This is a genomic window from Undibacterium sp. GW821-FHT11B02, assembly GCF_058808955.1.
Genome location: NZ_JBXASD010000006.1, coordinates 344,840 through 460,182, shown reverse-complemented (window position 1 = coordinate 460,182; position 115,343 = coordinate 344,840). Strand labels below are relative to the sequence as shown.

The window sequence follows — 115,343 nt, the reverse complement described above, 5'->3', positions numbered from 1 at the left end:
GCCGCGGCGCACTGGTGGCGATAGAACCGGAAACCGGCGATGTATTGGCATTTGTATCCAAGCCCACCTATGACCCGAATCTGTTTGTAGAAGGTATCGATCAGCAAAGCTGGAATGAATTGAATACCTCAGAAGACAAGCCTTTGCTGAACCGGCCATTGACAGGCGCCTATCCGCCGGGTTCCACCTACAAGCCTTTCATGGCATTGGCCGCGCTGCAATTGGGCAAGCGCACAACGACGCAGGCGATTGCCGATCCGGGTTATTTCACCTTTGGTAACCATACGTTCAAAGACGATAAACCGGGTGGGCATGGCATGGTAGACATGTACCGCTCCATCGTGCAATCCTGTGATACCTATTACTACATGTTGGCGAACGACCTGACCGTGGATGTCATGCATGACTTCATGGCACCGTTTGGTTTTGGTCAAAAGACTGGCATTGACCTGGAGCATGAACGCACTGGTTTGCTGCCTTCCACCGCATGGAAGCGCGCGGCATTCAAAAAGCCAGAGCAAAAACGCTGGGTGTTGGGAGACACCATTTCCCTGGGCATCGGACAGGGGCAGAATACTTTCACCCCTTTGCAAATGGCGCATGCCGTTGCGACTCTGGCCAACAACGGTGTGGTGATGAAACCACATCTGGTCAAAATGACGGAAGATCCCCAGACGCGTCAACGGACTTTGACTGTACCCAAAGAAAGTTACCGCATCCAGCTCAAGCAGGAAAACATCGACTTCATAAAAAATGCCATGGTCGGTGTAACCAAGGAAGGTACATCGGCCAAGGCATTCTTAAATGCCGAATATGTATCCGGCGGTAAGACTGGTACGGCGCAGGTGGTCGGTATCAAGAAGGGTGAAACCTACAACGCCAAACGTGTCACGGCGCGCCATGTGGATCACTCCCTGTATATCGCCTTTGCACCTGCCGACAAACCCAAAATTGCGATTGCGATTATCGTAGAAAACGGTGGTTTTGGTTCCGAAGCGGCAGCCCCTATCGTGCGCAAGGCGCTTGATTATTACCTGTTGGGTAAACGTCCGCAGGACAAGGGGGTCAAAGATCCTTTGCCTGTACCAAAACCTCAAAGCGACATGGCCCTGTACCGTTCCGATGCAGAAATAAAGGCACCTGCCGAACCAGATCCGGGGCCTAAGCCTGGTGGTGAAACCAGTGGCAATAAGGATTGATCATGCAAAAACGCGGCATTAACTGGCACTTTATCCGCTCGCACATTCTGGTATTTGATGCGACGCTGGCGATTTTGATTTTCCTGATCATGTCCATCGGCATTATCACCCTGTACTCGGCTGGCATCGATTTTCCGGGGCGGGTGGAAGACCAAATGAGGAACGTCCTGGTTTCCTTCGTCATCATGTGGATAGTGGCGAATGTGCCACCACAAACTCTGATGCGCTTTGCCATACCTATCTATACTTTTGGTATAGCCCTGTTACTGGCGGTTGCAGTCTTTGGCATGGTTAAAAAAGGGTCAAGGCGCTGGCTGAATGTCGGCATGACCATACAACCTTCCGAGATGATGAAGATCGCCACGCCGCTGATGCTTGCCTGGTATTTCCAGAAGCGTGAAGGGGCTTTGCGCTGGCGTGATTTTGTCGTTGCCGCCATCATATTGGGCATACCAGTGGCCCTGATCGCCAGGCAGCCTGACCTGGGAACGGCCATGCTGGTCATCGCCGCCGGTTTTACCGTGGTGTTTCTGGCAGGGTTGTCCTGGAAATTTTTGCTGTCGTTGGGTGCCGCTGCTGCCTTGATCATCCCGACGGTGGTCTGGCCCATGTTGCATGACTTTCAGCGGGACCGTGTCCTGACCATGCTGGACCCAAACCGGGATCCGCTGGGCAAGGGCTTTCACATTATCCAGTCCACTATTGCAGTCGGGTCAGGTGGTTTGCATGGTAAAGGCTATCTGAAAGGTACTCAGGCCCATCTGGAATTTATACCAGAACATACTACCGATTTTATTTTTGCTGTCTTCTCTGAAGAGTTTGGTTTTGTCGGCAACGTAATACTGGTCAGTCTGTATTTTCTATTGATCATACGCTGTCTGATGATTGCCGCTAACGCACCGACCATGTTTGCGCGTTTGATGGCAGGTGCCGTGACCATGATATTCTTCACCTATGCCTTTGTGAATATGGGCATGGTAAGTGGTATCGTACCGGTGGTGGGCGTACCCTTACCCTTTATGAGTTATGGTGGCACGGCCCTGGTAACATTAGGTATGGGCCTGGGTATCATGATGAGTGTGCAGCGCAACCGTAAGCTGGTGCAAACATGAAAACAGTCTGGACACAAAAAATTCGACAGGGTAGCCTGCTCTCAGCAAGTCTGTTCTTGCTGGCGGCTTGCGGCAGCGCACCAAAACAGCATATCATCATCGCCGATAATCAACGTCCGGCAAGCAGTACCAAGCCAGCAAACGGTAGCCAGACCGCTACCGCACCCAAAGCCAATTCCGGAAAAGGTGCCTATTACAAGGATGACGGCCCTGGTGATAATCCACCAGAAGGGCTGGAAAACACAGTAGACCCGATACCCATGGTCGAAGATTTTTCGCGCTCAGGTAACAAGCCTTATGTGGTATTTGGCAAAACCTATACACCGATTGCAGACAATAGCACCCCCTTTGTTCAGCGAGGGGTCGGTAGCTGGTATGGCAAGAAGTTTCACGGCCAGAAGACATCTTCCGGTGAGTTGTACGACATGTACAAAATTACTGCCGCCCATCCTACTTTGCCAATTCCCTCGTATGCGCGGGTCACCAATTTAAATAACGGCAAACAGATCATTGTACGCATCAATGATCGTGGCCCCTTCCACGCTACCCGTATTATTGATTTGTCCTACACTGCCGCGCTGAAGCTGGATGTCATTGGCAAAGGTAGCACCCAGATCGAAGTGGAACGTCTGCTGCCTGCCGATATAGAAAAAATGGCAGAAAATCGCAAGAACCAGCCGCCAACAAGGCCAGTAACTGTCCTTGCCACGAATATGCCAGCACCTGTGGCAGCAAGGGAGGAAGCAGCCCGGCCAGCAGAAAAAACCACCAGCATGACGATGGAAGAATTGCTGGCTGCGCAAGAAAGCCGACCTGTAGAAAAATTGCCAGCACCAGCAACCACCCCGGTGGCATCTGCTAGCAGCGCTTACTACATTCAGTTTGGTGCCTATGCTATACGGGCCAATGCTGAATCCATTATGGGTCATCTGAAGAGCAGGGCGACCAGTTTGCTGCCGGGTTTTGATATCGTCCAGCAGGGTAGTCTTTACCGTCTGGTCAGCGGGCCATTCAATAGCCGTTCCGAAGCCTATGCCGCGATTGCCCAGGCTAGCGAACTGGGTGTGGGGCGACCTATGGTGGTGCAGCGCTAACCCATGAAGAATGCTGGTTCAGCTTTCTTCAGTATCACCCTGCTTCATTTCCAATGCCAGTTGATACAGGGCATTTTTCTTTTGCCCCGTTAATTGAGCGGCCAGTGATGCAGCCTGTTTGACCGAACATTCTTCCAGCAAGATAGCCAGTACGCGTCGGGCTTCCGTCTGTTGATCATCTTCTGCTGCAGTTGCAGCTTCGATCAGGATCACATATTCCCCTTTTTCACGATGACTGTCAGCTGCCAGCCAGGTGGCAGCTTCGCTTAGTGGGCAACGGTGGATTTCTTCAAAAAGCTTGCTGACTTCACGTGCCAGTACGATACGTCGTGTCGGGCCAAAAGTCGCCAGCATGGCTTGCACCGATTCGATGATGCGGTGTGGTGCCTCATAAAAAATCAGGCTGGCAGGCACATTCATTACTTCACGCAGTATACTCTCGCGCTGACCGGCTTTGGCTGGCAAGAAGCCGACAAAATAAAAACGGTCGTGGATCAAGCCACTGGCTGACAGTGCACTGATGGCCGCTGATGCTCCAGGCAGAGGCGTTACTGGCAAGCCCGCCAGCTTGATGGCATCGACGATTTTAGCGCCGGGATCAGAGACGCCCGGCGTGCCGGCATCCGATACCAGGGCAATGCGTTCCCCAGCCTGCAGGCGTTGCAGGATTTTTTCAGCCACTTCACGTTCATTATGCTGGTGGGCAGCGATCAATGGTTTGCTGATGCCATAGCGCGCCAGCAATTGTGCCGTATTGCGGGTATCTTCACAGGCAATTGCATCGGCCAGTGACAGTAAATGCAGGGCACGTAAAGAAATATCCGCTACGTTTCCAATTGGGGTGGCGACTACATATAATGTACCTGCCGGGTAATTTTGCCGGGTTACTGTTTCTATGATGCTGGCACTTGTGAACAGTGCGTTTTCAGTCGTGGTCATGCGCGCTCGTTCCTGTGCATAGAGAGAAGCTGCTGCAACAGGCTATGGTCCGTAAGATGGGCCGCAGAGCATTGCAACAGTTTAGTTTATTAAATTGATTGTCGGGATTGTACGCCAATGAGACCTACTCTGAACGCTGAACAGCAAGCTGACCAGCAACTGGATGACCGCCGTACCAGCCGTCGCCGCAGTGGTGATGAAGCAGAAAACCAGGCGCTGCTGTATCTGCAAAAGATGGGCTTGAAGCTCGTGATGCAAAATTTTTCCTGTAAAGGCGGAGAAATTGATTTGATTATGCAAGACGGCGCAACACTGGTGTTTGTTGAAGTCCGGAAACGTAGTTCCATGCAATTTGGTGGTGCTATCGCCAGTGTCACACCGGCCAAGCAAAGACGCATGGTGCATGCAGCGCAGGTGTATTTACTGTCAAAAAAATCGCGGTCGGCCTGTCGTTTTGATTTGATTGCGATCGATGGTGACAGCATCAACTGGTTGAAAAATATTATTGTGGCCTGAAAAATTAGAAAAATGACGGCAAGTGCCACGAACATGCAGTAAAACTTTGTTTCTGCCGGATATTTCCAAGGTAAATCTATCTGTTGCTGTGAGTGTTTCCATGCGGCACATCGCTGGCAGCTCTGCCGGATTTGCGATAATTGCTTGGTCAGGCCCGGCCTGCCGTATAATTTGACGCACTATGACAAACCAACGCATATTGGCGCACTTCCAGGAAAGTGCCGAATTAAAAATGAGGGCAGCAGCTGAACTGGCTTTGCCTATTTCGCAAGCCGTGGAACTCATGTTCCTGGCACTGTCTAACGGTAACAAGATACTTGCCTGTGGCAACGGTGGCTCTGCTGCGGATTGCCAGCATTTTGCGGCTGAACTGGTAGGGCGTTTTGAACGTGAACGCCTGCCTTTGCCTGCGATGGCATTGACGACCGATACATCCATACTGACGGCTGTCGCCAATGATTACAGCTTTCAGGAAGTGTTTTCCAAGCAAGTACAGGCATTCGGGCAGTCTGGCGATATCTTGCTGGCTCTTTCCACATCGGGCAATTCTGCCAGTGTGGTGAATGCCGTTAACGCTGCACTTGAACGGGATATGCGTGTGGTTGCGCTGACTGGCAAGGGCGGTGGTGAAATCAGGAATATCCTGACTGAGGCAGATGTGCATATATGCGTACCGCATGAGCGTACTGCACGCATTCAGGAAGTTCATTTATTGGCCATACACTGTTTGTGTGACGGCATAGATGCCGCATTATTCGGAGGTGATGCAGATGAGTAGAAAAAACTGGAGCAAGTTGACCCGTCCTGTGGCGATGGTTAGCCTGTGCTGTGCTGCTGCCATGAGCCTGCAGGGCTGTGTGGAAATGGTCGTCGGCAGTGCAGTAGTCGGAACCTTTGCTGCAACTGATCGCCGCACTTTTGGTGCACAGACTGAAGACAAGGCTATTGTTATCAAAGGCGAGACCCGTATCCCACGTCTGTTGGGGAAAAATGGTCACGTCAACGTCAATTCATTTAACCGTCGCGTCTTGCTGACAGGTGAAGTCGTCGATGAAAATGCCAAGGCAGCGGCGGAGCGCGAAATACTCGCCATAGATGGTGTGGTTTCTGTCATGAATGAATTGCAGGTGACAGGTTTTTCCGACTTTTCTGCGCGCTCCAACGATACCCTGTTGACTACCAAAGTAAAAGCGACGTTTGTCGACAACAAAGAGCTGCAGGCAAATGCCATTAAGGTAGTGACCGAAGCTGGCGTTGTCTATCTGATGGGCCGCGTAACTCAGCGCGAAGGTGGCCTGGCTGCTGATCTGGCCAGCAGCATCAGTGGGGTTCGTAAAGTGGTGAAGGTGTTTGAATACATCAGCGAAACGGAGTGGAAAGAATATCAGACGACACCCAACAAGACGGAAAATAAGACGGAAAACAATAATTAATTGAAATAGAGTGTGCTGACCTAAGTAAGCAAGACCGACATGTTGTCGGTTTTGTTTTTTTGTGGAGGATGCGCAGTATCTTGCTTTAGTGCATGAACACCGCGCTGACAAATCCTCTTGCCCACATGCACCTGCCTTCCATCTTTGACAGGAGAAATCATGTTCACATTGGTATTGCTGGTCGCCGCCGCCCTGCTGGTATTCTGGGTAATCGGCGTCTACAACCGTTTGATCATGGCGCGCAATCATTTCAAGAGTGCGTTTTCGCCAGTTGATATGCACCTTAAACAACGTTATGAACTCATACCAAATCTGGTAGAGGTTGCCAAAGGTTATATGAAGCATGAGCGGGAAACCCTGGAGGCCGTCATCACAGCGCGCAATCTGGCCGTGGCCGCGATTGGCAAGGTCAGCGCAGATCCTTCCAAAGCAAGGGCCGTGCAGCAGTTGGCTGCGGCTGAAGAAGTGTTGATTGCGTCTTTAGGGAAAATGTATGCCTTGTCCCAGTCCTATCCTGATCTCAGGGCCAACCCGCACATGATGCAGTTGAGTGAGGAACTGAGCAGTACGGAAAGCAAGATCGTGTTTTCACGTCAGGCCTACAACGACAGTGTCATGAAGTACAACATCAGCATTGAACAGATGCCTGGTTCGGTGATTGCAAAGATGTTCTTCTTCCGTGAAGGTGCGTTGCTCTAAGCAACCGCACACTATCCATTACCCTAGAGACTGAGTGTTTAAGTACGGCCTACGATGGAAGCGGTTGCCATCAATTCATCGATCAGTGCCAGCAGTATTTTACCCGACATGCGATGTGGTTCCAGCACCGGCAAGGGTGAATATTTCAACAGGATAGAAGGATTGATTTTCCCCATATTGGCCTGACCCATGGTCCAGCCTGAATAACGGCGCTCAAGGATTTCTTCATAGTCCAGCAGTATCACGTCCGTGTGGCGAGGATCGCGCAGGATATGGCCATACAGCGTATTGACCGCATCCCGGCCACCTTCCAGCACCTGCATGAAAACCTGATCGCTGTGGCAAAGTACGCCGGTAATTCCAAATTGTGGATTGTGCAGGCGTGACTGGCTGACGATGGATTGCACTACGTCGCAGATTTTATCGTCGACCGCGCGGCTGGCATAAAGTAGTCGTACTAGCATGGCAAATCCTGGTTAGCGTTTAATCAAAGATAAAAATTCACGACGCAGATTCGCATCCTTGAGGAAGGAACCGTGCATCACACTATTAATCATCGCCGCATCCATGTCCTTGACGCCACGCCAGTGCATGCAAAAGTGATCTGCTTCCATCACCACGGCAAGGCCGTCGGGTTGCATTTTTTCTTGCAGGGTATCGGCCAGTTGCACCACGGCTTCTTCCTGTATCTGCGGGCGGCTCATGACCCATTCGGCGATACGTGCGTATTTTGACAGACCGATCAGGTTTGAATGCTCATTTGGCATGACCCCTATCCAGACCTTGCCGATAATCGGGCAAAGATGATGTGAGCAGGCGCTGCGTACCGTGATCGGGCCGATGATCATCAACTCGTTTAAATGCGAGGCATTCGGGAATTCGGTGACGGAAGGCATGGGCACATAGCGCCCCTTGAATACTTCCTGGATAAACATCTTCGCCACACGTCTGCCAGTATCCTGCGTGTTGTGATCGCTTTCAGTGTCTATCACCAGGCTTTCCAGAACGGCGCGCAATTTTTCTTCCACTTCTGCCTGCAATTCTTCCATTTCGCCAGCTTCGATGAAATGGGCAATATTGTCATTGGCGTGAAAGCGCGTTTTGCTGGCCGTGATGCGCTCACGGATGCGCTGTGAAACAGGGACATTGACAGCTTTGTAAGCGAGGGGTGTATCGTTGGACATGCTGAACTAACCAGATATAAAAGGCTTATGGTAACTGAATTGCCGGATCGGCGTCGTTTGCGCGCCCTGGTGCTTCACGTTCGGCTTTCCATTGTGGCAGGCATTGTGCACAGAAACAACTGGCATCGGCATCCAGTTTGCCACCAGGCAAGGTGCTAAAAGAGATGGGAGGCAAAGCCGTGCACCAGCAAGCTTGCCCCGTCTGGTCAGCCATGGCACAGGTGAATGCAGTTTGGCAACGTGGACAAATACTCATTTGCCATCCTCCTTGTTGCCCGGTTCAGTCGATAACAAGGTCTGTACAGCAGACTGTCGCATGGCTTTGCGCATGAAGGACATTTGCCCATTGAAACTGGTGCAATAATGACATATCGCCAGATGCATTTTCAATTTGCCACGTTCGGACAGGCTCAGGCGCCGGTCCATGCCTTCCGAAATAAGCTGGTGTGCCTGTTTGCAAGCGATAAATAATGACATGTGTTTTCCTCTGCTACTTGTGGCCGAACCAGTTCAGGTCCAGGCATTCGCGCAACCGCAGACGTGCGCGATACAGCACTACCCAAAGATTAGACGTAGTCAGCTCCAATTCCTTACAAATTTCTTCTGTTTCCAGTTCCAGCCATTCGCGCATCATGAAGACCCGTGCAGTTTTGGCAGGCAAATTTTCAAGACAGACTTCCAGTACACGGAAAAAATCTTTTTGTTGTAAAGCTGCCTCAGGCGCATCCCAGCAGGGAGGATTGCCGATGACATGACCATTGGCATTAAATAAACTGTCTATGAGATCGTCTTCGGATTCGTCATCTTTTGTTTCCAGCGGCTTCTCTTTTTTCAGTGTGCGAAGATGATCGATGATCTTGAACTTCAGTATGCCTGTGACGTAAGTACGCAATGAAGAATGACCAGCAAAGCTGTCCGGTTTTTCCAGCACAGCCAATAATGTTTCCTGAACGGCATCTTCGGCAGCACTTTCATTCCGCAGTTGTAATTGTGCAAAGCGGAACAGGCCGGGCCGCAAAGTTTCTAGCTGCTGATGCAGGTCGGTGATGGATGGCATAAGAATGGCATAAGTTTCGTGACTGAATTGAAAAAGCTTTTGCTGCAATTCCTGTAAAATTCGGGTTAGATAAAATAACCTTTTTTCAGGACTTTCAAAAAATTGTCCCGGCAAGACGTAGTAGCGACGACAACAGTACCATTGTACGGCCAGGCGCTGCAACTCAGCTGGGCAGATTTTCTGAGAGTCCTGCTCATCATCTCTTCAGGATACCGTCATAATGAGTGATTTGAATGCTAATACGGCAGAAGCGCCTGCAACCGAAGACAGACTGGCAGGTGTAGAACCTGCAATCAAAGCCGAAATCCTGGCGGAAGCACTCCCCTATATCCGTAAATTCCATGGTAAAACCATCGTCGTCAAATACGGTGGTAATGCCATGACCGAAGAACGTCTGAAACATGGCTTCGCCCGTGATGTCATCCTGCTCAAGCTGGTAGGCATGAATCCTGTCGTGGTCCACGGTGGTGGCCCGCAAATTGACAATGCCCTCAAGAAGATGGGCAAGCAAGGTACTTTCATCCAGGGTATGCGTATTACCGATGAAGAAACCATGGAAGTGGTGGAATGGGTACTTGGTGGCGAAGTCCAGCAGGATATCGTCATGTTAATCAATCACTATGGTGGTCAGGCCGTGGGTCTGACAGGTAAAGACGGCGGCTTGATCCGTGCCCGCAAGATGATGATGCCCGATCGTGAAAACCCGGGTGCCATGCTGGACATCGGTTTTGTTGGTGAAATTGATGCAATCAACCCGGCGGTTGTCAAAGCGCTGCAGGATGACGCCTTCATCCCCATTATTTCACCCATAGGTTTTGGTGAAGATGGTCAGGCTTACAATATCAATGCCGATCTGGTCGCTGGCAAGATTGCTGAAATTTTGAAAGCTGAAAAGCTGATCATGATGACGAATATCCCTGGCGTCATCGACAAGCAGGGTAATCTGGTCACCGATTTATCTGCACGTGAAATTGATGAAATGTTTGCTGATGGCACCATATCTGGCGGAATGTTGCCGAAAATCTCGTCCGCACTGGATGCTGCCAAGTCTGGTGTCAACACCGTGCATATCATTGATGGCCGCATCGAACATTCCTTGCTGCTGGAAGTGCTGACCGAGCAAGCCTTCGGCACCATGATACGCAGTCATTGATGGGTGGCTTGTTGGTGGGCGGAGTGTCAGCCTGATGCGAAGACGCTCCGCGCCCCTGTGGCTGTTTGATCTTGACAACACCTTGCACAATGCCTCGCATGCGATTTTCCCGGCCATCAACCGCAATATGAATGCCTTCCTGGCACGTGTGCTGGGTGATGGTGAAACGCCTGCAGATCCTGACAGGGTGAATGCCATACGGCAAGAATACTATGCGCGCTATGGCGTCACCATGCTGGGCATGGTCAGGCACCATGGTGTCAGGGCCGATGATTTCTTGCATGAAGTGCATCATTTTGATGACCTTGGCAGCATGATACGATATGAACGCGGCCTGAAAAAACTGCTGCGTCGTTTGCCTGGCAAGAAAATCCTGCTGACGAATGCCCCTCGTGCCTATTCAGGCCGTGTGCTGCGGCACATGGGCCTGCATCGTCATTTTGATGCCCATATACCGGTAGAAGCCATGCGCGTGCATGGCCAGCTACAACCCAAGCCTTCGCGTCCCTACTTGCGCAAGCTCCTGGCCACCTATGGCAAACGGGCGTCCGACTGCGTGCTGGTGGAAGACAGCATAGAAAACCTGCGTGCCGCCAAGCGGGAAGGCCTGCGTACGGTGTGGGTAACTGGTTACACTCCAGCTCATCAACTGAAAAAATCTGCTGCTTGTGCCGATGTGAAAGTAAAATCGGTCATGCGGCTACCGCGCCAAAGCTATCGACTTTTTGCACGCTGATTACGGCTGTTCTGCATCAGTTGCGGTAGAACCTTCTTTTTTTTGCTGTTTTTGACACAGAATGCATGCATGGGGGATTGCTTAGCTGCAAGCCAGTCTTTAAAATCCGCTGCGGCAACGGTTACATATTGCCTGCGGGAATCTCATCGCATTTCATAATTTACTTCTTACAGATAAAAACATGGCAAGCACCAAACCCGGCGAAAGAAAATTGCAAATCCTCCAGACGCTGGCGGCCATGCTTGAACATCCCAAAGGTGAAAAAGTCACCACGGCAGCCCTGGCAGCCCGGGTAGAAGTGTCAGAAGCGGCGTTGTACCGCCACTTTGCCAGCAAGGCCCAAATGTTTGAAGGTTTGATCGAGTTTATCGAAGCTTCGATTTTCGGACTGATCAACCAGATTTGCGAATCACAAGACCAGGGTTTGATGCAGGCACAGTCCATCAGTGGCATGTTGTTGAATTTTGCGGAAAAAAATCCCGGCATGACCCGTGTATTAATTGGAGATGCGCTGGTGAATGAAGACGAACGTCTGCAACTGCGCATGAACCAACTGGCAGAAAGACTGGAAATGGCGTTCCGTCAATCCCTGCGCCTTGCCGTAAGCCAGGGATATCTGACTGAACCGGAAGTACAGGCGCGCGCCAACCTCCTGTGCAGTTTTGTGATGGGACGTTGGCTGCGTTTTGCCAAGTCTGGCTTCAAATTATTGCCGACTGACCAGGCTCCCATGCAAATCGCCCTGTTGCTGCGCTGACCCTGCGGTGCATGGGTTGACGCCGGTTTATTGCTGGTGCCATACTTGGTCGTCGCGGTATTCTCTTATCTGCAGGACCGTAATGCACGCTATCAGCCCATGAAACTGCCGATCAGACAAGGCCATTTATTTTTGTGGCGTGGATGTGCGCTGGTTATTTCACCGGGCATAGATTCTACGCCGCACGCGCATTTTGCCGTGCAACTCAGCTATGGCCTGGACCGGTCATTCCGGGTGCGCCTGTCACCTGACGCCCCCTGGACAGAGACCCGCAGTGCCTGTTTCGTCGCCAATCGCATCCATCAGATTGACAGCAATGGCGGTATGCTGGCCCATCTCTTTATCGAATTACCGCGTGCCAGCCAGACCGATTTCACCGACCTGCAAGCCGCATTTGGACAGCATCCAGCCTTTTCGGCTATCGCCGTGACACTGGCAAACAGAGCTGCTGAGCTTGATATGCAGGGAGCAGAAGCCTTGCGTCTGGACTGGCAGGCATGTGCATTGCCGGATAACTTGCTGATCACTAATTATGATGGTCGCATCAGTCAGGCGTTAGCGCACATCAATGGGCAGCGCGACCTGGAATGTACCGGGGCCAGCCTGGCGCGCCAGGTACATCTGTCCGAAAGCCGTTTTACCCATTTATTCCGGCAACAGACTGGCATGACACTGTCACGTTACCTGTTGTGGTCACGCATGCTGGATGCGGTTGCTTTTGTCGCCGAAGGGCAAAACATGACAACCGCTGCCCATGAAGCCGGTTTTGCCGATCTGGCCCACATGAGCCGTACTTTTCGCAGCATGATGGGGGTAGCACCATCCGAATTGCACAGGATGGCGATTGCGTTCAAGCGCGATGCTATTTGATGGCTTAGTCTGCAAATATGCAATGTCATACGGCTGGACTGATTTGAATGTCCTTGCTGATGCACATCAATATAAAGGAGACCATCATGGAACCACATAGCCCCACACAGACCAGACAGATAGACCAGTTACTGTCGAAATACAGCGAAAGTCACTTGAACCCGACCAATGAACTGATACATTGCGTCTGTGTACCTGCCATCGTTTTATCTTTCCTGGGGCTGATCTGGGCAGCACATCCACTGGCTGCACTGCTGGTGACCGTCGTGTCTCTGGTGTATTACCTGAGCTTGTCGGCAAGTTTTGCTGTCGGCATGCTGGTCATGTCAGCCAGCATGTTGTGGATATTATCGCAACTACCGCAACAATGGATGTGGCAAATCTCGCTGGGGATTTTTGTGGTGGCCTGGATAGGGCAGTTCATAGGCCATAAAATCGAAGGCAAGAAACCTTCTTTCTTTGACGATCTGCGTTTTTTGCTGATAGGCCCGCTGTTTGTATTGGGTGTCTTATTTCGCCGTTTGCATATCGCGTATTGATGACAGCTGTGGCCAGCCTCTTTTGTTTTGAAGGTTTTGCCTCTTTCCAGACCGGTCAAAAGTTCTAATGCTGGATGGGTGGTGATGCCTTTGGCAGGTCGCTGCTAAACAGCCGCCAGGTATTGCGGCCTTCTGCTTTCGCTGCTTTCAGGGCAACATCCGTGTTGTGCAAGAACAGGCGTTGTTCTTTGGCATGCAGGGGGCAGCAGGCCACACCAATGCTGGCGGTGATCACGATTTGTTTGCCGCGCAAGGTCATGGGTTGATGGATGGCCTGCACCAGGCGCTCTGCCAGGGTTTTGACCACATCCAGATTGCCGACCTGGGGCATGATGACGGCAAATTCATCACCATCCACCCGACACAGCGTGTCAGTGCTGCGCAAGACGGCGCACAGGCGGTTGGCCATGGTCGCCAGGATCAGGTCGCCGGCATCGTAACCAAAACTTTCGCTCAAGCCTTTGAAGTGATCGAGGTCGATAAACATCAGGGCCGCCAGCTCATCACTGGCAACGGCGTCATCCAGGCAATTGGTCAATAGCCGGTGGAAATAATGACGATTCGGTAATTTGGTCAGGCTGTCGTGGTTGTTCAGGATCGCCAGGCGGCTGTCGGCTTCGCGGCGCTCGCGGGCTTCGCTTTGCATATCGTTTTCCCATGCTTCCATGCGTGCCAGCACCAGATTGAAATGCATGTTCAGACTACCAAAGTCATGTTCGGGGTCTTGTGGTGCCCGCAAGCTGTAATCGCCCAGAGTGGAAACTTTTTCAGCAATGACCGTCAATGCCATGACAGGATTAAGGTCCTGTAATTGTTTTTGTGTCAGCCAGTAAGCTGCCGTCATCGTCATTAAAACAGCAATGAGCCCACCCACCAGCAAAAAACTCAAGATGTGCTGATTCAGTGGCTGGCTGCTGCTATACAGCAACACCTGGCCGATGACGGTATTGCCACTGGTGATAGGGGAGATCGCCATGAAATAGCCGGAACGATATTCTGACTGGTGACGCCTGACCAGAGAAACAGCGCTGAACTCGTTGGTCTTGATCAATTGACCCTGTATATTCCAGGCAAGTATGGCTTGACCGTTGCGGTCATACACTGTGGCGCTTTGCATGTCCTGGGTATTGGTGGCATTTAACAGCAGATTCTGTAACTGGCGGGTATCGCCGGCCGTCATGGCATCGGCCATATTACTGGCCAGTGTGTCGGCCTTATAGATTGTTTCTGCGCGTATGTTTGCCTGCATCAGATAGGTGGAAAGGCCCAGTGTCAATAACAGTACCATCAACATGGATATTGCCATCGCGATCAGATTCTGGCGAAATATTTTTTTTGCCAGCGGCAATCTGAAAAAAGCATTTTGCATGGAGGAAGAGATATGCCGAAATTGTTCAGAGGAAATCATCAATGAGCGACTATACCTTTGTGGCACAGCAATGTCATATAAAAATAGTAGATTGGCCGATCACAATTTTATGTGGCAACAAGCCACCAGCTGTGGTGCCGGAAAAAGCAAGGCATGCACAAGTCTGTATCTGCGGGTAAACTGCGCCTCATCTCTTCCTTGACCTGAAAAAGCGTGTCAGATTTTTCCAACAATGTTCCAATACCCTTTCCTCTGCCGCAGGCGGGGAAATGTTTTGCCTTGCTTGATGATGCCCAGGCACATACTGCCCAGTCGCGTCTGTACACTGACTTGCGGGCCAGGTTGTTTTGCCGCTCCAAAGAAGAGTGGCCCAGCTTATGGCAGGATACACAGATCGCCTTGCAACAGGGTTGTTTTGCCGTTGCCCTATTGTCTTATGAAACTGGGGCGCAGCTACAGGACATCACCCCTCGTGATGGACAGGCTATTTCCCAGGTATTGCTTTTCCGCCACTGTCATGTCCTGACTGCGGCGCAGGTGCAGGATTTTTTGGCTGCGGAACTGCTAGCCACTGGACAAACGGGGTCCGTTGCCGGTATTGCCGGCATCCACGCTAATGTCGGTGTGGATCAGTTTGATGCCGGAATAGCCCGTGTGCTTGCCTATATCGCAGCCGGTGATACCTATCAGGTGAATTACACATATCGCCTGCATTTTGACAGTTATGGTTCCCCCCTGGCCCTGTATCAGCGCTTACGGCAGCGCCAGCCCGTGCCCTATGGTGCGCTGATTTGCCTGCCCGGTGGCGAAGCTGTTTTGTCATTTTCGCCGGAATTATTTGTGCGCCATCACCAGGGCCAATTGCTGGCCAGACCAATGAAAGGTACTGCTGCGGCCAGTGATGATGCCGATGAAGATAAACGTCTTGCCACTGCTCTGGCTGCTGACAGCAAAAACCGCGCAGAAAATCTCATGATCGTGGATTTGCTGCGCAATGACCTGGGCCGCATTGCCGCTACCGGCTCCGTCAGGGTCCCCGCCCTGTTTGAGGTCAGCCGTTTTTCCAGCGTCTTGCAAATGACATCAACAGTACAGGCAGAATTGAAACAGGGCTTGGGTCTGACCGGGATTCTGACTGCGCTATTCCCCTGCGGTTCGATTACTGGCGCGCCCAAGCGTCGCACCATGCAAATCATCCGTGAATTGGAGAGCGAGGCACGTGGTTTGTACACCGGTGCCATAGGCTGGTTTGATCCGCCGCAAGAGCATGCCACCCTGGGAGATTTTTGCCTTTCAGTACCGATACGGACTTTGCAGTTGCAGGCACCGGCAGATCCGAAAATTACAGGGATTCGCCGCGGCGTCCTGGGTGTCGGTGCGGGCATAGTCTATGACAGTGTGGCCAGGGAAGAATTTGCCGAGTGCCACTTGAAAGCCGGTTTCCTGACGGGTTTGCCAGCGCAATTTGACTTGTTTGAAACCATGCATGCCAGCCGAGAAGATGGCTGCCGCCATTTGGAACACCATCTGCAACGCCTTCGCAAGTCGGCTGGCTATTTTGGATTTGCCTGGAATGAATCCCTTATACGGCAGCGTGTATCGGAAGCCTGCCAGCAATTGCCTGCAGCACAAGCTTGCCGTTTGCGGTTGGCGATTAATCCAAAGCTGGACATCGAACTGACCAGTGGCGTACTGTCCCCGCTGCCAGTCAGACCTGTTGTTATGCTGGCGCCAGAAACCACTGACGGCAGCGACCTGTTTTTACGTCACAAAAGCAGCCTACGTCAGCGCTACGATGCTGCCTGGCAAGCCGCAGAACAGCAGGGCGCGTTTGACATGCTGTTCTTCAATGAGAGTGGTCACCTGACTGAGGGCGGGCGCAGTACTGTGTTGTTGAAAAAAGCTGGTGAATGGCTGACGCCGCCAATCAGTGACGGTGTTTTGCCTGGCATCATGCGTGCTGTCTTGTTGGACGATCCGCAATTCGGGTTACGCGAGTGTAGCCTGGTGCTGGATGACCTGTTGAATGCTGAAAAAATTATGTTATGCAACGCCCTGCGTGGTGCGTTTGAAGTAGAGCTAAGGCGCTGATTGTTTTGGTGTGATTTGGACACGTGAGGGTGCTGTATCTTTCATGTTGGAAATATAAGAAAAAACTGCCAATGTGCGCTTATCTGAAGTATAAAGAGTGATTGTCCGCCAGTGTGGGTTGTGTCTGCACGTCAAATTTGACCCTGATGTTGTGCCTGAGCATAGGAAAGGTTACACTGAATAAAAAATTAACCGACCGATCGGTCGGTTAATAATTTCATAAACAAAAGCAAGACAGGAGACTATCCATGAAGAAACGATTCGCACTGGCGGCTTTGCCAGTTATGTTGTCGCTGGTATTGGCAGGCAGTGCTTATGCGCAGATCAAGGTAGGCGTGAATGTATCCGCAACCGGCCCTGCTGCTTCTTTGGGTATCCCGGAAAAAAATACCTTCGCCCTGTTGCCGAAAGAAATTGCTGGCAAGAAAGTGGAATACATCGTGCTGGACGACGCGTCCGATACCACGACCGCAGTAAAAAATGCGCGCAAGCTGATTGCCGAAGACAAGGTAGATATCCTCATTGGTTCTACCATCACACCAAATTCGCTGGCCATGATCGATGTGGCTGCTGAAAACGAAACTCCCATGATTTCCATGGCAGCGTCGTCAGCGATTATTTCACCGCTGGATTCCAAGCGCTTCTGGGTGTTCAAGACCCCGCAAAATGATTCACATATGTCGACCGCCATTACTGGTCACATGAATGACAATGGTATCAAGACCGTTGCTTTTATCGGCTTTGCCGATGCCTATGGGGAAGGCTGGTTCAAGGAATTTTCCAAAATCGCCGAACTGCGGAAGTTGAAAATTGTTGCCAATGAACGCTTTGCCCGTAGTGATACGTCAGTGACAGGTCAGGTATTGAAGATCATGGCAACCAATCCGGATGCGGTGTTGATTGCCGGTGCCGGCACACCTGCGGCCTTGCCACAGAAAACCCTGAAAGAACGCGGTTATAAAGGTAAGATTTACCAGACCCACGGCGTTGCCAACAACGACTTCCTGCGTGTTTGCGGCAAGGACTGCGAAGGCACCTGGTTGCCAGCCGGACCATTGCTGGTGGCCGAGCAGTTACCGGCTGATAACCCAGTCAAGAAATCTGCGCTGCGTTATCTGAAAACCTATGAAAAAGAATATGGTGCTGGCTCGGTTTCCACTTTTGGTGGTCATGCCTGGGATGCCAGCCTGTTGCTGGAAAACGCAGCAACAGTGGCTTTGAAGAAAGCTCAGCCTGGCACCAGGGAATTCCGCGCTGCCTTGCGTCTGGCGCTGGAAAACATCAGCAACCTGCCTGTCTCGCATGGCATCGTCAACATGAGTGACACGGATCATCTTGGTCTTGATCAGCGCTCACGGGTCATGGTGCAAATCGTCAATGGCAAATGGAAGTTGTACGGCCAGGCCAACTGAACTCTGCAAGTCTGAAAGAAGGGAGCTGCGGCTCCCTTTTTATTCGACCAACAGAGAGCTAGAGAATAATTATCAGGATTTATGCAAAATTGCTCCAGCAAGGAATTGCAACGCAACGGGGGCTGTTTTGCATAAGTCCTAATCAGGTAACACCAAAGAAAGTCAGGTATCCATGGATTTTTCAATTGCTGCCATCCTGGCTCAGGATGGCATTACCAACGGTGCCATCTATGCCCTGCTGGCATTGGCACTGGTATTGGTATTTTCCGTCACCCGGATCATTTTCATACCACAGGGTGAATTCGTTGCTTTTGGTGCTCTGAGTCTGGCCGCCATACAGTCGGGCAAATTCCCGCAATCGGCCAGCCTGCTGCTGGCCTTTGGCCTGCTATGCATGATGAAGGAAGCCTGGTTTGTCCTGCGTGCTGTGCAGCCAGTGACCAACGCCGGCAAGAGTCTGCTGTTCAGCGCGGCCCGGCTGGTGCTGGCACCTATGTGCATCTGGCTGCTGGCACGTAATGTGTCGGCCCAGGAATGGCCACTGTTTGCCCAGGTAGGGCTGGCATTGGCGATCGTGATACCGATGGGGCCGATGATATACCGGCTGGCCTATCAGCCCCTTGCCGAAGCCAGTACGCTGGTACTGCTGATTGTGTCTGTTGGCGTACACTTTGCCCTGACTGGTTTGGGATTGGTGATGTTTGGTGCCGAAGGCTCTCGTACCACCGCTTTCAGCGATGCCCGCCTGGAAATCGGTGCCATGCAGATATCCGGTCAGAACCTGGTGGTGATAGGCGTGTCAGGTCTGCTGATAGCGGCCCTGTATTTTTATTTTGAGCGCAGCCTGTCAGGCAAAGCCTTGCGTGCGACGGCAGTCAATCGCCTGGGCGCGCAATTGGTGGGAATAGGAACCATCAAGGCTGGGCGTTTGGCATTTACCCTGGCGGCAGCCATGGGCGCGCTGTGTGGCGTATTGATCGCCCCGGTGACAACGGTCTATTACGACGGTGGTTTCCTGATTGGTCTCAAGGGTTTTGTCGGTGCCATTGTCGGTGGTCTGGTCAGTTATCCGGTGGCTGCGGCTGGTGCTTTGCTGGTGGGTTTGCTGGAATCTTATTCGTCGTTCTGGGCCAGCGCTTACAAGGAGGTTATCGTATTCACCCTGATTATTCCGGTCTTGTTGTGGCGCTCACTAAACAGCAAACACAATGATGAGGATGAAGAATAATGAAGACACTCATCCAACACGGAAAATGGGTATTGCTGGTACTGATATTGCTGTTTCCTCTGATACCAGTACCTGAATTCTGGATTACTTTGGCCAACTATATCGGCCTGTATGCCATCGTGGCCCTGGGACTGGTACTGTTGACCGGTGTCGGTGGCATGACCTCATTCGGGCAGGCAGCCTTTGTCGGGCTGGGGGCCTACTCCAGTGCTTATCTTTGTACTGCATTGGGCTATTCACCCTGGCTGGGTTTGCTGGCAGGTCTGGTGTTGACCATGGTGGCCGCATTTACCATCGGCATGATCACCATGCGTTTGTCCGGGCATTATCTGCCGCTGGGGACCATTGCCTGGGGCCTTTCACTGTTTTTCCTGTTTGGCAATATGGAAATTCTGGGCAAATATGATGGTTTGAACGGCATCCCGGCAATTACCCTTGCTGGTTTCAAACTGGATAGTGGACGCAGCATGTTTGCCCTGATCTGGGTCATTCTGCTGCTGGCGATTGTCGCCATTCAAAACCTGTTGCAATCCCGCCCGGGGCGCGCCATACGTGCTTTGAAAGGCGGCGGTGTCATGGCCGAAGCCATGGGGGTCAACACCGCCAGGATGAAGGTCATCATTTTTGTGATTGCTGCCATGCTGGCGAGTATTTCCGGCTGGTTGTACGCTCACTTGCAACGCGCAGTCAACCCTACCCCTTTCGGTTTGAATGCTGGTATCGAATACCTGTTCATGGCAGTGGTGGGTGGTGCCGGGCATGTCTGGGGTGCCTTGCTGGGTTCAGCTTTGCTGACCCTGTTGAAAGACAAATTGCAAAGCATCCTGCCGGTGCTATTAGGGGCGAATGGTAATTTTGAAGTCATCGTTTTCGGTGTCTTGCTGATACTGCTGTTGCAAAGGGCACGCGATGGCGTATGGCCGTACCTGGCGCGCTGGACCCGGCGTATTTTTGCTGCCTGGCTGCCAGAAGACCAAGGCATACAAGTCAAACCGGGGGCCGCTGTTCTCAGTACGCGTGCCAAGCCTGCTGCCGATACCGTCATTCTTGAAATTGACAAGGCGCGCAAACAGTTCGGTGGCCTGGTGGCTGTCAATGATATGCAGTTCACCGTCAGTGCCGGGCAGATCGTTGGTTTGATCGGCCCCAATGGTGCCGGCAAATCTACCATGTTCAATCTGGTGACCGGGGTCTTGCCATTGAGTGGTGGAGCTATCCGTTTTTATCGCGATGGCCAGTTACGTGACATCGGCAACCTGCCGTCGCGTGAGATTGTCAAACTGGGTATAGGTCGCAGTTTCCAGCACGTGCGTTTGCTGGCCAGCATGAGTGTGCTGGAAAATGTCGCCATCGGTGCCCATTTGCGCAGCAAGGGCGGTGATGTGATGGAAGTGATTTCCAGTATTTTGCGACGTGGCAGCAAGATAGAAAATTCCCTGCTGGCAGAAGCGCAGCGGCAACTGGAAAGGGTGGGCCTGGCCCATCTGATGCAGGAAGAAGCTGGTAGCCTGGCACTGGGACAGCAACGCATACTGGAAATCGCCCGTGCCCTGTGCTGCGACCCTGCACTGCTATTGCTGGACGAACCAGCAGCCGGTTTGCGCTACAAAGAAAAACAGGAACTGGCAGAATTGCTGCGCAAACTGCGTGGCGAAGGCATGAGCATTTTGCTGGTCGAACATGACATGGATTTTGTGATGAACCTGACTGATCATCTGGTGGTGATGGAGTTCGGCACCAAGATTGCCGAAGGTCTGCCGCAAGAAGTACAACAGCATCCGGCCGTGCTGGAAGCATATCTGGGTGGGATAGACTGATGACGACGCCAATTTCTACAGAGCCGGTCATGCCGGTGACTTCATCGACCGAAGCAGGCTTATTGCAGACCAGAGACTTGCAGGTCTTTTATGGCAAGGTAGAAGCCCTGCAGGCCGTCAACATACATGTGGATGCCGGGCAGATCGTGACCGTGATCGGCCCCAATGGTGCCGGCAAATCCACCATGCTCAATGCAATTGCCGGTGCATTGCCGACGAATGGCAGTCTGCGCGGACAAATACTTTTATCTGACAAAGATTTGGCAGGCGTCGCGATAGAAACCCGGGTTGCACAGGGTATGTCACTGGTGCCAGAAAAGCGGGAGTTATTCGCCAGCATGAAGGTGGAAGATAATCTGTTGCTGGGCAGCTATCGGCGCTATCAGGCGGGCGAAAAAAATTATGCTGACCAATTACCGGTCGTGTATGATTTATTTCCACGTCTGAAAGAAAGACGCAATCAGGAAGCGGGTACCCTGTCTGGCGGTGAGCGCCAGATGCTGGCACTGGGCCGCGCCTTGATGGCCAAGCCACAATTATTGATGCTGGATGAGCCCAGTCTCGGTCTGGCACCATTGATCGTCAAGGAGATTTTTCACATCATCCAGCGCCTCAGGCAAACCGGCGTTGCCATTTTGCTGGTCGAGCAAAATGCCCGTGCAGCGCTACAAGTGGCAGATTATGCCTATGTGCTGGAAACCGGACAGATCGCTTTGCAAGGGCTAGCGGCTGAACTGGCCAATGACCAGAGGGTGATTGATACCTATCTGGGGTTGGCAAAAAAAGTCCATTGAGAAGGAAGAAATCCGTGATTTCACATGTGTTTATAGGTATTCACGATTTTAAGGTAGCGTTCGAATTTTATTCAGCACTGATGGCCGAGCTGGGGTTAGTGCTGAAATTTAGTGATGCAGAAAAGCCCTGGGCAGGCTGGATGGCCAGCGGGCAACCCCGCCCGCTATTCGTGATTGGCTTGCCATTTAATGGCGAGCCAGCCAGTGTTGGTAATGGCCAGATGATTGCGTTACTGGCACCATCGCGTGAAGCCGTCCGGCGCTGTCATGCGGTCGCCATGGCGCATGGCTGTGTCGATGAAGGTGAACCGAGCCTGCGTCCGCATTACCACCCCAATTATTATGGCGCGTATTTTCGCGATCCAGATGGTAACAAGCTGTGTATCTGCTGCCACCATGCGCAAGAGGATGAGGCTTAACAGCTTGCTCCAAAAAATGTAATTATTTTTTTAACGACAGGGGAGTTCAGATAGCAGCTTGAGTATAATCGACAGGACTTCACTTTTTGACGTGTGATTCGATGAGACTCTTGCTTTGTTCTGCCGCTTTACTGTTGACAGCCTGCGCATCCAATTCCAGCGTGATGCCGATAGGCAAGGATACCTATATGGTATCGCGCCAGGCAGCAACCGGATTTTCTGGTCCCGGTACATTGAAGGCAGAGGCATTTCAGGTAGCCACACAGTATTGCGAAAAATTGGGTAAGTCCTTCCAGGTAGTCAGCAGCCAGGAAGCCCAACCGCCATATATTCTCGGTAATTTCCCCAAGGCTGAAATACAGTTCATGTGCCTTGATGCGAATGACGTCGAGTTGAACCGCCCCAAGCTGAAAAAGGCCGCCGATACCGTGATAGAAATTAAGAACGATAGCCGGGGCAAGGCTGATGCTCCTGCCGCTGTTGCCGCCCCGGCATCCAAAGATATTTATTCTGAATTGCTGAAGTTGGACAGCCTGCGTAAGCAAGGCATCATCACTGATGCTGAATTCCAGACGCAAAAAACCAAACTGCTGAATGCCAATTGAATTTTCGACTGGCGTAGTTTGATAAATGGTTACTATTGTCTACGCTGACTTAACTTCAATACCTTATCTAATTCTTCAAACCATCCACCCGTGTCACCATAGGCAGTTTCTGTTTGATGGAGATGAAGCCAGGGTGTTTGGCTTGCACTTGGAGAAGTAAATCCAAAGACTACCCCATATGTTTTTGAAAATGAGTATTCAATTTCCTGGATTCTTAGGTTGTCCCCATTCTTTTTTTGCATCCTCTTCTACTTCTCCCCAGTGTTTTTGAACTTCCAGTATTTGTGGTAACAGAAGTGAAAAGACTTCCACCAGATCCGGATCAAAACGGGTGCCGGCCTCTTGGCTCACATATTCCAGTATTTTTTCTGTGGGCCAGGGATCCTTGTAAGGGCGCTTCATGCTCAGTGCATCAAATACGTCTGCCAGGGCTACTATGCGCGCTGCTTCGGGTATTTCCAATTTTTTCAAACCACCGGGATAACCGCTGCCGTCCCATTTTTCATGGTGTCGCAAGGCGATGGTCGCTGCCAATTGAAAAACAGGTGCCTTGCTCATACTGAGTATGTCGTGCCCAATTTGCGGATGTGTTCTCATTACATTCCACTCTTGCTCACTTAGTGGGCCGGGTTTCCGTAAAATTGACTGTGGCACACCAAGTTTGCCGGTATCGTGCATGGGGGCAGCCATTTCTAGTTGTGCACTGCGTTCGGCATCCCATCCAACACCTTGAGCAATGATGCGAGCATATGCTGCCATGCGCCAGATGTGGGTGCCTGTGTCGGTATCGTTGTAGTGCCCGGCATGGCCAAGCATTAATATGGCGTCACTATGGCTACGTTCTAGTGCCGTTGCTCTTACCAGTGAAAGGTGTGCAGCGACTCTGGCGCGCACCAGTGGAGGTGAAACAGGTTTGATGATGTAATCAATCCCACCGGCTGCGAATCCGGCTGCTTCATGCGTGGTGTCTGAATAGGCGGTAACAAAGATAACTTGTATGGTTTGTAAAATATCGAGCTGCTTGATTTGCTTGCAAAGTTCATAGCCGTCTATGTCAGGTAAGCCGACATCAAGCAATACCATATCGGGTTTGTGTTTTTCTATGACGGCCAGGGTTTCTGCGCCATTACGTGCGAATACCAGCATGTAATGGTCAGCCAGAATTTCTCTCATGATTGCCAGGTTGCCAGGCTCGTCGTCTACGACAAGAATTTTATGAAGGATCATGATTTATTCCCCGGATAGCGGCCGATCATTTAACGGTATGCCTAGTTCCCTGGCTAAAAGCTGAGTATTTGCTTCGGCGCTACGAAAATCAAAATTGCGTATGTCAGTCCAGATGGCGTCCAGTTTTTTTTCCGGTAATTGCTTTGCCAAATTGAACAATACGGTTTCAGCTGGAAGTGGGTTATCTGTATCAAGTGCTTTCAAAAGATCGGAAAACATTGGTTTCAGGCTGGATAGTATTTCTACCGGTATTTCATCATTGGCGGATGCCGTGATTTCCGATTGCATACTGGCTTCCGGTGCGAATTGCCTTAACACATACTTCGCTTTCTCCAATGCGTCACCCAACCGTGCCAATGCCAGGGTGGGGTCGTACCCTGCGATCAATACGCGTTCTGCTTCACCGGCTAGTCTGTGGGTGTCAGACATGGCCAAATTGCCAGCGGCACCGCCCAGTTTGTGAACCAGAGCCGCAGCCGCTTGTCTGTCGTCTGCAGCCAGGCTGGTATTGATCATTGTGATTGCTTCGCCATAATTGCAGGCAAAGTTGTGTAAATAGCGTCGGTACACCTGGATATCAGACCAGATTTGCAGACCCCTTGCGGTGTCAAGTACCGTCAGATCCGTTGAATGTACGGCGTTGTCAGATAGCTGCTGTAGCGGTGCCAGGTCTTGCACTATTGTTGTGGCTGTCCCTGGATTTCCAACCAGTCGCCTTATGAGTGCAATAGTTGATGGGATGTCGATGGGTTTGCTGATGAAATCCGTCATTCCTGCAGCATAGGCAGCATCTTGTTGCGATTTGAAGGCCCCAGCGGTAAGAGCAACTATCGGGAGGGTCTTGAACTGGGGCATGCTGCGTAACTGCTTTGTGGCATCAATACCGTCCAGTACAGGCATTTGTACATCCATGAGAACAATGTCAACTTCACCGGGATGCGCCTGCAGCCAGTCGATGGCATCCTTGCCATCGACTGCTGAGTTGACGGTGGCACCGCTTTTCAGCAAAATCAATTGTGCTACCTTGCGATTGATCTCGCTGTCGTCGACTACCAGTACCCGGATATTTTCAAGATCACGGTTGGCAGTTTGATGTACAACCGGTGAAGTGGCGCTTGGTGCATTTCGCCTGCGTTGGACTTCCAGCACGGCGTTATAGAGCGCAGAAGCGGTCAGTGGTTTGTTGAGGACAGCGTCCACTATGCCGGTGCCTGACTGTATGGGCAAGCTCGCATGCGAATAGGCAGTTATCAGGAGCAGGATAGGGCACTTATCTGATGCCAGCCCTTTACGCAGGGCTTTGGCCGTCGCCAGCCCGTCAAGATCAGGCATTTTCAAATTCAGGATTACGAGGTCGGGTAACTGACTCTTGTCGCCACCCAGCAACTGTGCGAGCACAGTTTCTCCAGAGTCAGTGGTACTGACTTGCCATCCCAGACTCTGGACTATCATGGCTATTGCATGTTGCGCAACCGGATTGTCGTCTGCAACCAAAACATTTAATCTGCTTGTATCTTGGGGGTAAGTATCGGTATTGCTTAATTCGCAGAGAGGTAAGGTAAACCAGAATTCACTGCCCTCACCGATAACGCTGACCAAACCAATTTCTCCCCCCATCAATTCAACAAGTTGCCGGCAAATGGTTAAACCAAGACCGGTGCCGCCAAAGCGACGAGTCGTGGAACTGTCTGCTTGAGTGAACGGTGAAAAGACATCGCTTTGCGATTCAATCGCGATCCCTATACCAGTGTCTTTGACACTGAAACGCAGAGTTATTTTTTCGTCCTGCTTAGCGACAAGTTTTGTGCTTAACTCTATCTGACCGACCTGGGTGAATTTGATTGCATTGCTGGTCAGATTCATCAATACTTGTTCAAGTCTCAAGGCATCCCCCTTTACTGAAGAGATACCTGATGGTAAAGCCTGAATGATCAATTCAATGTCTTTGTCACTAGCAGCGATGGACATGGAATTGCCAATTCTTTCAAGTACATCGTCAAGGCGAAACGGTACGTGCTCTATGACCATATGACCAGCTTCAATCTTGGAGACATCAAGGACATCGTTGATGATGCCTAGCAGGGAGCGTCCGGAAGTCCGGATCTTGCGTACCATATCTTTTGCATCACGCTCCAAAGGCGATTGTTCCAATAAATAGGCGAGACCCAGAATTGCATTCAATGGAGAGCGCAATTCGTGTGACATATTGGAGAGAAACTCGGACTTGTGGCGACTGGCCCTGACCAGTTGCTGGTTTTTATCGGCAATCTCTTCCTGGCGTGCCAGCAATTCACTGTTGGCGATTTCCAGATCGCGATTTTTTTGCTCCAGAACTGACAGTAAAGCTGCCCGGCTTTCAAATAATTCCCTGGCCGCCCGTGCTTCTGTAACTTCAAGTTCCTTACTCATCAGCTCGGCATGTACTCTTTGACTTTCGTCTTCAAAATGCTTGCGTCGCAATTGAGCACGTAATCTTGCCTTGAGCACGTCAAGTTCGCTCGACTTCAGTACATAATCGTCGGCACCAGTGCTCAATCCTTCTATCATTGCGTTGCGGTCTTCCATCGCCGTCAGCATAATGAGTGGAATATCCCGTGAAGCCGGAGTGGATTTTATCTTTTTGCAAGTTTCCATGCCGCCCAATCCGGGCATCAGACGATCCAGCAAGATGCAATCAACTGACTGAACGGCAATCATGTCCAGTGCTTCCTCTCCGGATCTGGCAAGTATGACGTCGTAGCCTTCACCACTCAATGCGTCACCCAGTTCGTGCAAATACGTGATGCTGTCGTCGACTGCCAGGACTTTCTTGGGTTTATGCAAGTTGATGAATTGACCTGCAAAGTCAGGGCTGCGAATATTGCGTAGTACGGCAATGATGCGCGCCAAAATGACATCCAGATCTTCATCTTTTCGAACAAAGGAATCTGCTCCCGATTCAAGTGCGCGCAATTCTGCATGCTGGTCCTGTGAGCCTGTCAGCAAGATACAAGGTGTGTGTCGGGAAACAGCGTCCATTCGCAATTTGCGGACGACAGTTGATCCGTCAATACCAGGTAAGACTTCATCAACAACGATTGCATCAGGCCGGTTGGCAGCAATGCTACGCAGGCCATCTTCACCATTGGCGGCAGTCAGGACATCGAAATTCTGAGCAGTTAACAGTTCGCTTAAACTTTCCCGAAAGGTCACACTGTCATCAATGAGTAACACTCTTGTCTTTGTCGGTTGCGATGGGGGGGATAGGCTTTGAGCTAAAAGATGGCGGGCACGTGAGATGACATATTCCAGATCATAAGGCTTACCGATGTAGTCATTGGAACCCATGTTCAATCCGCGTATCCGGTCTTGTACTTCTGCCTCAGTCGACAGCATCAGCACAGGGATATCAGTTCCCTGCGGCATGGACCGGATTTCTTTCAGCAGACCTACTCCATCTCCATCTGGCAAGATGACATCCAGGATGAGCAGGCTAAATGTTTTATTCGCCAGCTGTGTACGCGCCTCAGCAATGCTGCCACACCCAATTATGGGTAAGCCAGCTTGAGAAAACGCCTCCAGCAGGTCTTCCCGTACGGTGAGGCTATCGTCTACTATCAGTGTCGTTCCAGTCATGACTGTTTCCTGATGGATGCCAGCGCCGGGCCGATTTCCGTTAAAGATAATATACGTTGTGCAGCTCCCAGTAATGCAGCCTCACGTGGCATGCCATAGACCACCGAACTGGCCTCATCTTGCGCAATGGTAAGGCCACCAGCCTGTCGTATCGCCAGCAGGCCACGTGCCCCATCTACACCCATACCGGTGAGCAGACAAGCGATCGTGGCGGCACCATACTGAGTGGCCAGGGATTCAAACAAGACATCAACTGAAGGGCGGCATGAATGGCGTTCCGGGCCTTGGTCTAATTGAAAGCAACCATTGCGTAACGTGAGATGGTGACCAGGTGGGGCCAGGAATACACCACGTTGCCCAAGTCTTTGTCCATTCCTTGCCATGTTAACAGTATGAATTGTTTGTCCGTCCAGCCAATCAGCAAATGCTACTCCGAATGGCTCTCCTATATGTATGACGATCAGGATAGGTAAAGGAAAATCTTCCGGCAGTGCTTTTAATATTTCTATGATTGCACTTGGGCCACCGGTAGATGCACCCAGTGCGAGTACACTGATGCGGCTTGGCGTGGTCTGTGCCGGAGCTGCAGTTGATCGCTGAGCAAGTACCTGTTGGGCCCCCGCCAAGCGCTTTCGCATATGCGTGATGACTTTGACCCGTGCTACCAGCTTGAGCATCGTTATGTATCGCTTTTCCCACTCACCATCAACATCATCTGCTTTGGGTTTTTCCATGACTTCCACGGCACCTGCTGCCAGGGCTTCATAGGTCTTAAATAACTCTCCACGATTGATGGACGACGACACCACGAGTATCGGTGTCGCACAGAAGGCCATGATATATTCTGTGGCAGCAAGGCCGCTCATTACCGGCAGCATCATATCAAGCGAGATGATGTCTGGTCGTAATGACTGGCAGAGCTCAATTGCCTGCTTCCCGTCTTCAGCTTCGCCGACAATATCAAATGCAGAATCGGTTTCAAGAATCTCACACAAACGCTTACGGACTGTGAGTGAATCTTCGACGACTACAATGCGTATCTTGTTCATCGCTGCACCAAATGCTTGACACGTTGCAAGAATTCTACCTGGTCGAATTCACCTTTCACAATATAAGCTGATGCACCAGCATTGATTCCATGCTGGCGGTCATCCTGAGAATCGCGTGACGTGACAAGTATGCAGGGGACTGTGCGTAAAACGGAGTCAGCGCGGGTGAGCGTGACAAAGTCAAAGCCGTCCATGCCGGGCATTTCAACGTCAACCAGAAACAGAGCATATTGCTTGTTTTGTGCCATCTCCAGACCTTCTTCTGCCGAAGAGGCTAGCTCGACTGCAAATCCTGCTGATTCCAGTATGCTGCTTTCAAGCATGCGTGTGGTGAGTGAATCATCGATAATCAGGATGGGAAGTTGGGTCTGTGTCTTGGTTGCTGCATTATTTGCTTGTTGTTTCAGGCTGCTGAAATGTTCAGGATTGAGGACAATGCGGGGATTACCTTCGCTATCAAGATGCATGCCGAGGACAATGGGGTCAGCAGGTGCCATAGCAGGAAGTGGACGCAAAATGATGGTGTCGATGCCATGCAGGCCAGTAACACCGATTGCCATGGTGTCATGACCTGTACGCACAATCACGGCCGTCATTGCATCTGTACGTGTCTGTCTGTGTTGTTGGTTCAATTTTAAAAGGGCCAGCGGGATTAGTTGATCTTCAAAGACCAATGCTTCTCCATCGGGGGTATGGACTATGCCGTCTGCGGTAGTTCGTTGCGTGCAGAGCACGCTGTCCAGAGGTAATGCCACTGTTTGCTGGTCCGCTTCGACTAGCAGTACTTCCAGTGATGCCATCGACAGCGGTACACTAAGTTCTATCATGGTACCGAGACCAGCCGAAGTTTCCGCAAAAACCTGGCCATTCAACCGCTGCGCAGTTTCGCGGACCACATCCAGGCCTATGCCACGCCCGGCCAATTCGGTGACGTTTTTGGCGGTAGTGATACCTCCTTGCAGGAGAAGGGCCAGCAATTGCGCGGCGTCAAGCCCCTGGATATCCGTAACCCTTGAGCCTTGCTTTAACATTGCATGTTTTACTGCTTCCAGATCTACACCACGCCCGTCATCACTACAGCGAAAACAAATACGATAGCCGCGCCGGATAACCGACAATGTGATGCGGCCAGCGGAATCTTTAGCTGCCGCCTGACGTTCTGAAACGGTTTCTATGCCGTGGGCAACCGCATTGCGAACCAATTGAACCAGTGCACTTTGTACGCCGTCAAGCACCTCTCCATCTATTCTTACATCACCCCCCGTAGCTTCAAATACGACCTGCTTGCCTGCACTGTACGCTACGTCGCGTGCAGTACGCTCAAGGGTATTGAAAATGCTGGACACGGGAACCAGTCTCAATTTTTCTGCTGCATCGCGCGCCTGGCGCAATTCCCGGTCTACCAGTTCGATACTGGCTGTCATGTTGCGCGCTATGGCATCAATCAATTCATCCATCTTGTCCGCGATAGCGACAGTTCGCGGATCAGGCTGCGCTGATTTTTCAAGAAGTTTTCCAACAAGGCCAAGTACATCGTTAAAAGACGCGGTGTGCTTGCGCATTGACGATAACTCGCTACCGATTTCTCCAAGCCCTTCTAATAGAACATCTATTTCGACAACATCAGATCTTACTATGCGGACGGTTTCAGGTATGGGCGTCGCGATTGCGGTATTTTGGGGTAGGGGCAGTTCTGCCAATTTTCCGGAAATGGCATCCAATGCCTGAAGTACTTGATCTATCCGGTCACGTGGCAGTTTTTCCTCCACATCACGAAAAGGGGTAAGAGTATCTTCAACGCCATGAATCAGGTCTGCAATAGCTACCTGTTTGACGACGCGTGCAGCACCTTTCAATGTATGTGCAAGACGTAACAGACGTTGCACCAGTTCAGCGCTGGCAATACCTTTTTCCAGGTCGAGTATGCCTCTTGCAAGCTGATCCAGCAGCTCGCGCGCTTCTACACGGAAATAGCGGTAAGCATCCTTTGCCATAAGTTAGTCACCTAGCTTGCGTTCGGTTGTATCAGCCGACGCAAATCCGTCGATAAACCTGCAAGTTGCGATGCGGTCTGTAGCGTTTGAGCTGAACTCGTTTCTGATTCCTGAGTGGCCTGTGCTACGTCAGTCACTGCGATGCGTACTTGTTCCGCTGCCGTTGCCTGTTGTTTTGTCGAAAGTTCTATCTCGCGTGCAGCATCGGTGGTGGTCGCGACCAGGTCAGCAATTTGCTTGAATGCCGCAGCCACATCAGTGAATTGCCGGGCTCCTGCATCTACGGCTTTGGCACCGCTTTCCGTCGCCATGACCGTGGTATTGACGGCACCGCGCACGTCTTCAATCTGGGATCGTATACCCTTGGTGGAATTGGCGACACGGTCAGCCAGTTTGCGAATTTCTTCTGCGACAACGGCAAAGCGTTTGCCAGCTTCCCCGGCGCCGCTAGCCTCAATCGTTGCGTTGATGGCGAGAATATTGGTTTGCTCTGCCAGTTCAGAAACGATGTCCAGAACTGCTCCAATTTCTTGCGACTTCCGGCCCAGGTCCAGCATATGATTGACCACCAGGTCAATCTGGCGGCGAATGTCAGCAATTGCTTCCTGCCCTCTGTCTACCGTACCCTCACCGCTGCGGGCCGAGGTGGCAGTTTGTTCGGCAATCTGCGCGACACGTTTTGCACTCTCGGCAATTTGGCGCGATGTCGCTACCAATTCACTGATCGTGGTACTGATTTCAGTCATGGCGCCTGCCTGCTCTTTGGCGCCAGATGCCTGCTGGCTGGCAGCTGCCTGCAATTCGGCGGATGAACTTTGCACGTGGCCGACGGCGGCACCAATCTGGCGGCGCAATGTGCGTGTCAGCAATAGTGCGATCACCAGTGCAAACAAGCCGGTCGCCACGGCAAGCAATAGCACGGTTGTTACCGCTTCAGATGCGGTGTTGCTGGCCGCTTGTCTTGACTCGGACAGGTGACGTTCTTCAAGATTAATCAATGAGCGCAAGCTTTGATCAATCTGGTCCCGAACCGGCAATAATTTCTCATCAAATGTACGCACAATCAAGTCGATTTTTGCCTGGTCGCGTTTTGAGATGATCAATTGATCTATGATTACATTATATACAGCTACGTTCTTTTCGATAGAATCCAGCAAATGCTTGCCTTCGTCACTACTGACCTTTGCCCTCAACCGGATGGAGGTCGCGGAAAATTCTTCCCGTGTACCGCGCAAGTGAGTAAGAAAACGCTCTTCCGGCGATATGATGTAGCCACGGATATTCGCTCCCATCCTTTCCAGTTCTGCATATAATCTTTCTGCTTCGGTCAATATTTGTGCATTCGTGCTGATGACCTGATCCTTGCTTTCAACTACCGTGTGCAATGCATAGGCAGATACAATGCTGGTAATGAGAACCAGTATGAACATCATCACGTAGCCTGCAGTCAGTTTTTGTCCAAATGTCCAATTCTTACTCATGATGAGAGGCTCCTTTGTTGAATGGATGGGTCTGCTCTTTGCTGGATGTCGTGGAGCAATGACTGCAATTGAATGATGGGCCGGAGCACCTGATCGATCCGTACAGCGTAGGAAAGATGTGGAATATCGGTTTGACGGATCTTGTCCTGAGTTGAAACTATATGGTCAACGGGGACCGAGATATGTGATTCAAAGTGATCGAATGTCAGAGAAATTATTTCTGGCGAGCGTAGTTGAATAAACCAGCGAGGTGCCTTGGCGCCTGGGTAACCCAGAAGTGCAGCCAAATCGTATACGGGTACAATCCGCCCGCGAAAACCCGTCACACCAAGTAGTTCTTTGACTGGCGTTGGCAAAGGCATGATGCGCTGGTCAACATATAGTCCGGTAATTTCTGATATACGTATGGCATATGGATCGCCACCTATGCGTATCGCCAGCAGATTTTCATGCGGCACATTTCCCAGGCGCGGTGGTTGTGAAAAAGACTGGTCAAATTGCCGACGCAGTGCAAGCAGAGTATTGTTTAGATCAGCGTGACTGGAGGTGGAGTTCATACGCCCTCTCCCAAACTTGCGAGCTCAGCACAACACAGTGCAATCAGCGCTTCTCGCTTAAAGCCCCCGCCAAATAACAGCAAACGGGACGCCTCTTCTTTTTGGAGCAGTAACATAGCCTGTTTGAGATCATGCTTTGCGCTTACAGTTTCACCCCGCCGTCGCTCAAGTAAGCCAAGATGCAAACGTGGCATGGCGAAACCCGGATCAAGATAGGCAGCCATCTGATCGTGTTCGAGGGCTTTGTCCAGATTGTCGTTACCTTCGTGACAAAGTGCCAGAACATAGTGTGCGCCAGCATTCAATTCGTCGCGCTCCAGCAAGGTCTGGCAAACAGCTTGTGCCGCTGGCAGCTCGCCACTATGGCTCAGGGATACGGCCTTCAATAAGAGCACTTCGGGGTTGCTCGCATATGTTGATGACAGCGCACCAAGTTGTTCAAGGGTTTGATCGTAACGTTCGTTTTGCAAATACTCGAGAGCGCGATTCAAATTGGGTGCAGGGCAGGTATTGCTCCTCTGTGCAACATGCGTTCTGATTTTGCTTGTTTCATCTTGTGGTAAGGATAAGGCTTGAATGCGTTCAGTTGCCAGGCGAATAGCTTCGACCCAGGAGGTATCTCCCAGATCTGCAGCGGGTTGCCATGCTGCAATCAGTACCTGCGACAAATCATGTTGCTCCACGAGATATTCTTTACGTTGGTAATAGAATGTGTCGTGTGTGTGACAAAGATGGAAGTCGTTCGAGAGGCCACGTAGCGTTTCCGCGTGGCCAAGGAACAGATAGCCTCCGGGCGTCATGGCATGGGCTATGCGTTTGATAATGGCCTGCATCTTTTCCGGGGAAAAATACATCAATACATTGCGACAAAAGACGATATCGAGCGATGAAGGCTGGCCGAAATGGAAGTCTTCATTTGCCAGATTTCCACGTTCGAATTTGACCATCTGACGTATGTTTTTATCTAGCAAAAAACCGTCTGTTTCAGCTTTGAACCAGCGTGCTTTCAGCTCAGAAGGAAAATCACGTAGAGACCAACTTGTATAACGTGCTTGTGCTGCTTTTTCGAGCATCGCCGGGTTGATATCCAGTGCGGCAATAGCGATGTGATTCTTGGCCCAGGCGAAGTGTTCCTGAACAATAATTGCCAAAGAATAGGGTTCTTCACCGGAAGCGCAACCAGCAGAAAAAATACGAATGGGCCTTTTTCCCGCGTTGTCTGTCAGAAGCTTTGGTAATGCGACTTCTATGCAGGCTTTGAATTGGTCACGGTTGCGCAAGAAATATGTTTCAGTGACCGTCAGTTCACGGGCAAGTTGAAAAATCTCCTCGCTGGCTTGATGCATTGTGCCAAGGAAAGCCAGGTATTGTGGGTAATCTTCAGCTCTGGCTTGTGCACGAAGATGCAATATCTTTGTCAGATTACCGAACTTTGATTCGTCAAAATATAGACCCAACTGCTTGGAAATCAAGTCGCGGAATCGCACAACCTCATGTACTTGCGGGAGCGGAATCATACTTTTGCGGCCTCGCTGTTGAGTGTTTCCCAAACTTCCTCGGTGATAATGTGCGTGCCTTGCAATACCAATAGTAATTCGGCATCCAGGGTAGTGATGGCTGCGACAGTGGCGGTATCTGCCTGATGCAAAAAGAGTGGAATGTCTGCCATTGAATGCATGCTTAACAAGCGCACACCAATCACTTCGTCAAAAGCAAAAGCAACCTGGCGAGCACCGGGCATCACTGTGACATAACGTTTGGGGGTTGCTTCAGATTTTGCACCTATCAGCACACCTACATTGATGACCGGGACGACTACACCACGGATGATCGCGGCTCCGATAAGAAAGTCGGGCATCGACGGAATAGGCTCGACTGGTAGCGGACGCATCGTTTCTACAACGTCAGCCAGCCGCAGGGCGCATAATCTGGATGCGCTACGACAGACAAGGAATGTGTCGGGTGCCACGTATTCTGCAAACATCGGACCTCCTGATGAAGAAGTCATTCTTTACATAACGTAGTGCTTAAGGGTTTGATAGCCTTATTCTTTGATACAGATAAGTTAACATATTTTACATTAAGAAATATTAACTTTTTTGTAAAGTACACACTTATTTGCACTTTTGAATTAGAGAGTGTTGCATATCACTTAATGTGTAATGTGCAACGACTTGAATAAGTCAGGATGGGAGGGTTGCTTTCAATTTTTTGGGTGCAGTACTACATTTGCTCAGCCATCCAGGCTTTCAAACCATTCACCCATTTCGCTGCAGGCAGTTTGGTAGCCAGGCGTATTTCTGTCGCACGTTCGTATAGATCTTCGAAATCAACCGCAGGCGCCTGTTTGAAGGCGATGGCGACGGTGTTGGCGTCGTGTACCAGCGGCAGCCAGACCACGGCATCAAATGCGGCTTCCAGTGCGGCAATGTTGGCAGCGCAATTGGCTTCATAGTTTTGCGGATTGCCAAACAGGTTCACTGTCAGCATGCCATCGTCTTTCAGGCAGTCTGCACAGGCTTGATAGAAAGCGGTGCTGCTTAGGGCAGGTGCTTCGGCTGCAGCGTCATACAGATCGATTTGCAGGATGTCGATGCTGGCATGATTTTTTTCATTGCTGACATATAGCATGGCATCCATTTCCAGCACTTGCAGGCGTCCATCATCTACAGGCAGTTTGAAATCCTGACGGCAAGCTTGTATCACATTCGGATTCAGTTCTATTGCTGTGACCCGTGCCTGTGGAAACTGGCGATAGCAAAATTTGGTCAGTGATGCTGCACCCAGGCCCAGCTGCACGATATGCTGTGGTGACTGATTGAACAGCATCCACATCATCATTTGCTGTACATATTCAAATTCAATCTGGTCAGGCATCGCCATTCGCATGGCACCCTGTATCGCCTCCGAAGACAGATGCATGTTACGCACGCCACGAAATTCGGTGATGGACACTTCCGGATGAACGATATTTGTCTGCATGGCCGCCTGGTTGGCGGCATACAGTTCACGGGCTTTGCTGGATTTACTCAATTGGATGTCGCCTTGGGCCAGACATCAATGCTTTCGATTTCGACCATTTTTTGCCAGCTTGGGCGTGCGACGATCAGGTGTGCAAGCCGCTTCAATGCTGGCCAGTTGGTGGCTGGGCGCGGCATATTACGTGACCAGCGCATCAGCATGGTCAGTTGCAGATCAGCACCGGAAAAAGTGTTGCCAAGCAGGTAGGGACCATGTTGACTCAGATGCTGGTCAAGCTGGTCCCAGATGGCGGCAATGCGATTCTGCAGGGCCTGGCGAGTGATTTCTGTGTGCTCTTCATAGCCTAGTTCGGCCGGATAAAACCATGCGCGAAAGGTCGATTGCAGACTTGTGCTGATGAACACTATCCATTGACGCCATTGATCGTGTTCAATACTGCCAGCGGCAGGCATCAGGCCAGCTGTCGGGTGGCGCTCGGACAATAGCATGAGCAATGCTGCTGACTCAATATAAGGGCGGTTATCAAAGACCAGGGTAGGTACCACGCCGTTTGGATTCAGACGCAGGTAGGTTAGGTCTTTTTGCTGCTTCTTTTCTACATCGACAAGTTTCAGTTCATGCCCTGCCCCGATTTCCAACAGGGCAAGGTGGACGATCATGCTGGCCGTGCCGGGACAGTAATACAGTGTGTACATGGTTTTCCTTTCAGTTGTGCCGAGGAATCAGGTAAAGCTCATACAAATGTTCAGCATGCGTGATGCTGGCCACAAACCGGGCAATCAGGGTTCTTGCTGATGCCTATACTGGTCCATTCCATGTGCAGGGCATCCAGCAGTAGCAGGCGGCCGCTGAGTGGCTTGCCAATGTGCATGATAAGTTTGAGCGCTTCTGCTGCCTGGGTGCTGCCTATGATGCCAACCAGCGGGGCAAACACACCCATGGTGGAACACAGCACTTCTTCAAACACCTGGTCCGGCGGGAACAGGCAGGCATAACAGGGCGATACCGGGTCGTGGCTGTCGAAGACACTGATCTGGCCATCAAAGGCAATTGCAGCGCCGGATACCAGCGGCACACCATGTTTGACACAGGCGGCATTGACTGCATGGCGGGTGGCGAAATTGTCGCAGCAGTCGAGCACGATGCTGGCCTGGCTGACCAGTTCTTCCAGACGTGCCTGTTCAGCTCTTTCCTGAAGTGCAATGATGCGGATGTCGGGATTGATACCCTGCAGGCTCAGTCTGGCGGAGTCGACTTTGGCCATACCCACCCGTTCTGTCGTATGCAGGATCTGCCGTTGCAGGTTGGTCAGGTCGACACTGTCGTTGTCGACGATGGTGATGCTGCCGACACCGGCGCTGGCCAGATACAGAGCCACTGGCGAACCAAGGCCGCCAGCACCGATGATGAGGGCGCGTGCTTCAATAATTTGCTGCTGGCCTTCTATGCCTATCTGATCAAGCAGGATGTGACGGGAATAGCGTAAGAGTTGCTGGTCATTCATCGTAGTAAAAAAGGCCGCTGCGTGCGGCCTTTTTGTCAGGGTTTATTTTTTCTTGCTGTCGGTTTTGTGATCTGTCTTGTCTGTTTTGTCTGCTTTGTCAGCCTTATCAGATTTACCGGCTTTTTCAGCGTCCTTGCCCGCATTTGGGGTATCTTTACTGTCCTTGCCATCCTTGTCGGCGACTTTGGCTTCAGTGACTTTGACTGGCAGGCCCTTCAAGTGATTCAATGCCTGGGCCAGCTGGAAGTCGTCAGCACCACCATATTCCAGTGGTTTGCTCTTTTTCGCCAGGGCGATCAGACGTTGCTCTTCTTCCACTTCATCTACCTTAGGACGGGCGACTTCTTTTTCCTTGTCATTGGTCAGATGTTTTTGCAAGTCGGCTTCACGGGCACGCAGACCATTGAAACCATCACCATCTGCTGTTTCTTCTACATTCAAGTCCGGGACGATACCTTTGGCCTGGATGGAACGGCCATTCGGCGTGTAGTAACGGGCAGTAGTCAGCTTGACCGCGGTATCGGCAGAAATCTGGCGTATGGTCTGTACTGAACCTTTACCGAAACTCTGGGTACCGAGGATGGTGGCACGTTTGTAATCCTGCAGGGCACCAGCCACAATTTCAGACGCAGAAGCCGAGCCGGTATTGATCAGCACCACCATGGGTACGTTTTTTACGGCTTCTGGCAGTTTTGCCAATGGGTCACTCAATGTGCGTCCCGAGTAAAATTCGCGCCTTGCGTAGAAGGTTGCCTTGGAGTCTGGCAACTGGCCATTGGTGGAAACCACTGGCACGTCCTTGGGCAGGAAGGCAGCAGAAACACCGATGGCGCCTGGCAAGACACCACCCGGATCATTGCGCAAATCCAGGATCAGGCCCTTGATAGCTGGGTCCTGTGCATACAAGGTCTGGATTTTCTTGGCCATGTCTTCGACCGTAGGTTCCTGGAACTGGGCGATTCTTACCCAGGCATATCCAGGTTCGACGATCTTGGCTTTGACGCTTTGCTGTTTGATCAGTTCTCGCACGATAGTGACGATAATCGGCTTATCTTCATTCTTGCGGGAGATGGTCAGGGTAATCTTGGTATTTGGTTCGCCGCGCATTTTTTTCACGGCTTCATCCAGCGACAGCCCCTTGACTGGAACGGAATCCAGACGGGTAATCAGATCGCCCGGTTTCAGGCCAGCACGGTAAGCCGGTGAATCTTCGATAGGGGAGATGATTTTGACATAGCCATCTTCCATACCGACTTCGATGCCCAGGCCAACAAACTTGCCCTGAGTACCTTCTTTTAATTCTTTAAATGATTTCTTGTCCAGATAGGCTGAATGTGGATCCAGCGATGCCACCATGCCGGTAATGGCTTCAGTCAGGAGTTTGTTGTCTTCCACCGGTTCGACATAATCTGATTTGATCAAACCGAAGACATCTGCGAGCTGTCGCAATTCTTCTACTGGCAAAGGGTTGCCTGGGGTCTTTTGTGCCACTGCGGAAAACTGCATGGAAACCGCTACACCCGCAACCATGCCGAGGCCAATTAAACCGAAATTCTTGAATTTGCTGCCCATGATTCACCTAAAGCCTATTTAACGACGATCCAGTTGAGTGGATCAAATGTACGTCCCTGATGACGTACTTCAAAGTATAAACCTGATTCTTCAATGCCGCCGCTGTTTCCAGCGCTGGCAATCACATCACCTGCTTTTACTACATCACCCACATGCTTCAATACTGCCTGGTTATTGCCATATAAACTCCAGTACTGGCCACCATGGTCAACGATGATCATATTGCCATAGCCTTTCCACCAATCAGCAAAAATCACCTTGCCAGGCGCGATGGATTTGATCTCTGCACCCTCATTGGCCTTGATGAACATGCCTTTCCAGCTTGGTCCATCGGCACGTTTACTGCCGTATCTGGCCACAATCTCACCTTTGACTGGCAAGCGCAACTGCCCCTTGAGCTTGTCGAATTCACCCGGCGGCGGTGTTTCTGCTTTTGCCTGCCTTGGTGGTTCGTCGGCATCAATCGCATTAGGATTGGTGATTTTTGCTGGTTTCTTGCCTTGTGCTGCCTGTTTTGCTCTTTCTTTCTGTGCTGCTGCAATTCTTTCCTGGCGCTGTTTTTCTTCCAACGCGGCCTTGGCTGCATCCGCCTTGGCCTGCTCTTCAATCAGTTTATTTAATTGTGAGACCAGATTGCCCAGTCTTTGTTCATCTTTTTCCAGACTATCAGCCTGTTTTTTTTGTATATATAATTTTTCTGCCAACTGACTTAGTAAAGTGGCATGACGTTTTTTCTCTTTTTCCAGCGATGACTTGTGACTTTTTTCTTCATCGGCGATTTCATCGAGCTCGGCCTTGGCTTCCTTCGCATCATCGGCATTTTTTTCTGCCGCTTTCAGGCTGACGCGCAAGGCATCGATCATCTTGGCCTGGGTTTGTGATACATAGCTCATGTATTGCAATTCGCGATTGATGCGGTTGGGGTTGTCACCAGACAGCAGGAGCTTGATGCGGTCACTGTCGCCTCGTATATATTGACGACGCAGGAAGCTGGATAGTTGGGCCTTTTGTTTTTCAACTTTGGCTTCAAGACGCTGTTGTTCTTCGGCCAATTGTTTTACTTTTTCTTCAGTTTCGGCCTGCTCGGTCTGCAAATCACGCAGCGAGCGATTCGCTTCAGAAATTGATTTTTCCGATTCTGCCAGGGCGTCACTGGCATTGTCTTTGGCGGTTTCGGTCTTGTTGATGTCGTTTTTTAGTGACTTCAGACGGTTTTGCAACTCCAGACGGTCTGCTTCGGCCTTGCTTTTTTGCGCGGCACGGGCATTGCTGGCCGCCATGGCAGAAGCTGCCATGCCCGTCAACGACAGGCACAGCACGATGCTCAACAGGGGTTTCAGCGACTTCTGTGTAAGTGGCATCAAATACTTATTTGGATTTACCCTGGCTGGCAACTGCCTGCAAGGCTGCTGCAATGGCTGCCTGGTCACCCAGGTAATAATGCCTGATCGGCTTCAGATCGGCATCCAGTTCATACACCAGCGGTTGGCCGTTGGGGATATTCAGGTTGACGATATCGTCGTCGCTGATACCGTCCAGCATCTTGATCAGGGCGCGCAGGCTATTGCCATGGGCAGAAATCAGGATACGTTTGCCGCTGCGGATAGCTGGGGCAATACTGTCATTCCAGGCGGGCATGACGCGGGCTACCGTGTCTTTAAGGCATTCGGTCAAGGGTATCTGACTGCGTTCCAGACCGGCATAACGCGGGTCATTGAAAGATGTACGCTCATCGTTTTCATCCAGCGGCATGGGTGGCGTGTCATAGCTGCGACGCCATACCAGCACTTGCTCGTCACCGTATTTGGCGGCGGTTTCTGCCTTGTTCAAGCCTTGCAGTGCGCCGTAATGACGTTCATTCAGACGCCAGTCGTGGATCACTGGCAACCACATCAGATCCATTTCATCCAGAGTACCCCATAGTGTGCGAATGGCACGTTTCAGTACTGAGGTATAGGCCAGATCAAAGCTCAGGCCTGCTTCTTTCAGCAGTTTGCCGGCCTGGGCCGCTTCAGCGACGCCTTTGTCAGTAAGATCAACATCTGTCCAGCCCGTGAAGCGGTTGTCCAGATTCCAGGTAGATTCGCCGTGGCGCATGAAAACGATTTTGTACATAGAGTGTGCGATAAGTTGAAATAAGTGATTTAGTATGCATCTGCGGCATCTATTTTATAATGACGCGCTTCTGATAACCATTTTTACTACTGGAAACCCGTGAAATTCATTCTTGATAATATCTTTTTGATTGGTATCGCCCTCATTTCCGGTGGCGCGCTGTTGTTCCCGGCTTTACAGAAACGTGGTGCCAAAGTATCGCAATTACAAGCCACCCAATTGATGAATCAGGGAAAAACCTTGGTATTGGATGTGCGCGACGCCGAAGAATTTGCTACCGGACACCTGCCCAACGCGAAAAACATTCCTCTGGCAGAATTAGATAATCGCCTGAAGGAAATCGAAAAATCGAAAAACAATGCAGTTATTACCGTATGCGCGCGTGGTGTACGTTCAGCCAGCGCGGCAGCTTTGCTGACCAAGGCTGGTTTCGGACAGGTCGTCAGCCTTGAAGGCGGTGTGGATGCGTGGAAAACGCAAGGCTTGCCGACAGTAAAGTGAGCAGGAGAAAATGATGAAACCCCATGTAGTCATGTATAGCACGGCTGTTTGTCCATATTGCACTATGGCAGAGCGTTTGTTGAAATCCAAGGGTATTGATGACATAGAGAAGATCCGTGTTGATCTTGACCCTGGCATACGCGAAACAATGATGCAGAAAACCGGGCGCCGTACCGTGCCGCAGATATATATCGGGGATACGCATGTAGGCGGTTTTGATGATTTATCGGCACTGGACAGAGCTGGAAAACTCGATCCGCTACTGAATCCAACAAGCTAAAAAGCGAAATTTGCCGGATTTTCTACGGGTTTTTCAGGTAAATTGCTGTTTTTGCAGACTACTTGTTACAATAGCGCGCTGCGACCTTGAAATGGCTGTAAATGACCTTATCTGCCAGTCTCGCTGTTCATTATTAATCTTTTAGAATATTAGAAAGTTTCACATGTCTGACGAAAATCTGCAGCCCGTATTCCAAATTCAACGCGTATATCTGAAAGATTTGTCGCTTGAACAGCCAAATTCTCCAGCTATTTTCCTGGAACAGGAAGCGCCTGGTATCGAAGTATCTGTTGACGTTGGCTCTGAAAAGCTGGCTGACGGCATCTACGAAGCCACTGTCACTGTGACTGTCACAGCAAAAATCGGTGAAAAAGTGGCTTTCCTGGTAGAAGGCAAGCAAGCCGGTATTTTTGAAGCACGCAATATTCCTGAAGACCAGCTTGAACCACTGCTGGGTATAGGTTGCCCGAATATCGTCTATCCTTACCTGCGTTCCAACGTAGCAGATGCGATTACACGTGCAGGTTTCCCACCTATCCACCTGTCTGAAATCAATTTCGAAGCCTTCTATGCACAACGCCTGGCGATTGCTGCTGAACAAGGCAATGCAACAGCTGATGCACCAGCAACCATCCAGTAATTGAAGCAGTCTGATCTGGCAAAAGCCGGATCAGATCGACGAAGGAAGCCTATGCGACGCCCGATAACGACAGTTCCCTTGATCTTGTTCGCCCTGACGGTGGGTGGTACAGCCCAGGCGCTGGAGTTCCGGTCTGTCGGTGCGTCCCCGGTCATCATGTATGATGCACCAGGGGCGAAGGGTGCCAAATTGTATGTGGCACCGCGTGGCATGCCGGTTGAAGTCGTGTTTACGTCGGGTGCCTGGAGCAAGGTGCGTGATATGTCTGGCGACATGAGCTGGGTCGAGTCCAAGGATTTGATCACACGACGCAGCCTGGTGGTGCGTGTAGCCAATGCCAAGATACGTGCTGCAGCTGATGATGCTTCGGCACTGGTATTTAGCGCTGACAAGCATGTCTTGCTGGAAATGGCGGAGCCGGTGAGCGCTGGCTGGGTCAAGGTCAAGCACAAGGATGGTCAGATAGGCTTTGTTAAAATAAACGAAGTCTGGGGTCTGTAATCATTTGGCGAGCCTGCCACCGAAGCTAATATAGAGGACAGCATGCTGTCCTTTTTTTACATCCGGAATTCATCTTTAGTATATGAAACAAATGCCAGCTTTGCAGTGTGGTCAGGGGGCAATATGAATATCAGCGTATTGGGAGCGGGTGCCTGGGGTACTGCCATGGCAATGGCTTTTGCGGCAAAAAACCAGGTCTTGCTATGGGGCCGCAATCAGCAGGCTATCGCTGCCATGCAGACCGAGCGCCAGAACAATGTCTATTTACCGGGTTTTGTGTTTCCGGCTTCCCTGCAATTGACCGCAGATTTTTCTGTGGCGTTGCTGCATGCTGCAGGGCCAGACAATTTGCTGGTAGTGGCAACTTCAGTATCCGGCTTGCGTGCCACTCTGGAAGCTTGTCTGCCCTTTCAGGCGAGTAATATCGTCTGGTTATGCAAAGGTTTTGAAGAGGGTAGTCAGTTGTTGCCACATCAGGTTGCACATGAAGTGCTGGGAGACAGCGTGGCTTTTGGTGCCCTGTCTGGCCCTTCATTTGCACAGGAAGTCGCTAAAAGTTTGCCTTGTGCACTGACCATTGCGTCTACCTCAGCCAATTTGAGCCAGTTGGTCGTACAAGCTTTACATGGAAATGCCATGCGTGTGTATTCCACCGACGATATGGTTGGCGTTGAAGTTGGTGGCGCTGTCAAAAATATCATGGCCATCGCCACTGGCATTGTTGATGGCATGGGCTTGGGCTTGAATGCCCGTGCCGCATTGATGACACGCGGTCTGGCAGAAATCAGCCGCCTTGGGGTTGCCCTGGGCGCACGGGCTGAAACCTTGATGGGATTGACTGGCGTCGGTGACCTGATACTCACCTGCACTGGCGACCTGTCGCGTAACCGCAGGGTGGGGCTGGCGCTGGCCCAGGGTAAATCACTGGAAAATATCGTGCAGGAACTGGGGCACGTTGCCGAAGGTGTGCGCTGTGCACAGGCGGTACGTGGGCTGGCGCGACAACTCGGGGTGGATATGCCCATCACCGAAGCGGTGGCGGGCGTACTGTTTGACGGTGTGTCGGCGCAACAGATGGTGGGGCGTTTGCTGGCACGGGATGCCAAGCAGGAAAGCCATTGACAGGACTTGCGCAAAACCGCCCCAGCTGCGTAAGTCCTGATTGATCCAATAATTGCGTGAATAACGGCGTCAATAACGGCGTCGGCATTCGGGAAAGCGCAGCACCCTGCTGATGACCGTATCCGGCACCTGATGCTTGCGCAAGAAGTCCATGGCCTTGTCCAGCCCCAGTATTTCCAGATAATGTATGCTCAGGTCCACCGTGAACCGGGTCAGCACATCACGCCTGCGCAAAAGCAGTTTGCGCTTGTGCTGCATTTTTCGCTGTCGGTTCCCTGACATGTGACTATCCCCGTCGATACTGATATTTCAGTGTAGAACGGCAACACAATACAGGGCTGATTTTTGACATAGCTTAACAAAAAAGACCATGTGATTCATGGTCTTTGTCTGTCGCCTGCCACAAGGAGTATCGGAATTCCTGAGCAAAACAGATGTATTGCTAACTCATTTGATATCACTGGCAGCCATGAAAATGGCGACCAGTTGCTCCAGTCCTTGTTGGTCCTCGAGGCTGAATCTGTCCAGGCATGGGCTGTCGATATCAAATACGCCAAATAATTCACCGTCTTTGATCAGCGGGATGACGATTTCAGAATTCGATGCCGAATCGCAGGCGATATGGCCGGGAAAGGCATGCACGTCAGACACCAGCACAGTGCGTCTTTCTGCCGCTGCCGTGCCGCAGACACCACGTTTGAATGGGATGCGGGTACAGGCGACCTTGCCCTGGAAAGGTCCGAGCAAGAGTTCATGCGGGAATTCGGCAGTCGGTTTGCTGGCTGCTGTGCACAGGTAAAAGCCAGCCCAATTCAGGTCACTCATGCTGTTGTAGATAAAGGCAGAAAACTGTGCCGCATTGGTAATCAGATTGCGCTCACCCTCCAGGACGTTGGCAAGCTGGCGCGACAGCATGGAATAGTCGGGTTTGTCGATGGCAGTCGGGCTGATAAACATGGTGCTTCCTCTTTTTGAAAGGGATTATTTTCCCCCTGGCTTGTCTTTGCTGGTGGCATTGACAGCAGGGGAAACTAAGTTACGGTTGGCAGCCAAACCGCGATTGCCTGGCTGCGCCTTGTTGAAGCGCTGCTGTGGACGATTGGCTGGTGTCTGTGCAGGTTCAACGCGGAACTGCATGCGTTGTCGTGTTGCCAGCGCCTTATTTGCCATGTTGAACCCTTGGGCTAGCCAATCAAAAATTACAGTACGTAGCGCGACAGATCTTCGTTCACCGACAGGGCTTCCAGACGGTCATTGACGTAGGCCGCATCGATGGTGACAGTCTTGCCACTGTTCTGGTGTGCATCGAAAGAAATTTCTTCCAACAGCTTTTCCATTACCGTGTACAGGCGGCGGGCACCGATATTTTCTGTCGTTTCATTGACCGCATAAGCGATACCGGCCAGACGTTCCACCCCTTCTGGTGTGAAATCTATCTGCACATCTTCGGTGGCCAGTAGCGCCTGGTATTGACGTGTCAGGCAGGCATCGGTACCAGTCAGGATGCGTTCAAAATCAGCGATGGACAGGGATTCAAGCTCCACGCGGATAGGGAAGCGACCTTGCAGTTCCGGTATCAGGTCAGACGGTTTGGCCAGATGGAATGCGCCTGATGCAATAAACAGGATATGGTCAGTTTTGATCATGCCGTATTTGGTATTCACGGTGGTACCTTCCACCAGCGGCAGCAAATCGCGCTGTACACCTGCACGTGAGACTTCAGCACCGCCGGTTTCGGAGCGTGAGGCAATCTTGTCAATTTCATCCAGGAAGACGATGCCGTTTTGTTCTACATTGCGAATCGCCTCCTGCTTCAGCTCATCTTCATTGACCAGCTTGCCAGCTTCTTCTTCAATCAGCAGCTTCATGGCTTCTTTGATTTTCAGCTTGCGTGATTTCTTGCGGCCACTGCCCATGCCCGAGAACATGGTCTTGATTTGCTCGGTCATTTCTTCCATACCGGGTGGTGCCATGATTTCCATGTGGGCCACGCCTTCGGCGACTTCAATTTCAACCTCTTTGTCATCCAGCGCACCTTCACGCAGACGCTTACGGAAAGTCTGGCGAGTGGTATTGTCCGCCGGCGCTGCTTCAGCTTCATGCGGCTGAAAACCAAAATCGCGTGCAGGTGGAAGGAGGATGTCGAGCACCCGGTCTTCTGCCGCATCTTCGGCACGGGCGCGTACTTTGCGGGTAGCAGCTTCACGGGTTTGCTTGATGCCGATATCCACCAGATCACGAATGATGGTGTCGACGTCGCGTCCTACATATCCAACTTCGGTAAATTTGGTGGCTTCGATCTTGATGAAAGGGGCATCTGCCAGCTTGGCCAGGCGACGGGCGATTTCGGTTTTACCGACGCCGGTCGGGCCTATCATCAGGATATTCTTCGGCGTGATTTCATGACGCAATGGCTCCTCCACCTGCTGACGACGCCAGCGGTTACGCAGGGCAATGGCAACAGCGCGCTTGGCCTTGGACTGGCCGACTACATGTTTATCGAGTTCGGAGACGATCTCTTGTGGGGTCATGTTCATTGCTTATTCCAATTCATTCCAGTGTTTCTATGGTGTGCGACAAGTTGGTATAAATGCACAACTCGCCGGCAATAGTCAGTGATTTCTTGACGATGTCGACTGGCGACAGGTCAGTGTTTTCAAACAAGGCGATTGCTGCCGATTGGGCGAAGGTACCACCCGAGCCAATGGCACCTATGCCCTGGTTTGGTTCCAGCACGTCGCCATTGCCGGTGATGACCAGGGTCGTGTCTTTGTCTGCTACCAATAGCATGGCTTCCAGGCGGCGCAACATGCGGTCGGTACGCCAGTCCTTGGCCAGTTCTACAGAGGCACGCATCAGGTGGCCCTGGTGTTTTTCCAGTTTAGATTCAAAACGTTCTATCAGAGTAAAAGCGTCGGCCGTGCCACCAGCAAAGCCTGCCAGGACCTTGTTGTGATACAACTTGCGAACTTTGCGGGCGGTGCCCTTCATGACGATATTGCCCAGAGTAACCTGACCGTCGCCACCCAGTGCGACCAGATTGCCGCGTCGCACCGTCAGGATGGTAGTGCCGTGAAATTGTTCCATGTGAACCTCAATAATATTTGCTACGCCTGCTGCATAGACTCAGGCCCGGATAGGCTGAAGGCGATTGCCAGGCTGGATTGCCTGTTTTTTTGAAAATGGGGTGTTTTCGCTGAATTACAAGCTTTGTAGCAGATGGTGCAAACGCAAACAAATACCGCATCCTGGTTACATAAACAGGATGCGCAATGTGTTATTGATAATTTCTTTAGTGTTTGCGGACGATGATGCTGGCGATATTTTTCAGGCCCATGGCGTGGAACAGCATCATGACCAGATAATTGACGTTTTCAAAGCGTATGCTCATGCCGTGTTTGCCGGCGATGGGAGCCAGACCATTCAGTAATTGTGCCGAGGCACCGAACTCTACCCGCTCAAGTCGTGAGCAATCAAGTATCAGCGGGTTCTGGGTTTCTGCCTGTTCAGCTATGCCTTGCAGCAAGAATTCGGTCTTGCCTTCGACGACTTTAGGCATCAGGAAATTGTCAGAAGACGCCTCTTCCTTGTTACTAAGTTCCGGGAAGGAGCTGGTAACATTGTTTTTTGGCGCTTCAAAAGATGGCGGCGACACTTCGAAAGTGACACAGTAATCCATACTGACTTCTTCGAAAGCCTGTTCAAAATGCAGCAATTGCAAGATTTCAAGCAATAGCAGCCAAGGCGCTTCGGTTTCGTCACGACGGCCTACCAGCAAAATCCCACGGATTTTGTCTGACAGATCTTTGGCACCAACCAGCATCAGGTCATGCCCGGATTTTTTCAAATTTTTGAGAGCGCGTAATAACAGGCCGCAACCGATAGGATCCACTTCCTTGACGCGCACGAAATCCAGACGCAGGCTGCGGCTCTTGGCACTGGCGTTTTGTATTTTTTCCAGTACTTTGACTATGCCAGCATCCAGTTTGGCCGGGAAACTGATATTTGCCATGGTGTTGTCAGCATGATTTTCTGTTTCATGATCAGTGTTGTTCAGTTCCTCGGGCCACAGGGGGGGCGAGGTTTCAAATTTATTCGCATAGTCGAGAGACAAGCTTTCAAATTTGTGTTGATTGTTACTGATGCGATACAGGTCAAACAGCATTTGCCAGCCGATTTCGGTGGCATCACCCAATTCCTGGTGTACAGCGGCAACCAGCATTTGCTCAGCGACTTCTATCTGGCCGCTGGCAAACAGGATGGCGGCTTCTTCCAGCAAAGGTACGGATTCACTTTGTGCTACAGCCGATCCTGGCATTTCTGAATTCTGCCCAAGCAGGTAGTCGGTAGGCAACATCAAAGGCATCGTCGTCTGGAATTCTGCTGGCGGTGCTTTTTTTGCTGCAGGTTCCGTTGGAGGATTCTGGAGATCAGTTTTGGTGACTGTCGGAGGCCGGGTCTTGACGATGTCGCGGGACATTTCAAATTCGATGGCGTCAATTTTTCTTTCCGTGGCACGGGCGATGTGACGCTGAGCAATTATGGAATTGCTAAAGACATCACTGTCCTGGAAACCGCCAATGACGGTATTACCATTCTTTGAACGTGTCTTCCTAGTAGAAGATTTCTCGGTGGAGCGATCTTCCTGCTTGACACCTTTTTTACCGAAAAGAGAAAAAATCCCCACTTTGTTCCCGAATAAGAATAAACGCTAGCCGCCCGCTAGCGAATTTGACGAGTGCTTAGTATATTCTGATTTAAGGTGGAATGGTTGACTGGGCTCAACAGGTCCAACCAGTTTTTTTTCAAATGTTCTTTTAAATGCTATGCAAGATCGTTGAAAACCAACCGATTAGACCGGTTTTTTAATGAAATTGGAGGTGGATACCACCTCCTGTACTTGCAGGTTATGAATTGATAACTAAATGTGCCATTACATCTGCTTACATTTTTCTTGCAATTCTTAGCTGACTTTTTGGCATCAGAAGCTTGCTCGTAGTCCTGCGAGTAGATTTCTACCTGGCTGTGGAACACTTTCCCGCAATACCGACGTTGACAGGCGAATGTCTTGATTGAGCAGGTTTTTGGCCATCAGAAACCAGGTTAATTGCATATTCTGATACGGATGGGTATAGGTCAGGCTGGCATCTACCTTGGTGTAGGAGGGGGTTTCAAAACTTTCAAAACTGGCCAGTCTGTCCTGACGTTGCGCATGCAGGATATTCAAGCCACCGCGCCATCTGCCTTCGCGATAGCCCAGTTCCAGACCAGTGCGGGTGGCTGGTTGCAGCGGCAGGCTACCCGCGTTATCAAGGCTACCGCGTGAGTAATCTGCAAAAGCGCGCACTGAAGACCCTTCACCCAATATGTTATAGGTGATTTCTGCCTCTCCGCCGCGGATAGTGGCGGAAGCTTGCGACCAATTGCGACGGGTAAATTCGGCGTCGACATTGGGTACACCTTCTTCATCCACTTTAGTGCCATCGGTATGGCCGTAGATATAGTTGCTGACTTTGTTCAGGAAGGCATTCACCTTCCAGCGCAGGATGCCGCCGGTCTTTTGCAGGCTGAGTTCCAGATTGCGTGAGGCTTCTTTCTTCATATTGACATTGCCAATGTCAAAGGTGGCCGTCGATTCATGTGGGCCTGCTGAATATAACTCCTCCGTGGCTGGTGCCCGCTGCGACCAGGAAACACTGAGGCCCGCGCCATAATCCTTGTCAAAATGCCAAAGTCCACCTGCGGAGGCAGAAAACAGGTTGAATTCGCGCGAGACCAAGCCCGTGCTTGCGTCCGGTTTTCGGTTGATATTTTCCATGCGTACGCCAGTGCTGGCGAGGACATCACCGAATTGCTTTTGCTCGACGGCGAATGCGGCCAAGGATGTGGAGGTAGTGGGGGGAACAGTATCAGCCCGACCCGTGCTGGCGGACAGTGCAGAGAACTTTACCTGTTCGGTCTGCAAGCCCCAGCTGCCTTGCCAGCCAGCCCAGGACGGGTGTGACAGTACGACGCGGCCTTCCATGGATTTATTTTTGAAGTAGGTATTCGGCGAGCCATCTTCTGCTTTTTCAGTGTGCTGATAATCGGTGGCGCTGAATTTATATTTGAGACTGTCAAAGCCGTTGAGTGGGGAATTCAGCATACCATCGAGATCGAAGCGATTCTGGTGCAGGTCAATAAATGAACGTTCTGCTGTCGGGATGCCATAGTGATCATTCATGGTCTGTACCGCTGCGCCGACATAACCCCAGGGTTGGATTACGGATGCGCCCAGTGCCAAAGTGGATTCACGGGTAAAGCTGGATGGCAGGCGGCCACTTGTTGAGGCTGGATTATTCCATTCACTGTTGCCTGGTATCTTATAGTTGCCGGTATCGCGGCTGCTGCCATCGGCATGCAGACCTATGACACCACTGGAACCATCAAGGGAAAAGGACAGGCTCTTTTCCTGGTTGACAGTACCGACGCGTACTTCTGCCTCACCAGTCGTCTGTTTGTTGAGTACAGTCGGGACGCGATTATCAACCACATTCACCAAACCACCAATGGCACCGCTGCCATACAAAAGAGCAGCAGGACCGCGCAAGACTTCGATCTGCTGTGCAGTCGCACTTTCGCTGGCAACTGCATGGTCATTGGACAGACTGGATACGTCGGCAACACCCATACCGTTCTGCAAAATCTTGACGCGTGGACCTTCCAGTCCCCGGATGATAGGGCGTGACGCGCCAGCGCCGAAGCCGGATGCAGATACGCCCAGTTCACCACTCAGCGTATCCCCCAGAGAGGTTCCTACCTTTGCCTTTAGTTCCGGCCCGGACAATATTTTGGCTGGCGTCAGCACCTGCAGATCTTCATTATTGCTGATGGGATTGGATGTGACCGTGACCGTGTTGATGGGAGAACCTTCCGCCTGAGCAGCATGGTTGAATTGGGTCAGCAGTGCCATGACTGCGGTAGCAATCAGTGTACGTTGAAAAGCCATATTGTTTCCTGTTTGTAAACGATGCAATGTCAGACCTTGATCAAGCAGGTCTGAACGAATTGATGCCATGCTCTTCTTTTCATACAGAAAAAGAAGAGCCAATAAGTGATTCAGGCAAACAGGGAAGGCGGGGCGCGGGAAGAGAAGGATACTCGCAGCAGGGCTAGCCAGTCAGTGCTGCTGTGATGAATGGAAACCAGGGCATGTCCATCCAGCAGGCAGACCTGGGCGGGAAGCAGGTGCAGGTATTCGGCTACACATGCGGCATCGTACAGAGCGCAAGAGTGCAGGGTGCTACTGTCATCCTTGCTGTTTGACCATAGCGCTTCGGTAAGGCTGGTGACTTCGCCAGCTTGTTGACTAAAGGCGACAGGTGCTTTGCCTTCAACCCAGCCGGCATGTGACATGCGATGCGCAATCCCTAGCCACTGACTGAATAACAGTGCAGGCAGCAAGAATAGCAGCAAGTAGCGCTTGCTGTTGTTCTTGCTTGAGCTTAGTGATGGCAACATGACGAGGCTGGCTTATGTGACGCTAACGGGATGATTGAGGTGAACGCAAAAGTAAAAAAGAATCAGAAAATTGTAGCAAAAAACCGACATTTTGGTTTCGATGTGCTGTGGGCGTGCAGCATTTGACAGCATCGTTACTGACATATGAGTTGTTTTTGCCGCAAAAGTTCAGGCAACTGCAACATTGTTGCATCTTGTTCCGTAAAAAAGCGCGCAGTAGTTAGCTGCACGCTTTTTGCGTTCAGAAGCGTCGTTGATCCGGATTATACTCAGTCGCCGTACAGCTTTTGCTTCATCTCACGTCTTTGCTGCGCTTCCAGAGACAGGGTTGCAGTAGGGCGTGCCAGCAGGCGTGGTATGCCTATCGGTTCACCGGTTTCTTCGCACCAGCCGTAATCGCCTTCATCAATACTATTGATGGATTGCTGTACTTTTTTCAGCAATTTGCGTTCACGATCGCGGGTGCGCAATTCCAGCGCATGTTCTTCCTCTATCGTGGCACGGTCTGCCGGGTCTGGTACCAATACGGTTTCACGAAGATGCTCGGTGGTTTCGTCGGCGTTCTTCAGTAAATCCTTCTCAAGCTGCTGCAAACGGGCCTTGAAAAATGCCAGTTGTGCAGCGTTCATATAGTCCTTCTCGCCCATCTTGAGGATTTCTTCCTCAGTGAGCAGAGCTTCGGGTGCGCTGACTGTAGCAGTCGATTTAGGTGATTTAGTTGCCACTTCGCTTACTTTCGATACGACGGGTTAATACATAGAACAAATCTGAAACATGTTTGCTCCAGATAATTATCCTCCCCTTATTGATAAAGTAAATGACATTTGCATGAACGCCACTTGCACGACAGACAACAGCTGTCTTCAATAGCCCGCTAGTTTATACCAAACAATGCTCCAAACCTTCAATAAATATGTCTTTAGGTAGATTTTTGCCAATAAATACCATCTTGCTTTCACGCAACTCGTTTTCTCCCCACTTTGCACCAATGTCGGTACCCATGATTTGGTGCACTCCCTGGAAAATTACTTTGCGGTCGGCACCTTCCATCAGCAAGACCCCTTTGTAACGCAGCATGCGCGGGCCGAACACTTGTACCAGACCACCCAGGAATTCATCCAGCTGCCCGGTGTTGAAGGGGCGCGTACTCTTGAAAACGAAGGCGGCGATATCGTCGGAATGATGCGCATGATGGTGGTTATGGGCATGATGTTCATCTTTGTGGTCGTTATGATGGTGTTCATGCGTGCAATGTTCATCGCATTCATCATGTTCGTGGGCATGTTCCTCTTCTTCTGCGCGCAGGAAGTCAGGGTCCAGATCCAGCTTGGCGTTCAGGTTGAAGCCTTTCAGGTCCAGCACTTCGCTGATCGCTACCTTGCCAAAATCAACGGCAGTGATGGGTGCGCGCGGATTCATGCGCGCCAGGCGGGTACGCAGTGTCGCTACTTGGCCGGCATCAACCAGATCGGTTTTGGACAGCAGTATCTTGTCGGCGAAACCAACCTGGCGCTGGGCTTCTTCATGCTCATCCAATTGTTGCATGCCATGGCGGGCATCAACCACTGTCACCACAGCATCGAGCATATAGTAGGTGCCCACTTCTTCGTCAACGAAGAAAGTCTGCGCCACTGGGCCTGGATTGGCAAGACCCGTGGTTTCGATGATGACGCGGTCAAAATGCAGTTTGCCTTCATTTTTTTGCTGTATCAACTTGCTCAGGGCGATGATCAGGTCACCGCGCACAGTGCAGCAGATGCAGCCATTGTTCATTTCCACAATTTGCTCATTGCTGTCTTGTACCAGGATTTCATTGTCGATATTTTCCTGGCCAAATTCATTTTCTATGACAGCGATCTTGTGACCGTGGTCTTCTTGCAGGATACGGTTAAGCAAGGTGGTTTTACCTGCACCCAAAAAACCGGTGAGGATGGTGGTAGGAATTAGTGCCATAATTTTTCTCTGATACTGTAACAGTTTGTAGACGGTTTATTTCGCGCAGTCGGCGCACCAGCCTTTTATCGTCAATTCTATGTCATGGCTTTGAAAGCCGTGCCCCAATGAAGCTTGCAAGCTCAGTTGTAATTGTTCGCGCAAGGAGCCAGGTTCCTGAGTTTCATCCAGGCAGAACACCTTTGTACAACGCGTACATTTAAAATGCCCATGGTGATGGCCTTTTGCAGGCTTGTTGACGGTATCATGCTCGCTGCCTGTGCTATAGCGAAATACCCGGTCGTCACCAGGGATTTTATGTGCCAGACCCGCTTCAGTCAGGCAATCAAGCGCCCGGTAGAGTGTTACCCTGTCCATCGCTGGAAAGGCGTCCTGCAATTCCAGGTGGGACAAGGCGCGACGACTCACCAACAATTCAGACAGCACACTACGGCGGGCATCGGTTGCACGTATGCCTGCTTCATGCAATAAGCCCAAAGCTGTGTTTGGCACCTGTAGAGTCGGAGAGGATTTCATATATGCAAATTTCAGGTTCGAATTGATATTATGCCTGAAATTGCAATTCAGTTGCAAAACTGAATTGAGTGTTGCTGAATCGTGTTACTGAATACGATGATTAACAAATTTCAGCCTTGATTGCAGCGATGGAGAAGCATGGTCAGCTACCTTGCATAATAAAAAGTTGCGGCATCCTGTCTATTGCAGAAAAGTGCTGAAGAGGAAGTCTTGAAAAAACAGTCAGGTCGGATTTTGCTTGTGCTACATTATTGAATGTTGTAAAAAATTACATAAATTTCTTTTGTCAAAGGCTTTTGAAATCATGCAAAAATCGTTTACTTCACTCTTGCTTTGTGTACTGGCAATTGTCGCGATGACGGCTAAGGCTGCAGTGAATCCTGCTTATGAAAAAGTGCTGACTACCGATGCCCCCAACGCCAAGGATCATCCCCTGACCGGTCGTTACCAGGGTTCCAGCATACTGTTGCAGACGCAAAAAGCCTTTGATGAAATTGTCTTTCCAGCAGGCCCGGCAACAGAGCCTGATTACAGTAGTAATAAAAAATTCTCCAAAGTACAAAAAGCAGAAGGCACACTGACCCGTACCGTGTACATGGTGCCGAAAGGCCGGTCGTCGCTGGAAGTGTTTCGCAATTTCACTGACAGTTTGAGCAGCAAGGGTTTCAAGCCGGTTTTTCAATGTGATAACGACAGTTGTGGTCCTTCGTTCAAAAGCCTGAAATACAGCTGGAACGACAAGCGCACCCATGTGCAAGGCGAGGGCTACGACGTCAACCGGAATCGTTTTGTGCAGGGGGTGTTTGATGGCGCCAAGGATTTGCGCTATGCCTTGCTGCAAAAAGGCGCGGGGGCGGCCACCACCTATGTCGGCGTCTATGCCGCGCTGAACGCTGGCGGCACCATGGGAGATCTCACTGATAGCATGAACGACCATGTTGCAGTTCTGGTTGAAGTGTTGGAACCCAAAGCCATGGAACAGAATATTGTCACTGTGGATGCCGATGCCATCAGCAAAGAACTGGCAGCAAATGGCGCAGTCAGTTTTTATGGTCTGTATTTTGATACCGACAAAGCTGTCATCAAGCCGGAATCCAAACCGCAGTTGGATGAAATGGCGAAATACCTGAAGGCCAATAGCGCTGCAGTGTATATCGTCGGCCATACAGATACCCAGGGTGTGCTCGACTACAACATGACTTTGTCAGGCAAGCGTGCCCAGGCCGTAGTGGATGCACTGAAAGCCTATGGCATTGCTGATGCGCGTTTGATTGCCAGGGGCGTTGGCCCGTTGGCGCCGCGTGCCTCGAATGCGGCAGAAGCCGGGCGTGCCAAGAACCGGCGTGTAGAAATGGTGTTGCGCTAAGCCGGCTGCTGCCGCTTATTTTTTAGCTCTTGGATGTGTCTGGTCATACACTTTGGCCAGATGCTGAAAATCCAGAGACGTATACACTTGGGTCGCAGCGATGGAACTGTGGCCCAGCATTTCTTGTACCGCACGCAAGTCGCCTGACGATTGCAGCAGGTGCGACGCAAATGAATGGCGCAACATATGCGGATGCACATTGGCCGGGATGTCCAGGCTTTGCGCATGCGCTTTCAGGCGCAGTTGTATCAGGCGGGTGGAAATACGGGTGCCGCGTTCGCTCAGGAACAGTGGATGCGGATCCAGCCTGACCAGAGTGGGGCGCACAGCCAACCAGTCTGCCAGGGCTGCCAGTGCGGGTTTGCCGACTGGCACGATACGCGGCTTGCCACCTTTGCCGGTGACATGCACTTCTCCCTCGACCATATCCACATAGCCGGCTGAACTATAGTCACGTTCATGAATGGCAGCTACATCCAGGCTGGCCAGTTCAGACACCCGCAAGCCACTAGAATATAACAGTTCAAACATGGCACGATTGGCGCGGGATGACGGCTGATCACTACCTTTGTGATCAACCAGCCTGACGGCATCATCTGCTCCCAGTGCCTTTGGCAGGGGTTTGTTTTTCTTTGGTGCGCGCACCCCTTCAACCGGATTGGCTGGCAGGTCTCTCTCTTCCGTCAGCCAGCGATAAAAGCCACGCCAGCTCGACAGCTTGCGTGCAATGCTGCGGGCGTTTTGTCCGCTGGCATGCATTTGGGCAGCAAAACGGCGCATGTGATGGGTGTTCAGGCTGGCCAGATCTTGCTGCCCGGCCAGTTTGATGAGTTCGCGCAGGTCCAGCAGATAACTGTCCAGCGTGTGCTGCGACAACTGTCTTTGACTACGCAAGACCTCCAGATAGCTGGCCAGATACTGATCTTGTGTCGTCATGCGGACCTCCTGCTATGACCATGTATGCGATGGCCTGATACTTATTTACAGATCCACCAGACAGCTCAGTGCGGCACTGCTGGTATCAGCAATTTTCACCAGGAAATCGGTCGCCATGTCTTTGGTATAACGTGCCGGATCGGGTGAACCCAGTACCAGCAAGCCAAAGGTGGGGGAAGTGGCGGTCAGACGCAGTGGCAACATGGCCAGCGATTGCACGGGCTGGTCGGTATCGATCCAGCCAGCGGCTTCAAAATCATGGTTCTTGCCACAGTAAGGTGTGCTCAGACCCTTGGCGAACAGGCGGGCATCGTCACTGGTGGTGCTGGCAAACCAGGTATGTGCATAGTCTGTACCGACATTCCACAGACGCAGGGTGGCATGCGGCAAATTAAATATATCCTGCAGGCCCTGCGTCAGTACGTGGGGCAGGTCGACATCATTACGTGCCAGCAGCAGCGCCCGTGTCCAGCTTTGGAATTTTTGGCTGATATCGTGATTTTCTTCAGCGATACGCAGCAAATCTGCCATGCGTAATTCCAGCCCGCGGTATTTTTCACGTACCACCTCCATCTGACGTTCTTGCAGCGAGATGGCGCGCCCCATGACTGGACTGGTGAGCTTGATGGTGCCCAGCAGTTCCGCATGTTCTTCAAAGAAATGCGGGTGCTGTATCAAATAGGTGGCGATGTCGTTGGAATTCATGGTGTTTCTGTGAGATTAATTTCGCCTTCAAAAACGGTCACTGCCGGACCGCTGAGGAATACCGGCTTGCCTTCACCTTCCCAGGCAATAGACAGTTCACCGCCCCGCATGCTGACACGCACCGGGCTATCCAGCAAGCCACGGCGTATGCCGGTGACGACTGCTGCACAGGCACCGGTACCACAGGCCAGTGTTTCACCAGCACCGCGCTCATGGACTCGCAGGCGTATGTGCTTGCGTCCCATTACCTGCATGAAACCGGCATTCACCCTTCTGGGGAAGCGTGGATGATTTTCTATCAGTGGGCCGTCGACCGGTATCGGAAAATCATCCACCGAGGCCACCACCTGCACCGCATGTGGATTACCCATGGAAACGGCGGAAATCCAGATGGTCTTGCCATTGATTTCCAATGGCCACAAGCTGTCGTCGGCCTGGTGCATGGGTGTCAGCCCGTCTGCCTGGAAGGGAACTTTTGCTGCCTCCAGTATCGGTGCCCCCATGTTGACGGTGATGCTGCCATCTTCTTCCATGCGTGGCTCAATAATGCCAGACATGGTTTCCACGCGTATGCTGGATTTGGTGGTCAGACCTTTTTCAATCACAAATTGAACAAAGGCACGCGAGCCATTACCACATTGCTCTACTTCACCGCCATCGTTGTTGTATATAACATAACGAAAATCTACGTCGGGATTATTTGAACGCTGGACCACCAGTATCTGGTCGGCACCAATGCCAAAGCGACGGTCAGCGATCAGTCTCCATTGGGCTGATGTAAAATTGATTTGCTGGTTGATGGCGTCAATGACAACAAAATCATTGCCCGCACCATGCATTTTGGTGAATTTGAGTTTCATATCATGATTATATCGCGGCGCGGCAATTACCACGAGATTATGCTGCAAGCGCTACTGATTCCTGCCCTACATAGACTGAAACTGAGTTTAAACCAGGCTTAAATCTTATATACACCACAGCCCAGAACCAGATTGTCGGCGACGATTTCAATATAAGAGGTTTTGGATTCCACTTTCTTTGATACAGGATTGACGATGGTGTAATCAATCCAGCCACCTGTTGCATCAACCTGAAACGCGTCGCTGACCAGCTTCTTTCCATCCAGACCATCAACATGGAATAGATTGACTTTCAGCTTTGCTGCATTGCCTGCAAATGCCAGGTATTGACCCTTGCGGTCAAAGGCAAACACATACATATCACGATCAGCATACAGTTTGTCTGCATTCGCCGTAATCATGGACAAGGCCCGGTGGCCATGCCTGTCATACAGGCTGACTGCTTTTTTGACCAGGGCATGGGCTTCATCTGCCGTACCTTGCTGTAACTTGAAGGTAGACACGGATTTGGTCAGTGCCCGTGCCCGTTCTTCCAGGCTAAGCGAGGATTGTTTGGCCTGGTCAGCCATCTGCGCATTGCTTTGTGTGATTTCATCAAGATGACGCAGTGCCTCAGAGATTTGTGACAGGCCATTACTTTGTTCGCTGGAAGCAGTGGAGATGGAATTGATGTTGCCTGCCAGACTGCGTATGCCTTCCACGATTTCGCTCAGGGTTTGATTGACGTTGTTGATTTGTTTCACGCCATCGTCGACCCGGTTCACAGAATCATCAATCAGACGGCGTATCTGACGGGCAGAGTCAGCACTGCGTTGCGCCAGACTGCGTACTTCGGTGGCGACTACAGCGAAACCACGGCCATGTTCACCTGCGCGGGATGCTTCCACTGCTGCATTCAAGGCAAGAATATCAGTCTGAAAAGAAATACCATCAATCAAGCCGACGATCTCCTGCACCTTGCGTGCACTTTGATGTATGCCATTCATGGAATCGACTGCCGAGCTCATCGCATCGCCGGTTGATTCGGCGATCAGTCGCAAATTGGCTGCCAGGTTATCAACAGCACGTGCGCTGTCGGCATTTTTTTTGACGGTATCTGCCAGATCGTCGACACTGGCCGAAGTCTGTTCCAGACTGGATGCCTGTTGCTCCGTACGCATGTTTAATTCGTTAATGCCCAGCGCCAGACTTTGCCCCAGTTGCGCCACCATACTGGCATTGCTGCGTACATTGGCAACCAGGCGCGACAGATTTTCATTCATGCCTTCCAAAAGGTTGCCGGTACGTGCCAGTTCGTCACGACCAGTGATATGGATATGATTGGTCAAGTCGCCAGCAGCGACCGAATGGGCAGAGCGGCTAACTTCATTCAGGGCGAACATGAAACCACGATAAAACCCCAGTGCGAGATAGCAGCTAAGTAATACGATAAGCAGTAACACCGTCAGCATTACGTGACGGTAAGTATCGAGGTGGTTGATGCGTTCTTGCAACACGGTATTTAGCCTGCCATGCATGTATTTTTGTAATGCGATGGTTTTTTCTATGGACTGGGTTCCCTGTGCGAAAAACTCACTGGCGTCACCGCTAATGCTTTCCCCCAGCAGGTTTTTCTGGGCCTGGGTGACAAAGGCGAGGCTGGCATCCAGTGCTTCTTTTTCCTTCGCGTCAACATTTTCACCGGCACGTTTGATGGCTTCATCCATGTCTGTGACTGCAGTGATGGCGGTCTGCAAGGCATCAATACGTGAAACCATGCCTGCTTTTTCAGCAAACTCCATACTGCCTGTCTTGATATAGGCTGAACCCACACCCCGTAACTGCGCCAGGTTTTCTATCCAGACTGGCATTTTCCGGATGGATACATCCATCAACAAGAAACTGGCATTGCCGGCATCAGTTAACAGCCCGGTTTTTTCATTGATGAGCGCAGAAAACAACAGGCTCTGCTTGATCAAACGGCTATGCTGTGTAGTGTTTTCCTTTACCGTGGCGGCAGTTTGACCTGCAACCAATTGTTGTAATTCACTGGCTGTGGCTTTCCAGCTACTTGCCAGGTCTGTTCCTGCGATGCCGGGTAAAAAGGCGTCAAGCAGGTCAAGATTGTTTTTCAGTTCTTTCCGGGTTTTGGCCAGATCGTCATCCAGGTTTTGCCCAGACAGTTTGAGGTTCATTTGGCCGCGATGTCTTTGCGTCTGAACGATGATTTTCATCATCAAGTCACTGGCCTCCACACCCTTCAACTCCAGCCGGGATTTGTTAGAATCTTCAGCAACTTGAAGTATGACTGTGCCGGTAAGTAACACGAGAGGCACAAGTAATGTGGCAAATATGCCCACAAACTTGACGCGCAGGCTCAGCTTACCCATCAGGAACAGGCTGGGTTGTATGAGCTTGCTGATCAGTGTTGCCTTGGTTTGCGACATGGTTTTCCTTGCTATTGAAAGGTGTTCAAAAGTATTTTCCCAGATTCTTGCCTCGGGTACGAGGGGAAATAAATAAAAAAACAATCTATCTTGAAAGCAATCATTGAATTGATTCCAGTACACTTCACTAAAGTGTCAGTCATACTGTACTGGTCTTTTTGTGTGCTAGTGTCCATTGGGACGGCCAATACAGCATGTTAATGTGCGAGGGCTTGTTGACCTATCTTTTGGATAATGTGTTGTTGCTGACATTCAAACCCAATCGCTTGCTTAAAAAATAGGTCAACACGACCTAGCTGTACTAAAAAGTATATGATTCACTCACAAGGTGATTCTGTTTTGTTGCGCACACCATTGCCACACGATAAAAAGCACGGAGACCCAATGAACGCCCCTCTCAAACCCGAGCAGCACGCGCTGATCGACAATCATATTTCCCTCGACGATAAATTCACACTGGAGCGCGGACGCGCTTTCATGACCGGCACCCAGGCGCTGATACGTCTGATGATGTTGCAGCGCCAGGCTGATGAAAAAGCGGGTCTGAATACTGCTGGTTATATTAGCGGTTATCGTGGTTCGCCATTGGGTAATGTTGATCTGACCGCTGCCAAAGCCAGAAAACACCTGGAAAAACACCATGTAAAATTTCATCCGGGTGTGAATGAAGACCTGGCTGCCACCACAGTATGGGGTACGCAACAGGTTAACATGTTCCCGGGTGCAAAATACGATGGTGTGTTTGCCATGTGGTATGGCAAGGGACCGGGTGTGGATCGTTGTGGCGACGTGTTCAAGCATGCCAATCTGGCTGGTACTTCCCGGCACGGCGGTGTGCTGGTGGTGGCTGGTGATGATCATGCAGCAAAATCGTCTACGGCTGCGCATCAGAGTGAACATATATTGAAAGCCTGTGGTATTCCAGTCCTGTATCCGTCCACCGTGCAGGAATATCTGGATTATGGCCTGCATGGCATCGCCATGTCGCGGTACACCGGTCTGTGGGTGTCGATGAAATGTGTGACTGACATTGTAGAATCTGGTGCCGTTGTTGATATTGATCCAGATCGTGTCAAACCGATTATTCCTGATGATTTTGTCTTGCCTGCCGATGGCGTGAATATCCGCACACCTGACCCGGTGCTGGCGCAAGAAACCCGCATGAATAATTACAAATGGTATGCGGCGCTGGCTTATGTGCGTGCCAACAAACTCAATAAAATCATCTGGGATAGCCCACATGCCAAGATAGGTATCATCACTGCCGGTAAATCCTACCTCGATACACGCCAGGCCCTGGCTGATCTGGGTATTGATGAGCAAGTCGCCAAAGACATAGGTATACGCCTGTACAAGATAGGTCTGACCTGGCCGCTGGAGTCGGAAGGGGTACGTGAGTTTGCCACTGGCCTGGAAGAAATCCTGGTAGTCGAAGAAAAACGCCAGATCCTGGAATATGCTTTAAAAGAAGAGCTGTACAACTGGGAAGATAAGGTACGTCCGCGTGTCGTCGGCAAATTTGATGACACGGGTGAATGGAGCAACCTGCATGGTTCTGGCCATGGCGAATGGCTGCTGCCAGCGACGTATGAACTGAACCCGGCACAAATTGCCCGGGCGATTGCTTCCCGTATCAGCCGTTATTTCGCCGGTCACCCGGTAGAACAGCATGTCAAGGAACGTGTTGCTTATCTGGAAGCCAAGGAATCCATGTTGAACGTGGTTTCCAAGCCTGATCCAAATAAGGACCGAGTGCCGCATTTCTGTTCAGGCTGTCCACATAACACTTCCACCAAAGTGCCGGAAGGCAGCCGCGCTCTGGCCGGTATCGGTTGCCATTACATGGTGACCTGGATGGACAGGCAAACCTCCACCTTCACACACATGGGGGCAGAAGGTGTGACCTGGGTAGGACAAGCACCTTTCACTACCGAGAACCATGTGTTCTGTAATCTGGGTGATGGCACCTATTACCATTCTGGCTTGCTGGCGATACGCGCAGCGGTGTCTGGTGAAGTGAATATCACTTATAAAATTCTGTTCAATGATGCGGTGGCGATGACCGGTGGTCAGGAATTTGATGGCCCGCTGGATCCTGGCATGATTTCACGTCAGATCGCTGCAGAAGGTGTGGGCCCGATTATTGTCGTCACTGATGAACCCGATAAATACGGTGCCGGTTACCCATGGGCACCAGGCGTTACTGTGCGCCATCGTAGCGAACTCGACGCCGTGCAACGTGAATTGCGCGTGGCCAAGGGCGTGTCAGCGATGATCTATGACCAGACCTGTGCTTCTGAAAAACGCCGCCGCAGGAAAAAAATCGACAAGGATGGCAAACCCGGCTTCCCTGATCCTGCCAAACGTGCAGTCATCAATGAAGCAGTTTGTGAAGGCTGTGGCGATTGCTCTGTGCAATCGAACTGTCTGTCCGTGGAGCCGCTGGAAACCGAATTCGGTCGCAAGCGCCAGATCAACCAGTCTTCCTGCAACAAGGACTTTTCTTGCGTCACAGGTTTTTGCCCCAGCTTTGTCACGGTTGAAGGTGGCAAGCTGAAAAAACCGAAGAAAACCAAGATAGAACCAGGCAACGCACTGGATGTGAATGCTTTGCCTTATCCAGCCTTGCCAGATACCAAGCTACCATTTGGTGTACTGGTCACTGGTGTGGGCGGTACCGGTGTTATTACTATCGGCCAGATCATGGCCATGGCAGCGCATTTGCAGGGTAAAGCCTGCTCCGTACTGGACATGACGGGTCTGGCGCAAAAAGGTGGCGCGGTGATGTCGCATGTGCGCCTGGCTGACAAGGCTGACGACATACAGTCAACACGTGTAGGTACCGGTATGGCTGATCTGGTCATAGGCTGTGATCTGATTGTGACGGCAGGCAAGGATGCGCTGTCACGCATGGGTGAAGGCCGTACCCATGCTGCCATCAATGCGAATGGCACGCCGACTTCAACCTTCATCAAGAACCCAAACTGGCAATTCCCAGGTGAATCGGCAGAAAACGATATTCGCAAAGCCTGTGGTGCCGACCGGGTTGACCTGATCGACGCAGCATCAATAGCCACTGCTTTGATGGGCGACAATATCGCCACCAATATGTTCATCCTTGGTTATTCCTGGCAAAAAGGTTGGGTACCGCTGGAAGAGGCGGCATTGATGCGTGCGATAGAATTGAATGGCGTGTCTATCGACTTCAACAAACAGGCATTCAACTGGGGTCGTTTGGCTGCACATGATCTGGCAGCGGTACAGCGCCTGGTTGCGCCATCCCAAGTCATAGAGTTGAAACGCGCACCGACGCTGGATGACACCATCAACAAGCGTGTAGCTTTCCTGACTGAATATCAGGATGCAGCCTATGCCAGTCAGTACAGTGAATTTGTTAACCAGGTCAAAGCCGCAGAAAGCAAGCTGGTCGAAGGCAACAAGCCCTTGCGCCTGACAGAAGCCGTAGCGAAATACCTGTTCAAGCTGATGGCATATAAAGATGAATATGAAGTCGCCCGCTTGTACACGGACGGCAAATTCCAAAAGAAAATTGCTGACATGTTTGAAGGTGATTACGCCATCAACTTCCACCTGGCACCACCACTGTTTGCCAAGCGTGACGATAAAGGCCATCTGATCAAGCAACAGTTTGGCCCATGGATGATGAAGGCTTTCGGTTTGCTGGCCAAGTTCAAGTCCTTGCGTGGCGGCACTTTTGATATCTTCGGTTATACAGAAGAGCGCAAAATGGAACGTGCCTTGCCAGTGGAATATAAACAGACTTTGAACAAATTACTGCCGTTGCTGAATGCAGACAATTTGTCCAAGGCGGTGGCGATTGCCAGCATCCCTGAAGACATACGCGGTTATGGTCATGTCAAGGAAAGGCATTTCAAGGCGGCAAAGGCCAAAGAAGTGACGCTGATTGCTGAGTTCAATACAGCACAGTCTGCGCAAAAAGCTGCTTGACTGGGTTTGGCTTAGTCTGACTTAAGTAGTAGTACAAAACAGGTCGCCTGCGGGCGGCCTGTTTTGTTTCATCCGATTTCAAATTTTTTTGAATTTGTTACTCACATTTGCAGATAAAAATATTTTTGCCTGGCATCAGCATATTTCGTCTTGCCTTACAATGCAGGCTGACTGATTTTTGGGATATCTCATGCAAGCACGTTTCTTCATTGCTACTGCCGCCATCGTCATGTTCATAGGTGTAGCTGCTGGGGCCTTTGGCGCACATGCGCTGAAGCTAGTGCTGACTGCTGACATGCTGGCGATCTGGCAAACTGCTGTGATGTACCAGATGGTGCATGGACTGGGTATGCTGGCAGTGGGTATCTGGTTGCAGCAACAGGATAATGCCTTGCTACGCCGGGCGGCTTGGGCAATGTTGACAGGTGTGGTGATTTTCAGTGGTAGCTTGTACGCATTGGCTTTGACCGGTATACGTGTGCTGGGGGCGATTACCCCTATCGGTGGTGTGGCGTTCCTGGCAGCTTGGGCCATGCTGGCATGGGCGGCATTAAAGCGCTGAAACGCTAAACATGAATTTTCTGGATTGTTTGTGGTGAGGCAGGCCAGTTGATCTGATCAAACAAAGCTCGCAATTTTGCCGTGCGTGCCGGATTGATCATGTGCATATAGGCGAGCTTGCCAGCCAGGTGTGCCCGGAAATCGGCATGTCCTTCGCGGTTTTGTGATGCTGGATTATTGCGTATGCAGTTCGTCAAAATTGCTTTCAGCGTATCGTAATCGCCGCGCTTGATATTGGAATGGCTATTCACAACGATACCGGTCACTTGCTGCCTTGTTGAAGAGCGCATGATACGGGTTTTCCGGTAGTTCAATACAAAGCCTTCTTCCAACGTAATTGCAGCAACTTGCGGGATGAAGCGGGCCAGGCTTTGCTCAAATTCTTCAGAACCAGAAAATGTCAGGTCGTCAGCATAACGACTATAGCGGGCTTGCATGCGATCAGCCAAAGCTTGCAGGCGCATATCAAGACGGTAAGCGCAAAGATTGGCCAGGGCAGGGGAAGTTGGCGCACCTTGCGGCAGATGCGGGCTGCGTAACAAATGACCTGAACTGACCGGTGCAAGCGGATCCCCAGGTTTCTTGATACTGACAGGTGTCCTGTTGCTACAGAGTCGTGCCAGCGTACCTGCTACTTTTTCCGGGTAACCCAATTTGGCAAACAGGGCATGCAGGCGTGAGCCTGGAATACTCGTAAAAAAATCTTTCAAATCGAGTCGTACCACGACGCGTTGCCCAGTGTGCATTGCCGCGTGACTGAGGCTGGAGCGACCATGTTGAAAAGCTTGTGCTGCTGCATGTGGCGGCACCAGGTTCAATATTTGTTGAAGAATTTTTCTTTGTATAGTGCGTAGGCGTGACTTGGGTACTTCCAGCAAACGCCAGCCGCCAGATGCTTTTTCCAGCCAGCGATAATGGTAGTGTCCAAGCTGTGGTGCTGCATGTGCATCCTGTCGCCATTGATCGGCAAACCAGGCAAGTTCACTGATGGTCAGATTCAGATGTCTGGCTAAATCAGACGAGTTGTTGAATTCAGGCAGGGTCAGCGCTTGTAGCCATGCAGGTCTTTCAGGTGTGATGGCAGCTTGCAGACAGTAATGTCTGACTTGTGGTTTTTCCGTACCACGCCAGGCATCCATGAAGCCGTGATCTGCCAGTACCAATGCAGCCATTTCATGACGGCTGTAATGATGGAAGTGCGGTCCTGCCTGTTGCTCAATTTTTCTGCATAATGCGGGTATCCAAGGCCACTTCTTGCCCAGTACCCAACGCATGTTTTTCATCAGGGCGATGTGGCTCGACTCACCCGCCAATAATGCATCGGCGATGGCTATGGCGACCTGACTTGGTTTATCCATGAATGTGAATAGTGGGGCGGCGGAGAGCCTGCAACCAGTCTCGTGAAGTGTGAGCCTGTCTGCATGGAATGCAGGGCGGCTCACGCGATGAAATGCTAGAACTCATTTCATCAATAGGGGGGAGATGCGTTTGCCTCATAACGTGGGCTGGCAAGGCGGACGAGGCAGTCAATAGTGGTGCTATTGATAACGAGTCCAACGCAGTCCAGCACGCGTTATGAGGCAAACCCTCCGGGAGCTGGCGATTCGGGCGCATTGCTACGTTGCGCCGCTTGCTAAGGCACCAGCCTTAGCTGCGCGTCACGCCTTGCACTGCATCCCGAATCGCCTTGCTCGCACTCATCCCTATTGATGAAATGAGTTCTAGGTAAATTTATCCCGCGGGGTAACCCCGCAGAGGCGCTATGGACTTGCGTTTGAGCGCCAGCTTGCAGGATCCGCCGCATTGAGAAGATAGAGTATGCGGTCTTGTATGTCAATCGCAGGGTTACAGTCCTCTAAATATTACTCACTATATTTTTCTACTGCTTTTTGATAAGCAGGACGTGCCGCTACCATATCGACAAAGCGTGTCAGGTTAGGGAAGGCTTCACGGCCAGCACCGCGCACGGCTGACTGTATGGCGAAAGACAGTTGTATGTCTGCACCTGTCAGGCTGTCGCCGACGAAGTAATCACGGCCTTCCAGTTCCATATTCAGATAGCTGAAATGGTTTGCCACTTCGCTGCTGATACGTGGGTGCAGAGGTGCACCAGCGTCACCCAGGCGGCCTACATACAGCTTCAGCAGCAGCGGCAACATGGCCGAACCTTCGGCATAGTGCAGGAACTGCACATAACGGTTGTAGTCAGATGTACCCACGGCGGGTGCCAGGCGACCGTTGCCATAGGTACGGATCAGGTATTCGATGATGGCACCGGATTCAATCAGGGTCTGGTCTTTATCCCGCACAACAGGGGCTTTACCCAGAGGGTGAATTTTTTGCAGTTCCGGCGGTGCAAAACGCGTCTTGGGATCACGGTCATACGAGATGACGGTATAGTCCAGTCCCAGTTCTTCCAGCAACCAGGTGATACGACGTGAGCGTGATTCTTTTAAATGGTGGACTTCTATCATGGGAGCCTTGGGTGATGGACTGTAAAAACCCATTATGCCTAGTTTTCAGAAAGCGTGTGGCAGTGGCCGGCGAAGTGTTAGAGAACCAGCTCTAGAATTTCCTGAAGGAATCTTCGTCGGCGTCACATCCCTGACATAAGGCAGTCCTACTATCTCTCATTTTCCAGGGGAGTAGCCAAATGCAAAACGATCAGAAAAAAGACCAGCAAGAAGACCCAAAGGACCAGCAGCTACTGCCGGCAAATATCGCCAGACGTGGTTTTGTCATCAAAATGTCTTCTGTCGCTGCCGTCATGGCATCGGGCGGTGTTCTGACAGCTTGCGGCGGTTCTTCGACTGTCCTGAATGGAGAAATGGCGGCCTTCAATTATGGTGTCGCCAGTGGTGATCCCTTGTCTGATCGTGTGATTCTGTGGACGCATGCCAAGATATCGACCGATGCCAGTGTGGACCTGACCTGGCAAATGGCTGCTGACGCAAGTTTTTCTAATGTGCTGTTTTCTGGCAAGGTCACCACAAGTTCAACCACAGGTTTTACTGCCAAGGTGGATGCGACCGGCCTGGCCGCCAATACCGAATATTACTATCGCTTTGTGGCACCGAATAATAGCGTGTCACCAGTTGGTCGTACACGTACCCTGCCAGTTGGCAACGTCGATCAGGTCAAGCTGGCAGTGTTTTCATGCAGTGATTATCCTGCTGGCTATTTCAATGCCTATGACAGTGCAGTATCGTCTGGTGCCCAGTTCGCCCTGCATCTGGGCGATTATATTTATGAATACAAGGATGGTGTTTATCCACCAGTCGCGTCACAAGTGGCTGGCCGCATTTCTGCTCCAGCCAATGAGATCGTTACGGTGGCCGATTACCGCGCCCGCCACGCCTTGCACAAGGCTGATCCTTACCTGAAAGCCCTGCATGCACGCATGCCCATGATTACCATCTGGGATGATCATGAATTTGCCAATAATGCCTGGATGGATGGAGCTGAAAATCATGACCCGGTTACCCAGGGCCCATGGGCCGCACGCAAGGCAGCGGCCAGCCAGGTCTATCATGAATGGATGCCGATACGTTCACCTGATACCAGCAATTTACTGAAAATTTACCGCTCGTTTGACTTTGGTAATCTGCTGTCATTGCACATGCTCGACACCCGTATCATTGGCCGTGAGCAGGCACCAGATCGCACACTGGATGCACAGGGCCGTGACATTGCGGATACCAAGTTCCTGCCGTATGCCTTCAACAAGAACAAGCAATTGATGGGTACTACCCAGCAAGCCTGGCTGGACACACAGATGACAGCATCCAAAGCAACCTGGCAGATATTGGGCAACCAGACTGTCATGGGACGCATAGAATTGCCGGCCTCGGTACTCGTTACCAATCTGAGCGCGGACTCTGTGACGGCTTATCTGACTGCCAAGGGAACGCCGGTAGCAGCACAGACTCAGGCACAAAAAGATTTGCTGGACCCGCTGAAGAATCCAAAGATTTCCTACAATTTCGATAACTGGGAAGGTTATCCAAATGCCCGTGATGCCGTCTTTAATTCAGCCGCGAAATTGAAAACGGCAGGCAAGAAATTTCTGGTCTTGTCGGGTGACAGTCACAATGCATGGTTCAATAAACTGACCATGTCTGACGGTACGCAAGTGGGTGCGGAATTTGCAGGTATGTCGGTGACTTCATCCGGTTTTGAAGGGGTATTCCCACCCTCAGTCGTTGCACCGGCAACGCTGGCTGGCACCATCAAGGCGCTGGTGGATGACATTACGTATATCGATACCTACCGCCGTGGCTACATGCTGATCACCGTAACGCCGACCCAGGCCAAGGGTGAATATGTGTATGTCAGTACTGTCACCAGTTCCAGCTATACCACCAGCGTGGATGCTTTCACTTACGCTGGTTAAGGGGGAAGGGGCTAGTTGAACACCAACGTAACAAGATCATTTCTCCAAATGATCTTGTATGCAGTTGATCAAAAAGTCTTTCATCGCCAGTACCCTGGTGCTGGCTTTCAAATCACGGTGATAGACCAGCCAGATATTGCGGAACATTTCTGTTTTGCAGATACTGACTTCCACAAGTTCAGTATCTGCATCGCCAATAAAGCGTGGCAGCACGGCCAGGCCAATGCCTGCCCTGGCAGCCTGCAACTGCACATTGGCACTATTGCTGAGCAAGCTCGGTTGCTGGGTTTTGAAATGCTGCTTTAACCATTGCGCCATGGGCAGGTGTTCCCAATCCTTGCCCCAGCTCACATATTGATTTGTATCTGCATGCCGTTTGCTACGATAGGCGGCAAAATCCATTCTGCCAATCGCGTGAGCGATGTAATCCTGTTCTCCAGGTTTTTCACCAGGATTGGTCAGGCGTAATGCCAGGTCAGCTTCGCGCCGGTTCAGGTCAACCAGCTTGATATCCACAGCCAAGTCCACTTGCAGGTGTGGGTGCAAGGCATACAACTTGGGCAGGCTGGGCGTGATCAGGTGTACAGCCATCATCTCGGCGCAAGCCAGACGTACATAGCCGCTGACCTGGCGGCAGGCACCTTCCCGCGCGTCACGCCGCTCCAGTGCCAGCAAGGCGTCTTCTACATTGATGATCAGGTCCAATACCTCCTTGCCTTCATCTGTCAGCAGGTAACCAGTCTGCTGGCGCAGAAAAAGCGTGTGCCCCAGGGCGGTCTCCAGTTGTTGCACGTGTCGTGCAACGGTGGAGGCACTGCTGCCCAACACCTTGGCTGCCTGACTGAGCCCGCCATGCCGGGCGACGGCCAGTGCGTATTTAAGATCGTTCCAGTCAAAATCCCGGCTTTCTATTTCTGGAAAATGCTTTGCCATTTTTTGCTATATATTTTTCAAAATTGGATGACTATAGTAACGCAATCTTAATGTAATCGTAATGCAATCAAAAGCTTTGGAGTCAATGATGAATATGATGACTGCCCGCCTGTTCGGTGCCACGTTTTTGTGGGCGACGGTGTTCCATGTCGGTAAATTTGCCCTGCAACAGCTTTCGCCACTGACGGTGGTGAGCTGGCGTAACGGTATCGCCGCACTGGTCCTGACCAGCCTGACCCTGCCTGCCTTGCGTGCACATTGGCTGGCGATACGCGCCCATCTGGGTATCTTGCTGGTATTGGCGGTGTTTGGCGTACTGGGCTTCAGCCTGTTCATGTTTTATGGATTACGTGCTACCAGTTCGGTCAATGCTGCGCTGATCATGGCGTTTAATCCTGGGCTGATCGTTTTGCTGAATGCGCTGTTGAATCGTGAACGGATACGGGCTTATCAGGCGCTGGGTTTGCTATTGGGGCTACTTGGTGTGTTGATCGTGGTCGCTCACGGTTCTTTGCAGGCTGTATTGAACCTGCATATTTCACACGGCGATATGCTGGTCAGTCTGTCCAGCCTGTGCTGGGCCGTGTATTGTGTACTGCCCCGGCGCTATGCCAGCCAGGTACCCAGCGCATTGCTGAGCAGCCTCACCGTGAGTATGGCCGCTGTCATGCTGATGTTGCTGGCTTTTGCTGAAGCACCAGACATCTTTATCATGCCCCATGCAAAAAGTTTACTGGCGATCGTCTTTCTGGGTCTGTTCGGTACGGTCTTGCCTTACTTGTGGTGGAACCGCAGCATGCAAGAAATGGGACCGGCCAAAGTGGGAGTGTATATGAATCTGGTACCGGTCTTTGCCAGTCTGGTGGGCGTTGTGCTTGGGCAGCAAATCGAAAGCAGTCAGTTGCTTGGTGCCGTTTTTGTCGTGCTTGGGGTGTTGCTGACGAATAAACGGTCTGCTGCCTGATTAACCACGATGATATTCCATCGCCAGTACCTCTGCATTTGAATCATTTGCTACCGCAACAAAGCCTAGTTGGCGATACAAATGCAGCGCCCCGGGATTGTCACGGTACACACGCAGGCTGATGATGGGCAAACCAGTGGCTGCGATGGCCCGCTGCATCAACTGCTCACACAATAGCCTGCCATAACCCAGGCCACGTGTTGCCGGGGACACGATAATGCGGCCCAGGTGCACACGCTGTTTATCGCGCTGCCAGAATTGGGCAAATCCAACTACCGCCTGTTCTGCATCAACTAATACAAATGCTTGTGCGTCTGGTTTTTCCAGCAAGCCTGGTAAATCTGCACTGGTGAAAGGATAGGACAGTTGCGGCCCGGCCCAACGGGCACAAGCTTTGGGATCATTTATCCAACTGGCGATGATGGCATAATCAGTTGTCAGGGCAAGACGTAAGATAGTCGACATTTTTGCGTAGATATTTATAAGAAATGCGTTTATTCAAAAGCCACAGATGGATTATACAAACGGTATTTATTTTTCAATTTAACCGTAGACTTAGCGTATATGGATACCGATAATCCGCACGTGGTCCCATGCAGATGCAGGCTACAATTATATGTCCCGCTACATATGCTTGGTGGGACATGCCTGATAAACCTACCTTAAACCATTTATGTCAAATGCGCTCGCTGGCCATGCCAGGCAGATCAAACCGAACTACCAACAAAAGTTGAAAACAATGGGGCGCTGGATTCTGAGAATCTTTCTGGTGGTCGCTTTGATCGCTTTGTCACTGCTGGCGGCATTCATTGCCATTAACTGGAATGATGAAACCTTAAAGCCAGAGGTGCAAGTACTAATGCGTGAGCAACAATTCCATGTTCCCGATGCACAGAACGGTTTTTATATCCTGGTGGCGATGCATGCGCCGCTGGGTACCGACCTGCTGAAGGCAGGTGCCGAGAAAACCCAAGCTGAACAGACACTGTATCAGAAAGATAAAGTCTATTATACGAACCATGCCCATCCCCTTTTTGATGTGGAAGAAAAAAACCTGATTTTTGACTGGAATAATAAGCGCTGCAAGCAAACCATACAAAACTGTGTACAGATGGATCTGGCGCAACGTGCAGAACTGACTCTACAGATGGCCAACAATCAGGTACTGGCAGAACGTTACGCATTAATGCGGAAAATGGGTGACTATGAAGAACACCTGATACCGTCTTTCAATGCCAGCCTGCCAACCTATGTTAGTTTGACCCGTGCGATTGATTTGCTGCTGACACAAGCCAGTTTTGATGTGGCGGATGGCAAGATGAATACGGGTTTGCAACTGTTGGAAAGTAATGACCACTATCTCAGAGTCATGTTGAAAAACAGTACCAGTCTGATTTCTAAAATGGTACTACAGACTGCGATACGCAAACAGGCACGTACCGTCAGTGAGCTGCTGGTTTTATATCCAGTGCAACTGGAACACTACGCTGGTCGCATCAACACATTGGTACAACCAATGAGTGAAGAAGAGCAAAGCCTGGAGCGCCCTTTTTTATATGAAGCTAGTGTGCAAGTGAATTTGTTCCAGAACATGCGTTCAGTTTTGGCGAAGACGCAAGATAAATCAGATAGTCCTCCCTGGCCATTGAATGTGCTGGGTGGGTTCTCTTTTCAGAAAAATGCCACAAGCAATATGGTCGCCGATGATTGGTCTTTGATAGTAGATACGGCCAAAAAACCATCCGCAGACGTCAGCGTAACGAAAAATCAGTTGATCAGGCTGCGTGAAAAATTAGGTAGCAGCGGTATTTCCTTTTGCCTTGGGCATATCTACAATCCGGTTGGAAAAATTCTCATGCAGATAGGCATACCTGACTATGCTATGACCTATATTGGCAAGAGCAGGGATACCGATGCATATCTGCGTCTGGTCAGTTTGCAGACCGGGATATGGCATAAAAAAATCCCTGATGCGGATATACCTGCTTATCTTGCGAATGCCCCGATGGCTTTGCGCAGCCCGTATGACGGTTCAGCCATGTTATGGGACGCCCAGTCAGCACAATTGAAATTTATCGGTCACGAAAAAGCCAGCAGCAATCCGGATGCGGGCAATGTTAATATCGTTGCTTTGCGTTAGCTGGAGCCTCATCAGAGTTGATCCATCGTACTTATGTCCACGCTTGTTGTCGCTATCGTCCTGTTCGCCGCTTTCTTGCATGCAGCATGGAATGCTGCCATCAAGGTTGGTGAAAACAAATACTACAATACAGTCTTGGTAACCAGTGGCGCAGGGTTGGTATGCGCTGTCCTGTTACCTTTTGTCAGACAGCCGGACGTAGCAAGTTGGATGTATCTGCTGGCATCGGTTGTTTTGCAGGTAGTGTATTTTTACCTGCTGGCCGCGGCTTACCGTGTTGGTGACATGAGCCAGGCTTATCCTTTGATGCGTGGCACCGCACCCCTGTTGGTGGCACTGGCCAGTGGCAGCATTATCGGCGAGGCAGTGCCTGCCTTGCGCTGGTTGGGATTGGCCATGCTGGTGCTGGGCATCATAGGACTGAGTCTGTCTGGTCAGCCGCAAGCTGCGTCGCAGGGCAGACACTTATCCAGCCGTAGCTTTGCCTTGTTAAATGCAGTTTTCATCGCTGGCTATACTCTCGTCGATGGCTTGGGTGTCCGTAAATCGGGGGCACCTGCTGCTTACACCATGTGGATATTTTTGCTGACAGCGCTGGTCTTGCTGACCTGGATGGTGGTAAAAGACAGGCGGGCATTTTTTGCCTACAGCAAAGGCAAACGCGTCATGGGCGTGATAGGTGGTGGCGGCTCGGTAGCTTCTTACGGCCTGGCTTTGTGGGCCATGACACAGGCACCAGTGGCTGCGATTGCGGCATTGCGTGAAACCTCCATTTTGTTTGCAACTGCCATTGCAGCCTGGCTTTTGCATGAGAAAATTTCGGCTCGCCGTTTGGCGGCAATCTTGCTGGCTGTTGCTGGTGCCATCGTCATTCGCTACGCCTGATGCAGCTTATTCCTTGATCGCTTCTACGCTAAAATATAAAGTCACTTCGTCACTGACAAAGGGGACATAGCGTCCCACCCCATAATCACTACGCAAGATTTTGGTATAGCCATTGGCACCACAGGCGCGCTTCAGGTACAGGATCATGAAGCGGCATTCAAAGTGGGTGATGTCGACTTTTACCGGTCGTTTGACGTCGCGTATGGTCAGGTCGCCTTCTACTTGCACCAGTTTATCTTCATTGAAAATCAGCTTGCTGGATTGAAAGGATATCTGGGGATACTTTTGCACGTCAAAAAAACCGTCTGAGCGCAATACCTTATTGAACGTGTCTGAACCGGTATTGATGGAGTCGGCGTCAATGTTGATTTGCAGGCTGCCGCTTTTGCTTTCGGTGTCGATTTCTATGGTGCCGGTATTTTTGTCAAAACGTCCGCGCTGCATGGACAAGCCCCAATGCTTGTATTCAAAGCTGCTGAAGGTATGCTCGTTATCGACTACATAGCGATCCAGCGCAAGGGCCGGCACGCTGGCAGCCAGCATGGTCAGTATGAGGGGGAGACGGTAAAGGGGGATACTGAACATCGTGTACTCGTGAAATAAAAAAGGCAGTAGTGCCATGATAGGCCCTTACTGCCTTTGCCGCCATAATTTCAATATCCTGCCTGTCATCGGGTACAGGCATGTATTCCGAATATTAAGGTTTGACGAATTTCAAGGTCATGCGGTCGCTTTCACCAATGGCTTCATACTGCGCCTTGTCTTTTTCCTTGTTGGCAAAAGTGGGGGGCAGAGCCCAAACGCCGTTTTCATGATCAGCATTATCTTTTGGGTTCGCATTGACTTCAGATTTTGCAGCCAGTTTGAAGCCTACGCTTTCAGCCAGTTGGACGACATAGCTTTCATGCACATAACCCGTGCTGGCTTTGTCATCCTGGGTTTTGGCTGCCGGCAGGCGATGTTCAACCACGCCAAACACACCACCAGGTTTCAGACTGTCATAGGCGCTCTGGAACAGGGCTTTCATGGCAGGTTCGCCATTGCCTATCCAGTTATGGATATTCCTGAAAGTCAGTACCATGTCGACACTGCCTTTGGCGGCATAGTCGAGCTTGGCTGGGGGGGCAAACACACCCATTTGTACTTTGCCATAGACCGCAGGCGTGGCATCCAGTTTTTGCTTGAAGCTGGCTGCACCCTTGCTGGTTGCGGGGTCACCCAGGGCGGCGATCATCTTGCCGTTGTCGCGCAAATAGGGGGCCAGGATCTCTGTATACCAGCCACCGCCAGGGGACAGTTCAACCACCGTCATGGTCGGCTTGATACCAAAGAAAGTCAGGGTATCATAAGGGTGACGCGCACTGTCGCGTACAGCATTGGATGGTGTGCGTTGTGGACCGGCGATGGCGGCTTTCAGGGCATCATCAGCCAGGGATACCTGACTGGCACCTATACCTGCCAACAGGCTTACAGCGAGCAAAAACTGTTTCATTCAGACTCTCCTAAAGAAAAACAATATGACTGTCAGACAGAGTAAACGTTCCCTGACAAGGCAAGTGCCTATCGTGCAGCGCATCATAAGCGGTTTTGGCGTGATGTGCTGTGTCGCTATTTGCCGGTATCAGCTTCGTCTTCAGATGACAGGCCGTCATTGACCCATTCCATAATGTCGCCAGGCTGGCAATTCAGGCGTTCACAAATTTTTTCCAGGGTAGAAAAGCGTATGCCTTTTACCTTGCCTGACTTGAGCAGGGACAGATTTTGCTCTGTGATGCCGACAAACTGGGCCAGTTCCTTGGATTTAACCTTGCGTCTGGCCAGCATGACATCGAGGTTGATGATGATGGACATCAGATGAAGCCCTCATTTTCTTCTGCCAGCCTGCGACCCTCATGCATCATGCCGGTGATCAGGTAAAAGGCGATGCATACCAGCAGCAGTATCAATTCTTCTGAAGATACAGATACCGAGAAACTGCTGTCATGTTGCCCTGGCAATATCCGCATTGCAGCTATGCGGGCAGGCACTTCTGCGATGGACAACAGGGTTGACAGGGCAAGGGTACCGGCAAATGTCCGCAGGCGCGCAATATTCTGCAAGGAAAACAGGTTTTTTTGATGCATGCCTGCCAGCAATCTGTCCAGGTTCCACAGCCCGTACAACATGCACAGCAATGCCGGCAGACCCAGCAAGACACCCATACCGCGTTCCATGGTAGACATGGTACGCATCTGCTCGATGAGCAAGCCCTTGGCCGCGACATGCATGGACCAGGTACCCAGACTTAACAGGGTGTTACTCCAGGCCAGAATAAAGAAAGCCACTTCCGTGGCTGCACAAAGTAATAATAAAGGCCGGATCAGGCCAGATAGTCTGCTTATCTTCATAAATAGTTGCCTTGTGATTATAAATTATCGTTTCACAGTAATTTATTTCTGTTATAGTTTAATTGTAATGGAGTTGCCGACAAACTGTAAGGACCTGTTTACGATCTGTAGCGAGCGGGCGTCAGCGGAGTAAGGGTAATAAAAACGCAGCGCAAAAAGCGGAATGTACTCTGGTACATGAGCATTTTGAGCAGCACATGAGACCCGCTTGGACTCCGATTGCGCAGGCGCAGTAAGATCGTAGACAGGTTACTAAGGAGTAATGATGCACCACTTGTTCAAGAGCTTGGGCCAGGTATTGATGTGTTTTGGAGCATTGTGTTTGTCTGCCTGCATGAGTGTGAAGGTGAATGAAAACCAGTTCATTCATCCGGACAGCCGTTCCGGTTATCGTGCTGCCGAGCAACTGGATGCGGCCAGCCTGCAGCAAATGGCCGCGAATGCCGAACTGACCGATTGGCGTCTGGACAGTAGCGATAAGGTGACTTTGCAGGGAATACGCATACAGTTGAAACAGGCGCAGGTCAGTGTGCTGTATTTTGGCGGCAATATGTTCCATTTGGATGACGGCGCAAAATACCTGCTGCCTGCCATGCAGCAATGCGGGGCGAATTTTCTCAGCTTTGATTATCGCGGCTATGGGCGTAGCAGTGGTCAGCCCACCGTTGCCAATATGCAGGCAGACGCTTTGCGTATCTATGATTATGCGAGGGCGCAGACCACCGGCAAACTGATCGTGCACGGGCAGTCGCTGGGCAGCTTTATTGCCGGTTATGTGGCGCAAAACCGGCAACTGGATGGCCTGGTGCTGGAATCAACGGCAAGCAATGCCATGGATTGGGCACTGGCGAATACGCCCTGGTATGCCAAACCTTTCGTCACCATCGAACTGAGTCCGGCCTTGCAGGACATAGACAATACCCGTGCTGTTGGCGCTTATCGTGGCAAGAGCCTGGTCCTGGTCGGGGATCAGGACCAGGTTACGCCGCTGGCTTTGGGGCGCAAGGTGTATGACGCGATGCCTACTGCTGACAAACGTTTTATGGTCAGTCCAGGTGGCGGTCACAATGGCATGATGCGCCGCACCGATGTGGTGGACGCATATTGCGGTTTTATTCGCTCGCTATAGGTCGTAAGCAAAGGTTCTGAGAGGTATGTCGAATAATGTGCCGATTAAATATACTCCGGAAAAGCGTGGTAAATCTGGATAGCGGCACCTAATATGAATCTATAATGCGGTTCACATCTTATCCCGGTACTTGTCATGAAGAAATTAAGCGTCGTCTTGCTGCTACTGGCTTTCCCCTTGGCCAGTTTTGCACAGACGGCGGTGTTTCGTTGTGAAGTGGATGGCAAGCTGGTATGGTCAGATCAACCTTGCAAAAAGAAAGGCAAGGCCGTGACGGTCAAGCGCCTGCAATCGGGTACGCCGGGTGGCAATCCTGCATCTACGCCAAAAAATCCACCACCTAAATAAGGTATGGGCAAAAGACAGTCTGGATGTCTGTATTGGAGAGTCTGGTAAGGTGACGCTGCCCACCGGATACCGATGCAGGTATCAGAACGGGCTTTACCTTGAGTGAAACAAATTCCCGATATTTTTAACGCAAGGGCATATAGATATTCGTCAGCAATTCCGTTGGTGCCGTATCGCGTGGGTTGTTCAGATATTCTTCAAACGGCGGCGCATCGTCGATTTCTTCGCCGGATGCAGGCAGCCAGACACCAAAGAACCAGCGATACACCGGCTGCATGTCGGAATAAGGGCCTTTGTAAGTCAGTACTGCATATTTACCGCCGCGCAGTTCGGTGACCGACAGCGGGGCCTGCAAGGCCAGTTCCGGCAGTGGTTGCGGCGCGCTGATGCAGGCTTTGGAACGCAGCTTGTCGTCATCCACCGTCATCACGTCATCATAATAAATCCCTATCCAGCGCGTATCTGGCCTGAACAATTGTCGCGATGCGGCGCATCCGTTCAAGATATCAAAGGTCTTGCTGATACCCATATAACTGCCAAGATTATCTATGCTGAGTAATTGCTGGGCAGCGATGGTCGTCAGGTTGACCGGGAAATGCAGATCGGCGCTGAGTTCATCCGGCAAGGGGAATTGCTGATGACTGCCTTCCTTGCGGTAGCGTGCCGGTGGCAGGCCATACACCGATGCAAAGATACGGGTGAAGGATTGCAGATTCGGGTAGCCAGAAAATTCGGCAATCTGTTCTATCGCCATGCTGCTACGCGCCAACAGCGTGGCGGCTCTTTGCAGGCGCAAACGCTTGACAGTCGCCACCACGCTTTCACCATGTATCGCACGGTAGATGCGGTGCCAGTGATAGGGGGACATGCAGGCAATTTCAGCCAGCCTGTTCAAATCAAGGTCTTCGTCGAGATGTTCATGCAGATAATTGGTGACGCGGCTCAGTCGTCGTTCATAGCTTGGGGCTGGGTTGGCAGGCATGCTGGGCTTCCATTAATATGGGCTGAACTTATTTTATACCGATGTAGATGGCAGCTTGCTGTGGCCCCAGATATTCTTCAAAATCTGTCTGGTAACAACGTTCGTGTTCTGTATTGCTGGTGAAATACGACCAGACCTTGCCCCAGCCCTGAATCACTGCCATAGGCATCTCACCTTCACAGGAAAATACCAGGTATTTGCCAGCCTTGATGCTGACCGTGGCAAAGTCGTCTGCCGCCGCTGATACTGCCGCGCCAGCCGTGACATCAAATTCACCGCTGGCATCCGATTCGTAGTTGGAGTAGACCCCATAGATTTTTGCATCTGCCGCTTTGTTTGGTAGTTTGTCCGCCAGTTGCCGGGCAAAAAATTCACCCCACATCGGGCCGATTCTGGCTGTGGATGGATCGGTTTCATTGGTATTGCGTGTACGGACCTGCAAGCCGCTGACCTGAAAGCCGCTGATGTCCTGTAGCTGTGTTTGCATGGTAATGTCCTGTTGTATTGTTGAATTGAGTTTGTACATTAACATGACAGCATTTGACAAATCTTGCGGACTTGCAGGTAGCGTATGACAACAAAGGAGTATCTGATGAACACAGATTTCACTATCCGTTGCGCTGAACATGGAGACATTGCAGCCATGCAGGATCTGATTGCCTTATCGTCGATAGAACTTAGTGACTCGTTTTATACGCCGCTACAGGCACAAGCCATGCTCCAGCACGTATTTGGTGTTGATACGCAGTTGCTGACCGACCGTACCTATTTCATTGTTGAAGAGCAAGGGAAAATGCTGGCCTGCGGTGGCTGGAGCAAGCGCAAAACCTTGTTTGGTGGCGACCAGGCCAAGCACGGCGAAGACAGTTTGCTGGACCCGGCGACCGAAGCGGCACGCATACGCGCATTTTTTGTCACGCCCACGGCTGCACGCCGTGGCCTCGGGCGCATGCTGCTGGCACACTGCAGTGTGCAGGCACTGGCTGCCGGGTTTAGCGCATTGGAACTGGTGGCGACCATGCCCGGTGTGCCGCTATACCTGGCCTGCGGTTTTGAAGCCGTGGAAGACATCATGTTGCATTTGCCGGGTGGTGTGGATGCGCCGGTCAGGCGCATGCACAAGCAGATTATTTCTGGCTGATATCTTTCCACCCGCCAAGACCCAACAGGTGATGGCGTCAGGACTTGCGCTACTTTCTGACAGAGTGCATTGTGAATATCTCGATAAAATTTCGTTATTTCCCCGAAAGTGCAGCATGCAAAAATTATTAAGCCTGCCCATGCGGATTACCCTGATCGTGCTGGGCGTTGTCATGCTGCTGTTCAGCATTGTGTGCTTTGCCATCTTGCTGACCTGGGCACCGGACAAACCGGTCGAAGAACTTTTGCCGCGCTGGGCACCTGCACCTTCGCAATTCATTGCCGTGAAAGGCTTACCCATTCATGTGCGTGACGAGGGTTGGCGGGATGACCCGGTGCCGCTGGTACTCATCCATGGCACCTCGGCCAGCCTGCATACCTGGGAAGGCTGGGTAGCGGCGCTGAAAAACCAGCGACGCGTCATCAGCATGGATCTTCCTGCATTCGGTTTGACTGGCCCCAACTTTGAAGATGATTATCATAGCCCGACCTATGCGAAATTTATCCTGGACTTGATGGACACCATGCATGTCAAGCACTTCATCATCGCTGGTAATTCCCTGGGGGGAGAAGTCGCCTGGCAGGTGGCAGTGGCTGCACCGGACAGGGTGGAGCGGCTGATCCTGGTGGATGCCGGTGGCTACGCGTTTACACCGACTTCCATGCCGCTGGGTTTTCGTCTGGCGCGCATGCCCGAGGCAGGCTGGCTGATGGAACATACCCTACCGCGTCATATGATGGAAGCCAGTGTGAAAAATGTGTATGGTGACCCCGATAAGGTGACCGCAGACCTGGTTGACCGTTATCAGGCCATGACACTGCGTGCCGGTAATCGTCATGCGCTAAGGCTGCGCTTCAGTCAACTTGATCACGGTGCACAGGCAGCCAGTATCAAAAACATAAAGATGCCGACACTGATTATTTGGGGAGGAAAAGATCATCTGATCCCGCCGGAAAACGCCACATGGTTTCAGCGAGATATAGCAGGCAGCAAACTGGTGATGTTTGAACAGCTAGGCCATGTACCGCATGAAGAAGACCCGGCCGCGACCGTGGCAGCAGTCAAGGATTTTTTGAAGTCAGCACCATAAAAAGCTGTCTTGAAAAAGGAAAAAGCCCGCCTTCGGTCTTAACCTTGGGGCGGGCATCTCTACATTCTGGCAACTCGTCAACAACCCATGCTATCTGCATGGTGCCATCGACTGGGCATTGCCCGTGCTATCTGCGCGGTGCAATGTGGGTTTGAGTTGCCTTGTCCGGTCGGCCAGTGAAATGAATCATGTCACGACAGGATTTACCACGAATGAGGTCCTTCAACACTTCACTACACCATTTTCCAGTTTGCACATACGCACAAATCCGGCCGGTGAGAATGAAGGCGCGACGGAGTAGACTGAAATTACTCTGTGGTGTTGTTCACAGGGGACACTGATCAACAGTGCGCCCTTTAACGACAATACCATTTTCCAACAACCCATGCTATCTGCGTGGTGCCATTGGCCGGTAAGTATCATTCTGCGCATCAATTATTCGTACTGGACGAAGATTGACAGATGAAGGGTTTGTCGCATTCACTTTTTGCAGACTGTTCCAGCAACCCATGCTATCTGCATGGTGGTACTGGCCGGTAAATTTCAGACTACAGAAAGTGTTGCAACTGAACAAACTTGGAGACTGTTGCACCGTCAGGATGGCGGGGCGATTTTAAACCGCTGCACACCGCTGGCCTGACAGGCAAAGACTCTTGTTTTTTTCCTGGGTCGGTAAAGACCCATCATTCAATTCTGATTAAGACAGAACTTGAATGTTACTTGCCTTGTCGCCCTTAGGGCTGGCAGTACGTTCGAACGAAACGCGCTGGTTTTCGCTCAGGCTTTTGAAGCCGCTGGATTGTATGTCCTGGAAGTGGGCGAACAAATCTGCACCGCCTGCATCAGGAGCAATAAAGCCGAAACCTTTAGCGTCGTTGAACCATTTAACTACACCTGTTTGAGTACTCATGTTTTTTTCCTTTTGATAAGACCATAGGCAACATTGCCCGAGGGGGCACTTGTAAGCAAGTGATAAAACCGGTGGAGAAAAGACAGAACAGCCAGAGAGATAAAGCTATGCGGAATTGGGACCAACAAATTAAGGACTTGATTCAAGTACAAGGCGAAATATACACGCTTAATTTGAAAATGCCTAATTTTCTTTTCAATTATTTTTGAATGTGATGGTTTGGCGGTAAATAAGTTCGCCCAACCTTGTGCTCATTTTCATGCATTTATCATAGGAGAAAGAGGTAGCGAAACTGCGCTGTGTAACAATTGATTTTCTTGCTTGACAAGGGGTGGTACGCGAGTAACTATGTAGTTTTAAAGGCAAGATATTTGTGCATTTGCATACGTTGACATTGATCCCTGCTCAACCCAGCTCCATCTGACCCCATCTACACCCGCAAATTTTAAAGGCGCTATTCGATGAAACATTACTTTGAATACCAGGATTCCAAATCATACAAATTTTGGCAAGTGGAATTGGAAGGCGTCACGCTGACTGTGAAGTACGGAAAAATCGGTACTGCCGGGCAGGAAAAGATCAGCAATTTCGAGTCCGCAGAAAAAGCACAAAAAGAAATGGACAAGCTGATCGCCGAAAAAACCAAAAAAGGCTATGTGCAAAAGACGGATGCCAGTGCAAAGAAAATCGCACGGCGTATAGGCGTGAGCTATGACGAGGCAGAAGACGGCAAGACCTTGTCAGAAAAGGTATCGGCTTTTCTGGAAACGACTCAGGCCACCGATGTGGAATCACTGGTCATCGCTGCCTGGGAAGACGCGTATGAAAACGGACCGCAAGATGCCCTGGGTTTGCTGGTGGAAAACCATGGCAAGCTGCCTGATTTGAAAGAATTGTTTGTCGGCGACATGGATTCTGAGGAATGCGAAATTTCCTGGATTAATCAGGGGGACTACACCACTATTTTTACGGCCTTCCCGGCGTTGGAACGTTTGCACATCAAGGGCTCTACAGGTCTGGAACTGTCATCCCAGCCCCTGAAGCATGGCAAGCTGAAAGCACTGACCATAGAGTGTGGCGGGCTGCCGAAAAAAATCATCGCAACCATTGCCACTGCAGATTTGCCGAATCTTGAATATCTTCTGCTTTACCTTGGTGTTGAAGATTATGGTTTTGACGCGACGATAGATGATCTGCGTCCCCTGATGCAAAAGGGCTTGTTTCCCAAGCTGACCTATCTGGGCCTGGCCGACAGCGGCATCGCCAATGAGGTCGCGGCTGTGATTGCGGAAGCCACGGTGCTGGACCAACTGGAAACGCTGGACCTGTCCATGGGTACGCTCAGTGATGAAGGCGGGCGTGTCTTGCTGGATAGCACAAAAATCGGTGGACTGAAGAAACTGGATCTGCATTACCACTACCTGTCCAATGAAATGATGAAGGAATTCAAGCAATTGCCCATATTGGTAGATGTAACGGATCAGCAAACCAGCGATGATGATGACTGGCGTTACCCCGCGGTGACGGAATAAGCGTTTGATGCGCCAGCCTTCTTCATTTGTAGTAATAGGCAATCCTGAAAACAGGCGTGTACTTTTTTTTCAGGAAGCATTGCAAGAAGCCGGGCTGGAAACCGCCCGCGTCATTCCTTATCTGGACATATTGAATGATGTCCGCGTACTGGATGCGGTATTAGGTGAGGTATCGGACGAGGCATCGACGAATGAAGTCACCGTCAGGATAGAGTCACCAGGCGAAAACTTTGAAGTCGAAAAAAGAATACTTGCTTTGGGCGGATTGGAAAATGCACTGGCGCTGGAAGACGAGCGCGGCAGAATCTATCATCCACGGCTATGGTTTCAGGGCTTTTCTCAATTGATGACATCGATAGCCCAGCGTGCCGGAAATGTTAGCTGGTTCAATCACCCGACGGATATCGTCAGCATGTTCAACAAACCCCTGTGCAAGCAATTGTTGCAGCAGCATACCTTGCCCGCCTGTCCGATATTCACCTGCTACGACGAATTTTTTGCATACGTGGAAAAGCAGCAGGCCAGCCGTTTCTTTATCAAGCTGAATTCCAGTTCATCAGCATCCGGTGTGGTGGCCTATGAATACAATAAAAAAAACGGTCGTGAACAGGCTTATTCTACGGTGGAAGTCGTGGATGGCGTGGATGGCATGGATGGTGTGCGCTTTTACAATTCCCTGAAAGTAAAAAAATATACTGCACGTGACACCATACGAACCGTGCTGGATTTTTTGTTTGACCAGGGTGCATTGACAGAGCGCTGGATACCCAAGGCCAGCCATGAAGGCAGCTCTTACGACTTGCGTGTAATGGGCATCGCCGGCAAGCGCCGTCATGCCATTGCCAGATTAAGCCGTGGCCCCATGACCAATCTGCATTTGGGCAACCAACGCTGCGCGGTGGACGAGCTTGAACTGTCGCCGTCGACCTGGGAAGCTATTGGTGCACTGGTAGAAAACACCATGCAGGCTTTCCCGCTATCTCTGTATGCCGGGCTGGACATATTATTGCCCAGGGATGGGCGGCCACCTGTACTGCTGGAAGCCAATGCCTTTGGTGATTTATTGCCTAATCTCTTGCATGATGCAGAAAGCACCTACCTGGCGGAAATTAATGCTGTCCTCAGACGGCAAGGAGGCGGCCATGGCGAACATTGAAAAAGCCACCTTGCTGTTTGATATCGACAATACCCTGATAGACAGGGATGCCGCTTTCCAGCGCTATGTGCAAGATTTCACGGACAGGAATCAGAGCGCGTTTGCTGACGAAGATGCGGCAAGCGTAAGGGATAATATTCTTGCGCTTGATGGCCATGGACGAAAAGATCGCAGCCTGTTTTGTCAGGAAATATTGCAACGCTATCCCCACCTTCCCTATACCGCAGATACTTTGTGGGCAGATCATTTGATGCTACCGGATTTTGTGCAAGAAGATAAGTTGTTGGCGGATATGCTGGAGCGGCTCTCATCGCAATACCAACTCATGATTATTTCCAACGGCTCTGCCAGCATGCAAGGCCGCAAGTTGCAGAGTGCCGGGCTCAGTCAATTTTTTGAGCACATCTTTATTTCTGCTGAAGTTGGCTATCACAAACCGGACCTGAGGCTGTACGCGCACGCGCTTGGTTTTTGCAGGCATACCGAGATTGTCATGATAGGGGATGATGATCTCAATGACATGCAGCCTGCAATGGCTTTGCAATTGAAGACCGTTTTCATCAATCCTTACAAGGTGCAGGTGCCTGACCGGCCCACCTTGCCTGACCGGGAAATCAGCAGCATCCATGCGCTGGAAGAGGTGCTGACATGCCTGATATGAAGAATATGAATACAATAGTTGGCAAGGCCAACTTCCTTTTCATTACCTTTGATACCCTGCGTTACGATGTCGCCCAGGCCGAGTTTACCGCTGGACGCCTGCCTTTTCTCGCCAGCCTATTGCCTGCTGGCTGGGAAGAACGCCATGCACCCGGTTCTTTCACCTATGCATCCCATTGTGCCTTTTTTGCCGGCTTTTTGCCGACACCCGCACGCCCTGGTTTGCATGAAAGATTGTTCTCTCTACGGTTTGCTGGTAGTGAAACCACAGGTGAGCACAGCTATGCTTTCGATACGCCTGATATTGTTTCCGGTTTTTCGGGTTTGGGGTATCGCACCATTTGCATCGGTGGCGTCGGCTTTTTCAAGAAACAGAATCCACTGTCCTGTGTCTTGCCCAATCTTTTCCAGGAAAGCTATTGGCAGCCAGAATTTGGCGTAACAGATCCAGATTCGACCAGACATCAGGTCGAGTTTGCCATCCAACTATTGCAGCAGCAATCCGGACAACAAGTTTTTTTATTTATGAATTTATCTGCATTGCATCAGCCAAACTGTCATTACCTGCCGGGTTCTGCCGGTGACAGCCTGGCCAGTCATGCCGCTGCACTGCGTTATATCGATAGCCAGTTACCGCCCTTGTTCCAGGAAATGAATCAGCGTGGCGACACATTTGTCATACTCTGTTCTGATCATGGCACGACCTATGGTGAAGACGGTTATACCGGACACCGGCTGGGACATGAAAAAGTCTGGACCATTCCCTATGCCGATTTTCTGCTGCCGAAAGGGAGCCTGTCATGACTGATATTGGCATGAGCTTTCGTCGCTATCTGGAAGAAAGTAATCGCTTTCAAAGTTATCTGTATTCGTATCCGCACAAGACGGCATACCGGCCATTCGAGCAAAAACTGGATTTGAAGACCCTGTGGGCACCAGAGAAGAAGAGCTCTCTATATCTGTACACGCATATTCCATTTTGCCGCATGAAATGCGCCTTCTGCAATTTGTTCACAGTCTCGAACCCGCAAGAAGACCTGGTCAGCCTGTATCTGAAGAAAGTGCAACTGGAAGCCGAAGTGGCACGCGATACTCTGGGCGAATTCAGTTTTGCCGGATATGCAATTGGCGGCGGTACGCCCAGTCATCTGGAAGTCAGCCAACTGGAGCAATTATTTTCTGTCTATACCAACACCTTGGGGCTGGACTTGAAAAACACACCAGGTTCATTTGAAATTTCTCCCGACACCATCAATGATGAAAAACTGACTTGCCTGTCACAGCACGGTGTGCAGCGTATCAGCATAGGCATACAAAGCTTTATCGATGCCGAAGCACGATCAGTAGGGCGCGTGCAGCCAGAGGCCGTGATGGAGCCATTGCTGGAAAAAATCAACAGCTACCAGTTCCCGATCTTTAATCTGGATCTGATTTACGGCATACCCGGGCAGACGCCGGACACCTGGCTGGCTTCGTTAAAAAAAGCAGTGCAATTTCAACCGACAGAAATATTTCTGTATCCCCTGTATGTGCGTCCTTTGACGACGCTGTTCAAAAAACGTGGCAATACCCAGGTTGAAGACACACGTACCACGTTGTATCGCATAGGACGCGAATTTTTACAGGCGCATGGCTATGTGCAGGATTCAATGCGCCTGTTTCGCCGGCCAGTTGCTGGCTTGCGTGAAAGCTCGGAATATTCATGCCAGGAAGACGGCATGATAGGGCTGGGCACCAATGCCAGGTCTTATACGACAGCTGTGCATTATTCGACAGAATATGCAGTATCCAAACCGAATGTGGCAGCCATCATCAATGATTATGTGGCAAAAGAGCGTGCCGATTTCATGACCGCAAGTTACGGCATTCGCTTGTCTGAAGATGACAGAAAGCGGCGTTACCTGATCAAATCACTGTTGAAGGTCGAAGGGCTGGACGCGGCACATTATCAGTCCCTGTTTACCACGTCGGCACATGCTGATTTTCCTGAATTGTCTATGCTTGTGGAAATGGGGCTGGCGCAAGAAGTGGCAGGCCGCTTGCAGTTGCATGGTGACGGCATGGCCTATTCTGACCTGATCGGTCACTGGTTTATTTCGTCAGCAGTCAAACACAAGATGCAGGAGTATGTACCAAGATGAGCCTGAAAGTGATTTATCGCGGACACTTGACCGATTGCAACTACAGTTGTGAATACTGTCCCTTCGCCAAAGAAAAGAACAGCAGGGAAATGCAGGCATTGGATAAAAAAGACCTGGACAGATTTGTCGACTGGGTAGAGAACAACAGCAGCGCTGACTATCCCATGGAAATTTTTATTACACCCTATGGCGAAGCCCTGGTACGTAAATGGTATCAGGAAGCAGTGATACGGTTGTCGCATCTGCCCCATGTTCGCAAAGTGGCTGCGCAAACCAATCTGGCCTGGAATCCGCAATGGCTATCACATTGCAACGCGCAGACGACAGCGTTGTGGACTACCTATCATCCCGACTTTGTCAGCGAAGATAAATTCATCGAAAAATCGGATGTGCTCAGCGCCATGCATATACGTCACAGTGTAGGCGTGGTGGGGCTGAAGCAGCATTTCCCGCAAATCACGGCCTTGCGTCAGCGCTTGCCGCAAGATATCTACATGTGGATCAACGCCTACAAGCGGAAACCTGATTACTATAGTGAGGCAGAAATCAGCTTTCTGGAAGATATCGACCATCTGTTCAGGTTGAACCTGCCCTGGTATGAAAGCATGGGCAAGGCATGTAAGGCGGGAGATGAAGTCGTGTCCATAGAAGGCAATGGCGACCTGTTCCGCTGCCACTTCATCAAAACCAGGAAGGGTAATATTTTCACCGATCCTCTGGCCAGCATGCTCAAAAAAGAGACTTGCAGCAAGGCCACCTGTCACTGCCATATCGGTTACATCTATCTGGACGACATGAATTCAGATGCAATTTATGGCAGCGGCTTGCTGGAAAGAATTCCAGTGTCGTATATGGGCAACATCTAGGGCGTGTTAGCTGGCCACAAGCGGGCCACAAGCGGGCAACAAACAGGCAACAAGCTGGCCACACAGTCAATAAAATGTATGTACATTCAGCATTTGAATTAATTGGTGCTGGAAATACGATCACGTGAAATATATCCTAGATCAATTTTGTTCATATTTTATTATTTATAGAAAATTTTTCTATAAATAATAAAAATTGTTGAATAATTTGGTAAAAAATTCTTTTGAGCTATTGTTAGGATGAGTCTTGTACTCAGTCCTTACGTGTTCAAGATCTTTCGTAGAAGGCTGAGGTGGCAATCAGTCAACGTAGAATGGAAATACCCATGAACATTGTCGAAACCTCGTTACAAACTGCCACCCGTTTGACTCGCGCCAGTTGCGAGGGCAAGGACCATGCGGCCTTTGTTAATCCATCTGTGGTACGTGCATCGACCACGCTGTTTCCTGATGTTGCCTCCTTGAGAAACGCTTACGGCCCACGCAGCCATGGTAATGAAGCCAGACAAGCGCTGTCACACCTCTGTCACTGGCCTTGCCAGGCAACAGCGGTTTAAGCTTTTTTAATTGGTCGTGTCGCAACAGCTTCCTGATTTCTTGCATCTTCGGTGCGCGTTGCTGAAATACCGAATGTGAACACATTTTTTTATTGTTAACAGGTTCCAGAAAAGCCCGCCGGCAGGCCAGGCAGGGGAGTATTTGAAAAGCGCCGTGGCTAAATGAAATTTTATTTAGCATATATTATTTTTGCATGTTTTTAGCTGAAAACAATCGTTTGTCGTCTATGCAGTAAGAAGTACTATCGGTTCAAATTGAATTCGTCTACATCTATAGAAAAGTGAAAAAACCCGTATGAATAATCCATCGAATTTCCCCCTGCCTTTCCCCAGACAACGTACTGCATTGCTGGTAGCAACCATATTTTCTGCCTTTACTCTTCAGGCAGAGGCACAGCAAACTGACACGACACCTGCCAATTCAGTCATCGTCACTGGCACGCGCAGTATCAAGCGCACAGTATCTGATTCTGAAGCACCTATCGACATCCTGACATCCAAGGATTTGCAATCTACCGGCTCGGGTGAGTTAGCGACGGTATTGAGTCGCTTGCTACCATCGCTGAATTTCCCGCGTCCGGCGGTGGCAGATGGTACGTCGGCCAGCCGCCCTGCACAATTGCGGGGACTGTCGCCGGACCAGACGCTGGTACTGGTGAATGGCAAGCGCTGGCATACGTCGGCGGTAGTGAATGTGAATGGCACAGCAGGGCGTGGTTCTGCCCCTGCTGATTTGAATACCATCCCCATCAGTTCCATCGAAAAGATAGAGGTTTTGCGTGACGGTGCAGCCGCGCAATATGGCTCGGATGCGATAGCCGGCGTCATCAACATTATCCTGAAAAAAGGGGCGGATGGGGGTGAAGTGCAGGTTGGTGGAGGCCAATACAGCAAGGGGGATGGTACTCAGGGTAGCCTGAGCGCCAACTTTGGTACGACATTGGGTGACAAGGGTTGGGTACGGTTTACTGCTGAACAGCGTAATCAGAATGAGACCAATCGCGCTGGTGCTGATTTCCGTAATCCGCTGGAACCCCTGTACGGCAGAGTCACTCAGGTGCAGGGCGACCCCAGACTGCAACAAACCAATCTTGGTGTGAATGCTTCGCTGGCACTGGCAACAGATATTGAACTGTATGGCTTTGCCAATTACAGTCGTCGCAATACGGATGCCGCTGCGACCTGGCGCACTGCTTATACCACCGGCACTACTTTGCGTACATCGCTATATCCAAATGGTTTCTTGCCGAATGAAGCTGCAACCAATACCGATGCATCGGTAGTGGGCGGTATCAAAGGACGTACCGATGGCTGGCGCTGGGACGCCAGCGTCAATTATGGTTCCAGCGAATTTAGCCTGGATGTCACCAATACCGTGAATCTGAGCCTGGGTGCTACCAGCCCTACGCGTTTTTACGCCGGCAAGCTGAAGAATACTCAGACCCTGGCGAATTTTGACGCGGCCAGAGAAATTGAATTTGCTGGCCTGGCCAACCCATTAACCCTGGCGGTGGGTGCTGAATACCGGCGTGACCAATATGAGATCGGTGCAGGTGAAGCGAATTCTTATTTCGGTAGCGGGGCGCAGGGCTTCTCTGGTTTCCAGCCTTCGAATTCAGGTAGTTTCAGCCGTCATAGTGCATCGATCTATGCAAATATTGAAGCAGAGCTGACAAAACAGCTGAGTGCTTCGGTGGCTCTGCGGCATGAAAATTACAGTGATTTTGGTAGTGTGACTTCGGGCAAGTTGTCTGGCCGGTTTGAATTCACCAAGGAATTTGCGTTACGTGCGGCAGCGTCGAATGGTTTCCGTGCACCTTCACTGGCACAGCAAAATTATACGATCTCCACCACCAATCTGATCAACATCAATGGCACATCGCAACTGGTGGATACGGGTACTTTTGGTGTTGCCACTGCCGCAGCCAAGGCTCTGGGGGCAGTGCCGCTAGAAGCTGAGAAATCACGCAACTACAGTTTGGGCGCGGTATTGCAGCCAAATAAAAATGCATCCCTGAGTATTGATGCTTACCAGATTGATATTGATAATCGCATCCTGTATTCAGGCAATCTGATCTTGCCGACAGCCTTGCAAAGTGTGCTTGCCAAGCAAGGGGTACTGGTAGGTGCGGCACGATATTTCACCAATGCGCTTGATACCCAAACCCGTGGTGTGGATGTCGTCGGTTCGTATCAAATCCCTTTGTCTGGTGCAGACAAACTGGGTTTCACTGTTGCCTATAACCACAACGACACTTCGGTCAAGCGTGTGGCAGATAATCCGGCGATACTGACGCAAAACAATCTTTTGTTGATAGACAGGCAAACCATCAACAGGGCGACCCTGGCAACACCGAAAGACAAATTCAGTATCGCTGCCGACTATGGCTTTAACAACTGGACTATCCATGGCCTGGCAACACGTTACGGCAGTTTTGTATCGCCACAAAATAACGTGGCCCTGGATCAGACCTACAGCGCTAACGTGGTACTGGATGTCGCCGCCAGCGTGAAGCTGGGTAAATGGACCATCAGTGCTGGCGTGGATAATCTGACGGATAAATATCCGGATCAGGTCACTTCGACAGGTAATCTGAATTCTGGCGGCACTCTGCCATACAGTACGTTTTCGCCATATGGTTTTAATGGGCGTTATTACTATGCGAAGGCCGGATACGCCTGGTAAGCATATAGGTTGACCTGGTATTTTTTTGAAAAAAGGCTGCGTTATGCAGCCTTTTTTACGTCCGCCGTTGAAAAGTAGTTAAATTAATTATCGATATATATTTATCGATAATCGATAAAAAACTATTGCATTTCGAATTTTATGGCTTTAGAATTCATTTACTTTAATTCAACCAGGAGCCGAAAATGCAAATTCAGAAACATGCGAGGATTGCCAATATCCGTAAGCTGAGCAGGTACTTTTTATTTCTCAATGTTTTTGTCATGGCCATGGTGGCGATTGGTGGGGTGGCCTTTCCTTTTATCCTGATGATGGCACCTTCAGGGGACTTGACTTTGACCGTCTATCTGGCGAAAGCAATGACAGTGACTGATGGCTTTTATTCTTTGTTGCAAAGTGGGATAACAACGGACCTCAAAGTGATTGCATCACTAGCCCTTATCTCCTTCTGCGTATTGCTGGAATTCGTCCTTATTCATATCAATAAATTGTTGACCTGTTTTTACGAGGGCGAGATTTTTAACAGGAAGGCCATCTTTCACGCAAGAAGGGCGTTCAACCTGAACCTGATATTGGTTGTGGGAGGGCTTGGGGTCGAAATGTTGGCCATTATTTTCAGTTATACCCAATCCAGTGCGGGCAGTTCAGGCGGTATCGGGCATTTACTAAACGATGTCCTGGATCAACTGATGTGGATAGGATTTTTCCTGTTGTTGTTGTGGTCGCTGGAAATAGGGGTAGACCTCAATGAAGAAGCTGAACTGACCATCTGAGGACCTTATGCCGATTACTGTCAATCTGGATGTGGTACTGGCACAACGCAAGATGCGTTTGAATACGCTGGCTGAGCTGGTGGATATCACACCACAAAATTTATCCGTGTTAAAGACGGGCAAGGCCAAGGCCATACGCTTTGATACGCTGGAAAGAATTTGTCAGGTACTGGAATGCCAGCCAGGTGATATTCTGGCCTATACGCCTGATATTGACACCTGACTTTGATGTCTGATGTTGATGCCAGAATCAGACTGATTCAATGTCAGGAAATTTGCCCACGTACCTGGCACGTGGGCGTATCAACTGACCTTCTTCCACCTGTTCCATGGCGTGCGCTATCCAGCCTGCCGTGCGACCCAGGGCAAACAGGATTTGCGCCGCACCTTGTGGCAGCCCGCAGGCAATTTCTACCGCGACCAGTGCATAGTCGATATTCAATGCCTGGCCGGTCAGGTCTTGTGCTATATCGGCCAACTCAAACAAGCTAGCATGTGCTTTTTTGTCGAGCATGCTCATTAGCAAGTTGCCACGCGGATCACCATTGGGGTAAAGCGGGTGACCAAAACCGGGCAGTCGTGGCGAAAAATGATGGCTCGCGTCATGCGCATGCAAGCGCTTTTCCAGGAAATTTACCCTGTCCTGCGGCTCACATACCAGGGCAGCCCTTACCATGCGACCAACTCGCAGGCTTTCGCCACCATGTTTAGGGCCGGATATTGCCGCCAGTCCGGCAACCAGTACCATGCCTGTATCAGCGCCGGCAGAAGCTACGCAGCGCGCGGTAAAAGTTGATACGTTCAATTCATGATCCGCGCTGACCACCAGGGCAGCCCGTAACAGGTCTGCCTGCTTTGCATTTAGTTGCCAGGCCGTCGCCAGCTTCTGGTGAAATGGCTGGTAGTCGGGCTTCACACCCAACAGCGCGCCAGCCGCCAGGTGCATCCACAGCAACGCTTGCTGATGCGGGTTTATGCCTGTGATCTGTTTTGCCGTCGTACTCAGCATGGGCAGCATGCTGATGGCTCTTTCATAGGGGGGCAGATGTGCACTCAGGTCCAGTAATGCTGGCCACAATGTATCCAGTCCGGGTAAGTGGATGTGGTGCAAAGCAGTGACTGTGTTGCTGCCCCATAAAATTTGCGCGGTTTGTTCCAGTGTATGGGTGCGTGCCAGGTCATCCACTGGCTGGCCACGGTAATACAGCTTGCCGTGGCTTACCAGTGTAATCTTTGATTCCAGCACCGGTACACCCCAGTCTATGGCTGATTCTGCAGCGCCGCCCGCACGTTTACTGTCTGTACTGCGGGCCAGCAAGCGCAGCACTTCCTCCTTCCGGTAACGCTTGGCCCTTTGTCCTTCATGTAGATGCGATTGCAGCAAGCCACGACTGACATAGGAATACAGCGTGGGCAGGCTGATGCCCAGCAACTGCGCAGCTTCTCTGGCGGTAATGAGATTGTCCACTATATAAATTTATATTGATTGGCAGAATCAAGATTGACCATGGTGTGATGCAGATCCTAGACTGAACACTTAACTATGCGCACATGCCTCAGATTATCTCATTGTGCGCTAATTTGATTTCCAAGTGGAGGAGCATCATGTCGGCAGAAGCATTATTGGCATCCTTGTGGCAGATGGGTGGCGGCGCACCTGAGGCTTTGCAACAACTGGCATTTGGTGGTGATACAGCGCAATTGCCATCGACATTTCAGGTGGGTGATGTGGCATCTGCCACGATTGCGGTGCAGGCACTGATGGCGGCCCAGTTGTGGCAGACACGTAGAGGTGAGGCGCAAAATATCACTGTGGATAGACGCCATGCGCTGGCGATGTTCAAGAGCGACCGCTACCTTAGCGTCAATGGCCAGGCACCCGAAGACCCGTGGAGCAAGATTGCCGGTTATTACCAGGCGGGAGATGGGCGCTGGATACAATTGCACACCAACTTCCCGCATCACAGGGATGGTGTGCTGGCTGTTTTGCAATGTGTTGAAGACCGTGCCGCAGTCGCCAGGGCGATCGCTGGCTGGCAGGCGGCGGAACTGGAGCAGGCATTGGCGCAGGCCAACATGTGCGCCGCCATGATACGCACAGAACAGGAATGGCAAGCCCATCCGCAAGCACAAGCCATCGCAGACTTGCCCCTGTTTGAGGTCAGACGGGTGGCTGATGGCCCGGTCATTCCCCTGCATCAAGGTGGGCAGAGTCCTTTGAGTGGTGTGCGAGTACTGGATTTATCCAGAGTGATTGCCGCCCCCGTCGGGGCGCGTACTTTGGCACAGCATGGGGCAGACGTGCTGGCCATCAGTGCTGCGCATTTACCCAACATCATGCCGCTGGTGATGGACACAGGCCGTGGCAAACGCTCTGCGCAGCTTGATTTGCGTCAGACGGAAGGGCGGCAGATCATGCAGCAACTGATCAGCGGTGCTGATGTCTTCCTGCAGGCTTATCGTCCCAATTCACTGGCGCAGCTTGGGTATTCGGTTGAAGAATTATGTACCCTACGGCCTGGCCTGATTCATGTCAGCCTGTCGGCTTATGGACATGTCGGCCCCTGGGCTCACAGGCGCGGTTTTGATAGCCTGGTACAGTCCGCCAGCGGCATTGCCGATGCCGAAGGGCGGGCAGCAGGTAGTGTCTCACCCGGCAAGCTGCCCTTCCAGGCGCTTGACCATGCCACTGGTTATTTATTGGCTTATGCAACCATGCTGGCGCTGCAAAAACGTGCTGTTGAAGGCGGTAGCTGGCAAGTCAGGGTGTCGCTGGCACAGACCGGACGCTGGCTGCAACAGATGCCCAGACGCGGTTTGCATGATCACGCCACTGAATTGCGGGCAGAAGAAATCGGCCGCTTTTTGCAGACTTCGGTTTCAGGATACGGACAAATGCAGGCTATCGCACCGGTGGAACAAATGAGTGCCACACCAGCCTATTTTGAGCTGCCTGCACCGGTTCTTGGTGTACATGCGCCAGTTTGGCAATAGCTGGTTTTAAAGCCCATTCTGCTTTAACCACTGGTCCAGCAAAACGATCAGTTCCGGCGCTTTTTCCAGTGGTGACATGTGGCCGCAGTCTTCGATAATCTGTAGTTCGGGATGGACCAGACCCTGTGCCAGTTTTTCGGATTCTTCGAGACTGCGCATCTGGTCATTCCTGCTGGCGACGACCAGGGAAGGGCAGCGTATCCGTGGCAGTTCATGATGCCCGTCCGCTCTTTGGATACCCAACTGGCGCAGGAAAACTTCCTTTCCCAATGCCACCGACATAGTTTGCAAATGTGCCAGCATGGCAGTATCGTCCTGACGTTGCGGGTGCAGGGCGCGGCGCAGAGCAATCATGGTCTGACCCTTGTAAGGGTAAGTGGCCAGCATGCGGACTTGCTGCTGGTTTCTGCGCAATTCATCTTCGGTACTGGCACGCGCCGAAGTATTCAGCAACACCAGACCTGACAGATTTGCGCTTTCAACCTGCGTGCTTAATCTCCATGCCAGATGACGTGCGACATAACCGCCCAGCGAAAAACCGATGACTATTGCATGCTCAGGCGTTGTTGCCTGTATACGCTCTGCCATGCTTTCTATGCTGTCACCCTGATTCAGGTCAGCCAGTTGCACTTGTCCGCGTTGCTGCAGGGCTGGCAACAAGAATTGCCACAAACTGGCGTCACACATGAAGCCGGGGATCAGCAGGAAGTGCCTGTCCTTACGCATGGGCGTTTGATTCGTGGTTGCAAAAAATCATCGGTTTATTTTTTCTTCAGGTTTTGCAGCAGGTCGCTTACCTGGTCGCTCAAGGGGATGCCATGCTGGCGCAGCAACTGTATATGCAGCACCAGGTTTTCCAGCACCAGTTTGGCGGCGACGGCCAGCAGAGTGACCTGGCGGTCTTCCTGACTGAAACTTTCCATGGCATCGGCCATCTGGCATAAGTGATTGGCGGTGATGGCACGCAATTCATCTTCTTCGAAAGGCAAATCGGCAAAATCGATGGGATCTTCGTGCTCGACTTCTTTCATCAATTCCTGTAACTGCTCTGGAGTGATGGACATACATATGTTCCCGACAAGTTGAAGTCAGTATTATTTTATGCTGAATTTTGCCTGAAGGTAAGATGCCTCGACCTGCGCATGCATCGGGCCGCTTTATCGGCCAAACGGAAAACGTGCGGCTAGCTGGAAGTCTGCGCCTGGTTGAGGCTCGGTGAACAGTGCCAGACCATTGATGTTGAGTGGCGCGTTCAGGTCAAAGTATGTCTGTGCTGCTGCGTGAAAGCTGTCTGCCAGCGGGCCTTGTTCCAGCCTGTCGGTCAGCGTCATGTGGAAGCGGAATTCTTCTTGTGTATGTGGATAGCCCCATTGCATCAGCAAGGCTTGCTGTCTTGTACTTAAAGGGTGTTGCTGGCGGCGTGCCAGGTCTGCTTCGCTCATGGGAGCGCGAAAGTGATCGAATTGCTGGACACAGGAAAACGCCAGTTCGTTGATCGCGGCCTGATTTTCTGTTGCTTGCAGGGCCAGAAAATTTCCCATCCATTGCACGCTTGGTGCCAGTTCCCTGACGGGTGTCTGGTGTCTGCAAAATTCTTGCAGGGCCAGATGCAGTGCTGCTTCGGTATATCCTGGTGCCAGGCGAAAAGGGGCTTTCAGTGTTGCATGAAAACCATATCGACGGGCTTCCCGCGTCAAGCGGTGTTGTACATCTGGTTTGATGTCATTGATGGGTGGCTGTGGCAGGTTCTGAACAACTTCAGAATCACGCCCCAGCCACTGATTGCCCGCACGCCACCATACCGTGTCACTATCTGGTGCAAAATACAAGGCGTAGCGTGTCATGCGGGCATGGTTGCCAAGGGTATCAGTCCCCTACCTGATCGGTAGGGAAGCGCAGGGAATCTCTGAGCAGAAAACCCATGGGCATATTCATGTTGACATTTTTTGGCGGGATCGGTTTCATGAACCATTTCTCATAAATACGGTAAATTTCGCCTTCATGGATGAGTCTTAGCATCTCATTATCGACAATTTTCTTGAAAGCGGGATCATCCTTGCGCATCATGATGGAATACGGTTCTATCGACAAGGGCTCGCCGACGATGGCAAAGTTTGCTGGAACTTTGGCTTCGGAGCGGAAACTGTATAGCAACACGTCGTCCATGGGGAAGGCGTCGGCTTTGCCATCTTCCACCATCTTGAAGGATTCCTGATCGCTATTGCCTTCTACCAGTTTGATGTTGAGGGAAATCGTGTCACTTCTGTCAGTCAGCAGTTTCACGGTTGTGGTGCTTTTGGTGGTGACGACGGTGCGGTTGCGTAATTGTGACCAGTTCTTGATGCCACTGTCAGTCTTGACCAGGGCGCGTACGCTGGAGAAGAAATGCGGTATCGTGAAGGCGACTTTTTTGCGTCTTTCTGCATTATTGGTGGTGCTGCCACATTCCAGATCTATCTTGTCTTCCAGCAGGGCACTGAAACGGGTGGCAGAATCGACTGGATAAAATTGCAGCCGCATGGCTGGCATCTTCAATTCTTTTTTGATGGCATCTGCCACTTTCAGGCAAAGATCAACCGAGTAACCGAGGGGTTGCTTGTCCGCATCAGTATAAGAAAAAGGTGCGGTTTCGCGTACTCCTATCACCAGGGTTTGGGTCTTGCGTATTTTTGCAAGTGTGTCTCCAGCCTGGACGCATAGTGGTAACGACAGACACAGCAAAGTAGTAAAACCAGTCAGTATTTGACGCATTATATTTTCACCTGTTGTTATGTGATCTACATCGCTTAGGTATTTCTGTCAATCGACTTTAACAGCCAAAGGGCAAGACAAAGTTTGATTTTCCAGCGTCATGGCAATACAAGATTTCGTAATAAATCAAAACATTTTCACAAAATTGTAATAAATAGTATGGAATTTTTTCATCGTTGTCCTATGAGAGCGTTGATGATAATTGTATGCATACCAAGTATCTTAACTTCAGCATGTATTAGGATTACATAGCGGATTGGATAGTGTCCAGTTAAATCATGTTAAGGTTGCGTATGTAATTAATTGTTTTTTTTCATCATGAAATTTTCAAAAACCGGATTGGCAGTTCGTAATGCCCGCATCGTCACTGCTGATGCTGTGTTTAGTGGATCAATGGCAGTCAGCGCTGGCCTGATCAGCGATATTGCAGGCAATGGTCTTTACGGTGAAGACTGGCAGGGCGATTTTTTATTTCACCATGACGTTAGCACCGAATTTGGCTGACGTTCGCTGAGGCTCGCCACAGCGAGTTTCCCTAGGGAACAAGCGGGTTCACCATATGCCGGTGCTTTCCGTAACCCGCTCCGCTTTTCCTTCGCTTGGCTCCCAGCCGACACCTGGAAATCGGGGTTTCTCTAGGAGTCGTCATGGCCAAGATCAAGTTAACCAAGTCCGCAGTCGATGCGGCACAACCCCAGGCGCAGCCCGTCGAATTGCGCGATACGCTGGTACCCGGCTTCCTGTGCAAGATTACACCAGCAGGTCGCAAGGTGTTCATGCTCCAGTACCGCACGAATGCTGGAGAACGGCGCAAACCCGCTCTGGGCTTGTATGGGGAACTGACCGTCGAGCAGGCCCGTTCTCTTGCCCAGGAGTGGCTGGCCGAGGTGCGCCGAGGCGGTGATCCCGGCGCCGCCAAGACCGAAGCGCGCAAAGCCCCCACGGTCACTGAACTGTGTGAAAAGTTCATGGCGGACTACTCCAAACAGCGTAACAAGCCCAGCACACAGAAAGGCTATCAGGCCGTCATCAACCGCAACGTCATTCCACTACTGGGCCGCAAGAAGGTTCATGACGTGAAGCGCCCCGACATTGCTGCGCTAATGCAAAAACTCTCCTACAAGAAAACCGAAGCCAACAAGGTCTTCAGCGTCTTGCGCAAGATGTTTAACTTGGCCGAAGTCTGGGGCTATCGGCCAGACGGCACCAACCCCTGCCGGCATGTCCCAATGTATCCCGCAGGCAAATCCACCCACCTCATCAGCGATGAGGAAATGGGCAAACTGTTCCGACAGCTTGCCAGGATAGAGGCCGAAGGGCTGGAGAACTACGTCATCCCCCTGGCCATCCGCTTGCAATTCGAGTTCGCTGGCCGCCGCTCCGAAATCGTCACGCTCGAATGGCAATGGGTGGACTTGGACAACCGTCGGGTAGTCTGGCCCGATAGTAAAACCGGCGGCATGTCCAAACCCATGAGCGAGGAAGCCTATCGGATACTTTCGACGGCTCCACGGCAGAAGGGCAATCCCTATGTGCTGCCTTCACCGCGCCATCCGGGAAAGCACCTGACCACTGGAGAGTATTACGGGGGCTGGAGCCGTGCGCTCAAGATGGCCGGTGCGACGCATGTTGGGACGCATGGTATCCGGCACCGCTCGGCCACCGATATTGCCAATTCGGGTATTCCCGTCAAGGTCGGCATGGTCTTAACGGCGCACAAGACTGTGGCCATGTTCATGCGCTATGTACATACTGAGGACGATCCAGTGCGCCAGGCAGCCGAACTGGTAGCGAACCGGCGCAAGACGATCACCGGTGCGCGCCGCGCTGAAGAGGTGGTGGCATGATCAGGCCCAAGGCACCTATTCCGTCGCAGGCAATGCCTTCGGCGCTACTGGGCGACATCCGGGCGTTGATCGATGCAGCGCGGCAGCGCGCTGTATCAGCGGTGAATAGCGAACTAACAATGCTTTACTGGCGCGTCGGTCAGCGCATCCATACGCAGGTTTTGGAGGGTCGGCGGGCCGACTACGGCGAGGAAGTGCTACCCACGCTGGCGGCGCAGTTGGTGAAGGACTACGGTGGCAGCTTTGCCGTGAAAAACCTGCGCCGCATGGTCCAGTTCGCCGCAACCTTCCCGGATGAACAGATTGTCGTATCGCTGATACGACAATTGAGCTGGACCCACTTCATCGCACTGATTCCGCTGAAAGACCCGCTCCAGCGGGACTATTACGCGCAGGTGGCCAGCGCCGAACGCTGGAGCGTGCGGACGTTGCGCGAACGCATCGACTCGATGCTGTATGAGCGCACAGCGTTGTCCAAGAAGCCCGACGCGTTGATCGCGCAGGAGCTGGCGACCCTGCAGGGCGCCGAGCGCATGTCGCCGGCCCTGGTCATGCGCGATCCGTACATCCTCGACTTCCTGGGGCTGCGCGACACTTGGCAGGAAGGAGACCTGGAGGCAGCGATCATCCGCGAAATGGAGTCATTCCTTCTGGAGCTGGGCGTGGGCTTCACCTTCGTCGCCCGTCAGAAGCGAATCCAGATGGATGGGGACGATTTTTACCTCGATCTGCTGTTCTACAACCGCAAGCTTCGGCGGCTGGTGGCGGTCGAATTGAAGGTCGGCGATTTTAAGGCGGCATACAAAGGGCAGATGGAGCTGTACCTGCGCTGGCTGGACAAGTTCGAGCGAGAGCCGGAGGAAGCCTCGCCGCTGGGCATCATTCTCTGTACCGGCAAAAAATCCGAGCAGATTGAGCTTCTGGAGTTGGACAAGTCAGGCATCCACGTTGCCGAGTACCTGACGACCTTGCCACCGCGTGAGGTGTTGGCTGAACGACTACAACAGGCCACAGCCCGAGCACGCTTGCAGATTGAACAGAATGTCAGTCCGTAGTCGTCGATTTTGGCGCTCTTTTCCGTGGAGCTGAAGAGGACAACGACGGCAAGCACTCAAATAAACGTTCCGCGTAGACGAACCCCATCCGTCTAACGGCACCCTGATCGAAATACAGCAACCAAGCGGCAAGTAGCGCCATCGAAATCAGTAGCGTCAAGCCCGCAGCGAGGCCTGGATCAGCAAAATGTACAGTGTCAAAATGGGGAGGTATTACCAGCAGTACCTTCGCTATCAGCAATCCATAGAGGATGCCCAAGAGGCACGACAAGATGCCGACAGGCTTCATCGCCAGCATATTGCGGTGAAATCCATATGCAATGTTCTCTTTCAGTAGGAGTTGTTTGTTGGAACGGGTGAGTTCGCGCAGTCGTTTGGTTGCACCAATATAGATATCGTCTGCCTTGTTGTGATCTGCTGACTCCTCATCTGCGGTTGGCATGGCAATACCCAACTTCGCTGTAATCGCGGTGTGATATCGCTGCTTACTGACATTATCCAAAAATTTGTCGCGATGGCGCAGGGCGATGGTTGTTGGCATTCCGCCCCATTTCTTCACCAGGGTTTCTTCCAGCATCTTTCCACGCCCCCGCGCTACGCTTGCGAGCGCGTAGATGGCGCCGCAGCCACCAAGTAGTCCGATCACGCCTGTCAGTACAGGATGCTTTGCGCCGTAGACGCACAACAAGGGAACGAGCAACGGCAAAGCCACAAGAAGCCCAGGAATCACGCGAGCCTTGCGTTCGTAGGGGTCTTTGACCAGTTCAAAAATAGTTGTCATGGGCGGTTAGCCTTGTGCCGACAAGGCATCAATATAGGGTTGAATTTCATTGCGGTTCTTCAAAGTGATTTGCTGCGCGAGAGGGTCGGGCGCTTCCTTGGTATGCAAGCCGAGACGCCTTAGCGTGTAGTACAGGAAAGCTTGGCGGCATGGCAGCTGGACCTGTCCATCTTCCATGCCGTAATCCAGTTCCAAAACACGTTTTTTGGCAGGAGGCAAGTCGGGATGCGGCGCCAGCACCAATGTCAGGACCGTTTGCCAATGTGAATCCTGCTTTGCGTCCACATTGCTCGGCTCAAAGCCATCGATGCGCAGGATGCGTGCGAGTACAAAATCGCTGAAACGCTGACGCTTGTGGCAAAACGCGCGTACATGCCAGCGAAAACCATCGTTTCCAAGCGCATGTGGTGACAAAAGGCGCACAGATTCATCCAAGGAAGTCATGGACTGGTAGCTCACCAGAATGGCCATCTGCTCCTGTATGGCCTTGACCACCGCTTCGACGGTCTGTTCATTAATCGTGCGCCACGGAGAAGGGGCCCAGTCAGTCTCGGGGGCAGAACCGATAAAGCTGGCGGCTGGCTCGACGACGCCCGTCTTGGTCGCGAGCAGTTCCGCCAAGTAGCGTTGTGCCGAACTTCGCTGGTAGAGCGGTCGAAAGTCCGGCGTTGCTGTGTAGGTCTTGGAGCTACGGTCATACGCCAAGTTCTTCGGTGCCAGTTCCGTGTACTTAGCAATATCCAAAGAGGCTTGAGGAATCGACAGGCCAAAGTGGTCGGTGAGGTCCATGCGATTGATTCGTCGCTCCCACCGCAGACGAAAATCAATGAACTGGAGTCTGCGCTCCAGCCCCCAACTCAGGCCCTTTGGCTCAACGGGGTCAGGGTCTGTAACGGAGGACTCTTGCATCAAAATAGGCATAAAAAGTAGACGGATCGTAAAAATAGTCGTATATTAACTATACGCGATCATTAATCATCCGTCCACTGGAAATCCAAATGCCCACGACCATTACTTTCTTCCCCGTTGACAACGGCGACATGACCCTTGTCAAGTTTGGCGATCTCGACGCAACGACGCTGCTGATCGACGTAAACATCCGACAAGACGCCGACGACCCTGATGGGGATGCGCGCGATGTTGCCAAGGACTTGCGAGATCGCTTGAAAAAGGATGAGAACGGTCGGCCCTATGTTGATGCATTTCTGTTAAGCCACCCGGACCAAGACCATTGCCGGGGTTTGACACGGCATTTCTACCTGGGGCCGTTGGATAAGTACCCGGATGACAAGAAAGCCGATAAGGACAAGAAAATCGTGATCCGTGAGATGTGGTCATCCCCGATCGTGTTTCGACGTGCCAGCAAAACGCACACCTTGAGCGACGACGCCAAAGCGTTCAATTCAGAGGCGCGTCGGCGCGTGCAGTTGAACCGTGACAAGAATTTTTCTGTCGGTAACGGCGATCGTATCCAGATCATGGGTGAAGACATCGACGGCAAGACTGATGACCTTACTGCTATCGTGCGGAAGGTGGACAACAGCTTCTCAACGATTAACGGCAAGAATTCCACTTTTTTCTCGGCATTCCTGCTGGCCCCCCTAAATGCACAGGATGACGAAGAAGAGGAAGAGTGTCTGGTCAAGAACCAGTCCAGCGTAATCATGAACATCACGTTGGCCGCTGATGCACAGACGCCGGATGGCGCGAAATTCCTTACCGGCGGCGATGCTGAGGTGTTCATTTGGAACCGCCAGTGGCAACGCCACAAGGCGGAAGCTGAAGTGCTTGAGTACGACATCATGCAGGCACCACATCATTGTTCTTGGCATTCTCTGTCCTACGACAGTTGGTCCGATTTCGGCGAAGAGGCCAAGCTCGATGCCGACGCCCGCAAGGCGCTTTCGCAAACCCGTGACGGTGCCGTCATCGTCGCCAGTTGCAAGCCGATTGCAGATGACGACAACGATCCGCCCTGCATTCGCGCAAAGCGTGAGTACGTGGCGATCGTGGACGAAGCAAAGGGCAAGTTCTATTGCACCGGCGAATACCCCAGCGAAAAATCCGTGGAACCCCTCGTTTTCACCGTAACTGCTCAGGGTGTACAGCCTCCCTCGAAGAAGGAGGCCGGATCGAAGGCCGCTGCCGTGGTGACTTCTGCGCGCACTCCTATGCCGCATGGGGCGTCATGACAGGTGCTATCGCAGACGCGCTGCATCAGCTTCAGCGACACCGCGGTCTAGCTCGCGTTGGCGAGCCAAGGACAAGCGGTGAATCGACACAGATAGATATCGATGTCGCGGTCGAGCTACCGAGCAGGTCTCGGCGCAACGGCGTATCCGAGACCGGAGTGCGCGCTGTCGAGACCTGCGTTTTGATATTTGGCAGTGACTGGCCCCTATCCGCGCCCCAGGTTTTTCTACGCGCGGACTTTCCGCTCAATTTGCCGCACATCAATCCCCATCGCGTAGGCCAGTTGGTCTCGCCCTGCCTGTTCGAGGGATCGCTAGACGAACTGCTACACCGGTTTGGCCTGGACGCCATTGTTGATCAATTGATCGATTGGCTGCACAAGGCTGCGGCTGGGACATTGCTTGACCTTGAGCAGGGGTGGGAGCCAACACGTCGGGACAGTTGTCCTTCGACCATTGTGTTTAGCGCTGAGAAGGTCGCAGCCGCCGCTCCCGCTGACGGCGCGGTTTTGATGGTTCCTGCAGGCTACGTGGCGATCGATGGCGGGCTGTACGCGATCGTCGATGCCGAACTGACCGCACAAATCGATCCAGTGTTCTATCAGGAAGCATACGACGACAAATTGGGTAAGTGGGGGAAAGGTCACACCGCAGCCTTCATCGCGCGGGCGCCGATGGCCGGAGACCACCCGCATGTGATCGGGCACTATCAACCGGAAACAGTTGTTGATCTCACGACGCTGCTTGATCGCGCGGCGGAATTGGGTATCAATCGCGACGCTTTGGCCCAAGGCTTGGATGGCTACTACGGACGCTCGATCCTGGATCTACGGCAGGATTCGCGTAACTGGACGCATGGCTTGTACGCGATTGTGATCCTGGTTGTACAAAGACCCGTGCCGCTTGTTGGTTCACCTGGGAGAAGTGTCGAAGTACTGCCTTATGTAGTGCGCTATGAGCTCAACATGCAATCACTCCTGGAGCGAGACGCGACTGTTCACCCCGCCTTTCACGCGCATGCGTTGTCACCTGAGTTGTTGGCAAGAACGTCTGGCATTTCATCAGCGGCTACATCGCAGCCGCTGGTCATGCTCGGCTGCGGAAGCTTGGGCTCGAAAATCGCGATGCAACTGGGGCGAGCAGGCTTCGGTGCGATGACTTTCGTGGATAACGAATCGATGTCGCCCCACAACGCTGCGCGACATGCGCTCATCGAGCAGGCGTCAGTGCTGGTCCCGCCGAAAAAGGCAGCATTGATGAAGACTGCCTTCGAAGCGCTGTCGCATACCCAGTCGCGCGCGTTCGACAACGACGCAGTGGCTCTTTTGGTTGATCCTGCACAATTCGCTGCAACCGTTCAGCAGGATGCTGCCCTCATCGTGGACACAACGGCCTCACTTCAGGTGCTTGCTGCAGAAGCGCAATCACCCGCGTTGAATCAATCCCCGGCTCGACTGGCTCGGATTGTGATGTATGGCCAAGGGCGTTGTGCTGTGATTTTTCTCGAAGGACACGGTCGTGCCAGTCGCGTCGACGACCTCGCCGCATTCTTGTTCGAGCGCTGCCGGTTTGTGCCGGAACTGCGCTTGGCCGTCGCCGGGGAGACTTCTGAGCCCACACGCGTTTTTGTAGGCGACAACTGCCGCTCCCTGACGACGCCGATGTCCGATGCAACCGTTTCGCGATCGGCGTCACTGGCCGGGCTGCAATTGGAACGTTGGCTCATCGACGGGCTACCGAATGGCGCGGTGCTTTGCACTGGGATCACGGATGGCGAAGACCTCGGTATGGCGTGGACGTGTGCCGGCCTCGGTCCAACTACTGTGCTCGACGTGGCAGACGATGGTGGTTGGAATATTCGAGTTCTGCATCCGGCTGCGCAGGCGATTCATGCCGATGCAATACGGTGGGGCGGCCTGGAAACAGGCGGTGCCTTGGTCGGTCGTATCTCATATGAAAGCCGAACCATCACCATTGCAGGCATCGTTGACGCCCCTTCCGACAGTGTCCGAGAGGCTGCCCGCTTTATCCTCGGAACGAATGGACTTATCCATGATTTACGCGCCGCGAACGAGACTTCTTTGGGGTATCTCGCATTCATCGGAACTTGGCATAGCCACCCAAAAGGTGGGGCACATTCGGGTATCGATCGAAAAACGCTGCGTGGCATTGCCGAGGATGCGGTGGGGCTTCCCGCTGTTTCATTGGTATGGACTCCGACAGGTCTCACCTGTGCGGTGGATCGCTGGTAGGGACAAGATCAACGACACTTTGTCGGTATAAAACGGGAGGGATATATGGCTGACTACTTCGAGATTGACTTTCTTGGTGTCGAAACGGCAAAGAGTGGGGACGCAATTACGTTGCGCTATTCGGTGAATGGCATTGCGGGCGTACACGTTGTTGACGGAGGGTATCTGGATACGGGCGATCAGATCGTTGAGCATCTGAAAACCTACTATGGAACAACTGTCATCGACAATGTGATCCTCACGCACCCGGATCGCGACCATGCAAACGGGTTGAGAAAGGTTCTGGAGCAATGCACGGTTCGCAATCTCTGGATCAACAGACCGTGGATATACGCAGATCGGCTAATTGACCAGTTTGAAAACTATGAATCAGTCGAGGCACTGAGACGCAAGCTGCGCTCCGTCTACGAGGCCACGGCAATGCTGGAAGATATTGCGGTTGCCAAGGGGATTCCAATTCATGCCCCACTTCAAGGACAGAGTATCGGGCCATTCCTGGTGATGGCGCCGACACTTGATCGCTATTTTGACTTGATTGTGGATTCTGAGAAGACGCCGGAAGCTGTTGAAGAAAGTGCTTTTGATAGCGCACTGGGTAGCATATTCCGTGCGGTGAAAGCGGCGACTGCCTACATCAAATCCTTGTGGGGGGATGAGTATTTTCCGCCCGCCCCTACCAGTCGTGAGAACGAAATGAGCGTCGTGCAGACGGCAGTCTTGAATGGCCATCGCGTCCTGTTGACCGGCGATGCGGGACGTGAAGCGCTACAAGAGGTCATTGACTACGCGCCATTTGCCGGACTCGCGCTGCCAGGTATTCGCTATTTTCAAGTACCTCATCACGGCGGACGCCATAACGTTTCAACTGAGATTCTGGATCAGTTGCTTGGCCCACGGTTGGATAAGATGCCCGACCAGCATACATGGAATGCCATATGCAGTTCTGCCAAGGCCGATGAGGACCATCCACGAAAGTCAGTAATTCGCGCTGTGTTGCATCGCGGCGGGCACTGGGCGGCAACCGAAAGCAAGAATATTCGCTTTGGTGCTGGTATCACACGCGACGGTTGGATATCGATTCCCCAGGCAGAATATCCGCAAGATCAAGAGGGTTGAATGTGGTTGGAGAGTGACGCGCTGTTCACGGACTTCCTGCTGTCAATGTTATGAGCGTCCCGGCGTACCGCCGTCGGGCTCGCGGGCTACGCCCCATGCCTCGTGCCGAGTCATGGCCATGCGGCTTTGATCCCTGACGCCTCCGACCGTCCCTGCGCTCCCGGCCTGCGCGCTGCGCTTGCCCAAGGACAATGGAGTGTGGTTGTGGGGTGGCCTTGCTGTTCCCTTCAACGTACCACGCTGTTCTCGCTGTCAAGGTCTGCGCGCACCGTGTGCGCTTGCGTCCTGACGGCCATCTGCGAACCCTGACAACTGCGCTGCAGCGTGCCGGGGCCGGTCTCGGGCAATTCCGCCCGCTACAGACCGGAGCAGACCATGTCGCAGCTTTCTCTTTCCCTCGATTCTTCTCTTCTCGTTCGCGATGTCGCAGGCGACTACCGTCCGGCAAACGCCGACGAGGTACTGCAGGCCGCACAGCGCTTGCTGGGTGCGCAACTGCGCGGGCGTGAAGTGCTGTCTTCGCCACAGGCGGTGCGCGACTTCCTGCGCGTGAAGCTGGGTGGTTTGGAGCACGAGGTGTTCGCGGTGCTGATGCTCGATGCGCAGAACCGCTTGATCGAATACGTCGAGCTATTCCGTGGCACAGTGAGCCAGGCATCGGTGTATCCGCGCGAGGTGGTCAAGGAATCGCTGGCGTTCAACGCCGCAGCGGCGATTTTTTGCCATAACCATCCGTCGGGTGTTGCCGAGCCATCACGGGCCGACGAGGTGTTGACCCAGACGCTCAAAACTGCGCTGTCGCTGGTGGACGTCCGGGTGCTGGATCACCTGATCGTCGCAGGTAACGCCGTGATGAGTTTTGCCGAACGCGGGCTGCTGTAGCCCGAGGGGGCACCGCCCCCCTTTTTTGCTTCGTCCGCAATACCGCTACGCGCTGCGCTTGCCCTCCAGGGGATCGGCTGGTCAGCCCATCCCCGCCGCGCCTTGCTTGGCGCCCCTCGAATGCAGCCGAACAGGTTGTACCTGATCGGCCAACAATCCTCCAGCTAGGCGTGCCGCTGGCACTCAGGGACGCTCGCCGCGCGGCGTTGGTTTCAACGCATCTCCTGGCCCATCGGCCGCTGTTCGTCTTTCCCCAAGTTCATCGCTTTTTCCCGCGACCGTAGCCCGCGGTGCCTGGCCGTCAAGGCGCGCAGGGCCGAGTCCTCGCTGCGCTGTGGGCCGCACCAACCCTGCGCTTGCTTCCTTGACAGCCAGCCCCTCGCTGGCCCGGTTTTTCGCGGGCGATGAACTCAGGAAAGACGGCGGCAAACAGGGACCGGCCCAGGTCTCTGCGCCGAACCAACCGAAGCCACAACGGGCTCCGAATCTTGGAATCCGGTCAGCTTTGAAACCACGACAGCAATTTTTTTGGAGAAAGATCATGCAACTAGCAACCCGTTTCGCATCCCGCTCCCCCGTACTGCGCGCCGATTACCCGTTATCGGATGACCAGATTCGCACCGTAGCCCCGTCCATCTTCGCTGAAGAAAAGCACGCCAGCCGCTCCGACCGCTATGCCTACATCCCGACTGGCGCAGTGCTGTCCGAACTGCGCAAGGAAGGATTCCAGCCCTTCATGGTGTGCCAGACCCGTGTGCGCGATGAAGGGAAGCGCGAACACACTAAGCACATGGTGCGACTGCGCCACGCCGACCAGATCAACGGCGCTGAAGCCAACGAAATCATTTTGCTGAACTCCCACGATGGCACGAGCAGCTATCAAATGCTGGCGGGCATGTTCCGCTTTGTCTGCAAAAACGGCTTGGTGTGCGGCGATACCGTTGCCGATCTGCGCATTCCGCACAAAGGCGATGTGGTCGGCCACGTCATCGAAGGCGCGTATGACGTGCTGGATGGCTTCGACCTTGTGCGCGAACGGCGCGACGAAATGCGCGCCATCACGCTGGACCGGGGCGAAGCCGAAGTGTTTGCCCATGCCGCGCTGTCCCTCAAGTACGACGACCCGGCCAAACCCGCGCCCATCACTGAATCGCAATTGCTGATGCCGCGCCGCCGCGACGACGACCGGCCCGACCTGTGGAGCGCCTTTAACCGCGTGCAAGAAAACCTGACGCAAGGCGGGCTGGCGGGGCGCAACGCCAACGGACAGCGCCAACGCACCCGACCCATTCAAGGCATCGACCAGAACGTCAAGGTCAACCGCGCCCTGTGGCTGCTGGCCGAAGGCATGAAGCAGCTCAAGGCCTGAACGAACCCACCCGAGGGGGAAAGCCCCTCGATCACTTATCTATTTTTTCAAATCTTAAACGTCCCGCATAGGACAGGAGCTATCACCATGAATACCCTTGCCACTCAAGAAGTCCAAGCCCTCGAAGCAGCTGCACCCTCGCAAAACATGCTGCTGGTGCCGCTGTCGCAGCTTCGACCGTCCAAGCGCAATGTGCGCAAGACTTTGGGCGCATCCATCACCGAACTGGCCGCAAGCATCGAGCGTGTCGGCCTGCTGCAAAACTTGACCGTGATTCTTGCCAGCGATGGCGAGCATTACGAAGTGGTGGCCGGTGGCCGTCGCCTTGCCGCCTTGAAACTGCTGGCGAAGAAGCGGCGCATTGCCAAGGATTACGCGGTGCCTTGCCTGCTGGTGGCCGACGCGTCGGCGCGTACCGCCAGCCTGACCGAGAACGTACAGCGCGAAGCCATGCACCCCGCCGACCAGTTCGAGGCGTTCGCCGCCCTGATCGCGGAAGGTCGCCCCATCGAAGATATTGCCGCCGATTTCGGCGTCACGCCTTTGGTGGTGCAACGCCGCTTGAAGCTGGCGAACGTCTCGCCGCGTTTGATGGCCGACTACCGCGCCGATGTGGTGAACCTTGACCAGTTGATGGCATTGGCTATCACCGATGACCACACCGCACAGGAAGCCGCGTTCTACGATGCGCCGAACTGGCAGCGCACCCCGAGCGCATTGCGCGAACGGCTGACCGAACGGGAAATCGACGCCCACCGTCATCCGCTGGTGCGCTTTGTCGGGCTGGACGCCTACGAGGCCGCAGGCGGCGGCATCCGGCGCGACCTGTTCGCCGAGGGTGACAACGGCGTGTATTTGTCCGATGCGGCATTGATAGACCGACTGGCGCAAGACAAGCTGACCGCCATTGCTGACGAAGTGCGCCGCGAGGGTTGGGCGTGGGTGGAAGCCGTACCCGCCGCCACCTATGCCGACCTGCAAGCCTTCCAACGTGCGCCGAAGGAACGGCGCAAGCCCAATGCCCGCGAAGCCAAGCGCATCGCCAAGCTGCAAGCCAAGGAACAGGAAATCGGGGAAGCCTTGAATGCCGCCCTTGATGCCGAGGACGAAGAGAAGGTCGAAGCGCTCGACGACGAAGGCCGCCGCGTGGGCGAACAACTGGAGGCGCTGGAAGCCGAATTGCTGGCCTATGGCCCGACTGTCCGCGCTGCCGCCGGTGTTGTCGTCACGCTCGACCGCCAAGGCGAACCTGTTATTCATCGCGGCCTGCTGCGCGATGCCGAGGCCAAGGCGCTGCGCACGCTGGCGAGGGTGCAAAGCGGTATCGCCCCGGAAGACACCGAGGACGAGGACAGCCCCGAGCTGAAGAAGGCCGGAATCTCCGAGAAGCTGGCACGCCGTATGAGCGCCCACCGCACGGCGGCGCTGCAAATCGAACTGGCCCGCAATCCGCAGGCATCGCTGGCCGCGCTGGTGCATGGCATGGTGCAGCGGGTCTTGCAGGAAGGCTATGCGGTGGAAATGCCCATCGGTATCAGCGTGCGCCCGCAGGACAGGCTGGAAGGCTACGCCCCGGACTGGCCGCAATCACCTGCCGCTGTCGCCTTACGGGAACTACAGCAGGCATGGGGCGAGCAACTGCCGGACGACGATGCCGAACTGTTCGCTGCGCTGTTGGCAATGCCGCAGGATGAACTGGTGCGGTTGCTGGCGGTGTGCGTGGCTTCGACCGTGGATGTGGTTTCGTCACGGGAACACGATGCACCGGGCAAGGTGCTGGCGCAGGCGGTCGGGCTGGATATGGCGGCATGGTGGACGCCGACTGCCGAGGGGTATTTCTCGCACGTCTCCAAGGCGGTGATTCTGGAAGCGGTGCAACAGTTCGCGCCGCAACACGTTACCCGACTGGCAAAGCTCAAGAAGGCCGACGTTGCCAGCGAGGCCGAGCGGCTGGTAGAGGGAACAGGCTGGATGCCTGCCATGTTCAAGAGCGAGGACAGCACCGGCGTGAAGCAGGATGACACACCGGAGGAGACCCCGCAGGATGCCGCCGCCGAGGTGGAGGAAGTGGCCGAAGCGCTGGCCGCATGAGTGCATGAAGTAGCAGCGACAAATGGCCCCGGTGCAGCAATGCGCCGGGGTATCTATTTTTGAAAAAAATCGGGCGCGGCAAGTGTGCCGCGCCCGCTCTGACAGCCGACAACCACCCCAAAAAACCAAAAACGCGCCCCGCCTTCATGGCGGGGCGTCGAATCTACAGACACTCCGGCCCCTGGTTGGGCCTGCGCGTGCGATGCACTTGCCCATTGCGACCCCGGCGCTATCCTGCACCGGGCAGATCAAAAAATTGGGCGCGGCCTGATGGACGCGCCCAATTTCAACAGCCGATGCAAAAGCTCCGCGCTACCGCCAGTGTTCCGCTCCAACCAGCGCAAAAAAGCGGTAGACCGGCCCAAGTACCCCAATATGCAGCTATTGAGGAAGTGCCATCTGCTCTTGTTCGCGTGTCGGTATTTTCTGGAGTGGCAGCAGATCCATGACATCACAGAATAGCGAGCGGTTCTTCCAGTCGTTTCTGTCGCCGATCACATAGAAACGTCGCTTGGCCCGCGTCGCAGCTACATTCAGAAGATTAGGTTCCGAAACGGCCCAGTTGCGGGCTCCAGAACCGGCGGTGTTACCACCCAGCACCATGATGACAACCGGCGCTTCCTTGCCCTGCATGGTGTGAATCGTGCCGAACACCATTTTCTTGCCCACTATTCGTTTGAGATTGTTCCGAACGTCTGTGAAGGGTGTGATGACGGATATGTCTTTGGCCTCCACACCATCCTCACGCAACAGCGCCAGCAGTTCCTGCAAGGCTTTACCCTCGGCGGGCACCCAATTCCCTTGAGACGTGCCACTGGCATGTATCCAGCCAGTCGACAAACTGGCGCGCGTCTCCTTCTCGGGGCTGGGTGCAATCGTTCCGTACACCATGGTGCCGTCATAGGCAATACGATTGGCGAGCCCGTGCATCGGCCTGTCGCAGCGCCGATGTACGGCTAGCGGCAGCCCTACCCAGGTCTTGCTACCGGCCGGGCCTGCCATGCGTCCCCACGGGGTAGCCTGGTCAGCCAGCGTCTGCGCTGATTGTCGGTTGGGAAGCCAATGCGCATCGACACGGTAGCGCGTGCGCATGTGTTCCAACACGGCATCGGACACTGTAACAATGGGCTTGAGTTGAAGAGGATCGCCCACCAGCAACGCACGCAGGGATCGCCACAGCGCCCCCACCGCAGCTTGCGGGGTTGCTTGGCCGGCCTCGTCCACCAGTAGCCAGCCGATTTCACTGGCCCCCAAAGAGCCGAACGAACGGGCAAACGAGGCGAAGGTACTGCTCAATACCGGAACGACCATGAACAGCGAAGCCCAGGCCGAACGGATGGCGTCGCGCGAAAGACCTTGGAAGCGTGAGCCAGTCAATAGACCATTGATAAGGAAGAGGTTGGAGCGCATCCGGGACGCCTCCAATTCGAAGAACGTCCGATGGAGCTTGAGCGCTTGGATGAAGACGCGCGCGCGTGCTTGTCTCCAGCCTTCAATACGCCATGGCTCGGCTAGTTCAATGGCATCGCCCCGACCGATGGTATCGCCTTGCAGCCAAACGATCAGGTGATCGGCTTGGCAGGCACTGGCCAGACCGGTAGCGTCTCGCGTCAGAACTTTTTCTTGGCCCTGCAATTGCAGCAGTGCCCGGCGCGCCTCGGCAGTCTGTTTTTCCAAGCTCTCCCTTGAAATGTCGAGTTGCTTGGTGAGGCGGGTTATTCGAGCGAACTCGGCAGAAGCCAGATCACGTTCGCCTTCCAGCAATCCCTGCGTAGCATTCCAGTCACGCTGATCCCTCCACAGACTGAACAATTTCGCCCAGAAACCCGGCTTGAGGGCTTGGTGTTGTTTCAGTGCGTCCAGGCACTGCTTGAGCGCCAAGTTGGCGGGGCGGCTTTCTTCGGCATCCAGGTGCGCGAGCTGTGCTACCGCGTCGGCTAGTTTCTGTTCGAGGGCATCAAGTGTTTCGGATTTGTCGGCGATCTTCTTTCTGGTCTGGCAGATCGATTGGATCAACTCGCGAATGCGAATGGCATCGGCGCACGCTTGGCGCGCCTCCGTCTTGACCGCTTCGTAATCGGAGACCGCTTGCCGCCACAATGCCTGGCGTTGTTCCGGAGAGCGGGCCGCGTTGATCTCGGCATGCGCGCTGAGCCAACCCATGAAGCCCTGCGGGCCTTTCTCTTTTTCGGGTGGCGCGTCGTCGTGATCGTCGTTGTCACCGTCACTCTCCTCCATAGTGGAAGGGGCGGAGGACTGGGTGTTTACGGTATTCTCGATTTCCTCGTCCGACTCGACATCTGAATCTTCTTCAGCCTCCGAGTCAGCCTTGTCTTTGCCGCCAAAAGGACGCTGACCATAGAAATAGCAATCCACGAAATTTTTCCGCCGGGCCTTGCTGCCCAATGCACCGGAAATTAGTCCCCAAGCTGGTTTGCCGCTGGTCAGTTCCCCCAATTCGGCGAAATACTCAGCTTCAGGCAGCCAACTCTCGTCGATCTTGTCCCGCTGGGGCAATTCGAGCGTGACGTTCTCCACAGCGCCGTTATTGGACGAAGCGACCACGATCTCGAAGCCATATAGCGCCGGGTTGAGCTTGAAGCAAGCCTGCGGCTTACCGCCGTCATTGGCCTCTTCACGCCCATTGCTCGCGAACCCATCGGAGGCTCGGCGCAACTTGGCAAGTGCATCGGCTCTGCTGGTGACAATGGAGGCGATCAAGTCGCGCAGCAGCGTTGTTTTACCCGTGCCTGGCGGGCCGTTGATGCCCAGCAGTCCCTGGCCGTCGGCGAGGGTGGACAGGATCGTATTGACGGCCAGTTGCTGGGAATGCACAAGTCCCAGATGTCGCTCGGCGGGCCAGCAGCTATTCGGATAGGCATCCGGCATCAGTCGATCAATCAGCGGCAGGGATGCGCGGTCGTCGTCAACGTGCAGACGCTGCAGAGGGTCGTACTGGCGGAGGTATTGATCGAGGGGAGCGCTATTCACGCCCTTGCCGATGCTGTCGGCGACATCGGCAAGATCGTCTAACAAGAAACTGTTGAGCGGATCGTCTTCCGATTCGGGCTTATTGGGCTTGACTGGCTGAGAGCGGAAACGGAACAGATGACGATCCACATGGCCGAAGAAGTCCATCACCCCGAGGAACTGTAGAACCCATTGGGTCAGTTCACGCAGGGAGTCACCAGATACCTGGCCTGCAAGCAGTGTTTTCGCCTGATCACCGGCAGCTTTCTGATCGTCCTCGAATCCCCTTGTCCAGTCTTTTCCAGTCAGCACCCGCCCCAAGAACCATGCCTCACTGGAGAGTACGAAACTGTTGTCGACCATTTGGCCGGACATGGTGAACTTCGCGGCAAACAGCGCCGATTCTCGATGCTGC

At 52.1% G+C, this 115,343-nt stretch carries 111 protein-coding genes (2 of these 111 running past the window's edge); 56 read left to right on the top strand and 55 right to left on the bottom strand.

The features are described 5' to 3' along the window. The 3 genes in view from mrdA to AC1RVX_RS15640 are tightly spaced (at most 2 nt apart) and all read left to right on the top strand, a layout consistent with a single transcriptional unit that may run on beyond the window. Window positions 1-1,199 carry the 3' portion of a penicillin-binding protein 2 gene (gene mrdA / locus AC1RVX_RS15650; RefSeq protein WP_493217517.1) on the top strand. 799 nt of this gene lie to the left of the window's left edge, so 1,199 of the gene's 1,998 nt are visible here — the last part of the coding sequence; its start codon lies beyond the left edge, outside the window; it ends in the stop codon at window positions 1,197-1,199. 2 nt (window positions 1,200-1,201) lie between these two features. Then, complete coding sequence (gene rodA, locus AC1RVX_RS15645) at window positions 1,202-2,311, top strand: rod shape-determining protein RodA (protein ID WP_493217516.1); 1,110 nt, start codon at window positions 1,202-1,204, stop codon at window positions 2,309-2,311. Further along, window positions 2,308-3,405, top strand: a complete 1,098-nt coding sequence (locus AC1RVX_RS15640; RefSeq protein ID WP_493217515.1) for a septal ring lytic transglycosylase RlpA family protein — start codon at window positions 2,308-2,310, stop codon at window positions 3,403-3,405. The genes rodA and AC1RVX_RS15640 overlap by 4 nt, the downstream gene beginning before the upstream one ends. A gap of 18 nt (window positions 3,406-3,423) precedes the next feature. On the opposite strand, the gene rsmI is transcribed toward AC1RVX_RS15640, so the two are convergent. Continuing rightward, a complete protein-coding gene (gene rsmI, locus AC1RVX_RS15635; protein ID WP_493217514.1) occupies window positions 3,424-4,344 on the bottom strand; it encodes a 16S rRNA (cytidine(1402)-2'-O)-methyltransferase in 921 nt (306 codons plus the stop codon). Window positions 4,345-4,461: 117 nt separating this feature from the next. Here rsmI and AC1RVX_RS15630 point away from each other — a divergent pair, with 117 nt between their 5' ends. The 4 genes from AC1RVX_RS15630 (at window position 4,462) to AC1RVX_RS15615 (ending at window position 6,992) form a co-directional block, all read left to right on the top strand. Continuing rightward, window positions 4,462-4,860, top strand: a complete 399-nt coding sequence (locus AC1RVX_RS15630; RefSeq protein ID WP_493217513.1) for a YraN family protein — start codon at window positions 4,462-4,464, stop codon at window positions 4,858-4,860. A 181-nt stretch (window positions 4,861-5,041) separates the two neighbouring features. After that, window positions 5,042-5,638 (top strand): phosphoheptose isomerase, encoded by a 597-nt coding sequence (locus AC1RVX_RS15625; protein ID WP_493217512.1) that lies wholly within the window; start codon window positions 5,042-5,044, stop codon window positions 5,636-5,638. Beyond that, window positions 5,625-6,293 carry a BON domain-containing protein gene (locus AC1RVX_RS15620; RefSeq protein WP_493217511.1) on the top strand — a complete coding sequence of 223 codons (669 nt, stop codon included), beginning with the start codon at window positions 5,625-5,627 and terminating at the stop codon, window positions 6,291-6,293. Before AC1RVX_RS15625 ends, AC1RVX_RS15620 begins: the two co-directional genes overlap by 14 nt. A gap of 159 nt (window positions 6,294-6,452) precedes the next feature. Then, entirely contained in the window at window positions 6,453-6,992 is a 540-nt protein-coding gene (locus tag AC1RVX_RS15615; RefSeq protein WP_493217510.1) for a LemA family protein, read from the top strand. A 38-nt stretch (window positions 6,993-7,030) separates the two neighbouring features. Here the strand turns inward: AC1RVX_RS15615 and AC1RVX_RS15610 are convergent, their stop codons facing one another. From AC1RVX_RS15610 to AC1RVX_RS15590, 5 genes are read right to left on the bottom strand one after another with little or no spacing between them, the layout of a single operon-like run. Continuing rightward, window positions 7,031-7,456 (bottom strand): BLUF domain-containing protein, encoded by a 426-nt coding sequence (locus AC1RVX_RS15610; protein ID WP_493217509.1) that lies wholly within the window; start codon window positions 7,454-7,456, stop codon window positions 7,031-7,033. Window positions 7,457-7,468: 12 nt separating this feature from the next. After that, window positions 7,469-8,176, bottom strand: a complete 708-nt coding sequence (folE, locus tag AC1RVX_RS15605; RefSeq protein ID WP_493217508.1) for a GTP cyclohydrolase I — start codon at window positions 8,174-8,176, stop codon at window positions 7,469-7,471. Between the two features lie 25 nt (window positions 8,177-8,201). Beyond that, window positions 8,202-8,432: a cysteine-rich CWC family protein gene (locus tag AC1RVX_RS15600; RefSeq protein ID WP_493217507.1), complete on the bottom strand. Its 231-nt coding sequence runs from the start codon at window positions 8,430-8,432 to the stop codon at window positions 8,202-8,204. After that, on the bottom strand, window positions 8,429-8,653 hold the full coding sequence (locus AC1RVX_RS15595; RefSeq protein WP_493217506.1) for a zf-HC2 domain-containing protein: 225 nt from the start codon (window positions 8,651-8,653) through the stop codon (window positions 8,429-8,431). The genes AC1RVX_RS15600 and AC1RVX_RS15595 overlap by 4 nt, the downstream gene beginning before the upstream one ends. Window positions 8,654-8,666: 13 nt before the next feature. Continuing rightward, entirely contained in the window at window positions 8,667-9,233 is a 567-nt protein-coding gene (locus tag AC1RVX_RS15590; protein WP_493217505.1) for a sigma-70 family RNA polymerase sigma factor, read from the bottom strand. A gap of 220 nt (window positions 9,234-9,453) precedes the next feature. On the opposite strand from AC1RVX_RS15590, the gene argB reads away from it, so the two are divergent. The 5 genes from argB to AC1RVX_RS15565 all read left to right on the top strand — a co-directional run bounded on the left by argB (window position 9,454) and on the right by AC1RVX_RS15565 (window position 13,288). After that, a complete protein-coding gene (gene argB / locus AC1RVX_RS15585) occupies window positions 9,454-10,386 on the top strand; it encodes an acetylglutamate kinase (protein ID WP_423035330.1) in 933 nt (310 codons plus the stop codon). A gap of 34 nt (window positions 10,387-10,420) precedes the next feature. Next, window positions 10,421-11,122, top strand: a complete 702-nt coding sequence (locus AC1RVX_RS15580) for a pyrimidine 5'-nucleotidase (protein ID WP_493217504.1) — start codon at window positions 10,421-10,423, stop codon at window positions 11,120-11,122. Window positions 11,123-11,303: 181 nt separating this feature from the next. Further along, window positions 11,304-11,879, top strand: coding sequence for a nucleoid occlusion factor SlmA (slmA, locus tag AC1RVX_RS15575; protein ID WP_493217503.1), 576 nt, complete (start codon window positions 11,304-11,306; stop codon window positions 11,877-11,879). Window positions 11,880-11,978: 99 nt separating this feature from the next. Continuing rightward, the gene (locus AC1RVX_RS15570) at window positions 11,979-12,749 is read left to right on the top strand and encodes a helix-turn-helix transcriptional regulator (protein WP_493217502.1); all 771 of its coding nucleotides are present in this window, start codon (window positions 11,979-11,981) and stop codon (window positions 12,747-12,749) included. Between the two features lie 86 nt (window positions 12,750-12,835). Beyond that, window positions 12,836-13,288: an Mpo1 family 2-hydroxy fatty acid dioxygenase gene (locus tag AC1RVX_RS15565; protein ID WP_493217501.1), complete on the top strand. Its 453-nt coding sequence runs from the start codon at window positions 12,836-12,838 to the stop codon at window positions 13,286-13,288. Window positions 13,289-13,352: 64 nt separating this feature from the next. Here the strand turns inward: AC1RVX_RS15565 and AC1RVX_RS15560 are convergent, their stop codons facing one another. Beyond that, window positions 13,353-14,657 carry a diguanylate cyclase domain-containing protein gene (locus AC1RVX_RS15560; protein WP_493217500.1) on the bottom strand — a complete coding sequence of 435 codons (1,305 nt, stop codon included), beginning with the start codon at window positions 14,655-14,657 and terminating at the stop codon, window positions 13,353-13,355. A gap of 41 nt (window positions 14,658-14,698) precedes the next feature. Here AC1RVX_RS15560 and AC1RVX_RS15555 point away from each other — a divergent pair, with 41 nt between their 5' ends. The 8 genes from AC1RVX_RS15555 (at window position 14,699) to AC1RVX_RS15520 (ending at window position 23,023) form a co-directional block, all read left to right on the top strand. Continuing rightward, complete coding sequence (locus tag AC1RVX_RS15555; protein WP_493217499.1) at window positions 14,699-14,836, top strand: hypothetical protein; 138 nt, start codon at window positions 14,699-14,701, stop codon at window positions 14,834-14,836. A gap of 34 nt (window positions 14,837-14,870) precedes the next feature. Continuing rightward, the gene (gene pabB, locus AC1RVX_RS15550; protein WP_493217498.1) at window positions 14,871-16,748 is read left to right on the top strand and encodes an aminodeoxychorismate synthase component I; all 1,878 of its coding nucleotides are present in this window, start codon (window positions 14,871-14,873) and stop codon (window positions 16,746-16,748) included. A 248-nt stretch (window positions 16,749-16,996) separates the two neighbouring features. Next, the gene (locus AC1RVX_RS15545; RefSeq protein ID WP_493217497.1) at window positions 16,997-18,160 is read left to right on the top strand and encodes an ABC transporter substrate-binding protein; all 1,164 of its coding nucleotides are present in this window, start codon (window positions 16,997-16,999) and stop codon (window positions 18,158-18,160) included. Between the two features lie 172 nt (window positions 18,161-18,332). Next, window positions 18,333-19,388, top strand: coding sequence for a branched-chain amino acid ABC transporter permease (locus AC1RVX_RS15540; RefSeq protein WP_493217496.1), 1,056 nt, complete (start codon window positions 18,333-18,335; stop codon window positions 19,386-19,388). After that, complete coding sequence (locus AC1RVX_RS15535) at window positions 19,388-21,205, top strand: branched-chain amino acid ABC transporter ATP-binding protein/permease (protein ID WP_493217495.1); 1,818 nt, start codon at window positions 19,388-19,390, stop codon at window positions 21,203-21,205. Before AC1RVX_RS15540 ends, AC1RVX_RS15535 begins: the two co-directional genes overlap by 1 nt. 29 nt (window positions 21,206-21,234) lie before the next feature. After that, window positions 21,235-21,999 carry an ABC transporter ATP-binding protein gene (locus AC1RVX_RS15530; protein WP_493217548.1) on the top strand — a complete coding sequence of 255 codons (765 nt, stop codon included), beginning with the start codon at window positions 21,235-21,237 and terminating at the stop codon, window positions 21,997-21,999. 14 nt (window positions 22,000-22,013) lie between these two features. Further along, entirely contained in the window at window positions 22,014-22,418 is a 405-nt protein-coding gene (locus AC1RVX_RS15525) for a VOC family protein (protein ID WP_493217494.1), read from the top strand. A gap of 101 nt (window positions 22,419-22,519) precedes the next feature. After that, complete coding sequence (locus AC1RVX_RS15520; RefSeq protein ID WP_493217493.1) at window positions 22,520-23,023, top strand: SHOCT domain-containing protein; 504 nt, start codon at window positions 22,520-22,522, stop codon at window positions 23,021-23,023. Between the two features lie 198 nt (window positions 23,024-23,221). Here the strand turns inward: AC1RVX_RS15520 and AC1RVX_RS15515 are convergent, their stop codons facing one another. The 14 genes from AC1RVX_RS15515 to gpmA form a co-directional block, all read right to left on the bottom strand. Further along, window positions 23,222-24,250 (bottom strand): HD-GYP domain-containing protein, encoded by a 1,029-nt coding sequence (locus AC1RVX_RS15515; protein WP_493217492.1) that lies wholly within the window; start codon window positions 24,248-24,250, stop codon window positions 23,222-23,224. 3 nt (window positions 24,251-24,253) lie between these two features. Next, window positions 24,254-27,865, bottom strand: a complete 3,612-nt coding sequence (locus AC1RVX_RS15510; protein ID WP_493217491.1) for a response regulator — start codon at window positions 27,863-27,865, stop codon at window positions 24,254-24,256. Then, window positions 27,862-28,914, bottom strand: coding sequence for a chemotaxis-specific protein-glutamate methyltransferase CheB (gene cheB, locus AC1RVX_RS15505; protein ID WP_493217490.1), 1,053 nt, complete (start codon window positions 28,912-28,914; stop codon window positions 27,862-27,864). Before cheB ends, AC1RVX_RS15510 begins: the two co-directional genes overlap by 4 nt. After that, window positions 28,911-30,908 carry a response regulator gene (locus tag AC1RVX_RS15500; protein WP_493217489.1) on the bottom strand — a complete coding sequence of 666 codons (1,998 nt, stop codon included), beginning with the start codon at window positions 30,906-30,908 and terminating at the stop codon, window positions 28,911-28,913. Before AC1RVX_RS15500 ends, cheB begins: the two co-directional genes overlap by 4 nt. 11 nt (window positions 30,909-30,919) lie before the next feature. Beyond that, window positions 30,920-32,389, bottom strand: coding sequence for a HAMP domain-containing methyl-accepting chemotaxis protein (locus AC1RVX_RS15495; protein ID WP_493217488.1), 1,470 nt, complete (start codon window positions 32,387-32,389; stop codon window positions 30,920-30,922). Then, window positions 32,386-32,946 (bottom strand): chemotaxis protein CheW, encoded by a 561-nt coding sequence (locus tag AC1RVX_RS15490; RefSeq protein ID WP_493217487.1) that lies wholly within the window; start codon window positions 32,944-32,946, stop codon window positions 32,386-32,388. Before AC1RVX_RS15490 ends, AC1RVX_RS15495 begins: the two co-directional genes overlap by 4 nt. Beyond that, window positions 32,943-34,496, bottom strand: a complete 1,554-nt coding sequence (locus AC1RVX_RS15485) for a CheR family methyltransferase (RefSeq protein ID WP_493217486.1) — start codon at window positions 34,494-34,496, stop codon at window positions 32,943-32,945. Before AC1RVX_RS15485 ends, AC1RVX_RS15490 begins: the two co-directional genes overlap by 4 nt. Further along, entirely contained in the window at window positions 34,460-34,930 is a 471-nt protein-coding gene (locus tag AC1RVX_RS15480; RefSeq protein WP_493217485.1) for a chemotaxis protein CheW, read from the bottom strand. The genes AC1RVX_RS15485 and AC1RVX_RS15480 overlap by 37 nt, the downstream gene beginning before the upstream one ends. 239 nt (window positions 34,931-35,169) lie before the next feature. Further along, on the bottom strand, window positions 35,170-35,979 hold the full coding sequence (locus AC1RVX_RS15475) for a fused MFS/spermidine synthase (protein WP_493217484.1): 810 nt from the start codon (window positions 35,977-35,979) through the stop codon (window positions 35,170-35,172). After that, window positions 35,976-36,623, bottom strand: coding sequence for a glutathione S-transferase family protein (locus AC1RVX_RS15470; protein ID WP_493217483.1), 648 nt, complete (start codon window positions 36,621-36,623; stop codon window positions 35,976-35,978). The genes AC1RVX_RS15475 and AC1RVX_RS15470 overlap by 4 nt, the downstream gene beginning before the upstream one ends. A gap of 50 nt (window positions 36,624-36,673) precedes the next feature. Next, window positions 36,674-37,432, bottom strand: coding sequence for a HesA/MoeB/ThiF family protein (locus AC1RVX_RS15465; RefSeq protein WP_493217482.1), 759 nt, complete (start codon window positions 37,430-37,432; stop codon window positions 36,674-36,676). A gap of 42 nt (window positions 37,433-37,474) precedes the next feature. Next, a complete protein-coding gene (locus AC1RVX_RS15460) occupies window positions 37,475-39,004 on the bottom strand; it encodes a S41 family peptidase (protein ID WP_493217481.1) in 1,530 nt (509 codons plus the stop codon). A 14-nt stretch (window positions 39,005-39,018) separates the two neighbouring features. After that, entirely contained in the window at window positions 39,019-40,365 is a 1,347-nt protein-coding gene (locus tag AC1RVX_RS15455) for a murein hydrolase activator EnvC family protein (RefSeq protein WP_493217480.1), read from the bottom strand. Window positions 40,366-40,372: 7 nt separating this feature from the next. Continuing rightward, complete coding sequence (gpmA, locus tag AC1RVX_RS15450) at window positions 40,373-41,119, bottom strand: 2,3-diphosphoglycerate-dependent phosphoglycerate mutase (protein ID WP_493217479.1); 747 nt, start codon at window positions 41,117-41,119, stop codon at window positions 40,373-40,375. A gap of 99 nt (window positions 41,120-41,218) precedes the next feature. On the opposite strand from gpmA, the gene AC1RVX_RS15445 reads away from it, so the two are divergent. The 5 genes from AC1RVX_RS15445 (at window position 41,219) to AC1RVX_RS15425 (ending at window position 44,163) form a co-directional block, all read left to right on the top strand. Further along, window positions 41,219-41,620 (top strand): rhodanese-like domain-containing protein, encoded by a 402-nt coding sequence (locus AC1RVX_RS15445; RefSeq protein WP_493217478.1) that lies wholly within the window; start codon window positions 41,219-41,221, stop codon window positions 41,618-41,620. 13 nt (window positions 41,621-41,633) lie between these two features. Next, the gene (gene grxC, locus AC1RVX_RS15440) at window positions 41,634-41,900 is read left to right on the top strand and encodes a glutaredoxin 3 (RefSeq protein ID WP_493217547.1); all 267 of its coding nucleotides are present in this window, start codon (window positions 41,634-41,636) and stop codon (window positions 41,898-41,900) included. A 163-nt stretch (window positions 41,901-42,063) separates the two neighbouring features. Then, a complete protein-coding gene (gene secB / locus AC1RVX_RS15435) occupies window positions 42,064-42,540 on the top strand; it encodes a protein-export chaperone SecB (RefSeq protein ID WP_493217477.1) in 477 nt (158 codons plus the stop codon). A gap of 51 nt (window positions 42,541-42,591) precedes the next feature. After that, the gene (locus AC1RVX_RS15430) at window positions 42,592-43,041 is read left to right on the top strand and encodes an SH3 domain-containing protein (RefSeq protein WP_493217476.1); all 450 of its coding nucleotides are present in this window, start codon (window positions 42,592-42,594) and stop codon (window positions 43,039-43,041) included. A gap of 123 nt (window positions 43,042-43,164) precedes the next feature. Beyond that, the gene (locus AC1RVX_RS15425; RefSeq protein WP_493217475.1) at window positions 43,165-44,163 is read left to right on the top strand and encodes an NAD(P)H-dependent glycerol-3-phosphate dehydrogenase; all 999 of its coding nucleotides are present in this window, start codon (window positions 43,165-43,167) and stop codon (window positions 44,161-44,163) included. Window positions 44,164-44,232: 69 nt separating this feature from the next. Here the strand turns inward: AC1RVX_RS15425 and AC1RVX_RS15420 are convergent, their stop codons facing one another. The 11 genes from AC1RVX_RS15420 to AC1RVX_RS15370 form a co-directional block, all read right to left on the bottom strand. Beyond that, window positions 44,233-44,445, bottom strand: a complete 213-nt coding sequence (locus AC1RVX_RS15420) for a hypothetical protein (RefSeq protein WP_493217474.1) — start codon at window positions 44,443-44,445, stop codon at window positions 44,233-44,235. Window positions 44,446-44,610: 165 nt separating this feature from the next. Continuing rightward, entirely contained in the window at window positions 44,611-45,120 is a 510-nt protein-coding gene (locus AC1RVX_RS15415) for a GAF domain-containing protein (protein WP_493217473.1), read from the bottom strand. 24 nt (window positions 45,121-45,144) lie between these two features. Beyond that, window positions 45,145-45,333 (bottom strand): hypothetical protein, encoded by a 189-nt coding sequence (locus AC1RVX_RS15410; protein ID WP_493217472.1) that lies wholly within the window; start codon window positions 45,331-45,333, stop codon window positions 45,145-45,147. A 29-nt stretch (window positions 45,334-45,362) separates the two neighbouring features. After that, window positions 45,363-46,700 (bottom strand): ATP-dependent protease ATPase subunit HslU, encoded by a 1,338-nt coding sequence (hslU, locus tag AC1RVX_RS15405; protein WP_493217471.1) that lies wholly within the window; start codon window positions 46,698-46,700, stop codon window positions 45,363-45,365. Window positions 46,701-46,713: 13 nt separating this feature from the next. Continuing rightward, window positions 46,714-47,250, bottom strand: coding sequence for an ATP-dependent protease subunit HslV (gene hslV, locus AC1RVX_RS15400; protein ID WP_162043733.1), 537 nt, complete (start codon window positions 47,248-47,250; stop codon window positions 46,714-46,716). Window positions 47,251-47,455: 205 nt separating this feature from the next. Next, window positions 47,456-48,850, bottom strand: coding sequence for a hypothetical protein (locus AC1RVX_RS15395; RefSeq protein WP_493217470.1), 1,395 nt, complete (start codon window positions 48,848-48,850; stop codon window positions 47,456-47,458). Between the two features lie 294 nt (window positions 48,851-49,144). Continuing rightward, window positions 49,145-51,151: a TonB-dependent receptor gene (locus AC1RVX_RS15390; RefSeq protein WP_493217469.1), complete on the bottom strand. Its 2,007-nt coding sequence runs from the start codon at window positions 51,149-51,151 to the stop codon at window positions 49,145-49,147. Between the two features lie 110 nt (window positions 51,152-51,261). After that, a complete protein-coding gene (locus AC1RVX_RS15385) occupies window positions 51,262-51,663 on the bottom strand; it encodes a hypothetical protein (RefSeq protein ID WP_493217468.1) in 402 nt (133 codons plus the stop codon). Between the two features lie 269 nt (window positions 51,664-51,932). Then, window positions 51,933-52,337, bottom strand: a complete 405-nt coding sequence (dksA, locus tag AC1RVX_RS15380) for an RNA polymerase-binding protein DksA (protein ID WP_186947951.1) — start codon at window positions 52,335-52,337, stop codon at window positions 51,933-51,935. Between the two features lie 205 nt (window positions 52,338-52,542). Next, window positions 52,543-53,616: a CobW family GTP-binding protein gene (locus tag AC1RVX_RS15375; protein WP_493217467.1), complete on the bottom strand. Its 1,074-nt coding sequence runs from the start codon at window positions 53,614-53,616 to the stop codon at window positions 52,543-52,545. 36 nt (window positions 53,617-53,652) lie between these two features. Next, a complete protein-coding gene (locus AC1RVX_RS15370) occupies window positions 53,653-54,132 on the bottom strand; it encodes a Fur family transcriptional regulator (RefSeq protein WP_493217466.1) in 480 nt (159 codons plus the stop codon). A 304-nt stretch (window positions 54,133-54,436) separates the two neighbouring features. Between AC1RVX_RS15370 and AC1RVX_RS15365 the strand changes: the two genes are divergently transcribed. After that, window positions 54,437-55,498, top strand: a complete 1,062-nt coding sequence (locus AC1RVX_RS15365) for an OmpA family protein (RefSeq protein ID WP_493217465.1) — start codon at window positions 54,437-54,439, stop codon at window positions 55,496-55,498. A gap of 15 nt (window positions 55,499-55,513) precedes the next feature. On the opposite strand, the gene xerC is transcribed toward AC1RVX_RS15365, so the two are convergent. From xerC to AC1RVX_RS15345, 4 genes are all read right to left on the bottom strand, one after another. Then, window positions 55,514-56,434 (bottom strand): tyrosine recombinase XerC, encoded by a 921-nt coding sequence (gene xerC / locus AC1RVX_RS15360; protein ID WP_493217464.1) that lies wholly within the window; start codon window positions 56,432-56,434, stop codon window positions 55,514-55,516. A 45-nt stretch (window positions 56,435-56,479) separates the two neighbouring features. After that, the gene (locus tag AC1RVX_RS15355) at window positions 56,480-57,139 is read right to left on the bottom strand and encodes a DUF484 family protein (protein WP_493217463.1); all 660 of its coding nucleotides are present in this window, start codon (window positions 57,137-57,139) and stop codon (window positions 56,480-56,482) included. Next, entirely contained in the window at window positions 57,136-57,999 is an 864-nt protein-coding gene (dapF, locus tag AC1RVX_RS15350) for a diaminopimelate epimerase (protein WP_493217462.1), read from the bottom strand. Before dapF ends, AC1RVX_RS15355 begins: the two co-directional genes overlap by 4 nt. 98 nt (window positions 58,000-58,097) lie before the next feature. Further along, window positions 58,098-60,425, bottom strand: coding sequence for a methyl-accepting chemotaxis protein (locus AC1RVX_RS15345; RefSeq protein WP_493217461.1), 2,328 nt, complete (start codon window positions 60,423-60,425; stop codon window positions 58,098-58,100). Window positions 60,426-60,809: 384 nt separating this feature from the next. Here AC1RVX_RS15345 and AC1RVX_RS15340 point away from each other — a divergent pair, with 384 nt between their 5' ends. Next, a complete protein-coding gene (locus AC1RVX_RS15340; RefSeq protein ID WP_493217460.1) occupies window positions 60,810-64,394 on the top strand; it encodes an indolepyruvate ferredoxin oxidoreductase family protein in 3,585 nt (1,194 codons plus the stop codon). A gap of 190 nt (window positions 64,395-64,584) precedes the next feature. Beyond that, a complete protein-coding gene (locus AC1RVX_RS15335; RefSeq protein WP_493217459.1) occupies window positions 64,585-64,956 on the top strand; it encodes a DUF423 domain-containing protein in 372 nt (123 codons plus the stop codon). A gap of 4 nt (window positions 64,957-64,960) precedes the next feature. Here AC1RVX_RS15335 and AC1RVX_RS15330 read toward each other — a convergent pair whose 3' ends face one another. Continuing rightward, on the bottom strand, window positions 64,961-66,313 hold the full coding sequence (locus AC1RVX_RS15330) for a reverse transcriptase family protein (protein WP_493217458.1): 1,353 nt from the start codon (window positions 66,311-66,313) through the stop codon (window positions 64,961-64,963). A gap of 504 nt (window positions 66,314-66,817) precedes the next feature. Beyond that, window positions 66,818-67,462, bottom strand: a complete 645-nt coding sequence (locus AC1RVX_RS15325) for a glutathione S-transferase family protein (protein WP_493217457.1) — start codon at window positions 67,460-67,462, stop codon at window positions 66,818-66,820. A gap of 146 nt (window positions 67,463-67,608) precedes the next feature. Here AC1RVX_RS15325 and AC1RVX_RS15320 point away from each other — a divergent pair, with 146 nt between their 5' ends. Beyond that, a complete protein-coding gene (locus AC1RVX_RS15320; RefSeq protein ID WP_493217456.1) occupies window positions 67,609-69,348 on the top strand; it encodes an alkaline phosphatase D family protein in 1,740 nt (579 codons plus the stop codon). A 36-nt stretch (window positions 69,349-69,384) separates the two neighbouring features. On the opposite strand, the gene AC1RVX_RS15315 is transcribed toward AC1RVX_RS15320, so the two are convergent. Continuing rightward, complete coding sequence (locus tag AC1RVX_RS15315) at window positions 69,385-70,281, bottom strand: LysR family transcriptional regulator (protein ID WP_493217455.1); 897 nt, start codon at window positions 70,279-70,281, stop codon at window positions 69,385-69,387. An 85-nt stretch (window positions 70,282-70,366) separates the two neighbouring features. Between AC1RVX_RS15315 and AC1RVX_RS15310 the strand changes: the two genes are divergently transcribed. Further along, window positions 70,367-71,245, top strand: a complete 879-nt coding sequence (locus tag AC1RVX_RS15310) for a DMT family transporter (RefSeq protein WP_493217454.1) — start codon at window positions 70,367-70,369, stop codon at window positions 71,243-71,245. Here AC1RVX_RS15310 and AC1RVX_RS15305 read toward each other — a convergent pair whose 3' ends face one another. Continuing rightward, entirely contained in the window at window positions 71,246-71,710 is a 465-nt protein-coding gene (locus AC1RVX_RS15305) for a GNAT family N-acetyltransferase (RefSeq protein WP_493217453.1), read from the bottom strand. A 208-nt stretch (window positions 71,711-71,918) separates the two neighbouring features. Here AC1RVX_RS15305 and AC1RVX_RS15300 point away from each other — a divergent pair, with 208 nt between their 5' ends. Together AC1RVX_RS15300 and AC1RVX_RS15295 are read left to right on the top strand one after the other, a co-directional pair. Then, on the top strand, window positions 71,919-73,385 hold the full coding sequence (locus AC1RVX_RS15300; RefSeq protein WP_493217452.1) for a hypothetical protein: 1,467 nt from the start codon (window positions 71,919-71,921) through the stop codon (window positions 73,383-73,385). 33 nt (window positions 73,386-73,418) lie between these two features. Beyond that, window positions 73,419-74,270 carry an EamA family transporter gene (locus AC1RVX_RS15295; protein ID WP_493217451.1) on the top strand — a complete coding sequence of 284 codons (852 nt, stop codon included), beginning with the start codon at window positions 73,419-73,421 and terminating at the stop codon, window positions 74,268-74,270. A gap of 6 nt (window positions 74,271-74,276) precedes the next feature. Here AC1RVX_RS15295 and AC1RVX_RS15290 read toward each other — a convergent pair whose 3' ends face one another. From AC1RVX_RS15290 to AC1RVX_RS15275, 4 genes are all read right to left on the bottom strand, one after another. Further along, window positions 74,277-74,891, bottom strand: coding sequence for a YceI family protein (locus tag AC1RVX_RS15290; protein WP_493217450.1), 615 nt, complete (start codon window positions 74,889-74,891; stop codon window positions 74,277-74,279). Window positions 74,892-74,967: 76 nt separating this feature from the next. Continuing rightward, a complete protein-coding gene (locus AC1RVX_RS15285) occupies window positions 74,968-75,762 on the bottom strand; it encodes a class I SAM-dependent methyltransferase (protein WP_493217449.1) in 795 nt (264 codons plus the stop codon). 116 nt (window positions 75,763-75,878) lie between these two features. Further along, window positions 75,879-76,121, bottom strand: a complete 243-nt coding sequence (locus tag AC1RVX_RS15280) for a helix-turn-helix domain-containing protein (protein ID WP_493217448.1) — start codon at window positions 76,119-76,121, stop codon at window positions 75,879-75,881. Further along, entirely contained in the window at window positions 76,121-76,657 is a 537-nt protein-coding gene (locus AC1RVX_RS15275) for a DUF2975 domain-containing protein (RefSeq protein ID WP_493217447.1), read from the bottom strand. Before AC1RVX_RS15275 ends, AC1RVX_RS15280 begins: the two co-directional genes overlap by 1 nt. 262 nt (window positions 76,658-76,919) lie before the next feature. Between AC1RVX_RS15275 and AC1RVX_RS15270 the strand changes: the two genes are divergently transcribed. Both AC1RVX_RS15270 and AC1RVX_RS15265 read left to right on the top strand, forming a co-directional pair. Beyond that, entirely contained in the window at window positions 76,920-77,786 is an 867-nt protein-coding gene (locus AC1RVX_RS15270) for an alpha/beta hydrolase (RefSeq protein ID WP_493217446.1), read from the top strand. Between the two features lie 135 nt (window positions 77,787-77,921). After that, entirely contained in the window at window positions 77,922-78,134 is a 213-nt protein-coding gene (locus AC1RVX_RS15265) for a DUF4124 domain-containing protein (RefSeq protein ID WP_493217445.1), read from the top strand. Between the two features lie 124 nt (window positions 78,135-78,258). Here AC1RVX_RS15265 and AC1RVX_RS15260 read toward each other — a convergent pair whose 3' ends face one another. Beyond that, a complete protein-coding gene (locus tag AC1RVX_RS15260; RefSeq protein ID WP_493217444.1) occupies window positions 78,259-79,116 on the bottom strand; it encodes an AraC family transcriptional regulator in 858 nt (285 codons plus the stop codon). 28 nt (window positions 79,117-79,144) lie between these two features. After that, entirely contained in the window at window positions 79,145-79,603 is a 459-nt protein-coding gene (locus tag AC1RVX_RS15255; RefSeq protein WP_493217443.1) for a GyrI-like domain-containing protein, read from the bottom strand. A 105-nt stretch (window positions 79,604-79,708) separates the two neighbouring features. Here AC1RVX_RS15255 and AC1RVX_RS15250 point away from each other — a divergent pair, with 105 nt between their 5' ends. Continuing rightward, entirely contained in the window at window positions 79,709-80,257 is a 549-nt protein-coding gene (locus AC1RVX_RS15250; protein WP_493217442.1) for a GNAT family N-acetyltransferase, read from the top strand. Window positions 80,258-80,372: 115 nt separating this feature from the next. Continuing rightward, window positions 80,373-81,347, top strand: coding sequence for an alpha/beta fold hydrolase (locus AC1RVX_RS15245; RefSeq protein WP_493217441.1), 975 nt, complete (start codon window positions 80,373-80,375; stop codon window positions 81,345-81,347). Window positions 81,348-82,044: 697 nt separating this feature from the next. Here AC1RVX_RS15245 and AC1RVX_RS15240 read toward each other — a convergent pair. After that, the gene (locus AC1RVX_RS15240) at window positions 82,045-82,257 is read right to left on the bottom strand and encodes a cold-shock protein (protein ID WP_493217440.1); all 213 of its coding nucleotides are present in this window, start codon (window positions 82,255-82,257) and stop codon (window positions 82,045-82,047) included. A gap of 461 nt (window positions 82,258-82,718) precedes the next feature. Between AC1RVX_RS15240 and AC1RVX_RS15235 the strand changes: the two genes are divergently transcribed. The 10 genes from AC1RVX_RS15235 (at window position 82,719) to AC1RVX_RS15190 (ending at window position 92,851) form a co-directional block, all read left to right on the top strand. Continuing rightward, window positions 82,719-83,789, top strand: a complete 1,071-nt coding sequence (locus tag AC1RVX_RS15235) for an STM4015 family protein (RefSeq protein ID WP_493217439.1) — start codon at window positions 82,719-82,721, stop codon at window positions 83,787-83,789. A gap of 7 nt (window positions 83,790-83,796) precedes the next feature. Further along, window positions 83,797-84,945, top strand: coding sequence for an STM4014 family protein (locus AC1RVX_RS15230; RefSeq protein ID WP_493217438.1), 1,149 nt, complete (start codon window positions 83,797-83,799; stop codon window positions 84,943-84,945). Then, the gene (locus AC1RVX_RS15225) at window positions 84,932-85,606 is read left to right on the top strand and encodes an HAD family hydrolase (protein WP_493217437.1); all 675 of its coding nucleotides are present in this window, start codon (window positions 84,932-84,934) and stop codon (window positions 85,604-85,606) included. Before AC1RVX_RS15230 ends, AC1RVX_RS15225 begins: the two co-directional genes overlap by 14 nt. Window positions 85,607-85,611: 5 nt before the next feature. Beyond that, window positions 85,612-86,409 carry an STM4013/SEN3800 family hydrolase gene (locus AC1RVX_RS15220; RefSeq protein WP_493217436.1) on the top strand — a complete coding sequence of 266 codons (798 nt, stop codon included), beginning with the start codon at window positions 85,612-85,614 and terminating at the stop codon, window positions 86,407-86,409. Beyond that, window positions 86,406-87,746, top strand: coding sequence for an STM4012 family radical SAM protein (locus AC1RVX_RS15215; RefSeq protein ID WP_493217435.1), 1,341 nt, complete (start codon window positions 86,406-86,408; stop codon window positions 87,744-87,746). The genes AC1RVX_RS15220 and AC1RVX_RS15215 overlap by 4 nt, the downstream gene beginning before the upstream one ends. Continuing rightward, window positions 87,743-88,612, top strand: coding sequence for an STM4011 family radical SAM protein (locus AC1RVX_RS15210; RefSeq protein WP_493217434.1), 870 nt, complete (start codon window positions 87,743-87,745; stop codon window positions 88,610-88,612). Before AC1RVX_RS15215 ends, AC1RVX_RS15210 begins: the two co-directional genes overlap by 4 nt. Before the next feature lie 326 nt (window positions 88,613-88,938). Further along, complete coding sequence (locus tag AC1RVX_RS15205; RefSeq protein WP_493217433.1) at window positions 88,939-89,169, top strand: hypothetical protein; 231 nt, start codon at window positions 88,939-88,941, stop codon at window positions 89,167-89,169. A 295-nt stretch (window positions 89,170-89,464) separates the two neighbouring features. Further along, entirely contained in the window at window positions 89,465-91,855 is a 2,391-nt protein-coding gene (locus AC1RVX_RS15200) for a TonB-dependent receptor plug domain-containing protein (protein WP_493217432.1), read from the top strand. A 185-nt stretch (window positions 91,856-92,040) separates the two neighbouring features. Beyond that, a complete protein-coding gene (locus AC1RVX_RS15195) occupies window positions 92,041-92,628 on the top strand; it encodes a hypothetical protein (RefSeq protein WP_493217431.1) in 588 nt (195 codons plus the stop codon). A gap of 7 nt (window positions 92,629-92,635) precedes the next feature. Next, window positions 92,636-92,851, top strand: a complete 216-nt coding sequence (locus tag AC1RVX_RS15190; protein ID WP_493217430.1) for a helix-turn-helix domain-containing protein — start codon at window positions 92,636-92,638, stop codon at window positions 92,849-92,851. A 27-nt stretch (window positions 92,852-92,878) separates the two neighbouring features. Here the strand turns inward: AC1RVX_RS15190 and AC1RVX_RS15185 are convergent, their stop codons facing one another. Beyond that, a complete protein-coding gene (locus tag AC1RVX_RS15185; protein ID WP_493217429.1) occupies window positions 92,879-94,096 on the bottom strand; it encodes a citrate/2-methylcitrate synthase in 1,218 nt (405 codons plus the stop codon). A 137-nt stretch (window positions 94,097-94,233) separates the two neighbouring features. Here AC1RVX_RS15185 and AC1RVX_RS15180 point away from each other — a divergent pair, with 137 nt between their 5' ends. Next, entirely contained in the window at window positions 94,234-95,622 is a 1,389-nt protein-coding gene (locus AC1RVX_RS15180; RefSeq protein WP_493217428.1) for a CoA transferase, read from the top strand. Between the two features lie 6 nt (window positions 95,623-95,628). Here AC1RVX_RS15180 and AC1RVX_RS15175 read toward each other — a convergent pair whose 3' ends face one another. From AC1RVX_RS15175 to AC1RVX_RS15160, 4 genes are all read right to left on the bottom strand, one after another. Beyond that, window positions 95,629-96,348 (bottom strand): alpha/beta fold hydrolase, encoded by a 720-nt coding sequence (locus tag AC1RVX_RS15175; protein ID WP_493217427.1) that lies wholly within the window; start codon window positions 96,346-96,348, stop codon window positions 95,629-95,631. A gap of 35 nt (window positions 96,349-96,383) precedes the next feature. Continuing rightward, window positions 96,384-96,686: a hypothetical protein gene (locus tag AC1RVX_RS15170; RefSeq protein ID WP_493217426.1), complete on the bottom strand. Its 303-nt coding sequence runs from the start codon at window positions 96,684-96,686 to the stop codon at window positions 96,384-96,386. 93 nt (window positions 96,687-96,779) lie between these two features. After that, window positions 96,780-97,466 (bottom strand): DUF1045 domain-containing protein, encoded by a 687-nt coding sequence (locus AC1RVX_RS15165; protein ID WP_493217425.1) that lies wholly within the window; start codon window positions 97,464-97,466, stop codon window positions 96,780-96,782. Between the two features lie 22 nt (window positions 97,467-97,488). After that, a complete protein-coding gene (locus AC1RVX_RS15160; protein ID WP_493217424.1) occupies window positions 97,489-98,373 on the bottom strand; it encodes an amino acid ABC transporter substrate-binding protein in 885 nt (294 codons plus the stop codon). Between the two features lie 318 nt (window positions 98,374-98,691). On the opposite strand from AC1RVX_RS15160, the gene AC1RVX_RS15155 reads away from it, so the two are divergent. From AC1RVX_RS15155 to AC1RVX_RS15145, 3 genes are all read left to right on the top strand, one after another. Further along, window positions 98,692-98,877, top strand: coding sequence for a hypothetical protein (locus AC1RVX_RS15155; protein WP_493217423.1), 186 nt, complete (start codon window positions 98,692-98,694; stop codon window positions 98,875-98,877). Window positions 98,878-99,020: 143 nt separating this feature from the next. Further along, window positions 99,021-100,220, top strand: a complete 1,200-nt coding sequence (locus AC1RVX_RS15150) for a tyrosine-type recombinase/integrase (RefSeq protein WP_493217422.1) — start codon at window positions 99,021-99,023, stop codon at window positions 100,218-100,220. Continuing rightward, window positions 100,217-101,275: a PDDEXK nuclease domain-containing protein gene (locus AC1RVX_RS15145; RefSeq protein ID WP_493217421.1), complete on the top strand. Its 1,059-nt coding sequence runs from the start codon at window positions 100,217-100,219 to the stop codon at window positions 101,273-101,275. Before AC1RVX_RS15150 ends, AC1RVX_RS15145 begins: the two co-directional genes overlap by 4 nt. Here the strand turns inward: AC1RVX_RS15145 and AC1RVX_RS15140 are convergent. Both AC1RVX_RS15140 and AC1RVX_RS15135 read right to left on the bottom strand, forming a co-directional pair. Beyond that, complete coding sequence (locus AC1RVX_RS15140; protein ID WP_493217420.1) at window positions 101,265-102,056, bottom strand: hypothetical protein; 792 nt, start codon at window positions 102,054-102,056, stop codon at window positions 101,265-101,267. The two genes, AC1RVX_RS15145 and AC1RVX_RS15140, sit on opposite strands and share 11 nt — an antisense overlap. Before the next feature lie 6 nt (window positions 102,057-102,062). Then, window positions 102,063-102,965: a WYL domain-containing protein gene (locus AC1RVX_RS15135; RefSeq protein ID WP_493217419.1), complete on the bottom strand. Its 903-nt coding sequence runs from the start codon at window positions 102,963-102,965 to the stop codon at window positions 102,063-102,065. 89 nt (window positions 102,966-103,054) lie between these two features. Between AC1RVX_RS15135 and mblB the strand changes: the two genes are divergently transcribed. From mblB to AC1RVX_RS15105, 6 genes are all read left to right on the top strand, one after another. After that, window positions 103,055-104,248, top strand: a complete 1,194-nt coding sequence (gene mblB, locus AC1RVX_RS15130) for an anti-phage 6A-MBL system MBL-fold protein (RefSeq protein ID WP_493217418.1) — start codon at window positions 103,055-103,057, stop codon at window positions 104,246-104,248. Continuing rightward, window positions 104,245-106,500 (top strand): anti-phage 6A-MBL system cap2_3 protein, encoded by a 2,256-nt coding sequence (gene cap2-3, locus AC1RVX_RS15125; RefSeq protein WP_493217417.1) that lies wholly within the window; start codon window positions 104,245-104,247, stop codon window positions 106,498-106,500. The genes mblB and cap2-3 overlap by 4 nt, the downstream gene beginning before the upstream one ends. A gap of 45 nt (window positions 106,501-106,545) precedes the next feature. Then, window positions 106,546-107,616, top strand: coding sequence for a ComEC/Rec2 family competence protein (locus AC1RVX_RS15120; RefSeq protein WP_493217416.1), 1,071 nt, complete (start codon window positions 106,546-106,548; stop codon window positions 107,614-107,616). Between the two features lie 375 nt (window positions 107,617-107,991). Next, the gene (gene radC, locus AC1RVX_RS15115) at window positions 107,992-108,498 is read left to right on the top strand and encodes a RadC family protein (protein ID WP_493217415.1); all 507 of its coding nucleotides are present in this window, start codon (window positions 107,992-107,994) and stop codon (window positions 108,496-108,498) included. A gap of 541 nt (window positions 108,499-109,039) precedes the next feature. Then, window positions 109,040-109,867 carry a DUF932 domain-containing protein gene (locus AC1RVX_RS15110; RefSeq protein ID WP_493217414.1) on the top strand — a complete coding sequence of 276 codons (828 nt, stop codon included), beginning with the start codon at window positions 109,040-109,042 and terminating at the stop codon, window positions 109,865-109,867. A gap of 87 nt (window positions 109,868-109,954) precedes the next feature. Beyond that, window positions 109,955-111,958: a ParB/RepB/Spo0J family partition protein gene (locus tag AC1RVX_RS15105; RefSeq protein ID WP_493217413.1), complete on the top strand. Its 2,004-nt coding sequence runs from the start codon at window positions 109,955-109,957 to the stop codon at window positions 111,956-111,958. A gap of 381 nt (window positions 111,959-112,339) precedes the next feature. Here AC1RVX_RS15105 and AC1RVX_RS15100 read toward each other — a convergent pair whose 3' ends face one another. Continuing rightward, window positions 112,340-115,343, bottom strand: the 3' portion of a protein-coding gene (locus AC1RVX_RS15100; RefSeq protein ID WP_493217412.1) for a DEAD/DEAH box helicase. It continues 341 nt past the right edge of the window; only the last 3,004 of its 3,345 coding nucleotides appear in the window; its start codon lies beyond the right edge, outside the window — the gene reads right to left on this strand; the stop codon is at window positions 112,340-112,342.

Bases quoted from the DNA above. Each gene is read 5' to 3' on its own strand.
- rodA (WP_493217516.1), top strand. From the start codon at position 1,202: ATGCAAAAACGCGGCATTAACTGGCACTTTATCCGCTCGCACATTCTG.
- AC1RVX_RS15640 (WP_493217515.1), top strand. From the start codon at position 2,308: ATGAAAACAGTCTGGACACAAAAAATTCGACAGGGTAGCCTGCTCTCA.
- rsmI (WP_493217514.1), bottom strand. From the start codon at position 4,344: ATGACCACGACTGAAAACGCACTGTTCACAAGTGCCAGCATCATAGAA.
- AC1RVX_RS15630 (WP_493217513.1), top strand. From the start codon at position 4,462: ATGAGACCTACTCTGAACGCTGAACAGCAAGCTGACCAGCAACTGGAT.
- AC1RVX_RS15625 (WP_493217512.1), top strand. From the start codon at position 5,042: ATGACAAACCAACGCATATTGGCGCACTTCCAGGAAAGTGCCGAATTA.
- AC1RVX_RS15620 (WP_493217511.1), top strand. From the start codon at position 5,625: ATGCAGATGAGTAGAAAAAACTGGAGCAAGTTGACCCGTCCTGTGGCG.
- AC1RVX_RS15615 (WP_493217510.1), top strand. From the start codon at position 6,453: ATGTTCACATTGGTATTGCTGGTCGCCGCCGCCCTGCTGGTATTCTGG.
- AC1RVX_RS15610 (WP_493217509.1), bottom strand. From the start codon at position 7,456: ATGCTAGTACGACTACTTTATGCCAGCCGCGCGGTCGACGATAAAATC.
- folE (WP_493217508.1), bottom strand. From the start codon at position 8,176: ATGTCCAACGATACACCCCTCGCTTACAAAGCTGTCAATGTCCCTGTT.
- AC1RVX_RS15600 (WP_493217507.1), bottom strand. From the start codon at position 8,432: ATGAGTATTTGTCCACGTTGCCAAACTGCATTCACCTGTGCCATGGCT.
- AC1RVX_RS15595 (WP_493217506.1), bottom strand. From the start codon at position 8,653: ATGTCATTATTTATCGCTTGCAAACAGGCACACCAGCTTATTTCGGAA.
- AC1RVX_RS15590 (WP_493217505.1), bottom strand. From the start codon at position 9,233: ATGCCATCCATCACCGACCTGCATCAGCAGCTAGAAACTTTGCGGCCC.
- argB (WP_423035330.1), top strand. From the start codon at position 9,454: ATGAGTGATTTGAATGCTAATACGGCAGAAGCGCCTGCAACCGAAGAC.
- AC1RVX_RS15580 (WP_493217504.1), top strand. From the start codon at position 10,421: ATGCGAAGACGCTCCGCGCCCCTGTGGCTGTTTGATCTTGACAACACC.
- slmA (WP_493217503.1), top strand. From the start codon at position 11,304: ATGGCAAGCACCAAACCCGGCGAAAGAAAATTGCAAATCCTCCAGACG.
- AC1RVX_RS15570 (WP_493217502.1), top strand. From the start codon at position 11,979: ATGAAACTGCCGATCAGACAAGGCCATTTATTTTTGTGGCGTGGATGT.
- AC1RVX_RS15565 (WP_493217501.1), top strand. From the start codon at position 12,836: ATGGAACCACATAGCCCCACACAGACCAGACAGATAGACCAGTTACTG.
- AC1RVX_RS15560 (WP_493217500.1), bottom strand. From the start codon at position 14,657: ATGCAAAATGCTTTTTTCAGATTGCCGCTGGCAAAAAAAATATTTCGC.
- AC1RVX_RS15555 (WP_493217499.1), top strand. From the start codon at position 14,699: ATGAGCGACTATACCTTTGTGGCACAGCAATGTCATATAAAAATAGTA.
- AC1RVX_RS15545 (WP_493217497.1), top strand. From the start codon at position 16,997: ATGAAGAAACGATTCGCACTGGCGGCTTTGCCAGTTATGTTGTCGCTG.
- AC1RVX_RS15540 (WP_493217496.1), top strand. From the start codon at position 18,333: ATGGATTTTTCAATTGCTGCCATCCTGGCTCAGGATGGCATTACCAAC.
- AC1RVX_RS15535 (WP_493217495.1), top strand. From the start codon at position 19,388: ATGAAGACACTCATCCAACACGGAAAATGGGTATTGCTGGTACTGATA.
- AC1RVX_RS15530 (WP_493217548.1), top strand. From the start codon at position 21,235: ATGCCGGTGACTTCATCGACCGAAGCAGGCTTATTGCAGACCAGAGAC.
- AC1RVX_RS15520 (WP_493217493.1), top strand. From the start codon at position 22,520: ATGAGACTCTTGCTTTGTTCTGCCGCTTTACTGTTGACAGCCTGCGCA.
- AC1RVX_RS15515 (WP_493217492.1), bottom strand. From the start codon at position 24,250: ATGATCCTTCATAAAATTCTTGTCGTAGACGACGAGCCTGGCAACCTG.
- AC1RVX_RS15510 (WP_493217491.1), bottom strand. From the start codon at position 27,865: ATGACTGGAACGACACTGATAGTAGACGATAGCCTCACCGTACGGGAA.
- cheB (WP_493217490.1), bottom strand. From the start codon at position 28,914: ATGAACAAGATACGCATTGTAGTCGTCGAAGATTCACTCACAGTCCGT.
- AC1RVX_RS15500 (WP_493217489.1), bottom strand. From the start codon at position 30,908: ATGGCAAAGGATGCTTACCGCTATTTCCGTGTAGAAGCGCGCGAGCTG.
- AC1RVX_RS15495 (WP_493217488.1), bottom strand. From the start codon at position 32,389: ATGAGTAAGAATTGGACATTTGGACAAAAACTGACTGCAGGCTACGTG.
- AC1RVX_RS15490 (WP_493217487.1), bottom strand. From the start codon at position 32,946: ATGAACTCCACCTCCAGTCACGCTGATCTAAACAATACTCTGCTTGCA.
- AC1RVX_RS15480 (WP_493217485.1), bottom strand. From the start codon at position 34,930: ATGTTTGCAGAATACGTGGCACCCGACACATTCCTTGTCTGTCGTAGC.
- AC1RVX_RS15470 (WP_493217483.1), bottom strand. From the start codon at position 36,623: ATGTACACACTGTATTACTGTCCCGGCACGGCCAGCATGATCGTCCAC.
- AC1RVX_RS15465 (WP_493217482.1), bottom strand. From the start codon at position 37,432: ATGAATGACCAGCAACTCTTACGCTATTCCCGTCACATCCTGCTTGAT.
- AC1RVX_RS15460 (WP_493217481.1), bottom strand. From the start codon at position 39,004: ATGGGCAGCAAATTCAAGAATTTCGGTTTAATTGGCCTCGGCATGGTT.
- AC1RVX_RS15455 (WP_493217480.1), bottom strand. From the start codon at position 40,365: ATGCCACTTACACAGAAGTCGCTGAAACCCCTGTTGAGCATCGTGCTG.
- gpmA (WP_493217479.1), bottom strand. From the start codon at position 41,119: ATGTACAAAATCGTTTTCATGCGCCACGGCGAATCTACCTGGAATCTG.
- grxC (WP_493217547.1), top strand. From the start codon at position 41,634: ATGAAACCCCATGTAGTCATGTATAGCACGGCTGTTTGTCCATATTGC.
- secB (WP_493217477.1), top strand. From the start codon at position 42,064: ATGTCTGACGAAAATCTGCAGCCCGTATTCCAAATTCAACGCGTATAT.
- AC1RVX_RS15430 (WP_493217476.1), top strand. From the start codon at position 42,592: ATGCGACGCCCGATAACGACAGTTCCCTTGATCTTGTTCGCCCTGACG.
- AC1RVX_RS15425 (WP_493217475.1), top strand. From the start codon at position 43,165: ATGAATATCAGCGTATTGGGAGCGGGTGCCTGGGGTACTGCCATGGCA.
- AC1RVX_RS15420 (WP_493217474.1), bottom strand. From the start codon at position 44,445: ATGTCAGGGAACCGACAGCGAAAAATGCAGCACAAGCGCAAACTGCTT.
- AC1RVX_RS15415 (WP_493217473.1), bottom strand. From the start codon at position 45,120: ATGTTTATCAGCCCGACTGCCATCGACAAACCCGACTATTCCATGCTG.
- AC1RVX_RS15410 (WP_493217472.1), bottom strand. From the start codon at position 45,333: ATGGCAAATAAGGCGCTGGCAACACGACAACGCATGCAGTTCCGCGTT.
- hslU (WP_493217471.1), bottom strand. From the start codon at position 46,700: ATGAACATGACCCCACAAGAGATCGTCTCCGAACTCGATAAACATGTA.
- hslV (WP_162043733.1), bottom strand. From the start codon at position 47,250: ATGGAACAATTTCACGGCACTACCATCCTGACGGTGCGACGCGGCAAT.
- AC1RVX_RS15390 (WP_493217469.1), bottom strand. From the start codon at position 51,151: ATGGCTTTTCAACGTACACTGATTGCTACCGCAGTCATGGCACTGCTG.
- AC1RVX_RS15385 (WP_493217468.1), bottom strand. From the start codon at position 51,663: ATGTTGCCATCACTAAGCTCAAGCAAGAACAACAGCAAGCGCTACTTG.
- AC1RVX_RS15375 (WP_493217467.1), bottom strand. From the start codon at position 53,616: ATGGCACTAATTCCTACCACCATCCTCACCGGTTTTTTGGGTGCAGGT.
- AC1RVX_RS15370 (WP_493217466.1), bottom strand. From the start codon at position 54,132: ATGAAATCCTCTCCGACTCTACAGGTGCCAAACACAGCTTTGGGCTTA.
- AC1RVX_RS15365 (WP_493217465.1), top strand. From the start codon at position 54,437: ATGCAAAAATCGTTTACTTCACTCTTGCTTTGTGTACTGGCAATTGTC.
- xerC (WP_493217464.1), bottom strand. From the start codon at position 56,434: ATGACGACACAAGATCAGTATCTGGCCAGCTATCTGGAGGTCTTGCGT.
- AC1RVX_RS15355 (WP_493217463.1), bottom strand. From the start codon at position 57,139: ATGAATTCCAACGACATCGCCACCTATTTGATACAGCACCCGCATTTC.
- dapF (WP_493217462.1), bottom strand. From the start codon at position 57,999: ATGAAACTCAAATTCACCAAAATGCATGGTGCGGGCAATGATTTTGTT.
- AC1RVX_RS15345 (WP_493217461.1), bottom strand. From the start codon at position 60,425: ATGTCGCAAACCAAGGCAACACTGATCAGCAAGCTCATACAACCCAGC.
- AC1RVX_RS15340 (WP_493217460.1), top strand. From the start codon at position 60,810: ATGAACGCCCCTCTCAAACCCGAGCAGCACGCGCTGATCGACAATCAT.
- AC1RVX_RS15335 (WP_493217459.1), top strand. From the start codon at position 64,585: ATGCAAGCACGTTTCTTCATTGCTACTGCCGCCATCGTCATGTTCATA.
- AC1RVX_RS15330 (WP_493217458.1), bottom strand. From the start codon at position 66,313: ATGGATAAACCAAGTCAGGTCGCCATAGCCATCGCCGATGCATTATTG.
- AC1RVX_RS15325 (WP_493217457.1), bottom strand. From the start codon at position 67,462: ATGGGTTTTTACAGTCCATCACCCAAGGCTCCCATGATAGAAGTCCAC.
- AC1RVX_RS15320 (WP_493217456.1), top strand. From the start codon at position 67,609: ATGCAAAACGATCAGAAAAAAGACCAGCAAGAAGACCCAAAGGACCAG.
- AC1RVX_RS15315 (WP_493217455.1), bottom strand. From the start codon at position 70,281: ATGGCAAAGCATTTTCCAGAAATAGAAAGCCGGGATTTTGACTGGAAC.
- AC1RVX_RS15310 (WP_493217454.1), top strand. From the start codon at position 70,367: ATGATGAATATGATGACTGCCCGCCTGTTCGGTGCCACGTTTTTGTGG.
- AC1RVX_RS15305 (WP_493217453.1), bottom strand. From the start codon at position 71,710: ATGTCGACTATCTTACGTCTTGCCCTGACAACTGATTATGCCATCATC.
- AC1RVX_RS15300 (WP_493217452.1), top strand. From the start codon at position 71,919: ATGTCAAATGCGCTCGCTGGCCATGCCAGGCAGATCAAACCGAACTAC.
- AC1RVX_RS15295 (WP_493217451.1), top strand. From the start codon at position 73,419: ATGTCCACGCTTGTTGTCGCTATCGTCCTGTTCGCCGCTTTCTTGCAT.
- AC1RVX_RS15290 (WP_493217450.1), bottom strand. From the start codon at position 74,891: ATGGCACTACTGCCTTTTTTATTTCACGAGTACACGATGTTCAGTATC.
- AC1RVX_RS15285 (WP_493217449.1), bottom strand. From the start codon at position 75,762: ATGAAACAGTTTTTGCTCGCTGTAAGCCTGTTGGCAGGTATAGGTGCC.
- AC1RVX_RS15280 (WP_493217448.1), bottom strand. From the start codon at position 76,121: ATGTCCATCATCATCAACCTCGATGTCATGCTGGCCAGACGCAAGGTT.
- AC1RVX_RS15275 (WP_493217447.1), bottom strand. From the start codon at position 76,657: ATGAAGATAAGCAGACTATCTGGCCTGATCCGGCCTTTATTATTACTT.
- AC1RVX_RS15270 (WP_493217446.1), top strand. From the start codon at position 76,920: ATGATGCACCACTTGTTCAAGAGCTTGGGCCAGGTATTGATGTGTTTT.
- AC1RVX_RS15265 (WP_493217445.1), top strand. From the start codon at position 77,922: ATGAAGAAATTAAGCGTCGTCTTGCTGCTACTGGCTTTCCCCTTGGCC.
- AC1RVX_RS15260 (WP_493217444.1), bottom strand. From the start codon at position 79,116: ATGCCTGCCAACCCAGCCCCAAGCTATGAACGACGACTGAGCCGCGTC.
- AC1RVX_RS15255 (WP_493217443.1), bottom strand. From the start codon at position 79,603: ATGCAAACACAGCTACAGGACATCAGCGGCTTTCAGGTCAGCGGCTTG.
- AC1RVX_RS15250 (WP_493217442.1), top strand. From the start codon at position 79,709: ATGAACACAGATTTCACTATCCGTTGCGCTGAACATGGAGACATTGCA.
- AC1RVX_RS15245 (WP_493217441.1), top strand. From the start codon at position 80,373: ATGCAAAAATTATTAAGCCTGCCCATGCGGATTACCCTGATCGTGCTG.
- AC1RVX_RS15240 (WP_493217440.1), bottom strand. From the start codon at position 82,257: ATGAGTACTCAAACAGGTGTAGTTAAATGGTTCAACGACGCTAAAGGT.
- AC1RVX_RS15235 (WP_493217439.1), top strand. From the start codon at position 82,719: ATGAAACATTACTTTGAATACCAGGATTCCAAATCATACAAATTTTGG.
- AC1RVX_RS15230 (WP_493217438.1), top strand. From the start codon at position 83,797: ATGCGCCAGCCTTCTTCATTTGTAGTAATAGGCAATCCTGAAAACAGG.
- AC1RVX_RS15225 (WP_493217437.1), top strand. From the start codon at position 84,932: ATGGCGAACATTGAAAAAGCCACCTTGCTGTTTGATATCGACAATACC.
- AC1RVX_RS15220 (WP_493217436.1), top strand. From the start codon at position 85,612: ATGAATACAATAGTTGGCAAGGCCAACTTCCTTTTCATTACCTTTGAT.
- AC1RVX_RS15215 (WP_493217435.1), top strand. From the start codon at position 86,406: ATGACTGATATTGGCATGAGCTTTCGTCGCTATCTGGAAGAAAGTAAT.
- AC1RVX_RS15210 (WP_493217434.1), top strand. From the start codon at position 87,743: ATGAGCCTGAAAGTGATTTATCGCGGACACTTGACCGATTGCAACTAC.
- AC1RVX_RS15205 (WP_493217433.1), top strand. From the start codon at position 88,939: ATGAACATTGTCGAAACCTCGTTACAAACTGCCACCCGTTTGACTCGC.
- AC1RVX_RS15200 (WP_493217432.1), top strand. From the start codon at position 89,465: ATGAATAATCCATCGAATTTCCCCCTGCCTTTCCCCAGACAACGTACT.
- AC1RVX_RS15195 (WP_493217431.1), top strand. From the start codon at position 92,041: ATGCAAATTCAGAAACATGCGAGGATTGCCAATATCCGTAAGCTGAGC.
- AC1RVX_RS15190 (WP_493217430.1), top strand. From the start codon at position 92,636: ATGCCGATTACTGTCAATCTGGATGTGGTACTGGCACAACGCAAGATG.
- AC1RVX_RS15180 (WP_493217428.1), top strand. From the start codon at position 94,234: ATGTCGGCAGAAGCATTATTGGCATCCTTGTGGCAGATGGGTGGCGGC.
- AC1RVX_RS15175 (WP_493217427.1), bottom strand. From the start codon at position 96,348: ATGCGTAAGGACAGGCACTTCCTGCTGATCCCCGGCTTCATGTGTGAC.
- AC1RVX_RS15170 (WP_493217426.1), bottom strand. From the start codon at position 96,686: ATGTCCATCACTCCAGAGCAGTTACAGGAATTGATGAAAGAAGTCGAG.
- AC1RVX_RS15165 (WP_493217425.1), bottom strand. From the start codon at position 97,466: ATGACACGCTACGCCTTGTATTTTGCACCAGATAGTGACACGGTATGG.
- AC1RVX_RS15160 (WP_493217424.1), bottom strand. From the start codon at position 98,373: ATGCGTCAAATACTGACTGGTTTTACTACTTTGCTGTGTCTGTCGTTA.
- AC1RVX_RS15155 (WP_493217423.1), top strand. From the start codon at position 98,692: ATGAAATTTTCAAAAACCGGATTGGCAGTTCGTAATGCCCGCATCGTC.
- AC1RVX_RS15150 (WP_493217422.1), top strand. From the start codon at position 99,021: ATGGCCAAGATCAAGTTAACCAAGTCCGCAGTCGATGCGGCACAACCC.
- AC1RVX_RS15145 (WP_493217421.1), top strand. From the start codon at position 100,217: ATGATCAGGCCCAAGGCACCTATTCCGTCGCAGGCAATGCCTTCGGCG.
- AC1RVX_RS15140 (WP_493217420.1), bottom strand. From the start codon at position 102,056: ATGACAACTATTTTTGAACTGGTCAAAGACCCCTACGAACGCAAGGCT.
- AC1RVX_RS15135 (WP_493217419.1), bottom strand. From the start codon at position 102,965: ATGCAAGAGTCCTCCGTTACAGACCCTGACCCCGTTGAGCCAAAGGGC.
- mblB (WP_493217418.1), top strand. From the start codon at position 103,055: ATGCCCACGACCATTACTTTCTTCCCCGTTGACAACGGCGACATGACC.
- cap2-3 (WP_493217417.1), top strand. From the start codon at position 104,245: ATGACAGGTGCTATCGCAGACGCGCTGCATCAGCTTCAGCGACACCGC.
- AC1RVX_RS15120 (WP_493217416.1), top strand. From the start codon at position 106,546: ATGGCTGACTACTTCGAGATTGACTTTCTTGGTGTCGAAACGGCAAAG.
- radC (WP_493217415.1), top strand. From the start codon at position 107,992: ATGTCGCAGCTTTCTCTTTCCCTCGATTCTTCTCTTCTCGTTCGCGAT.
- AC1RVX_RS15110 (WP_493217414.1), top strand. From the start codon at position 109,040: ATGCAACTAGCAACCCGTTTCGCATCCCGCTCCCCCGTACTGCGCGCC.
- AC1RVX_RS15105 (WP_493217413.1), top strand. From the start codon at position 109,955: ATGAATACCCTTGCCACTCAAGAAGTCCAAGCCCTCGAAGCAGCTGCA.